Genomic DNA, 115,343 nt, shown 5'->3' on the forward strand with positions numbered 1-115,343 from the left:
ACCCGCTCGCGCATCCCCACCAGGCCGTTGCCGCCGCTCGGGAGCCCCGCGTCCGCCGTGACCCCGTCCGTCGGGCCGTTCTCCACCTGCATCGCGACCTCGGCCCCGCGGTGCGCCAGCCGCACCCACGTCTTCGCACCCGCCGCGTGCTTGTGCACGTTCGTCAGGGCCTCCTGCACCACCCGGTACGCCGTCTGCTCGACCTCGGGGGCGTACGGGCGCAGCTCGCCGTCGACGGAGAGCTCGACCGTCATCCCCGCCTCCCGGGACTGCGCCACGAGCGCCTCCACCTCGCGCAGCCGCGGCCCGTCCTCCGCGGCCGCGGCGGCTGCCGCGGCCGCCGCCCGGCCCACCGAGGCCAGCGGTACCCGGCCCGCCGGAGGGGCCACGAGCGCGTCCCCGCTCCGCAGGACCCCGAGCATCTCCCGCAGCTCCGTCAGCGCCTGCCGGCCCATGTCACCGACCAGCGCCGCGTTGCGCACCGCCTTGGCCGGGTCCTTGGGCGCCACCGCCTGGAGCGCGGCCGCGTGCACCACCATCAGGCTGACCCGGTGCGCGACCACGTCGTGCATCTCGCGGGCGATCCTGCCCCGCTCCTCCGTACGCGCCCACTCGGCCCGCTCCTCGGCCCGGTCCGCCAGGAGCGACAGCTCCCGCTCCAGCGAGTCGGCCCGCTCCCGCAGGCTCTCCATGAGCCGCCGCCGCGCCCCGATGTAGAGGCCGAAGAGCACGGCCGGAGCCGTCAGCCCGAGGGCCATGAAGACGGACATCAGCGGCACGTACCAGTCGCCCGGTCCGAAGTCGACGTTCGCGGTGACGCTCTGCCGCAGCCGTACATAGGTGACGATGAACGTGCCGACGAGCGTCATTCCCGTCAGGACGACGGTGATCCTGCGCGGCACGTCCGAGGCCGCCAGCGTGTAGAGGCCGACCAGCGTCATCAGGAAGCCCATCTCGGCGGGCGTCATCGCGATCGTCAGCAGCACGACGGCGATCGGCCAGCGCCGTCGCACCACCAGCACCGATCCGGCCAGCAGCCCGAAGACCACCGCCACCGGCACCGGCAGCCCGGTGACCCCGGCGAACTCCACCCCCTCCAGCGCACACTCCAGCGCCGAAACCAGCGCCAGTCCCACGTCCAGGGCGACACTGCGCCGCCGCTCCCACCACCAGTAGCCGCGGGTGGTCGGTCCCGCCGCTTCCCGGTCTGCCCCCGTTGCGGTCATGGCATCCAGACTACGGGCGGGCGCATCCCATTTTCCGGGGACTCCGCCAGCACGGAACGTGACGGGCCGTGCCGCAAAGCCCGACAGATCCCACGATCCGGTGAATCGAGCGCACTTTCGATCCGGACGCCCTCATTCCGGGCGCCCGTCGCACGACGTCGGGAACGGCATGCACGCACCGGCGGGCGGCGCGGCGTTCGCGCGCCGGAGGGCGGCGCGGGAGCCACCGCCGCGGAGCCGCACGGGGTGGCTCGGGGCGGCACCCGCGTCCGCCTCGCGGCGGACGCCCTCGCGGGAGCGGCACCCGGGAAGCGCGGGACGAACACCGTTGGGGCCCACCGGGGTTGCCCGGCCACCCGAGCGCCCCGGAGCGCCGGGCTTCTGCCGTCGCGCGAAGGGGGCCCGGTACGGCATAGTGTTGGATGCCGATCGAGCGGACTGAAGAGCCGTCCGCTCATTCCCCCATGGTGTAATTGGCAGCACAGTAGCTTTTGGTGCTATTTGTCCGGGTTCAAGTCCTGGTGGGGGAGCCACCCACGCGGGCCCCGACCTCATCGGTCGGGGCCCGCGCTCGTTTCGTGCCGAAACACCCCCGGTATCCTGCGGATGTCCACCACCCGAAGCCGAAGGGCACATCCGTGAGCGCCACCACTCCTCAAGTCCTCGGCTCCGCTCGGTCGGGGGACGCCCCACCGGCAGCCGTCGTCGTCCTCGCGGCGGGCGAGGGCACCCGGATGAAGTCGAAGACCCCCAAGGTCCTGCACGAGATCTCCGGGCGCTCACTCGTCGGACATGTCGTCGCCGCTTCCCGCGAGCTCGGCCCCGAGGACCTCGTCGTGGTCGTGGGCCACGCGAGCGAGCAGGTCACCGCGCACCTCTCCGCCGGGGACACCCCCGTACGCACCGCGTTCCAGGCCCAGCAGAACGGCACCGGGCACGCCGTGCGCATGGGGCTCGAGGAGCTCGGCGGCACCGTCGAGGGCACCGTGATCGTCGTCTGCGGCGACACCCCGCTGCTCTCCGGCGAGACCCTCTCCGCGCTCGCCGCCACCCACGCCGCCGATGCGAACGCCGTCACCGTGCTGACCGCCGAGGTCCCGGACTCCACCGGCTACGGCCGGATCGTCCGCGACGCGGCGACCGGAGCGGTGACCGGGATCGTCGAGCACAAGGACGCCACCGAGGAGCAGCGCGCGATCCGGGAGATCAACTCCGGGGTGTTCGCCTTCGACGGCCGGCTGCTCGGTGACGCGCTCGGCAAGGTGCGCACGGACAACAGCCAGGGCGAGGAGTACCTCACCGACGTGCTGTCGATCCTGCGCGAGGCGGGCCACCGGGTGGGCGCCTCGGTGGCGGGCGACCACCGGGAGATCCTGGGCATCAACAACCGGCTGCAGCTGGCCGAGGCCCGGCGGCTGCTCAACGAGCGCCTGCTGGAGCGCGCCATGCTGGCCGGCGTGACGGTCGTGGACCCGGCGTCGACGCTGATCGACGCGACGGTGACGTACGAGCGGGACGCGGTCGTGCACCCGGGCACGCAGCTGCTGGGGACGACGCACCTCGCCGAGGACGCCGAGGTCGGACCGAACTCCCGGCTGACGGACACCGTCGTGCACGCGGGCGCGCGGGTGGACAACACGGTCGCGAACGGCGCCGAGGTGGGCCCCGGTGCGACGGTCGGCCCGTACGCCTACCTGCGGCCGGGCACGCGCATGGGCGCGAAGGCCAAGGCCGGGGCGTACGTGGAGCTGAAGAACACCACGATCGGCGAGGGCACCAAGGTCCCGCACCTGAGCTACGTCGGTGACGCGACGATCGGCGACCACACCAACATCGGTGCCGCCAGCGTGTTCGTTAACTACGACGGCGAGGCCAAGCACCACACCACGATCGGCTCCCACTGCCGGACCGGTGCGGACAATATGTTTGTGGCGCCTGTCACGGTCGGGGACGGCGTTTACACGGCGGCCGGTTCGGTCATCACCAAGGACGTGCCCGCCGGTTCGCTCGCCGTCGCCCGGGGCCAGCAGCGGAATATCGAGGGCTGGGTGGCCCGGAAGCGTCCCGGCAGCGCGGCCGCACAGGCCGCTCAGGCCGCCGCCGGGGAGACCGACGGCGAAAGCTGACCGGAAACAGGTGCGCCTGAGGCGGCGTACCGTGATAGATGCTCACCCCATTTCGGCTGGCTCGTCGCACATCGGGACTCATGCGCGCGGTGCCAGATACACGTCTGAGGAGACTGTGCTGTGACCGGGATCAAGACGACCGGCGAGAAGAAACTGATGCTCTTCTCCGGCCGCGCCCACCCCGAGCTGGCCGAGGAGGTCGCACACCAGCTGGGTGTCGGTCTCGTGCCGACGAAGGCCTTCGATTTCGCCAACGGTGAGATCTACGTGCGTTTCCAGGAGTCCGCCCGCGGCGCCGACTGCTTCCTGATCCAGAGCCACACGGCTCCGATCAACAAGTGGATCATGGAGCAGCTCATCATGCTGGACGCGCTGAAGCGCGCGTCCGCCCGGTCCATCACGGTGATCGTGCCGTTCTACGGCTACGCCCGCCAGGACAAGAAGCACCGCGGCCGCGAGCCGATCTCGGCGCGTCTGGTCGCGGACCTGATGAAGACGGCGGGTGCGGACCGCATCCTCACCGTCGACCTGCACACCGACCAGATCCAGGGCTTCTTCGACGGCCCGGTCGACCACCTGTTCGCGCTGCCGATCCTGGCGGACTACGTGGGCGCCAAGGTCGACCGTTCGAAGCTGACGATCGTCTCCCCGGACGCCGGCCGCGTGCGTGTCGCCGACCGCTGGTGCGACCGGCTCGACGCGCCGCTGGCGATCGTCCACAAGCGCCGCGACAAGGACGTGCCGAACCAGGTCAGCGTCCACGAGGTCGTCGGTAACGTCGAGGGCCGGGTCTGCGTCCTGGTCGACGACATGATCGACACGGGTGGCACGATCTGCGCCGCCGCCGACGCACTGTTCGCGCACGGTGCCGAGGACGTCATAGTGACCGCCACGCACGGTGTGCTGTCCGGCCCGGCCGCGGACCGTCTGAAGAACTCGAAGGTCAGCGAGTTCGTCTTCACCGACAGCCTGCCGACCCCGGGCGAGCTGGAGATCGACAAGATCACGGTTCTCTCGATCGCGCCGACCATCGCGCGTGCGGTGCGCGAGGTCTTCGAGGACGGTTCGGTCACGAGCCTCTTCGAGGAGCAGGAGTAACACGACGGACGGTCACCCGCGGGTGATCCACTTTGGGCGCGGCCTCCCCGCCGGGTAGACTCAGCGAGTTGCTCGGCGAGGGAGGCCGTTCTCATGAGTGCTCATGGGGATCGGCGGTCCGTTATCGACGCGCTCTTCGTAGCAGGCCTGTCGTGGGCCGGGTGACCACAGGAGTTCCGTCACCTTACGAGGAGTGCATCATGGCCGAGATCAAGCTCGCCGCAGAGGTCCGTTCCGAGTTCGGCAAGGGCGCTGCCCGCCGTACCCGTCGCGCCGGCCAGGTCCCCGCGGTCGTCTACGGCCACGGCGCCGAGTCCGTCCACATCACGCTGCCGGGCCACGAGCTGCAGCTCGCGCTCCGCACCGCCAACGTCCTGATCGGCCTCGAGATCGACGGCAAGGACGCCCTGGTCATCCCGAAGGCCGTCCAGCGCAACGCCATCAAGGGCAACATCGAGCACGTCGACCTCCTCACCGTGAAGCGCGGCGAGAAGGTCGAGGTCGAGGTCGCGGTGCACGTCGAGGGCGAGCTGGCCCCGGGCGGCAACCTCCTCGAGTACGTGCAGAACACCCTGCTCGTCGAGGCCGAGGCCACCCACATCCCCGAGTCCGTCACGGTCTCGATCGCGGGCCTCGACGCCGGCGACTCGATCCTCGCCAAGGACATCCCGCTGCCGAAGGGCTCCGTGCTCGCCGGTGACGAGGACGCCGTCGTGCTCCAGGTCGTCGCAGCGCAGGTCGAGGAGGCCCCCGCCGAGGAGGCTTCCACCGAGGCCTGATCCTCGCCCCACCTGCTTGACTGACGGGGTGGCGGTTCCCTTCCGGGGATCCGCCGCCCCGTTTTCCTGTCACCCCTGGTCCGTACGCGAGGAGACCGAGCACAGATGTCCGACGTCACCGACCCCTGGCTGATCGTGGGCCTCGGCAACCCCGGCCCCGACTACGCGGCGAACCGGCACAACGTCGGGTTCATGGTCGCCGACCTGCTGGCCGAGCGGATCGGCGGGAAGTTCAAGCGCGCGCAGAAGGCGCAGGCGCAGGTACTGGAGGGCCGGATCGGGCCGCCCGGACCTGCGAGCCGCCGGGTGGTGCTGGCCAAACCGATGTCGTACATGAACCTGTCCGGCGGGCCCGTCACCGCGTTGCGCGACTTCTACAAGGTGCCCACGGACCACATCGTGGCCATCCATGACGAGCTGGACATCGACTTCGGCATGCTGCGGCTGAAGCTGGGCGGCGGTGACAACGGGCACAACGGGCTGAAGTCGATGACGAAGGCCATGGGCCCGGACTACCACCGGGTCCGGTTCGGGATCGGCCGCCCGCCGGGGCGGATGCAGGTCGCCGACTTCGTGCTGAAGGACTTCTCGGGTACGGAGCGCAAGGAGCTGGCCTACCTGGTCGACCGGGCGGCGGACTCGGTGGAGTGCCTGCTGGCGGACGGTCTCGAGCGGGCCCAGTCCACGTACAACTCCTGACATTCCAGCTGGTTCTTGGGCCATTTTCGGCCACAGGTTGACCGAGGGCATGGCTCTGCCCAAAGATCGGCCCCCATGAAGCGGAGTTCCTCCCACCGGCTGCTGGCCCACGGCCGTACGTTCGCCGCGGGCTGCATTGTCCTGCTGCTGCTCGTCGCGGGTGCGTGGTCGTCCTGGAACACCGCGCACCACATCGTCCTGGCCAAGGGCCGCGAGCACGGCACCATGGCCGTCACCGGGTGCGGCGAGGACGTGTGCACGGGGTCGTTCGCACCCGACGCGCAGTCCCAGGACCGGGCCGCCGTGACGATCCAGCGGTCCGTGGCGGTGAAGAAGGGGGATCGCTTCCCCGTCGTGGTGAAGCCCGGCAGCGGTGACGTCGTACGCACCGGGACGCCGGGCTTCCTGCACGCGTGGCTGCCGCTGGGCGGTGCGCTGCTGCTGGCCGCCCTGGTGATCGGCGGCGGCCTGCGGCTGACGCGGACCGCCTGGGGTGCGGCGATCACGGGTGCGGCCCTGCTGACGGCGACGTTCATCGCCCTCTGACGGGGCCGCACCCGCTCACTCCGCGGTAGGGGTCAGCCCGTGTTGCGCAGACCCGCGGCGACACCGTTCACGGTGAGCAGCAGGGCCCGGGCGAGCAGCGGGTCGGGCTCCTCGCCGCGCTCGGCCGCCTGACGCTGGCGGGCCAGCAGCGACACCTGGAGGTAGGAGATCGGGTCCAGGTAGGCGTCGCGGATGGCGAAGGTCTGCTGGAGCACCGGGCTGGTGCCGAGCAGTTCGGTGTTGCCGGTGACCTTGAGGACTTCCTGGACGGTCAGCGCGTGCTCGGCCTCGATGTCGTCGAAGACGTGCTTGAGCTCGTCGGGGACGAGGGTGTCGACGTAGTGCCTGGCGATGCGCAGGTCGGTCTTGGCGAGGGTCATCTCGACGTTGGAGAGGAAGTTCTGGAAGAAGTGCCACTGTTCGTGCATCTCTTCCAGGACGCTGTCCAGACCGGCCTCGCGCAGTGCCTTGAGGCCGGAGCCGACGCCGTACCAGCCGGGCACGATCTGCCGTGACTGGGTCCAGCCGAAGACCCACGGGATGGCGCGGAGGCCGTCGAGCGAGACGCCCGAGCCGGGGCGGCGGGAGGGCCGCGAGCCCAGGTGCAGGTCGGCGAGCTGGTCCACCGGGGTGGAGGCGAGGAAGTACGTCGGCAGGTCGGGGTCCTCGACCAGCTTGCGGTACGCGGCGTGGGCGGCGTCCGAGACGGTGTCCATCGCCGCGTCCCAGCGGGCCAGCGCCTCGTCGGACTGGCGGGGCGCGGTGTGCAGCGCGGAGGCCTGGAGGGTGGCCGCGACGGTCAGTTCCAGGTTCTCCCGGGCGAGCGCCGGGATGAGGTACTTGTCGGAGATGACCTCGCCCTGCTCGGTCACCTTGATCTCGCCCTCCAGCGTGCCCCAGGGCTGCGCGAGGATCGCGTCGTGCGAGGGGCCGCCGCCGCGGCCCACGGTGCCACCGCGGCCGTGGAAGAGGCGGAGGCGCACGCCGTAGCGGTGGGCGACGTCGCGGAGCCGGCGCTGGGCGCGGTGGATCTCCCACTGGGAGGTGGTGATACCGCCGAACTTGGAGGAGTCGGAGTAGCCGAGCATGACCTCCTGGACGTCTCCGCGCAGCGAGACGAGACGGCGGTAGGAGGGGTCGGCGAGCATCTCGTCGAGGATGACGTCGGCGGCGCGGAGCTCGTCGGTGGTCTCCAGGAGCGGCACGATGCCGATCTTGGCCCAGCCGCCGTGCAGGTCGAGGAGTCCGGCCTCGCGGGCGAGGACGGCGGCGGCGAAGACGTCGTCGGCGCCCTGGCACATCGAGATGATGTAGGACTCGATGACTTCGGGGCCGAACCGCTCGAAGGCTTCCTTGATGGTGTGGAAGACGCCGAGGGTCTTCTCGCCCGCGGCGTCGAGCGGGGCCGGGGTCGGGGCGAGCGGGCGGCGGGACCGGAGCTCCTTGGCGAGGAGCTTCTGCCGGTAGTCGCGCGGCATGTCGGCGTAGCGCCAGGACTCCTCGCCGAGGCGGTCGAAGAGCTGGCCGAGTGCGTGGTGGTGGGCGTCGGCGTGCTCGCGCACGTCCATGGTGGCGAGCTGCAGGCCGAACGCGGAGAGCGTGCGGATGGTGCGGTCCATGCGGCCGTCGGCGAACAGGCCGCCCCTGTGCTCGCGCAGCGAGGTCTGGATGAGGGCCAGGTCGGCGATGAGCCCGGCGGTGCCGAGGTAGTCGCAGCCGGGACGGTGCGGGGTGCCGGAGGCCAGCCGCTCGCGGGTGTTGACGAGCTTCTGGCGGATGCAGGTGGCCTTGAGCCGGTAGGGCTCCTCGGCGTTCAGCCGCTTGTAGCGGGGGCTGATCTCCGGCAGGAGCTCCAGGTCGGTCTGGAGCGAGGCGAGGAGCTCGTCGGTGGCTCCGGTGTAGCGGATGGAGTTGGAGAGCAGTCCGCGCAGCTGGTCGACGAGTTCGAGGGCGTCGGTGATGCCGTGCTCGTGCTGGAGGATGAGCACGTTCCAGGTGACGGTGGGCGTCACGTTGGGGTTGCCGTCGCGGTCGCCTCCGATCCAGGTGCCGAAGGTCAGCGGGCGGGTACCCGCGGGCAGTTCGACGCCGACGCGCTCCAGTTCCGCGGCCAGGTCCTCCAGGACGTCGCCCACCGCGTTGGCGTGGAGTTCGTCGAGGTAGTAGATGGCGTTGCGGGCCTCGTCGGCGGGCTCGGGGCGGACGACGCGGAGTTCGTCGGTCTGCCAGATGAGGTCGATGTTCTCGGCCAGGCGGATGTCCTGGCGTCGGCGGTCGGCCTCGATGACGGGGGTGTCGAGGAGCTCGGCGATGCGGCGGAGCTTGTTCAGCACGGAGCGGCGCGCCGCCTCCGTCGGGTGGGCGGTGAAGACCGGCCGTACGTTGAGGTTCTTTACGGTCGCGCGCAGGTGCTCGGGGTCGGCGTCCTTGAGCCGGTCGGCGGTGCGGGCGAGCAGCCCGCCCTCGGCGGCCCGGCGGTCGCGCATCTCGTGGGCGCGGTGGACCTGCTCGGTGACGTTGGCGAGGTGGAAGTACGTGGAGAAGGCGCGCACGAGCTGCGCGGCGGTCTCCAGGTCCGTGTCGCCGAGGAGCTCGGCTGCTGCCTCGCCGTCGGTGCGGGTCAGGGCGCGGACGCGTTCGACGAGGTCGAGGAGGTCCTGGCCCTCCTGGCGTACGAGGGTCTCGCCCAGCAGGTCACCGAGGCGGCGGATGTCGGCCCGCAGTTCGGCTCCGGCGGCAGGGGTCTGGTCGGCACTGCTCACAGTGTGCGGCTCCTTGCAGTGGTTGAGCACTTCTGTCACAGGGGTCCGGGGCTGTCGCGGTGCTGACGTCACCCCCGGGAAAGCAGAGTGCGGACCGCGCTGTCCGACCCACCCAGGATAGGTGTCCTGGAGCCCGGCGTGCTCGTTGCCCTGGGGGGCGGTTCGTCCCGGGGGCACGGTCCTGACGCCGCAAGGGTCGTGACGGCGGCGCTCTCGTACTGCGGGCCTCCCCGCTGACATACTTACGTTGCCGTAGGTTACGGATGCGTAGACCGCTCATTCCGTCACATTTCCTCACCCCACGGGGGGACGCGCCCATGCCCACCAGCCCCGACGTGATCGACGACGGCCTGCCCACGGCGGCAGGCGGCTCCACACCTCCCTCCGCCACGCTCGGCGGCGACAAGAAGCGTTCGATCGAGCAGATCGCGCTGCTGATCTTCATCGTGGTGCCGTTCGCGGCCCTGGTGGCGGCGGTTCCGCTGGCCTGGGGCCGCGGTGTCAGCTGGCTCGACCTGGGCCTGCTGGTCGGCATGTACTACCTCGGATGCCACGGCGTGACCATCGGCTTCCACCGCTACTTCACCCACGGTTCGTTCAAGGCGAAGCGACCGCTCCGCATCGCCCTGGCCGTCGCGGGCTCGATGGCGGTGGAGGGCCCGCTGGTGCGCTGGGTGGCCGACCACCGCAAGCACCACCGGTTCTCCGACGCCGAGGGCGACCCGCATTCGCCGTGGCGGTTCGGCGAGAACCTGCCGGCCCTGCTGAAGGGCCTGTGGTGGGCCCACATCGCCTGGATGTTCAACGAGGAGCAGACGCCGCAGCAGAAGTACGCTCCCGACCTGGTCGAGGACCCCGCGATCCGCGCGATCTCGCGTCACTTCCTCACCTTCACCATCATCTCGCTGGCGATCCCGCCGCTGGTCGGGGGTCTGGTGACGATGTCGTGGTGGGGTGCGTTCACCGCGTTCTTCTGGGGCTCCCTGGTCCGCGTCGCGCTGCTGCACCATGTGACCTGGTCGATCAACTCGATCTGCCACGCGGTCGGCAAGCGCCCCTTCAAGTCCCGTGACAGGTCCGGGAACGTGTGGTGGCTGGCGGTCCTCTCGTGCGGCGAGTCCTGGCACAACCTGCACCACGCGGACCCGACGAGCGCCCGGCACGGGGTGATGCGGGGACAGATCGATTCGAGCGCCCGGCTGATCCGCTGGTTCGAGCAGGCGGGCTGGGCGCACGACGTGCGGTGGCCCGATGCCTCTCGTATCGACTCCCGGCGCAAGCCCGTGGCTGCCGACCCTGCATGATTGACGACGTGGCGACCGACGGAAGCACCAGCGGCGAGAAGAGCAGGCCTGCCCCCACCCGCCGGACCCGGCGGGTCCGGATGACCGGCAAGGAGCGCCGCGAACAGCTGCTGGACATCGGCCGCACCCTGTTCGCCGACAAGGGCTTCGAGGGCACGTCGGTGGAGGAGATCGCGGCACGCGCCGGGGTCTCCAAGCCGGTGGTCTACGAGCACTTCGGGGGCAAGGAGGGCCTGTACGCCGTCGTGGTCGACCGTGAGATGCGCCAACTGCTGGACCTGGTGACCGGCGCGCTCACGGCGGGTCACCCGCGGGAGCTGCTGGAGCAGGCGGCGTTCGCTCTGCTCGACTACATCGAGACGTACACGGACGGCTTCCGGATCCTGGTGCGCGACTCCCCGGTCGCGCAGTCCACGGGTACGTTCGCCTCGCTGATCAGCGATATCGCGACACAGGTCGAGGACATCCTGGGCATGGAGTTCAAGGCCCGGGGCTTCGACCCGAAACTGGCCCCGCTGTACGCGCAGGCCCTGGTCGGCATGGTCGCCCTGACCGGCCAGTGGTGGCTGGACGTCCGCAAGCCCAAGAAGGCGGAGGTCGCGGCTCATCTGGTGAATCTGGCCTGGCACGGGCTGGAGAACCTGGAGTCGAAGCCGCGGCTGATCGGCCACCGCAAGAGCTGACGCCCGGCGCGTCACCCGTTGTGATGACGCCTGCGGATTCGCGGCCGTAGTGTGGTCGGCAGGGCACAGAATCCCGTCCATGGGAGGAACCATGACCGCCGAGCCGATCACCGGGCACAGCAGCCGCTGGCCGGTGCCCCCGCAGGACGGATACACCGTGGACGACCTGTTCACGCTGCCCGATCTCCCGCCGCACACGGAATTGCTCGACGGGAGCCTGATTTTTGTGAGTCCGCAGCGCATTTTTCACAGCCTCATGATCGACCTGCTGACCTACGGGCTGCGCAGCGGTGCGCCCCGCGAGTTGAAGGTCGTGCGCGAGATGACCGTGGTCCTCGACCGCCGCAACGGGCCGGAGCCGGATGTCTCCGTCGTCCGGGCGGAAGCGGTCACCGGCCGGGAGCAGACCCGCTTCGAGGCCGCTGACGTGCTGCTCGCCGTCGAGGTGGTCTCGCCGGACTCCGAGGCCCGGGACCGTGACACCAAGCCCCAGAAGTACGCGGCGGCCGGCATTCCGAACTTCTGGCTGGTCGAGATGGCCGGCAGCGACCGCCGCCCGGTCGTGCGGGTCTACGAGCTGGACCCGGTGAACAAGGCGTACGCCCTGACGGGCATCCACCACGACCGGCTCAAGACCGGGGTCCCGTTCCCCGTCGACGTCGACATCTCGCCGGAAGCCCTCGACCGGCTCTGAGCGCTCACCCGGCAGCCCTGGCCACCGCGAAGATCCGGCGGAACGGGAAGACGGTGCCGAGCGGGCCCGCCGGGTAGGCGTCGCGCAGCAGGGCGCGGTATTCGCCGAGGAAGGCGTCGCGGGCTGCCGGGTCGTCGGCCAGGGCGGTGAGGACCGGGCGCAGGCCGGTGCCCCTGACCCAGTCCAGGACGGGGTCCTCGCCGGGCAGCAGGTGCAGGTAGGTGGTCTCCCAGACGTCCACGGTGCGGCCCGGTGCCGTCAGGAGTTCCAGGTACCGCTCGGGGTCGAGCACCGCGTCCCCGTGGCGCAGCAGGCCGCCGAGGCGGTCCCGCCAGGCCGGGGAGTCCGCCAGCTCGCGCATCAGGGTGTGACTGGGGGCGTCGAAGTTGCCGGGGACCTGGAAGGCGAGGGTGCCTCCGGGCGCGAGGGCGTCGAGCCAGAGGGGAAAGCGGACGGCGTGGCCGGGGACCCACTGGAGCAGGGCGTTGGAGACGATCAGGTCGTACGTCTCGCCGGGTACCCAGGTCACGGCGTCGGCCTCGGCGAAGTCCAGCCGGGCGCCCGCGTGGCCGCGGGCCCTCTCCAGCATCTCCGGGGAGTTGTCGTAACCGGTGACGCGGGCCTGCGGCCAGCGGGCCGCCAGCAGGACGGTGACGTTGCCCGCGCCGCAGCCGAGGTCGGCGATGCGGGGAGCGCCGGGGTGGGGAAGGGGGCCGATCCGGGCCAGGAGGTCGAGGAAGGGCCGGGTGCGGTGGTCCGCGTGGCGCAGGTACTGCTGCGGATCCCAGACGGGTGCGGTCATGGGATCAGGATCGACCCGCATGTATCTTGATGTCAAGACACTTGAATTCAAGAGACTTCATGTCGAGGGACCCTCTACACTGATCGACATGGAGGACGAGGTCGACCGGCTGGTCGCTGCATGGCGCCGAGAGCGCCCCGACCTCGACGTGGAACCACTCGAGGTGCTGAGCCGTGTCTCCCGGCTGGCCCGCCACCTCGACCGGGCCCGCAGGATCGCGTTCGCCGAGCACCACCTCGAGCCCTGGGAGTTCGACGTCCTGACGTCACTGCGCCGCGCGGGCGCCCCCTACCAGCTCTCCCCCGGGCAGCTCCTCACCCAGACGCTGGTCACCTCGGGCACGATGACGAACCGCATCGACCGGCTGACCAAGAAGAACCTCGTCGAGCGGCTGCCCGACCCGAACGACCGCCGCGGCGTGCTCGTACGACTGACTGCGGAGGGCCGCGACAAAGCCGACCAGTCGCTGGCCGGACTCCTCGATCAGGAGCGGGCCATCCTGGGTGAGCTCTCCCACCGGCAGCGGTCCGAACTGGCCGCGCTGCTACGCGAGTTGACCGCCCCGTTCGACAACATCCCCGGCTAGCGGGGCCGGGCCCACCCCGGCCCGCCGGGCCAGCGCCACCGCGGCCAGCGTCGAGTGCACGCCCAGCTTCCCCAGCACGTTCTGCATGTGGGTGCGCACCGTGTGCGGAGACAGGAACAGCCGCTCCGCCACCGCCTTGCGGCCCAGTCCCGCCACCATGCAGCGCAGCACCTCGCGCTCGCGGGGCGTCAGGGACTCGACGAGCTGCTCGCTCTCGGTGCGGTGCTTGCGCGCCGCGGTCAACTCCCGCAGGACCCCGGTCAGCAGTGCGGCCGGCAGGTGCGTCTCGTCCCGCAGCACACCCCGTACGACCGTCAGCAGCCGCTGCAGCGAGCAGTCCTTGGCGACCCAGCCCGACGCCCCGGCCTGCAGCGCCATCGCCGCCCGGCGCGGGTCGTCCTTCTCGGCGAGCACCACCGTACGGATCGTCGGCTGCCCCGCACGCACCCCGGCCACCAGCGAGATGCCGTCCACCGGGGCGTTCCCGTCGGCCACCGCGACGGAGACGGTGCGGGCCCCGCCCGTGGGAAGGATGCCCAGCTCGGCGTCGACCAGCATCACGTCGTAACGGCGCCCCTCGGCGGCCGCGCGCTCCAGACACCGCAGAGCGGCGGGCCCGCTGCCCGCCGCCGACACGTCGACGTCCGGTTCGGCCGCGAGGGCCGCCGCGAGGGACTCGGCAAAGATGCGGTGGTCGTCGACCACGAGAACCCGGATACGAGCCACAGACACCCCCATGCTGCGTGAATTCCTGGGGCGCCCCTGATCGGCCTGCCCCTGCGGGACGGACCACTGCGGATACGACGCCCGGTACGTCAGTGGTGAACCGCCGTCCACGGCCGCCGCCGTCTTCGGCCGTCACCCGTCCCGGGCGTCGTATCCGACTGTCTCGTCCCCTGAATCAGCACCGGCCCCCACCGGTGCTGTGCATCAGCGTACGGCGGGCGGTGAACCGCGGAAGGCAATTCACGGAACTGACTGCCCGCGGTGCTTAGGGTGTGAATCATGTTCCGTCTTGAGACAGAAGCAGACAAGGAACGACGCATTCTGCTGAGCCGGCGGCTGAACGAGGACAACCGGAACGGATCACCGGGGCTACGAGCCCTGCAGTCCACCCCCGCCGAGCACGAACTTCCCCTGGAAGTCTGGCTCCTGGACGGCCGGGGAGCCCTCGCCGGCGGGCTGTCCGGCAGGACCTGGGCCTACTGGCTCCATGTGGATCTGCTCTGGGTGGACGCCCGCCACCGCGGCGCCGGCCTCGGCGCACGGCTGCTCGCCGAGGCGGAGCGCCTCGCCCGCGAGGACCGGGCCTGTACCCGCTCCCGGCTGGAGACCTGGGACTTCCAGGCCCCCGCCTTCTACCGGAAGCAGGGGTACGAGGTGGTCGGCGAGATCGAGGACTATCCGCCCGGCGTGGCCGAGTTCATCCTGGTCAAGCGGCTGGACCGAGCCGCCGGGCCCCCGCCGAAGGCACCGCGGGGAAGACTCCTGGGGTGGCGAAACCAGCCGAAGTGAAGGCCTCGGTCACGGACTTGGCGACCGTGTCCGCCGCCTCCTCCTCCACCAGCACGATCGCCGAACCGCCGAAGCCGCCTCCGGTCATCCTGGCCCCGAGCGCCCCGGCGGCGTTCGCCGAGGCGACCACCAGGTCCAGCTCCGGGCAGGAGACCCGCAGGTCGTCGCGGAGCGAGACGTGCCCCTCGTTGAGCACCGGGCCCGCCGCACGCACCTCGCCCGCGTCGAGCAGCGCGATGACCTGCTCCACCCGGTGGTTGTCGCTCACCACGTGGCGGACGTAGCGCACGACGGACTCGTCCTCGCCCGCCGCCGCCAGCGTGTCGAGCGCGGCGTCCAGACCCTCGTACGGGAGGTCCCGCAGGGTGCCGATGCCCAGGGCACGGGCCCCCGCCTCGCATCCCGCCCGGCGCTCCGCGTACGCGCCGTCGCCCAGGGAGTGCTTGACCCGGGTGTCGACGACCAGCAGCTGCAGTCCGTGCGCGGCCAGGTCGAAGGGGACCTGGCGCTGGGTGAGGTCACGGGTGTCGAGGTACAGCGCGTGTCCCTCGGTGCAGCAGGCCGAGGCCATCTGGTCCATGACCCCGCAGGGCACGCCGACGAACGCGTTCTCGGCGCGCTGGCCGAGCACCGCGAGCTCCGGGGCGCTCAGCCCCAGGGCGAAGAGGTCGTTCAGCGCGAGCGCGGTGACGACCTCCAGGGCGGCGGACGAGGAGAGCCCCGCGCCCACCGGGACGGTGGAGGTGAGCTGGATGTCCGCACCGGTGACGGGGTGGCCCGCGTCCCTCAGCGCCCAGACGACACCGGCCGGGTAGGCCGCCCAGCCGTGCCCCGAGTGCGGGGCCAGCTCGTCCACGCGCAGGGAGACGACGCCGCCCGGTACGTCGGTGGAGTGCAGTCGCAGCACACCGTCGGTGCGACGGGCCACGGCCGCGCGTGCGGTGTGCGGGAGGGCGAGCGGCATGACGAAGCCGTCGTTGAAGTCGGTGTACTCACCGATTAGGTTCACTCGGCCGGGTGCGGCCCAGATTCCCTCGGGCGCGGCCCCGTACAGCTCGGTGAAGGAGGCGGTCAGCTCGGCGTTCTCGGTCATGGCGTGGTGGGTTCCTCTCGGCGGGCGAACGTCCAGGCGTCGGCGACGATTCCGGCCAGGTCGGCGCGGGACGGCTGCCAGCCGAGCCGTTTCCTGGCGGTGGCTGCGGAGGCGACGAGGACGGCGGGGTCGCCGGCCCGTCGGGGGGCGGCGATCTCGGGGACGGCGTGGCCGGTGACCTGCCGGACGGTCTCGATGACCTCCCGCACGGAGAAGCCGTTGCCGTTGCCGAGGTTGCAGATCAGGTGTTCACCGGCGGTGGCCGCGTCCAGTGCCAGCAGATGGGCCTCGGCGAGGTCGGCGACGTGGATGTAGTCGCGTACGCAGGTGCCGTCCGGGGTCGGGTAGTCGTCCCCGTACACGGAGATGGCCTCGCGCCGGCCGAGCGCGACCTCGAGGACCAGCGGGATGAGGTGCGACTCGGGGCTGTGGCGCTCGCCGCAGCTGCCGTAGGCCCCCGCGACGTTGAAGTAGCGCAGCGAGACGGCGGCGAGGCCGTGCGCCGCCGCCTCACCGGTGATCATGTGGTCGACGGCCAGCTTGGTGGCGCCGTACGGGTTGGTGGGCGCGGTCGGGTCGGACTCCGTGATGGGGCTGGAGACCGGCTCGCCGTAGGTGGCCGCCGTGGAGGAGAAGACCAGGTTCCGCACCCCGGCGTCGCGCATGGCGGCGATCAGGGCGGTGGTCCCGCCGACGTTGTTCACCCAGTACTTCTCGGGGTTGACGACGGACTCGCCGACCTGCGAGTACGCGGCGAAGTGCAGGACCCCGTCGTACGAGGAGTCCAGCCATTCGGCGGCGTCCTGGATGCGGCCCTCGATGAACTCGGCGCCGTCCGGGACCCCCTCGCGGAAGCCGGTCGACAGGTCGTCGAGGACGGTCACGGCGTGACCTGCCTCCAGCAGATGTGCGGCGACGACGCTGCCGACGTATCCCGCGCCGCCCGTCACCAGGTACTTCTTACCGGGGTTGCTCACTCGCTCGCTACCTCTCGCAGTCGCTGGGCCGCGGCCTCCGGCGGCACGTCGTTGATGAACACGCTCATGCCGGACTCGGAGCCCGCCAGGAACTTCAGCTTGCCCGGGGTGCGCCGGATGGTGAAAAGCTCCAGGTGCAGCCCGAACTCCTCCCGCCCGGGGACCCCGAACGGAGCCTGGTGCCAGGCCGAGATGTACGGGGTCGGCGGCTCGCCGGGGCCGAAGATCCGGTCGAATCGCCTCAAGAGTTCCAGATAGATCTGTGGGAACTCTGTGCGGGCCGCGTCGTCGAGCTCCCGCAGGTCCGGGACGCGGCGGCGCGGGTGGAGGTGGACCTCGTAGGGCCAGTGCGCCGCGTACGGCACGAACGCCACCCAGTGCTCACCCTCCAGGACCACACGGTCGCCGTCGGCCAGTTCCCGGGCGACGACGTCGTCGAAGAGGTTCCGGCCGGTCTCCGTCCGGTGGGTCTCCGCCGAGCGCATCATCAGCTCGGTGCGCGGTGTGACGAAGGGGTAGCCGTAGATCTGCCCGTGCGGGTGGCCGAGCGTGACGCCGATCTCGGCGCCCCGGTTCTCGAAGCAGAACACCTGGGTGACCTGCGGGAGTTCGGCGAGCTCGGCGGTGCGGTCGGTCCAGGCCTCCAGGACCAGGGCGGCCTGCGCCTCGGTGAGACCGGCGAAGGACACGTCGTGGTCGGAGGTGAAGCAGACGACCTCGCAGCGGCCGGAGTCACCGGCCAGCGAGGGGAAGCGGTTCTCGAAGACGGCGACGTCGTAGTGCGCGTCGGGGATCTCGCTCAGCCGGCCCTCCCGCGAGGGGCAGAGCGGGCACTCGTCGGCCGGCGGATGGTACGTCCGCCCCTGCCGGTGCGAGGCGATGGCCACCGAGTCGCCGAGCAGCGGATCGACGCGGACCTCGGACGACGTCGAAACGGCGTCCAGCGGCCGCAGGTCGACGGCATCGCGGACGATGTCGTCCGCGGAGTCGTAGTAGATCAGCTCCCGGCCGTCGGCGAGGGTCGTGACCGTCTTCTTCACCAGGTTCCTCCATGCCACCCCGTCAAACATAACCGCACATAACAAACCACAAGCCAACACTGGCGTCAATGCCGACGAGCCCGTTGCGCCGCCTGCTCGTCGTCGGCGGAACGGGCTCCATGGCCTTTCCCAGGGCGATCAGGATCGAACAAAGAACGTCAGCCCGATCGCCACGGACCTCACGGGCACCGACGCGATCCCGCTGCGGACGCGGGAACTCCTGCCCGGCCGTGTCCTCGGCGTCGCCGGCACCGGCCCGCCGGTGCGTTCAAAGCACGTGCGGCCACTTCCGGGCAGGTGCGCACGCTTCGGGGTACGGACGACCGCCGCTGTCTCGTCGCCCCCCACGGCGTCCCTCACCGGCGCCCCGCAGCGGCAGCCGCAGAGGAGCCGCTCGGTCGCGCACTACCGGATCACCAAATCGGAGGAAGCCGGACGCCCGCCCCGCGCAGGGGAGTCTCCCCGCCGGCTCGCACGTCCGCCACCGCGGCACTGCTCTCCGACGTCCGGCGGATCATCGGCGGTCTCCTCGTGGCCACGGAGTGATCGTCCTCCTCGGCATCACCCCCGTCCGAGGCCGGCCCGGAGGAGGCCGAGGGCGTCCGCCTCAGCCTCCGGAGGGACCCGGCCATGCCGGCCCCCGGGCTCTCCTCCCGCTCCGGACGAAGCCGCGCCCGGCCCGGATGCCCGACGAGGCCCCCGGTATCCGCGAGAGCTCACACCGCGGACCGCGGGACCCGGCCGTCACACGATCACGCGAGGCCGTCCGGCCCCTGCCGTGTTCCCGCCGCCCGGTCCAGGAGCCCCGTACGGGCCGCGAGGGCCGCCGCCTCCAGCCGGGAACCGACGCCCAGCTTCATCAGGACGCGCTGCACATGCGTACGGGCGGTGCTCGGCGCGATCCCCATCCCGGCCGCGATCAGCCGGGTGTCCTCGCCCTCGGCCACCCGCACCAGCACCTCGACCTCGCGCGGGGTGAGCATGTGCAGCAGTCGCTGGCCCTCGTCGTCCGGCTGGACCGCCGGATGCAGCAGCTCGGTGAACGCGCCCCGCAGCAGCTGGGGGGCGACGGCGGCCTCCCCGGCACGGGCCTTGGCCATCGCGCGTTCGACGCCCTCGATGCGCTCGTCGTGCCGGACGTACCCGGCCGCCCCCGCGGCGAAGGCCGCCGCGATGCCGCGCGGGCTCGGCACCGGGCCCAGCACCACGACGGCCACCTGCGGGCGCTCCCGCCCGATCCGCACGATCGGGTCGAACGCGCCCGGTTCGGCCGGCGCCGCCGTGCCGAACAGGCAGACCTCCGGCGCCCTGCTGATCACCAGCTCCGCCGCGCCGGACGTCGGCGCGGCGGCCGCGAGCACCCGGTGGCCGCGCAGTTTCAGTGCCGAGGCGAGCGCCTCGGCGAGCAGACGGTGGTCATCGACCACCATGAGCCGCACGCCCATCGAGCAACCCCCCATGTACTGCTGTGTAACTCTGGAAACAGGCCCCCCGGCCCTCTGCCCCGGCAAGTTACACGCTTGTTCGACATGGTGCGCCCCCTACTGGGCAGAGGCCCCCCAGAATGCCGAATTCTGAGCCAATGAAGGCCACTTGCCGGACAGAAAACGATCGGCCCTGCCGGTTGGTTGATCAACCGGCAGGGCCGTCACTGCTCACCCGTGGACGGGTCAGCCGGTGGCGAAGGAGACGACGAGGTACTCCTTGTCGTCGAACGCGCTCTTGCGGGGTTCGCTGATCATCGTCTCGGAGATGAACAGCCGGCCCTTCTCGTAGATGAACTCGGCGTAGTCGAAGGAGAAGCTGGTCTCGGCCTTCCGGACCGCCTCGTCGTCCGGGTTCTGCATCAGCACGGTCTCCTTGAAGGTGGAGCCGTCGATGGAGACGATCTGGCCGCCCTTGTCGTACGGGGGCCTCTTGTACGCGATGACGTTGGCACCGTCCATGCGCAGCGGGGTCAGCGTGTAGCGGTCGCCCGCGTCCGCCCTGCCGCCGACGAGCTTGCCGGTGGTCAGGTCGAAGGCGACGATCTCGTTGGTGTCGCCGTACTCCCCGCCGCCCTCGTGCTCCTCGGTCGGCACGTAGAGCCGGTTGTTGCCGACGGCCACCGACCCGCAGGTCTCGACCTCGGTGGAGCCGCAGCGGGCCGCGTACTGGTCGGCGTCGGCGGAGATGCGGACGGTCAGCTTGCCGGTCGCCGCGTCGATGGAGAAGAAGTCCGAGATGCCGCTGCCGTCACCGGCGGTGTCGCCGACGTCGGCCGCGACGACGAGCGGCTTCGTGGAGATGACGCTCGCGTAGTCGACGCCGGCCGGCATCTCGTACGAGGACAGCGGGGCGCCCGTGGTCGGGTTCAGCGCCTGAATGATCAGCTGCGGTTCGTCGTAGGTACCGCACTTGCGGACGGCCACGAGGGCCTCGCCGCCGCCGTACCCCTTGTCGTAGCAGTTGTTGGCGTCCGTCTTCGGCTTCCACAGCTCGGCGCCGGTGGTGAGGTTGAAGGCGGCGCCGCCCCCGGTGCCGCCCGCGGCGACGGTGCTGCCGCTGAGCGTCACCTCGTTGAACCTGACGGGCTCGTCGCCGCCGGAGGCGGAGGTGACCGACTTGCTCCACGTCAGCTTGCCGGTGGCCAGGTCGATCGCGCCGACCTGGTTGCACGAGGGGTACTTGTCCGCCTTGCTCGGCTTGCCCTCCTCGAAGGCGATGGCGGTCTTGTAGTCCTTGCTCATGTGCCGGGAGGCGGCGCAGAGCTGGCCCTCCAGCGGGATCGACCAGAGCTTGGTGCCCTTGGCGAGGTCGTAGCCGACGATCTCGTACACGCCGGTCTTCACGTAGGCCTTGTCGGTGACCCAGGAGCCGCTGACCGTGGTGGTCTCGGTGACCTTCGGGTGGGGCAGCTGGAAGCCGACCGCCGACTTGGTGTCCGCGGGCGCCTTCTCGCTGCCGCCGCCCAGCCCGCTGTCCGAGCCGCCCTTGCCCTCGCCGCCGTCCGTGCCGGCCGAGGACGCCTCGGTCTTCTTGCCGCCCTCGTCGTCACCACCGCTGGAGGCGTAGATGACCCCGCCGCCGACGATCAGCACCACGGCGACGACCGCGGCGACGATGATCTGCATCTGGGTGCTGAACTTCTTTCCGCCGTTCCCCGGCTGCGGCGCCCCGTACTGAGGCTGCATCGGAGCGGTCGGGTAGCCGTACCCGGGCGGCGGGGGCATGCCGGGGCCGCCCTGCGGGAAGCCGTACCCGGGCTGCGTCGGCGGCTGCGGGTAGCCGTAGCCGGGCTGCGTCGGCGGCTGCCCCGGGGGCGGCGCCTGCGGGTAGCCGTACGCCGGGGTCTGCGGCTGGCCGGGCGGGGGCGTCTGCGGGGGACCGAATCCTCCGGGCGGGGGCGGCGGGCTGCCGTAGCCGCCCGCGGGCGGGGTCGGCGGCGCGGCCGGGGGCTGCTTGCCGAACGGGTCGGCCGGCGGCGGATCCTGCGGGGCTCCGAATCCGCCCTGGGGCGGATCGTTGGGCGGCTGGGGCGGCTGCGTCATGGCGTGCGTACCTCTGAGGAGTCTGAGAAGAAGGGGCTGCGGGTACCGTCGTGATCCGTCATTTGCCGAAGGCCATCATGGTCTTCTGGGCCTTCTCTTCCTTGTCGTTCGAGGCGCTGACGCGCCCGCTCACGATGAAGGAGCGGCCGCCCGCGTAGGCGATCTTCGACGTGAAGAACGAACTCTCGATCCGGGTCGTCGAGTCCGGGTGCTGCAGCAGCACGGTGGGTGCGCCGCCGGCCGGTGCGAGCGTCGCGATCGCCCCGCCCTTGTTGTACGTGGCCTCCAGGTAGAGCAGCACGTTGCCGCCCTCCATGCGCAGCGGCTTCATGACGCGCTCGGCGGGGGCCGCGGCCTTCCACTTGGGCTTGCCGGTGTTCAGGTCGAAGGCGACGACCTTGTTGGTGCGGCCGGTGCCGCTGGCGTCGTCCTCGGTCGCGATGTAGAAGGTGTTGGCGTCCGCGGCGACCCCGGTGCAGCCTTCGAGCTGCTCTCCGAAGATCGAGAAGTCGTGACCGCAGTCCACGGAGAACTTGTCCTCCTTGTCACCCACCAGCTGGGAACGGAGCGTGCCGTTCTCCTTGAGGGCGAGGATGGACCACTTCTTCTCCTCGCGCTGGGTCAGCGAGACGACGAGGGGGCTCACCGAGTAGACCTTGTCGACCTCCCAGCCGCGCTGGGGCTTGTAGGTCCACTTGGGCTTGCCGGTGGCCGGGTCGATCTCCTGGACCTGGTGCTGGGGGTTGTTCGCGTCGTCGGTGCGGCAACTGGTCGCGGCGATCAGCTTGGGACCGCCGGCGAACGCGAACGGCTGGCAGGTGCCCGCCGGCTTGCCGAACAGCTCCTTGCCGTCGCTGACCCGGTAGCCGTTGGAGTTGCCGGTGCGGCCGACGGTCACGGTGTCACCGCTGATCGCCAGGCCGATGTCGGACATCATGTCCCAGGTGCCGTTCTTCTTGATCGACTTCTTCCAGCCGGCCTTGCCGGTGTTGAGGTCGACCATCTGCAGATCGGCGCAGTCGGCCTTGTCCGTGGTGCCGTTCATCACGCCGATGACGAGCTTGCCGTCGGCCGTGGGGGTATCGGGCGCCGCGCACAGGTCGGCGGGCAGCGCCAGGGTCCACTTCTGCTTGCCGTCGGCCACCGAATAGCCCGCGATCGAGCGGTACATGCCCTTGACGAGCGTGTCGCCGACGATCCAGGGGCCGTACACCTCCGCGCCGTTGCGCGGCAGGTCGATGTCGTTCGTCGCCAGCCAGAGGACCTTGGCCTCGCCCTGCTTGCGGCCGGCGTTGAGGTCGTCGTCCACCTCGCGGCCGTCGCCGTTGCCGTCGCCCTCGTCGACGGTGGGCGAGGCACTCGGCTCCGCGGGCCCGGTGCTCGACTTGGCGACGGGCTCCTTCTCGTCGTCGCCGCCGCTCGTGACGACGAATATGCCGCCGACGACGAGCAGCGCGGCGAGCGCCGCACCGATGATGATCGCGGGCTTGCCCTTGAAGGGCCCGCCGCCGGAACCGCCGGGGACGGGTGCGCCGGGGTACTGCTGCTGCGGGTAGCCGTAGGCGCCGGGCTGCCCGTAGGCACCGGGCTGCGTGGGCTGGCCGTACGGACCGGGCTGGGCGTACGGGCCCGGCTGGCCGTAGGGACCGGGCTGGGCGCCGTACGGGCCGGGCTGCTGGCTGTACGGGCCCGGGGCCTGCGGATAGCCGTAGCCGGGCTGGTCGCCCGGGGCCTGCGGGTAGCCGTAACCCGGCTGCGCCGGCGGCGGGGCCTGGGGCGGCATCTGCGGCGGGCCCGCGGGCGGCGGGGTCTGCGGCGGGGGCGGCCCGCCCTGCGACGGCGGGGTCTGGGGCGGCGGCTGAGGAGCTCCCTGCGGCGGCTCCTGCGGAGACCCGGAGCCTCCCTGCGGCGGTTGCTGGCTGGGCGGCTGGGTCATCAGCACGTCCCCCTTCGTGCGGTGCGGCCCGGTGCCCTGTCCGTTCTCCCCCGCGATTCCGGTGGGACTGGATTCCCCCGGAAAGGAGCGAATGGGGCATGGAGTCCGCGGTGTTACGACGTGGAGCGGGGCTTCTTTGTACCACCCGCTCCACGTCGAACACCGGATCGGTCCACCCCCTGTTCCCAAGGGAGAACCGGCCCGTGATGCCGTCGTTACGCGCGTACCGGGCGGGACCGCGGGCCCGTTGGCCGACGCTCCGTCAACTTGCCCCGGCGTAGGCGTCTTTCACGTCATGCCGCTGGAGGTTCCTACCACCTTGTTCTGCTTTGTGCCGCTATCGGCGGATTACACGGAACCCTCACCTGCCGAAGACCATCAGGGCCGTCGCCGCCATCTCCTCCGCGTCGTCGTCCGCACTGATGCGACTGGCCAGAATGAAGGAACGGCCGTCGACATAGGCGACCTTCGACCGGAAGAGCGTCGCCTCGGTCGCGGCGCCCGAGGCCGGATGCCTCAGCAGCGTCTTGAGCGCACCCCCGGACGGGGCGACCGTGGCGACCTCGCCGCCCCTGCGGTACGAGGGCTCCACACGGATCAGCACGTCGCTGCCCTCCATGCGCAGCGGCAGGAGGTTCTGATCCTCGGGTCCGGTCACGTCCCACAGGACCCGGCCCGTCGCCAGGTCGAAGGCGACGACCTTGTTGATGCTGGACTCCTTGGTCACCTCGGGCAGGGTCGCCAGGTACAGCCTGTCCGCGTCGGCCGTGACCCCGGCGCAGCCGTCCAGGGTGCCACCGGCCTCCACGGAGTCCTCGCCGCACCTCACCGCGTAGTTCCCCGTGCCGGTGATCAGCTGGGAGCGGAGACTGCCGTCATCGTTCAGGACGATCCCTGCCCACTCCTCGTCCTTCTGGATCGAGATGACGAGCGGCCGCGTCGAGAACACGTGCGAGACCTTCCAGCCGTCCTTCACCCGGTACGTCCACAGCGGCTTCCCGGTGACCGGATCGACCTCCTGGACCTGCTGGCGGACGGGGTCTGCGGGCTCGACCTGGCAGCTGACCGCGCCAATCATCCGCGGACCGCTGGTGAAGGCGTACGGCTGGCAGACGTCCTCGCGCTTACCGAACAGCTTGGTGCCGTCGCTGACCCGGAAGGCGTCCGTGCTGCCGGTGCGCCCGAAGGTCACCGTGTCCCCGCTCACCGCCATCGCGACGTTCGACAGCCCGTCCTGCATCCCGGTGCGGTCGACCGTCTTCTTCCAGCCCGCCTTGCCGGTGCGCAGATCGATCATCTGCAGGACCGAGCAGCTCGCCTCCCGCTCCGAGACGTTGTCCTCGATCCCGACGACGATCTTGCCGTCGTCGGTGGGCAGCGTGGGCGCCGCGCAGAGCTTGGTGGGCAGCGCCAGGGTCCACTGCTCGGCGCCGTCGGCCGCCGCATAGCCGGAGACCGTGCGGTACATGGCCTTGACGACGGTGTCCCCGGCGAACCAGGGGCCGTACGCCTCCTCCCCGTACTGCGGGAGATCGACGCCGTTCTCCCGCAGCCAGAGCACCTTCGCCTCACCGGGCTTGCGGCCGGCGTTGAGCTCGGCGGCGGTCGGCCCGGCGACCTTCTCGTCCTTGCCGTCGTTGCCGCCCTTGCCGTCCTTGCCCGTGGCGGCCGAGCCGCTCGGCTTCCCGGTGGCTCCGCCCGTCCCGGCGGCGGGCTTCCCGTCGCCGGTCGCGAGCCAGACGCCCGTCCCGGCGACGAGGACGACGGCGAGCACGGCCCCGATGATCAACGCGGGCTTGCCCGTGAACGGGCCGCGCCTCTTTCCGGCCCCTCCGGGATCCGGCGGCGGGGAACCGGCCCCGTACGGTGCCGGCTGCTGCGAGCCCTGCGGACCGGGCTGCACGCCGTACGGCCCGGGACCGCCGTACGCTCCCGACGGCTGCTGCCCGTACGGTCCCGGCTGTGGGGCGTACGGTCCGGGCCGGTGCCCGTACGGCCCCTGCGGCGCACCCGGTGCGGGCGGGTAGCCGTACGACGGGGCTGCTGCGGGCGGCGGGCCCTGCGAGGGGTCGAACGGATCCCCGAAGCCTCCTTGCGGCGGTTGCTGGCCGGGCGGCTGGGTCATCTGCTCGTCCCCCTTCGAACGGCGCGGCCACCGCAAGGTCACCGCGATCCGGGCAGCCTACTTTCTACCACCCGCACCACCCGACCCTGCGGTCTCACCTGCGGTGACCCGCCCGGGGTGCTCGAACGATCAGGATTCCTCGGCCAGTTCGAGCCAGCGCATCTCCAGCACGTCCCGCTCCGCGACCAGTTCACGCAGCTCCGTGTCGAGCGCGGCCACCTTCGCGAAGTCGGTGGCGTTGTCGGCGATCTGCGCGTGCAGGGTCGTCTCCCTGGTCGACATCTTGTCGAGCTGCCGCTCGACCTTCTGCAGTTCCTTCTTCGCGGCGCGCGCCGCCTGCGGCGAGACGCTCTCCGCAGGCGCGCTACGCGGAGCCGAGGCAGCGGCGGCGGAAGCGGGCGTGGCCGTCTCCTCCATGCGCTGCCTGCGCTCCAGGTACTCGTCGATCCCGCGCGGCAGCATCCGCAGTGCCCTGTCGCCGAGCAGGGCCATCACCTTGTCGGTGGTCCGCTCGATGAAGAACCGGTCGTGGGAGATCACGATCATCGACCCGGGCCAGCTGTCGAGGACGTCCTCCAGCTGCGTCAGGGTCTCGATGTCCAGGTCGTTGGTGGGCTCGTCGAGGAAGAGGACATTGGGCTCGTCCATCAGCAGCCGCAGGATCTGCAGCCGCCGCCGCTCACCACCGGACAGGTCACCGACCGGCGTCCACTGCTTCTCCTTCGTGAAGCCGAACTGCTCGCAGAGCTGACCTGCGGTCATCTCGCGGCCCTTGCCGAGATCCACCCGGTCGCGGACCTGCTGGACGGCTTCGAGCACGCGCAGGTTCGGGTTGAGCTCCGCGACCTCCTGGGAGAGGTAGGCCAGCTTGACCGTCTTGCCGACGATGATCCTGCCCGCCGCGGGCTGTACGTCGCCCTGGGTCCGGCACGCCTCGGCGAGCGCCCGCAGCAGCGAGGTCTTGCCCGCGCCGTTCACGCCGACCAGACCGATGCGGTCGCCGGGGCCGAGCTGCCAGGTGAGGTGGGTGAGCAGGGTCTTGGGTCCGGCCTGGACGGTCACGTCCTCCAGGTCGAAGACGGTCTTGCCGAGCCGGGCGTTGGCGAACTTCATCAGCTCGCTCGTGTCGCGCGGCGGCGGCACGTCGGCGATCAGCTCGTTGGCCGCCTCGATGCGGTAGCGCGGCTTGGACGTACGGGCGGGGGCGCCGCGCCGCAGCCAGGCCAGCTCCTTGCGCATCAGGTTCTGCCGCTTGGACTCCTCGGTCGCGGCGATCCGCTCCCGCTCGGCCCGGGCGAACACGTAGTCGCTGTAGCCGCCCTCGTACTCGTGGACCGAGCCGCGCTGGACGTCCCACATGCGGGTGCAGACCTGGTCGAGGAACCACCGGTCGTGGGTGACGCAGACGAGTGCGGAGCGGCGGGTGCGCAGATGCCCCGCCAGCCAGGAGATGCCCTCGACGTCGAGGTGGTTGGTGGGCTCGTCGAGGACGATCAGGTCCGGCTCGCCGATGAGCAGTTTGGCCAGCGCGATCCGGCGCCGCTCGCCGCCCGAGAGCGGGGCGATGACGGTGTCCAGGCCGTGCTCGAAGCCGGGCAGGGCGAGCCCGCCGAACAGTCCCGTCAGCACGTCGCGGATCTTGGCACTGCCCGCCCACTCGTGGTCGGCGAGATCGCCGATGACCTCGTGCCGGATGGTGGCCTGCGGGTCGAGCGAGTCGTGCTGGGTGAGGACACCCAGGCGCAGCCCGCCGTTGTGGGTGACCCGGCCGGTGTCGGCGTCCTCCAGCTTGGCGAGCATCCGGATGAGCGTCGTCTTGCCGTCGCCGTTGCGGCCGACGACGCCGATCCGGTCGCCCTCGGACACCCCGAGGGATACACCGTCGAGCAGGGCACGGGTGCCGTACACCTTGCTGACCTGCTCGACATTGACCAGATTGACGGCCATTTCACTCCTGCCTCGGGGATCCCTGCGTCGGGGACCGCTCGACGTCCCAGAGTAGTCGCCGTGGGAGGTGCGATAGCGTACGGCGATCGATCATGGGGAATAACCCCAGGTCGGAGCGGTGCGGAACATCTCTGGGGTGGGGACTTCATGAAGCGCGAGACGATGCGGACCTTGATACCGGCGGTCCTGGCGGCGGCGCTGCTGGTGGGCTGTTCGTCGCCGTCCGGCAGCGGTACGGACGCCGGCACGGGCAAGAACGGGGACAGTGCCCCCGCGGAGGGCACGGAGGCGGCGGAGAGCGCCCCCGCGGAGGCTGCGGAGAAGGGCGGCTCGCTGGGTGGTCCCGGTTCGGCCTGCGAACTGCCGGTCTCCTTCGATCTCGCGGCGGGCTGGAAGCCGCAGGCCGTCGAGGTCGAGCCCGGTTCCGATCTGGCCGCACTGGCCGAGCAGGGCTCGGCCACGATGGTGTGCGAGATCGACGCCAAGCCGGCCGGGAACATCGGCTACCTCCGGGTCTGGCAGGGCAAGGGTGCCGGCACCGCCCCGCGCGCCGCGCTGGAGGACTTCCTGGCCGGCGACCCGAATGCGGCCGGGGCTTCCTACGAGGAGACCGGGGCGGGACAAGTGGCGGCCTCGGAGGTCACCTACACGGTGCACTCCGAGCTGATGGACGAGGACAAACCGGAGCGGGCCTTCGCGGTCGCCACCCCGGACGGACCCGTCGTGGTGCACCTGGGCGGGCTGGACTCCACGGAGCACGAGGAGATGCTCCCGGCGTACGAGCTGGCGAGGAAGAGCCTGAAGCTGGGCTGACGGACCCGCACGGGTCGCGCCCCTCACCGCACCCGTACAGCATCGGCAAGCCGGACCCCCTGAAGCACGGCTTCCAGGGATTCTGGTCCGGCCGCTCACCGAGAAGCGCCGCCTCGTCTGCAAGGTTCGTCGAGGACGAGGTCCGCATCGCCGCCTGCCGGTACGGCTACGGCCCATGACCGCGCCGGGCCGCCGGCTACCGCCCGGCGCGCTCGACGAGCAGCCAGCCGCCCAGCACCATCACCACAGCCGCCGGAGCGCTGACGCGTACGGCGATCAGCAGTGCCGTGTGCCCCTCCAGCAGTCCGCCGTACCCGACCATGGACAGGCCGAGCACCCCCAGCAGGGTGAGCGTCACGCCGAGGGCCGCGACGGGCCCCGAGCCCGCGCCCCGGCCGGGGACGGCGGGGGCGGGCCGTTCGAAGGTGCGGAAGACGGCGACCAGGGCCGCGGTGACCCCGGCGGCGACCGCGATCCGCACCGGGACCTGCGCCCACCAGGCTCCGGTGGCCGGCTCGGGCAGCGGGACGTCGAGGGCGAGCATCGCCCCGTACACGCCGAGCATCGCGGTGAGGTGCCAGAGGAAGGCGGTCATGGCGATGCCGTTGGCGGCCACCACCGTGCGCCAGACCCGGGGCCGGGCCACCAGCCGGGAGCCGGGGGCGCGCAGCAGCTCCACCGCCCCGACGAGCCAGATGCCGTGGCAGAGCAGCGCGAGGGTGGGCGGCGCCATGTTGCTGATCCTCTCTCCGGGCATGCCCACCATGGACAGCGGATACGGGCCGAGGGCCACCAGTGCGGCCGCGGCGGCCAGTCCGCCCCCCGCGAGGAGGACGGGGCGGCGGATCCGGCCGTCGGCGCGCAGGAAGCCGAGCTGGTGCACGGCGAGCCAGACGAACGCGAAGTTGAGGAACTCGAGGTACGGCACCCCGGCGGCGAACCTCAGGACGTCCACCGCCGCGGCGGCCCCCGCGAGCGCGGCGAACGCGCCCCAGCCGTAGCGGCCGTGCAGCTTCAGCAGCGGCGGGGTGAACGCGACCATGGCCAGGTAGATCCCGATGAACCAGAGCGGCTGGGTCACCAGACGGAGCGTGACACCGGTCAGTCCGCCGCCCCCGCCGAGCAGTTGGACGATCAGCGCGGCGGCCCCCCACACGAGGACGAAGACCATGGTGGGACGCAGCAGGCGCTGCAGCCGGGCCCGCAGGAACGCCGCGTAGACGGAGTCGGTTGATCCCCCGGGCCGCTTGCGGAGCAGCGAACGGTAGGACAGGGCGTGGGAGAAGCCGCCGACGAAGAAGAACACCGGCATGATCTGGAGCACCCAGGTCAGCAGTTGGAGTCCGGGGACGACGGCGAGGAGGTTGCCGACCCCGTCGGACGTGACGGCGGCCATCAGCCAGTGACCGAGGACGACCGTTGCGAGCGAGGCGACGCGGAGCAGATCGACGTAGCGGTCCCGGGTGGCGGGTGTCGCCCCGGCCAGTTCACGAACACTTGATCCCATGACGGATACGGTCGCGCCGCACGCCCGGGGACGGCAGAGCGACCGTACTCAATTCCCGCCTGAGTACCGGCGGTCAGACGATCGTGGCACCCGGCGCCGGGGACACCGCGACCCGGGCCGTGCGGCACGTGCCCGAGGTCAGCAGCGCGTCGGCCACCTTCCGCGCGGACTCCGCGTCGGCCACCAGGAACGCCGTGGTCGGCCCGGAGCCCGAGACCAGTGCGGCCTGCGCGCCCGCGGCGGTGCCCGCCGCGAGGGTGTCGGCCAGCGAGGGGCGCAGGGAGAGCGCCGCGGCCTGCAGGCCGTTGCTCAGGGCTCCCGCGAGCGCCGTGGTGTCCCCGCTGCGCAGTGCGGCCAGGAGCACCGGGGACGCGGCGGGTTCGGGCACGTCCGTACCGGCGGTGAGCCGGTCGAACTCACCGTAGACCGCCGGGGTGGAGAGCCCGCCGTCGGCGACGGCGAAGACCCAGTGGAAGGTGCCGCCGACGTCGACCGTGGTCAGCTGCTCGCCTCGCCCGACACCGAGGGCGGCCCCGCCGACCAGGCTGAACGGCACGTCGCTGCCCAGCTCGGCGCAGATCGCGAGCAGTTCCCCGCGGGTCGCACCGGTGGACCAGAGCGCGTCGCAGGCCAGCAGCGCGGCGGCACCGTCGGCGCTGCCGCCCGCCATGCCGCCCGCGACCGGGATGTCCTTGGCGATGTGGATGTGCACGTGGGGGGCGATGCCGTGCCGCTCCGCCAGCGCGATCGCGGCGCGGGCCGCCAGGTTGGTGGCGTCCAGCGGGACCTGGGCGGCGTCGGGGCCCGAGCAGGTGACGCGCAGCTCGTCGGCGGGGGTGACGGTGACCTCGTCGTACAGTCCGACGGCCAGGAAGACGTTGGCGAGGTCGTGGAAGCCGTCGGGGCGCGGGGCACCGACGGCGAGCTGTGCGTTGACCTTGGCGGGCACGCGGACGGTGACACCGCGGCTCATGCGGAGGGCTCCGGCTTGTTCTCGGCGACGGCGGCGAACTCCTCGACCGTCAGGGCCTCGCCCCTGGCCTGCGGCGAGATGCCCGCCGCGACGAGGGCGGCCTCGGCGGCGGGGGCGGAGCCCGCCCACCCCGCCAGGGCGGCGCGCAGCGTCTTGCGGCGCTGGGCGAAGGCGGCGTCGACGACGGCGAAGACCTCGGCCCGGCTCGCGGTGGTCCGGATCGGCTCGGCACGCCGCACCAGCGACACCAGCCCCGAGTCGACGTTCGGCGCGGGCCAGAACACCGTGCGGCCGATGGACCCCGCGCGCTTGACGTCCGCGTACCAGTTGGCCTTGACCGACGGCACCCCGTAGACCTTGTTGCCCGGCCCCGCGGCCAGCCGGTCGGCGACCTCTGCCTGCACCATCACGAGGGTCCGCTCGATGGTGGGGAAGCGCTCCAGCATCGTGAGCAGGACCGGCACGGCGACGTTGTACGGAAGGTTGGCGACCAGCGCGGTGGGCGGCGGGCCGGGCAGCTCCTTCACCAGCATCGCGTCCGAGTGGACCAGGGCGAAGCGGTCGGCACGCCCCGGCAGCCGGGCGCCGACCGTGGCCGGCAGGGCGCCCGCGAGCACGTCGTCGATCTCGACGGCGACGACCCGGTCGGCCGCCTCCAGCAGGGCCAGGGTCAGCGAGCCGAGGCCGGGCCCGACCTCGACCACCACGTCGTCGGGCCGCACCTCGGCGGTCCGTACGATCCTGCGGACCGTGTTGGCGTCGATGACGAAGTTCTGACCGCGCTGCTTCGTGGGGCGTACGCCCAGCGCTGCGGCCAGCTCGCGGATGTCTGCGGGGCCCAGGAGGGCGTCGGGCTCAGTGGTGCTCACCCGTTAAGCCTACGGCCGCCGCGGGGCCGGGGCCCCGCCGCCCGCCCCGGACCGGGCATCCCGGTGCCCCTCCGTCTCCGCGGTTCCCCGGTCGCCCCGCGCCTCCCTCCGGACGACGACCTCGTCGCCGTCCACGAGTCCGGTGCCCGGGGCCGGGGCGACGGTGTCGCGGCTGCCGACCGTGACGCCCTCGGCGTCGAGGAGCTCCCCGACGTCGTCGGCGAAGGTGTGCACGGTGGTCGACGTCCCGTCGACGCTGACCCGCACGGCCTTGTCGTGGGCCAGGAACGCGGAGGTACCGCCGGCCAGGAAGGCGACGACCAGTGCCTGCGGAAGGAGCCGCCGCAGGCGCCGCGCCGCTTCCCGGTACCGGCGGGCGGGGGCCCTCGGGGCCACGGCCGGGTGGGCGGCAGGGGCGGCCGGCCGGATGGCCTGCCGGGGCGGCGGGACGTCGAGCGCGGTCGGGTCGTGCACCGGCGGCGCGACCCGCCTCACCCGGGCGACGACCGTGGCTGCCTCGTGCAGGGAGCGCGGCGCCGATCCAGCCGGTACCCCGGCGCCCGTACGCCGACTGCCGCGCACCGTCCCGTGACTGCCCTGCACATGGCCCACGACGCTCCTGAAGATCCGGCCTGCCGACCCCGTTGGGCGGGCATCGTAGCCACACTTCCGTCGCCTCGGGACGTCACGTGCTCACCCGCTGTGACGGCGGCGGGGGTCAGAAATCGAATGCGCGCGCGGTGTTCTCGTAGACGGCGGCGGCCAGGGTGTCCTCGTCGGTCCCCCGTACCTCGGCCATCGCACGGAGCGTCACCGGAATGAGGTAGGGAGCGTTCGGCCGTCCGCGGTACGGGGCCGGGGTGAGGAACGGGGCGTCCGTCTCGACGAGCACGAGCTCCGTCGGCGCCACGGCCAGCGCGTCCCGCAGCGGCTGGGCGTTCTTGAACGTGACGTTGCCGGCGAACGACATGAAGTACCCGGCCGCCGCGCAGATCCGGGCCATGTCCGCGTCACCGGAGTAGCAGTGGAAGACCGTCCGCTCCGGCGCACCGGCGTCGGCCAGGATCCGCAGCACGTCGGCGTGCGCGTCACGGTCGTGGATGACGAGGGCCTTGCCGTGCCGCTTGGCGATCTCGATGTGCGCCCGGAAGGACTCCTCCTGGGCGGCCACGCCCTCGGGGCCCGTACGGAAGTGGTCGAGCCCGGTCTCCCCGACACCGCGTACGTGGTCGAGGGCGGCCAGGGCGTCGATCTCGGCGAGCGCCTCGTCCAGCGCCGCCCTCCCGCCCGGCTCGCGGACCCCCTGCCGCGCCGAACCCTCCGGGTCGCCGTGCACGATGCGCGGGGCCTCGTTGGGGTGGAGGGCCACGGAGGCGTGGACGGAGGGATGCGCGGCGGCGGTCGCGGCGGCCCAGCGCGAACCCTCCACGTCGCAGCCCACCTGGACGACGGCGGTCACGTTGACCGCCGCCGCCCGCGCGAGGCTCTCCTCGACGGTTGCGTCCTGCATGTCCAGATGGGTGTGCGAATCGGCGACCGGGACCCGGAGGGGTTCGGGCAGCGGCGGCGCGTCGGTACGGCTCATGCCCCGACTCTACGAGGGCACGGGCCCCTTCTCACCGCCGGTGGAGGGGAGCCCTCCTCACCGCCGGTGGAAGGGATGCAGCAGGTCGGACAGCTGCCAGTGACGCGGCGCGGTGCCCGGTGCCAGGACGGCGGCGGGTGCGGCCGTCTCCTCGACGGCCTCCTCGGGCCGCCCGGCCCTCTTCTGCTGGAGCAGCTGCTGCACGGTGGAGACCCGGCCGGCCCGCATGATCCGGACCACGTGCCCGCCGCAGTTCGTGCAGGTCGGTGTGGACAGGGGCGAGGGCACGCGTTCCCCGTCCGCCTCGTACACCACGTACGCGTGCCCGGCGCCGTCCACGTGGTGCGCTATCTCGTAGGCCTGTTCCCAGCCGTACCCGCAGCGCATGCACGCGAACGCGTACGCCTCGTGAACGGTGTTTGCTGCGATCTCACTCATGCCTGCTCCTCTTGTCCGCCGGACAAGCACTCCGGACAAGCACTCCGGGTGGTGCGTTCCACCTTCCAGTGGACGCCTTTCCCGGTGGCGATGCACCAGGTCTGCCGAGTGTTGGAACGCTTTTGGCCCGTCCATGGCCAAGGGGGCCGGGTACGCGGCCCGCCCTTTACCGTCGGGCCGGTCCCTTGCCCTCCGCAGGGCCGTTCCTGGCCGCGTTCTTTGCCGCGACCACCGCATCGAACACCTCGCGCTTGGGCAGACCCGCCTCGGCGGCGACCGCCGCGATGGCCTCCTTGCGCCGCTCCCCCGCCTCCTCGCGCACCTGCACCCTGCGCACCAGCTCCTCGGCGTCCAGACCTTCGTTCCCGGAGTCCGTGGCGCCCTCCACGACGACGGTGATCTCGCCGCGCACGCCCTCGGCCGCCCAGCTGGCCAGCTCGCCCAGCGGGCCGCGCTTCACTTCCTCGTACGTCTTGGTGAGCTCCCGGCACACGGCGGCCCTGCGGTCCGCGCCGAACACCTCGGCCATCGCGGCCAGGGTGTCGTCCAGCCGGTGCGGTGCCTCGAAGAAGACCATCGTGCGGCGCTCGTCCGCGACCTCGCGGAGTTTCCCGAGCCGCTCGCCCGCCTTGCGCGGCAGGAAGCCCTCGAAGCAGAACCGGTCCACCGGCAGCGCGGACAGGGCGAGCGCCGTCAGCACGGCCGACGGCCCCGGGACGGCGGTGACCTTGATGTCCTTCTCGACGGCCGCGGCCACGAGCCGGTAGCCGGGGTCGGAGACCGACGGCATCCCGGCGTCGGTGACCAGCAGGACGCGCGCGCCGTTGACCAGCGCCTCGACGAGTTCGGGCGTACGCGCCGACTCGTTCCCCTCGAAGTAGGAGACGACGCGCCCCGTCGTGTGGATGCCCAGCGCCTGGGTGAGCCGGCGCAGCCGACGGGTGTCCTCGGCGGCCACCACGTCGGCCGTCTCCAGTTCGGCGGCGAGCCGTGGCGGGGCGTCCGCCACATCGCCGATGGGGGTCCCTGCGAGTACGAGCGTTCCAGTCGTTCCAGTCACATCGGCCATCCTCCCAGCACGGGCGGCACCACTCGCACAGATGCGTTCCCTACGATGGCGCGGTGACGAGTACTGCGCCCGAAGCCCGGCAGGGCCACGACGCCGGGGAGCACACCGGCGACCAGCTGCCTTCCTGGCAGCAGCGGCTGCGCCGCTTCGGCCATTCCCCACGGCCGGAAACGGGGCTGCGCGAGCGCCTGGACCCCCCGTACACCCTGCCCGGGCGGCAGTTCTGGGACGTGCTCGCCGTGCCCCCCACCCTGGCGAACCGCCTGGTCCGCTGGTCGGCGTGGGGCGGGCCGCTCCTGGTGGCCCTGGTGGCCGGCGTGCTGCGGTTCTGGAACCTCGGCAGTCCGAAGGCGGTGATATTCGACGAGACGTACTACGCCAAGGACGCCTGGGCCCTGATCAACCAGGGCTACGAGGGTTCCTGGCCCAAGGACGTCGACAAGCTGATCCTCAGGGACCCGTCCTCGGTGGACATCCCGGTGGACCCCGGCTACGTCGTGCATCCGCCGGTCGGCAAGTGGATCATCGGCATCGGCGAGCAGATCTTCGGCTTCACCCCGTTCGGCTGGCGCTTCATGGTGGCGCTGCTCGGCACCGTCTCGGTGCTGATGCTGTGCCGGATCGGCCGCCGGCTCTTCCGCTCCACGTTCCTCGGCTGCCTCGCGGGCACGCTGCTGGCCGTGGACGGGCTGCACTTCGTGATGAGCCGCACCGCGCTCCTCGACCTGGTGCTGATGTTCTTCGTCCTCGCCGCCTTCGGCTGCTTCCTCATCGACCGTGACTGGGCCCGCCGCAGGCTGGCCGCCGCGCTGCCGGTCGACGAGGGGGGACTGCTGCGCCCGGACGTCCACGTCGCCGAGACCCTCCGCCTCGGCCTGCGCCCCTGGCGGATCGCCGCCGGCGTGATGCTCGGCCTGGCCTTCGCCACCAAGTGGAACGGGCTCTACATCCTGGCCGCGTTCGGCGTGCTGGCGGTGCTCTGGGACGTGGGCGCGCGGCGCACCGCGGGTGCGCGGCAGCCGTACCGCGCCGTGGTGCTGCGGGACCTGCTGCCCGCGTTCGTCTCCACGGTGCCGGTCGCGATCGGCACGTACCTCGTGTCGTGGACCGGCTGGATCGTCACGGACAAGGGCTACTACCGCAACTGGGCGGCCACCGAGGGCAAGGGCGGCAGCTTCACCTGGCTGCCGGACTGGCTGCGCAGCCTGTGGCACTACGAGCACCAGGTGTACGAGTTCCACATCGGCCTGACCTCGGGCCACACGTACGAGTCCAACCCGTGGAGCTGGATCGTGCTGGGCCGGCCCGTCTCGTACTTCTACGAGGAGGAGGCGGGCTGCACCGCGTCGGCGACGGGCAAGTGCGCCCGCGAGGTGCTGGCGATCGGCACCCCGCTGCTGTGGTGGGCGGGCTGCGTGGCACTGCTGTACGTGCTGTGGCGCTGGTTCTTCCGCCGCGACTGGCGGGCGGGCGCGATCGCCTGCGGCGTGGCGGCGGGCTGGGTGCCCTGGTTCTTCTACCAGGAGCGGACGATCTTCCTGTTCTACGCGGTCGTGTTCGTACCGTTCCTCTGCCTGGCGGTGACGATGCTGATCGGCGCCCTGCTGGGTCCCCCGGCCGGCCGGGGAAGCGAGCACGAGCCGGGTCTGAGCACCGGCGATCCGGCGGGCGAGCGCCGACGGACGGTGGGGGCGGTCGCGGCGGGGGTGCTGGTGCTGCTGATCGTCTGGAACTTCATCTACTTCTGGCCGATCTACACGGGCACGTCCCTGCCGGAGGACGCCTGGCGGGACCGGATGTGGCTGGACACCTGGGTGTGACCGGACAGGCGGGCACGAACGGCACGAGCCTCCAGGAGAGCGCTCTCGCCCGGTGCGTAGCGGTCCGATAACAACCCCCTCACCCGTCACCCCCGTCCCGTACAGTGCCGAGGACATCCCCCTTGAACACGTTCAAGGGGGACTCCTGGGGAGGGGGACCGCAGATGCGCAGTGGAGCGAAGGTCGCCGTGGTCGGCGGAGTGTTCGTGCTGGTGGCCGGCGGGATCGGTTACGGCGCGTACAGCGTGGTCGGGGGCGGCAGTGCCGGCGGTACGGAGGCCGAGGCCGCGTCCGCCGAGGTGAGAACGGGGCCACCGAGCGCGTCGGAGATAACGGAGACGTCGAAGGGCTTCCTGAAGGCCTGGGCGTCCGGCGACGCGACGGCGGCGGCGCTGCTCACCGACAACCAGACGGATGCGGAGCCGCTGCTCACGGGCTACGCCGAGGACGCCCACGTCACCGAAGCCGTGATCACACCGGGCACGGCCGTCGGCGCCAAGGTGCCGTTCACGGTGAAGGCGACGGTCTCGTACGACGGGAAGAGCAAGCCCTGGTCGTACTCCTCCGAACTGACCGTGGTGCGCGGCCGCACCACGGGTAAGGCACTCGTCGACTGGCAGCCGACGGTGATCCACCCGCAGCTGACCGAGGGTGCGACGCTGCGGACCGGTGAGTCGTCCACTGCGGCGATCCAGGCCGTCGACCGCAACGGCAAGGTGCTGGACAAGGAGAAGTACCCGTCGCTCGGTCCGATCCTGGACACCCTGCGCGAGAAGTACGGCTCCGAGGCGGGCGGCACGGCCGGTGTGGAGACCTGGATCGAGCCCGCGGACACGGCGCTCCCCGACACCACCCTGCTGACGCTCGTCAAGGGCCGGCCGGGCGAGCTGCAGACCACGCTCGACGCGAACGTCCAGGCGGCGGCGGAGACCGCCGTCAAGCAGTACGAAGGGGCGTCGGTGGTCGCGGTGAGGCCGTCCACGGGGGCGATCCGCGCGGTGGCCAACAACCCGGCGACCGGCTTCAACGCGGCGATGCAGGGCAAGCAGGCGCCCGGCTCCACGCTCAAGATCATGACGGCCGCGATGCTGCTCGAGACAGGGCAGGCCGCGGCGAACCGCCCGATCGAGTGCCCGAAGGACGTGCTGTACGAGGGCCGTTCCTTCCACAACCTGGACCACTTCGAGCTCCCGGCCACCGATACGTTCACCACCAGCTTCGCGCGCTCCTGCAACACGGCCTTCATCAAGAGGATCGACGACGTGGACGACGACTCCGCGCTCGCCAAGGAGGCCCGCGACGTCTTCGGGATCGGCCTCGACTGGAAGACCGGCGTCGTCTCCTTCGACGGCAGCGTGCCCGAGGAGGTCGGCGGGGAGGCCGCCGCCCAGTACATCGGCCAGGGCACGGTCCAGATGAACGCGCTCAACGTCGCGTCCATCACGGCGACCGCCCGCACCGGCACCTTCCGCCAGCCCGTCATCGTGCCGCGCGAGCTGGACGGCCGTCAGCTCGCCGTGGCCTCGCGGTCGCTGTCCCAGAACGTCACCCGGCAGCTGAACGACATGATGCGGGCCACCGCCTCCTGGGGCACCGGCAAGGCTGCCATGGCGTCGGTCGGCGGTGACAAGGGCGCCAAGACGGGCTCGGCCGAGGTCGACGGGCAGGGAACGTCCAACAGCTGGTTCACCGGCTTCAGCAACGACCTCGCCGCGGCGGCGGTCGTGCAGTCCGGCGGCCACGGCGGTGACGCGGCGGGCCCGGTAGTGGCGTCGGTGCTGCGGGCGGGTTCCTGAACCCGCTGCGTGCCCGGGGGCGGAACACCCGTCCCCGGGCCGGCCCGGGGACGCCGCGGCCGGTTCACCCTGGCGTGTGCGTGGCCCGGTTCACCAACGTGCGGGAATGAGCACATCCGACATCACCCCCGCCGCCGTTCCCTCCGACGCGCACCCCCGGTTCGCCGCAGCCCTGCGCGAGCTGGGCCTCGACGTCGAGGTACGCCGCTTCCCGGACGCCACCCGCACCGCGGCGGAGGCCGCGACGGCCGTCGGCTGCGAGCTCGGCCGGATCGTCAAGTCGTTGATCTCCGAGGCGGACGGCACCCCGGTCCTGGTCCTGATGGACGGCTCGTCCCGGGTGGACGTCGAGCGCGTACGCGAGGAGCTGGGTGCCGGGAAGGTGAAGCGGGCGGGGGCCGACACGGTCAGGGAGACCACGGGCTACGCGATCGGCGGTGTGCCGCCCTTCGGGCACGTGACGAGGACCCGGGTGCTGGCCGACCGCGGTCTGCTGGCACACCCGGTGGTCTGGGCCGCCGCGGGCACTCCGCACACCGTCTTCGCGCTGGACCCCGCGACCCTGATCGGGCACGCGGGCGGCACCCTGGTGGACGTGCGCGAGCAGCCGGCGTGACACCGCCGGGGAGGCGGCCACCCCTGCCGCCCGCCCCAGCGCCTGCTGGAAGGCCCCCTGCGCCGTCCGCAGTCCGCTGCTGCCGCACCGCATGCCGGAGCCGGTCAGAACTTGCCCGACTGCTCCTGGGTGCGGTGCCCCAGCCGCCTGCGGAAGTCCGCCAGGAAGCGGGTGCCGAGCGGCGGCCAGCCCCAGAAGTCGAAGGCGAGCGCGCCGAGGGCGAATCCGGGCCCGAACTCCCAGTCGGTGACCGGGGAGGAGGCTCCGCAGGCGGGGCAGGGCGCCACGCCGGTGCCCGTCTCCTTCCAGTCCTCGATGCCGTCCAGGAACGGCTGCCAGGCCTCCGGGTCGGCCTCCCACGACTCCGGGTAGTCGATGATCACGGTGGTCGTGGCGCACCGCGGGCAGGTCGCGGAGTCCGCCTCGCTCTCGCCCTGGCCGCCGACGTGGTGGTCACGACCGACAACGACCGCGACGGGGCCGGGGATCCACGACGCGTCCGAGGAGTCGGCCACCGCCCGTGCCCAGCCGGGGCCGGGCACGTATCCGACGTCGACCGACAGGCTGTACATCGCGTCCCTGGTCGTCTCGCGGGTGATCAGCCCTGCGTCGGCCATCCAGTCGACCATCCGTCCGGCGAGCGGCCCGGCCTCCTCGCCGGTCACCTCCAGATCGACGATCCGCTCGAAGAAGTCGCCCATCCACGTCTCCCGTGTCCGTGTCGGCCCGTCTCCCACCCATGATCCGGCATCGAACGGAGCGTGGCCGCGGCGTCCACCGCGGCCACGGGATCACCCGTCCCCCCGCATCGCCCTGCGGAAGCCCTCGTTGACCCCGAGCAGGCCCCCGTCCACCCGCAGCGTCGTCCCCGTGATCCAGGACGCGTCCGAGGAGGCCAGGAAGGCCACGGCCGACGCGATGTCGTCCGGGGCGCCGAGCCGGCCCAGCGGGTAGAGGGCGGTCGCCCGCGCCAGGTCGGCGTCACGGCCCGTCCACGCGTCGGTGCGGATCGTGCCGGGAGCGACGAGGTTGACCCGGACGCCGCGCGGGCCCGCGTGGCCGGCCAGCGTACGGGTGAGGCTGGCCAGCCCCGCCTTGGCGGCGCTGTAGGCGTGGCCGCCGAAGTCCTGTTCGCCGTTGACCGAGCCGATGTTGACGATCGCGCCCCGGCCGGAGGCCACCAGGTGCGGCAGCGCGGCGCGGGAGCAGCGGTAGGGACCGGTCAGGGTGACGTCGAGGGTGTGGTCCCAGGATTCGTCCGCCTCGTCCTCGAAGAGGGGTGCGTCCTCGTGGTTCGCGTAGGCGTTGTTGACCAGGACGTCGAGCCGGCCGAAGACGGCGACGGCGTGCGCGACGGCCGAGTCGACCGCCGCCCGGTCGCCCACGTCGCAGGCCAGGGAGTCGGCCCTGCCTCCGTGCTCACGTATCTCCGCGGCCGTCTTCCCGGCCCGTGCGGCGTCCAGGTCGGTGACCAGGACCGCCGCGCCCTCGGCGGCCAGCCTGCGGGCCGTGGCGGCCCCGATGCCCTGGCCCGCGCCCGTGAGGAGCGCGGCGTGTCCGTCGAAGCGTGCTGCGGAGGGAGGAGGAGTCATAGGACCGAACGTACTGCCCTGACGAGCGCCTGGGCACGGGGGTCGGCGGTGACTCCCTTCTGCAGACCGTTCGTCACATAGCCGAGTGCGATGCCCGCTTCGGGGTCGGCGAAGCCCAGGGATCCGCCGCGGCCGGGGTGGCCGAAGGAACCGGGTGCCAGGAGCGGGGCGGCCGGGCCGTGCAGCATGTAGCCGAGGCCGAAACGGGTGTTGACGACCAGGACCCGGTCCGGGCCGGCGGACTCCTCGGTGCGGGCCAGGGTGAGCGTGGCGGGAGCGAACAGCCGGTGCCCGTCGACCTCGCCGATCATCGCCGCGTAGCAGCGGGCGAGGCCGCGTGCGGTGGCGACGCCGTTGGAGGCGGGGAGTTCGGCCGCCCGGTAGGCCGGGTCGTTCTCGTCGGGGAAGGGGTCGATCGCGCCGAACGCGCGACGGGTGAGCGAGGCGGGGTCGCGGTAGGCCTCGACGACGGAGCGCTTGGGGCGCACGCGCAGGGTGCCGCCCCCGCCTTCGGTCAACGGGGTTTCCACGGGCCCGATCCGCCCGATCCGGTGCGCCTCGTCCGCCGGGAGACCGAACCAGAAGTCCAGGCCGAGCGGGCGGGCGATCTCCTCGGCGATCCAGCGGCCGATGGTGCGTCCGGTGACCCTGCGGACCAGTTCGGCGACGAGCCAGCTGTAGGTCTGGGCGTGGTACCCGTGGTCGGTGCCGGGCTCCCACAGCGGCCGTTGGGCGGCGACCGCCCGCGGCCCGGAGGTCCCGTCGACCGCCTCCTCGGGCGTCAGCGTGCCGTCGAGGGCGGCCAGCCCGGCCCGGTGGGCGAGGAGATGGCGTACGAGGACGCGTTCCTTGCCGTTCGCCTTGAACTCCGGCCAGTACGTGCCGACGGGCGCGTCCAGGTCCACCTGCCCGCGCTGGTGCAGCAGCAGCGGTACGGCTGCGGCGACGCCCTTGCCCGCCGACCGGACGATCTGGACGGTGTCGACGGCCCACGGCTCGGTGCCGTCGACATCCCTCGTGCCGGCCCACAGGTCCACGACCTTGCGGCCGTGGCGGTAGACCGTCACGGCCGCCCCCCGCTCGCCCCGCTGTTCGAAGTTCCGGACGAAGGCGTCCCGTACCGCCTCGAACCCCGGTGTCACCGTGCCCCGTACATCCACGCCTGCTCCCGCGCTCCCGCTCATGCCCCCATGGTGCATCGGACCGCGGGCCGGGCGGGGGCCGGGTCGGGTCTGTTCACGTGAGCGGTACGACGACGGAACGCGGGTCGAAGCCGAAGGGCAGCTCCAGCCGGTGTTCGCGCATCAGTTCGTCGTCGCAGAGCAGGTCCTGGGTGCGGTCGTCGGCGGCGATCACCCCGTCGCTGAGGATCACGGCCCGGGGGCAGAGCTCCAGCGCGTACGGCAGGTCGTGGGTGACCATCAGCACCGTGACGTCCAGGGAGCGCAGGATGTCCGCCAGTTCGCGGCGGGAGGCCGGGTCCAGGTTGGAGGAGGGCTCGTCCAGGACGAGGATCTCCGGCTCCATGGCGAGGACGGTGGCGACGGCGACGCGGCGGCGCTGGCCGAAGGAGAGGTGGTGCGGGGGCCGCGTGGCGTACGCCTCCATGCCGACCTGCTTGAGCGCGGTCATGACCCGCTCCTCCAGTTCGGCGCCGCGGAGTCCGGCCGCGGCGGGCCCGAAGGCGACGTCCTCGCGGACGGTCGGCATGAAGAGCTGGTCGTCGGGGTCCTGGAAGACGATGCCGACCCGGCGCCGGATCTCGGCCAGGTGGCGCTTCTCCACCGGCAGCCCGGCGACCCGGACGGTGCCGGCGCCCGCGTCGAGGATGCCGTTGAGGTGCAGGACGAGGGTGGTCTTGCCCGCCCCGTTGGGCCCGAGGACGGCGACCCGTTCGCCGCGGGCCACGGTCAGGTCGACGCCGAACAGCGCCTGGTGGCCGTCGGGATAGGCGTAGGCGAGGCCGCTGACCTCGAGGGACGGCGCGGGGGCGGTGGGCAGGCTCATACGGTCCATCCCAGCAGACATACGGCGAGGGCGAGCACGGGGAGCACGGACGCGTACGCCCACTGGGTGCGGGAGGCGGTCACCTCGTCGATCACGGGCATGCTGCCGGTGTAGCCGCGGCTGACCATCGCGAGGTGGACGCGTTCGCCGCGCTCGTAGGACCGGATGAACAGGGCGCCCATCGTCTTGGCGAGCACGCCCCAGTGCCGCACGCCGCGCGCCTCGAAACCGCGGGAGCGGCGGGCGATCGACATCCGGCGCAGCTCGTCGGTGATCACGTCGCCGTACCGGATCATGAACGACGCGATCTGGACGAGGAGCGGCGGGAGCCTGAGCCGCTGGAGGCCGAGCAGCAGGGAGCGGAGCTCGGTGGTGGAGGCCAGGAGGACCGAAGCGCCCACGCCGAGGGTGCCCTTGGCGAGGACGTTCCAGGCGCCCCAGAGACCGGGGACGCTGACGGGGACGCCGAGGAGCTCGGTCTGTTCGCCGGGTACGACGAACGGCATGAGCAGCGCGAACGCGACGAACGGCACCTCGATGACCAGCCGCTTCAGCAGGAATCCGGCGGGGATCCGGGCGGTGGCGGCGACGCCGGCGAGCAGGGCCGCGTACAGCGCGAAGGCCCAGACGGCCTCGCGCGGCGTGGAGACGACGACCACGACGAAGCAGAGGACCGCGACGAGCTTGCAGTGCGGCGGCAGGTCGTGGACCGGGGAGTGACCGTGCCGGTAGAGCTTGTGCGCGTGGCCGGCGCCCATGTCAGTCGGACCTGGTTCCGGTGGTGGTCCCGGATGCCTCGCGCGTACGCCGTCGGCGCACGGCCCAGAAGACACCGCTGCCGACGACGACGGTGACGCCGACACCGATCACCCCGGCGAGGCCGCCGGAGATCCGGGCGTTCTCGACGTCCTTGACCCCGTAGTCGGCGAGCGGGGAGTCGGCGGCGCCGTGCTCCTCGACCTTCTCGTCGATGCCCTGGTCCGCGGCGACCTTCTCCAGGCCGTCGGGGTCGGCCGACGCGTAGAAGGAGACGAAGCCCGCGAGGAGGAGTGCGGCGACCAGGCCGGCCGCCCAGACCTTCCGTGTGGAACGCGGGGCGGCCGGGGCGGGAGCGGCTGCCGGGGCGTCGACGAGTTCGCCGTCGACGCGGAGCTTGAGCGGGGCGGCGAGTCCGCGGGAGCCGTGGACGAGGTCGGGGCGGACCGCGAGGACGGCGCCGACGGTCAGCGCGGTGATCGCGGCCTCGCCGATGCCGATCAGGACGTGGACGCCGACCATCGCGGTGAGGACCTTGCCGAGGGGTACGTCGGTGGTTCCGCCGATCGCGTAGAGCAGGGTGAAGGCGACGGCGGCGGCCGGGACGGAGACCAGCGCGGCCACGAAGGCCGCGGCGGTCGTCGAGCGGCGGGTGCGGGGCAGCACGGAGGTCAGCCCGCGGAAGAGGCCGTACGCGACGACGACGGTGACGACGCCCATGACCGAGATGTTCACGCCGAGCGCGGTGAGGCCGCCGTCGGCGAAGAGGATCCCCTGCATCAGCAGGACGACGGCTATGCAGAGCACCCCGGTGTAGGGCCCGACCAGGATCGCCGCCAGAGCGCCGCCCAGGAGATGGCCGCTGGTACCGGCGGCGACCGGGAAGTTCAGCATCTGCACGGCGAAGACGAAGGCGGCGACGAGGCCGGCCAGCGGTGCGGTGCGCTCGTCCAGTTCACGCCGTGCACCCCGCAGACTGACCGCGACCGCACCCGCGGCGACGACTCCCGCGACGGCGGAGACGGGTGCATTGATGAATCCGTCGGGTACATGCATGGAGTGGCTCCGCTTCGGGGCGTTTCTGCGGGCGGGTCGGCAACCGCTCAATGATAGGGCCTTGTTGCGAACCTCTCGCAAGAGCGCAGACGACCCAACTACTTTCCTCTCTCAACGCGCCCAAATGGGAACATATGCGACATTGGATGAGGAGAGAAGTTCACACAGGAGGAGCCGGCCCATGTCCCTCGTGATCAGAGAACACGCCCGCGCCCGGCTCATCACGGACGGACCCGACCCGCGGCGGATCCCGGTGGAGCTGCGGTGCGACCCCGGGGACCCCCGGACCGTCCAGATCGGACTCCCCGGCGGCGTCGACTGGGCCTTCGGCCGCGACCTCCTGGAGAAGGGCCTGCGCTCCCCCGTCACCCGCGGCGACATACGGGTCTGGCCCTGCGGCCGGGCCCAGCTGATCCTGGAGCTGCACTCGGCGGACGGAGTGGCCGTGTTCCAGTTCGACAGGGCGCCGCTGATCCGCTTCCTGCGCCGCGTGCACGACCGGTTCGGCAGTAGCGCGGGGACCGGCGGCAGCAAGGGGACCGGCCGGGCCGCGAGCGGCGCGGGGACCGGCGGCAGAGACCGGACCAGGACGGATGCCGTCAGCGAGACCCCCGCCGGGGCGCCCGCGCCCGCCGCGTCCACCACGCGCACATGACGAGAGCCCCCGTGCCGCGTGCACGGGGGCCCTCTGCCGCTCCGGCCCCCCGTCCCCACAGGTAACCGGCGCACCGGGGCCGCGTTCCGCTCGGACGCGGCCCCGGAGTGTGTGCGGCTCGGAGCGAGCCGCGGGTCGGACGGTGCGGCTCGGAGCGAGCCGCGGGTCAGACGCGGCTCAGCTCTCGCTCCCCGCCCGCGGGGCCGCCGTCGGCGAGGTTCGCACGCAGGCCCTCACCCTCCACGTCCACGTTGGGCAGCACACGGTCGAGCCGGCGCGGCAGCCACCAGGCACGCTCGCCGAGCAGGGCGAGCACGGCGGGCACGATGGCCATCCGGACCACGAAGGCGTCGAAGAAGACCGCGATGGCCAGCGAGAAGCCGATCATCTTGATCATCGATTCGCTGGAGCCGATGAAGCCGGCGAAGACCGCGATCATGATCACCGCGGCGGCCGACACCACCCGGGCCCCGTGCCGGAAGCCGGTGACGACGGCCTGGCCGGGCGTCTCCCCGTGGACGTACGCCTCGCGCATCCGGGTGACCAGGAAGACCTCGTAGTCCATGGCGAGACCGAAGACCACGCCGACCATGAAGATCGGCATCATGCTCATGATCGGACCGGTCTGCTCGACCCCGAAGAGCGAGCCGAGCCAGCCCCACTGGAAGACCGCGACGACCGCGCCCAGGGCCGCGACGACCGAGAGCAGGAAGCCGAGGGCCGCCTTCAGCGGCACCAGCAGCGACCGGAAGACCACCATCAGGAGCAGGAAGGCCAGACCGACGACGAGCGCCAGGTAGGGCAGCAGCGCGTCGTTCATCTTCTCCGAGAAGTCGATGTTCATCGCGGTCGCACCGGTGACCAGCACGACGGCACCGGTCTCGCTCCTGACGTCCGCACCGGCGTCGCGGATCGCGTGGACGACGTCCTCCGTCTGGACGGAGCTCGGCCGGTCCTCGGGGATGACCGTGATGGTGGCGGCGTCGCCGGCCTTGTTGAAGGTCGCCGGGGTGACGGCCGCGACGTGGCCGATGCCCTCGATCTCCTGGGAGACCCGGTCGACGGCGGTCTTGCCGTCCGCGCTGCCCTTCGTGTCCACGACGACGAGCAGCGGACCGTTGAACCCGGGGCCGAAGCCGTCGGACAGCAGGTCGTACGCCTGGCGCTGCGTGGTGCTCTTCGGCTGGGAGCCGTCGTCCGGCAGTCCCATCTCCAGCGAGGCGGCCGGTACGGCGATGACACCGAGGCCGATGACTCCGGCCAGCAGCACCCACACCGGCTTGCGCAGGACGAACCGTGCCCAGCGGGTGCCCATGTTCGGCTTGGCGTCGGGCTTGTTCTCCGCCTCGGCGGCCTTGCGCGCCTTGCGCCCCATGACCCGCTTGCCCGCGAAGCCCAGCAGTGCGGGGACGAGGGTGAGCGCGATGAGGACGGCGATCGCGACCGTGCCCGCCGCCGCGGCGCCCATCTTCGTCAGCATCGGGATGTTGACGACGGCGAGCCCGACGAGTGCGATGACGACGGTCAGGCCGGCGAAGACGACCGCTGATCCGGCCGTGCCCACGGCCCGCCCGGCCGCTTCCTCGCGTTCCCGGCCCTCGGCCAGTTCGGCACGGTAGCGGGAGACGATGAAGAGCGCGTAGTCGATACCGACCGCGAGCCCGATCATCATCGCGAGCGTGGAGGTGGTGGAGCCCAGGTCGAGCACGTTGGCCAGGGCCGTGATCAGCGACACGCCGATCCCGACGCCGACGAGCGCGGTCAGCAGCGGCAGCCCCGCGGCGATCAGCGAACCGAAGGTGATGACCAGCACCACCGCGGCGACGGCGATCCCGATGACCTCGGTGGCACCGGTGTGCGGCATCACCTGGAGCGCGTCACCGCCGATCTCCACGGTCATGCCGCTGCTCCGAGCGGCCTCGCCCGCGTCCTCCAGCGCCTCCCGCGTCCCGTCGGTGAGCTCCATCGAGCTGACCTCGTAGGAGACGGAGATGTACGCCGTCGAGCCGTTCTCACTGACGGCGTTCGCCTTGAACGGGTCGGCCACGGAGGCGATCTGGTCGGAGCCGGACTTCAGCTCGGCCACGATCTTGCCGACCTCGGCCTTGTTGCCGGCGTCGGTCACCTTCTGCCCGTCGGGGGCCTTGAAGACGACCCGGGCGGTCGCGCCGTCGGCGCTGCCTCCGGGGAAGCGTTCCTCCAGCAGGTCGAAGGCCTTCTGGGCCTCGGTGCCGGGGATGGAGAAGGAGCTCGAGGTGGCGGTGGACGCGGACGCGGCGCCGAATCCGGCGAGTGCCAGCAGCGCCACCCAGACGAGGGCGACAAGGCGGCGGCGCCGGAACGTGAGCCGCCCGATTTTGTACAGGAATGTGGCCACGGAGGGGTACTCCCGGTCAGGTCGTGGAGTGGAAAAGGGCGTGAGGAACCAGCCCGACGACGAGAGCGGCGTGTCAGGTGGAGCGTCAGGGCATGGTGGAGCTCAGGGCGTGGTGGTGCTCAGGGACTGGTGGTGCTCAGGGCGTGGTGGTGCCCAGGGAGTGGTGGTACGAGAAACGGGGACGTCAGACGCCGAGGGCGGGGAACACCACGGCTTCCACGTATGCGGTGAGGAACGCCTGGTCGACCGGTCTTTCCTCGACCAGTTCCCGAGCGGCGAAGGCGCCGATCATCATGTGCGGTACATAGGGGAGCGCCGGATTGTCCGGACGCACCTCCCCCCGGTCCACGGCCCGCTGGAGCAGTGCTCCGAGACCGGTCATCTCCGGCTCGATCAGCAGCTCGCGCAGTGCCTGGAACAGATCGGGGTTGTTGTGGACGGCATGGCTCAGACCCCGCAGCAGTGCGGAGTTCTTCTCCATCTGGCAGTCGTCGGTACGCGTGAGCACGGCTTGGACGTCGCCGCGCAGCGAACCGGTGTCGATCTCGGCAAGGTGGACCGGCTTGTTGTTCCGGAGCGCCTTGACGACCAGCTCGGGCTTGCTCCCCCACTGGCGGTAGAGGGTGGCCTTGCTGGAACGAGTGCGGGCGGCAATGGCGTCCATGGTCAGGGCTTCGTAGCCGACCTCGCCGAGCAGGTCGAGCACAGCGGTGTACAGCTCGTTCTCACGTTCGGGCGTGAGTCGGGTGCGTGCCATGTGTCGACCTCCTGTTCTTGCGCCTGCTGGATCGTACGCCAGCGATCATCCACTCGACGATCAAGTGGGTGATCAACTAAACGAACGAAACTGTTTCGTACACTTTGAAGGTACCCCCTTCCCTCAGCGAAACGAAATAGTTTCGCTTGTGTCGTGCACCACAAGTTGCCGGAGGCCCTTCGCGCGGAAAGCATTGGAGGGTGAGTGACGACGTCGCGTATCTCCGTTTCCCGCACCTCCACGAGGACTTGCTCTGCTTCGCGGCCGAGGACGACCTCTGGGTCGCCCCCCTCGCCGAAGCGGGGCAGCGGCCCGGCCGTGCCTGGCGGGTGACCGTCGACCGGACCCGGGTCAGTCATCCGCGTTTCTCGCCCGACGGCAGCCGTATCGCCTACACGACCTGGCGCACGCTCGATCCAGAGATCCATCTGGCCCCCGTGGACGGGGGCCCCGCCCGCAGACTCACGTACTGGGGCTCGACCGACACCAGGGTCTGCGGGTGGAGCCCCGACCCCGGTGACAGCTCCCAGATCCTCGCCGTGTCCTCGCACGGCCAGCCGTTCTCGTACTTCTCGTGGGCCTACAACGTGCCCACCGACGGCAGCCCCGGCGGCAAGCTGCCCTGGGGCCCCGTCTCCGGCATCGCCGTCGCCGACATCGACGGGGAGCGGCGCACCCTGCTGCTCACGGGCACACCGCCGCACGAACCGTCGGCGTGGAAGCGCTACCGGGGCGGGGCGACCGGGCGGCTGTGGCTGCACGGCGAGCGGCTGCTCCCCGACATCGGCGGGCATCTGGAGGCGCCGATGTTCGTCGGACGGCGCATCGCCTTCCTCTCCGACCACGAGGGCGTCGGCAATCTGTACTCCTGCCTGATGGACGGCGGCGACCTGCGCCGCCACACCGACCACGACGCGTTCTACGCCCGGCACGCGTCCAGTGACGGCAGCAGGGTCGTCTACCAGTGCGCGGGCGATCTGTGGCTGGTCGACGACCTGGAGTCGCCGGACGCGGTACCGCGGAAGCTGGAGGTGCGGCTCGGTGGGCCGCGCACGGGCCGGCGCACCTACCAGGTGCCGGCCGCGAGCCATGTCGACTCGCTGTCCGTGGACGAGACGGGCCGGGCGAGCGCAGTCTCCGTGCGCGGCAGCCTGTACTGGCTGACGCACCGCGACGGGCCCGCCCGCACGATCACGGACACCCCCGGGGTGCGGGTCCGGCTGCCGGAGATGCTCGGCAGCAGCGGCAAGGTCGCCTACGTCACGGACGCGGACGGCGACGACGCGATCGAGATCGCCTATCTCCCCCGGGCCAGCGGCGACCGCGAGCCGCGCAGGCTGGCCATCGGGCAGCTGGGCCGGGTCCACGAGATCGTCTCGGACCCGGAGGGCGAGCGGCTGGCCGTCGCGTCGAACGACGGCCGTCTGCTGCTCCTGGACACCACGGACGAGGAGACCGCGGGCCTGGCCGGGCTCACAGCCCTGACCGACACCCCGGACCCGGGCGGTGCCGGAGAGCCGGCGGACACCCCGGACCCTGCCGGTGCCGGAGCACCGGTGGGGGCCCCCGACGTGGCGGGCGCCGCGACCGGGCCCGCTCCCGCCGCCCCCGCACCGGACGTGGTCACCGAGCTCATCCGCTCGCTCAACGGCCCCGTCCGCGACCTGGCGTTCTCGCCGGACGGAGCCTGGCTGACCTGGTCGCACCCGGGCATCGGCCGGTCGCTGCGGCAGATCAAGCTGGCCAGGATCACCGGCCCCGACGCCCCGGTGACAGTGGATGTCACCAACGGCCGTTTCGAGGACGAGAACCCCGTCTTCACCGGGGACGGCCGCTATCTCGCCTTCCTGTCCTGGCGCGGTTTCGACCCGGTGTACGACGTCCACACCGGCGACCTCTCCTTCCCGCTGGGCTGCCGCCCGTACCTCGTGCCGCTCTCCTCGGCCACCCCGTCGCCGTTCGCCCTGCTCCCGGACGGCAGGCCCGCGGCGGGCGGCCTGGACCCGGTGGACATCCCCGAAGGCACGGTCGAGGGGACGACGGTCACGGTGGAGTTCGAGGGCCTGGAGAGCCGGGTGACGCCGTTCCCCGTCTCCGCTTCCAAGTACTCGGCGCTGCAGCCCGTGAGCGGCGGCGGCCTCGTCTGGCTGCGCTGGCCGATCTCCGGCGCCCTGGGTGAGACGTTCGCGAACCCGGCGGACATGTCGGGCCGGCCGACCCTGGAGCACTTCAACATCGCCAAGGCCCGCAGGACCGAACTGGTCGACCACCTGGACTGGTTCGCGGTCAGCGGGGACCGGACCCGGCTGGTCGTCATGGACGACGGCGAACTGCGCGCCGTACCGTCCAACGAGCCCGGCGACAACGACTCGACGGTCTATCTCGACCTGCGCCGCATCCTGCACGACGTGGACCCGGCGGCCGAATGGCGTCAGGCGTACGGCGAGGCGGGGCGCATCATCCGGTCCTACTTCTGGGAACCGGACATGTGCGGCATCGACTGGGACGCCGTGCTCGACCAGTACCGGCCCCTGGTCGAACGGGTCGCCTCCCCCGACGAGTTCGCGGATCTCCTGCGCGAGGTCGTGGGCGAGCTGGGCACCTCCCACGCGTACGTCTCGCCCGCCCGCCGCAACGAGGGGCCGCCCCACTACCAGCGGGCGATCGGGCTGCTGGGCGCGAACCTCGTGTGCCGGGACGGCGACTGGACGGTGCGGCGGATCCTGCCCGGCGACTCCTCGGACTCCAAGGCCCGTTCACCGCTCGCCGGTACGGGCATCCGGGAGGGTGCGGTCCTCACCCATGTCGACGGCCGGCCGGTGGACCCGGTGACCGGCCCCTACCCGCTGCTGACGGCCGCGGGCGGCACCACGGTCGAGCTCACGTTCCGCCCGGCGGGCGGGGAGTGCGGCGGCCGGTCCCGCCGCATCGCGATCGTCCCCCTGGTCGACGAACGGCCGCTGCGCTACCAGGACTGGGTGGCCAAGCGCCGCGAGGTCGTACGGGACCTGAGCGGCGGCAGGTGCGGGTATCTGCACATCCCCGACATGGGCGGCTCGGGATGGGCCCAGTTCAACCGAGACCTGCGGCTGGAGGTGTCGCGTCCGGCCCTGATCGTGGACGTACGCGGCAACGCGGGCGGCCACATCAGCGAGCTGGTCGTCGAGAAGCTGACCCGCACGATCCTCGGCTGGGACCTGACGCGCAACGCGCAGCCGGTCTCGTACGCGTCCAACGCGCCCCGGGGCCCGGTGGTGGCCCTCGCGGACGAGGCGACGTCCTCCGACGGCGACATGATCACGGCCGCCTTCCGGCTGTTGAAGCTGGGGCCCGTGGTGGGCCAGCGCACCTGGGGCGGCGTGGTCGGCATGACCGGGCGTCACCGTCTCGGCGACGGGACGGTGATCACGGTGCCGATGAACGCGGCCTGGTTCGACACGTACGGCTGGTCCGTCGAGAACCACGGCGTCGAACCCGACGTGGAGGCGCTGCGAACTCCCCTGGACTGGGCGGAAGGCCGCCACGCGGTCCTCGACGACGCGGTGCGGGTGGCCCTGGCCCTCCTGACGGACCACCCTGCGGCCACGCCCCCCACCTACGCCACGGCCCCGGTCCTCCGCCGCCCCCCACTCCCCCCGAGGTGACCCGCCCCCAGCAGCCCGGGCAGCCCCCCGCCCCGCCCAACCCCGCAGGTGCGCACGGCGCTTGAGGGCATCGGCCCGCGGAGAAGGGGCGCACCCGGTCCTCCGGATGCGCCCCTCGCAGCGGCGCGGACGCGTCAGACGCTCCGCGCCGCCCGCCTCACGTCAACGCTCGAAACGCTCACGCGTACGGTCCGCCGCGTCCTGCGCCCGCTCCCGCACCCCGGACTGGTCCGAGCCGCGGTCCGACCGCTCGCCCGGGGCACCGGCGGGACGCTTCTGCGCCCCGTCCCGCCGGTCGGCCGGCTTCTTCTGCTTGGCCTGGTCGGCGAGCTCCTGCGCCTTGTCCTTGAACTGGTCTGCGATGCCCATGCTGTTCACTCCTATGTGGGTGCGTGGGGGGGCCCCGTAAGGGCCTCGCTCAGACTTACACACCCGGACATCAGCCGCATTTCGATCATTTACGCTGCGTGCGCGCCTCTTGATCCGCCGCACCACCGGCCCCCACGAGCCCTGTGCTCACACCCTCGAGCCGAGGCCCGAACCGCTCCATCTCCCGCTGCCCCACGGCCCTGATCAGCATCGGCAGACAGCCCCGGACCGACTGCATCCCGCGCAGCCACCACTGCGCGTACACGTGCGCGGACCGCCGCTCGATCCCGGCCACGATCCGGTCCACCGCCGGGCCCAGCGGATACGTACGGTTCGTCGGCCACGGCAGCCGCTGCCGCAACTCCCGCATGACGTCGTCCTCGTCGGCACCGCGCACCATGTCGGTGTCGGTCCAGGACAGGTAGCCGACCCCGACCTTCACCCCCCGGTAGCCGACCTCCGCGCGCAGGCTGTGCGCGAAGGCCTCCACACCGGACTTCGACGCGCAGTACGCGCTCATCATCGGCGCCGGGGTGATCGCGGCCAGCGACGCTATCTGGAGGAAGTATCCGCGGCTCTCCATGAGCACCGGCAGGAACGCCCGCCCCGTGACCGCGCCACCGATCAGGTTCACCTCGATGACCCGGCGCCACGCGACGGGATCGGAGTCCACGAACGGCCCGCCCGAGGCGACCCCCGCGTTGGCGACGACGATGTCGACCTTCCCGAAGCGCTCCTTGACCTCACGGGCGACCTGGGCCATCGCCTCGTGGTCGGTGACATCGGCGTACCAGTGGTCGCTCTCCGCGTGCAGCCGCTCGGACACCGCTTTCAGCTCGTCCGGTTCCAGACCGACGAGGGCCAGCTTGGCACCGCGTGCCGACAGCTTGCGGGCCAGCAGTTCGCCCACACCGCGTGCCGCGCCCGTGACGACGACGACCTGTCCTTCGAGACTCCGCCTGGTACTCATGCGACCTCCTCCTCGCTCACGGCCTGCGCCGCACTGTCCACAGTGACGTAGGCGGCCACCAGCTCACGAAGTTTCGCGGTGACCACCTCGGGTGCCTCGACGGGCGTCATGTGCCCCATGCCGGTCAGCTCGGTGAGTCCCAGGCTCCGGGGCAGTGCCGCCTCGACGGCCCGCGCGTGCACGGGCGGCGTCAGCCGGTCCTCCGTACCCGCGATGACCGCGGTCGGCAGCCGCAGCTCCCGCAGCCGCGCCTCGAGATCGAGCTCCCCGAGGACCTGGCCCCAGGCCATGCGTGCCTTGCGGGGACACGCGTGCACGATCCTGGCACAGGCGTCCACCCGCTCCGGGGACGAACCGCGGCCCATCGTGACGTACCTGAGAATCACCTTCGACATCCCCGTGACCGGCCCGAGCGGTGCCGGAGCACCGAGGATCTTCGCGGTCAGCCGCGTGCGGAGGGCGCCGGCCCGCATCGGCAGCACCAGGGACTCGGCGGTCAGCCGCGAACTGCCGGTGCTGCACAGCAGGACGGCCGCCCCGTGCTCGCGCACGGCGGCCCGGCCGGCCGCCGCCATCAGCGTCATCCCTCCCATGGAGTGGCCGCCGAGCACCGCCTTCTGCCCCGGTGCGAGCGTGGCCCTCAGTACGGCTTCCAGGTCGTCGGCCAGCGCCCGCGTGCTGTATCCGCCCGGACCCGGCTCCGGGGTGCGGCCGTGCCCCCGCTGGTCGTAGACGACGACCCGGTGGTCCACCGCGAGGTCGCGCACCTGAGCGGCCCAGAAGTGGGTGTTGCAGGTCCAGCCGTGCGCCAGGACCACGGCGGGGGCGTCGTCGGGCCCGTGCAGCTCGACGTGGAGGGACGACCCGTCGGCGGAGAGGGCGGTCAGTTCGCGGACGGGCACGGGCGGCGCGTCCGTGCGGTGCAGCAGCCGGCTCATCGGACAGCCTCCTCGGTGACGGGCTTCTGGTCGGCGCTGGGGGCGGGTGGCCGGACGACCTCGTACTCCCCGAGGTCGACGGTGCGTGTGGCCCGCCGGAATTCGGCCGTGGTCCCCGGCCAGACCGTGGTGTTGCGCCCGTCGGCGTCCAGGTACCAGCTGGTGCAGCCGCCGGTGTTCCAGACGGTGCGCTTCATCCGCTCCTGGACGCGCCGGTTCCAGGCGCCGACGGCGGAGGTCCGCGCGCCGAGTGCCGCGCGCCCGCCCAGGACGTCCAGCTGGCGCAGGTAGTCGGCCATGTAGTTCAGCTGGGACTCGATCATCAGGATCATCGAGGAGTTGCCGAGCCCGGTGTTGGGGCCGATGACCGTCATCCAGTTGGGGTAGCCGGCCGCCGTCGCGCCCCGCAGCGCCTGCATGCCGTCCTTCCAGGACTCGGCGAGCGTGATGCCCTCCGCGCCGATGACCCGGTCCGCGATCGGCATGTCCGTCACGTGGAAGCCGGTGCCGAGGACGATCACGTCGGCCTCGGTCTCCGTGCCGTCCGAGGCGACCAGGGTGGAGCCCCGCACCTCGGCGAGACCGGAGGAGATCACGTCCACGTTCGGCCGGGCCAGCGCCGGATAGTAGGCGTTCGAGAGCAGGATGCGCTTGCAGCCGATGCGGTACGAGGGGGTCAGCCTGGCCCGCAGTTCCGGGTCCTTGACCGCCCGGGCCATGTTGGCCCGGGCTATCCGCTCGACGATGCCCAGCTGGTCGGGATGCTTGGTGAAGGCGCCGACCTGCAGCTCCCGGATGCCCCAGAGCAGTCCGCGGCGCGCGGTCCCGGTGAACGGAAGCGTGCGGTGCAGCCATTTCTCCGCCCCGCTGATGGCCCGGTCCATGCGCGGCATCACCCAGGGGGGCGTCCGCTGGAACAGCGTGAGCGCGGCCACGTGGGGCTGGATCTCCGGCACGATCTGGATGGCGGATGCACCGGTGCCGATGACGGCGACGCGCTGACCGGTCAGGTCGTGGTCGTGGTCCCACTGCGCCGAGTGGAAGACCTTGCCGGGGAAGTCGGCGAGCCCGGGTATGTCCGGAAGCTTCGGGTCGGAGAGCGGGCCGGTCGCGGAGACGACGACGTCGGCGGTGACCGTGGTGCCGTTCGCCGACTCGATCACCCAGTACAGCCGGTCGTTGTCCCAGCGCATGACCGTGACCTCGTGGTCGAACCTGAGGTGCGGGCGCAGCCCGAAGGTGTCGGCCACGTGCTCCAGGTAGGCCCTGATGTGCTCCTGCCCCGAGAAGGTGCGCGGCCAGTCGGGGTTGGGCGCGAACGAGAAGGAGTAGAGGTGGGACGGTACGTCGCAGGCACAGCCCGGATAGCTGTTGTCGCGCCAGGTGCCACCGACGGATCCGGCCCGCTCGAGAACCAGGAAGTCGGTGATGCCCTCGCGGCGCAACCGGACCGCGGCTCCGAGGCCCCCGAATCCGGATCCGATCACCGCCACTCGTACATGCTCGTGCTGGGCCATGCTGCCGCCTCCCCGCGGTACGTACGCGACTCTGCCAGCAATCACTGGCGTTGTTGGGAGGGTAGAGCAGCTCCGTACTGATGGGTAGGGGGCGGGGCAAGGAAAGTTACCGGCGGTACAACATAGGGTGCGGGTGTGGCTGAAGGACGCGAGCACCGCGAATACCGCATGGAGGAGCTGGCCCGCGAGGCCGGCATCACCGTGCGCACCCTGCGCTTCTACCGGGAGCGCGGGCTGATCCAGCCGCCTCGCCGCGAGGGCCGTATCGCCTGGTACGACGACCACCACCTCGCCCGGCTGCGCACCATCACGGGCCTACTGGACCGCGGCCACACCCTCAACGGCATCGCCGACCTGGCCGCCACCTTCGACAGCGGCCGCGACGTCGCCGAGGTGCTGGGCCTCGGCGAGCCGACCGAGGAGACCCCGGTCCGGCTCACCCCCGAGAAGCTCGCCGACTACTTCGCGGACGAGGCCACGGCGGAGAACCTCTCCGCCGCCCTCGACCTGGGCTATCTCGCCACCGACGGCGACGAGATCGTCCACATCAGCCGCCGCCTGCTGGAGGTGTCGGCGGAGCTCGTGCGGGAAGGGGTGCCGCTCTCCGCGGTGCTCTCCTCCGGCCGCCTGGTCCGCGAGCACGCCGACGCCCTCGCCGCCCACTTCGTCCGCGTGCTGCGCACCCACGCGGCGGACACCGATCCGGACCAGCTGCGCACGCTCGCCCACGCGGTGGTGGACGCGGAGCTGTCCATGGCCCTGGACCGGCAGCTGCGCGACGACGACGCACCCCGCCCCGCGCCCGACCTCCGCGGACAGGACACCTAACGCTCGTACGTGACCGTCACGGGTGCGTGGTCGCTCCACCGCTCGCCGTGCGTGGCGGCGCGCTCCACCCACGCCTTGACCGCCCGGCCGGCGAGTCCGGGCGTCGCCACCTGGTAGTCGATGCGCCAGCCCGCGTCGTTGTCGAAGGCCCGCCCGCGGTAGGACCACCAGGAGTACGGCCCCTCCTCGTCCGGGTGCAGGGCGCGGACGACGTCCACGTACGCGGCCTCGTCGAAGACCCGGGTCAGCCACTCCCGCTCCTCGGGGAGGAAGCCCGAGTTCTTCTTGTTGGCCTTCCAGTTCTTGAGGTCGGCCTCCCGGTGGGCGATGTTCCAGTCGCCGCAGACCACGACCTCGCGCCCCTCGGCGGCGGCCCGGCCCTTCAGCCCCTGGAGATAGGGGAGGAAGGCCGCCATGAAGCGCTCCTTCTCCTCCTGCTTCTCGGTGCCGACCTCACCGGAGGGCAGATACAGGCTGGCGATCGTCACGCCGGGCAGGTCCACCTCGACGTAGCGGCCGGAGGCGTCGAACTCCTCGCTCCCCGGCACCCCGAACCCGCCGAAACCGACCTGGACGCGCTCCGGCGCCTGCCGCGTGAAGACGGCGACTCCCGCGCGCCCCTTGGCCGCGGCCGGGGCGTACACGACGTGCCACCCCTCGGGCTCACGCAGCTCTTCGGGGAGCTGCTGCGCTTCGGCACGGACCTCCTGGAGACAGACCGCGTCGGCCTCGGTCCGCCCCAGCCACTCGCCGAAACCCTTCTTCGCGGCGGCACGGAGCCCGTTCACATTTACCGTGGTGACAGTCAGCATCCCCGTAGGGTACCGAGGCACACTAGTGCATAGCTGTACCATGACTCGCATGAATATCCAGCCTCGGTCGTTCGACCACCCTGACGCCGTGAAACTCAACGACCAGGTGCAGCTCGAATACGCCGAGCGCTACGGCGACGAGGGCGATGTCACACCGCTCGACCCCACCATGTTCGATCCGCCGCGCGGGCTGTACCTGCTCGCCTACGACGACCGGGACGAGCCCGTGGCCACCGGCGGCTGGCGCACCCAGGACCGGAACCCCGAGGGCTACTCGGACGGCGACGCCGAGATCAAGCGGATGTTCGTCATACCCGCAGGACGCGGCCATGGCCTGGCCCGGCGCATCCTCGCCGCCCTGGAGGCCGACGCCCGGGCCGCGGGACGCACCCGCATGGTCCTGGAGACCGGCGACAAGCAGCCCGAGGCGATCGCCCTGTACACCTCCAGCGGCTACACGCCCTGCGCGAAGTTCGGCCACTACCGCCTGTACGAGAGCAGCATCTGCATGGCCAAGCCGCTGGGGCGGCCTTCCTAGGGAACCCGTGCCACACCCACGTAGAACCCGCTCCGCTCGTACACCGGCGCGGACTCGTCCCGGTGCCACTCGGTCGCCGACACCAGCCCCGGCGCGACGAGCTCCAGCCCGTCGAAGAACGGCTCGACCTCGCTGCGCGTACGCATCCGCAGCGCGATGGCCCCCTTCCTGTACGCGGACTCGGTCTCCTGCCGGAGCTCCGGGTGCTGGTCCGCCGTCCCGTGCGAGAGGACCAGATAGCTTCCCGAGGGCAGCGTTGCGACCAGTCGGCGAGCGATGCCGTACGGGTCCTGGTCGTCGGGCAGGAAGTGCATCAGCGCGATGAGCGACAGGGCCACGGGCCGGCCGAAGTCCAGGAACTCCGCCGCCCGTTCGAGGATCGTCTCCGGTCGCCGGACATCCGCGTGGATGTAGTCGGTCGCCCCCTCGGGGCTGCTGATCAGCAGCGCTTCGGCGTGACGCAGGACGATGGGGTCGTTGTCCGCGTAGACCACACGGGATCGGGGCGTGACGGCCTGGACGATCTGATGGAGATTCGGCGCGGTGGGGATGCCGGTGCCGATGTCCAGGAACTGGTCGACTCCCTCCCGCGCCAGCCAGGCGGACGCCCGGTGCATGAACGCCCGGTTCCGCGCCGCGTTGGCGCGCGCTTCGGCAGGCAGCTTCTCCCCGACCTCCTGGTCGACCGGATAGTTGTCCTTGCCGCCCAGGAGCCAGTCGTAGACACGCGCCGGATGGGGCTTGCTGGTGTCGATGCGGGAGGTGGGTATACCGGCAGTCACAGGACGCCCTCCGTACGGACCCGAACAGTCAACCACGCATCCGGCCTGCACACACCTCAACTGCGTTCGTCGCAGGGGCGGATGAGCGAGGACGCCCCAGGTTACCGGGTGGTCGCCCCGGCGCGCGCAGCCCTTTCGCGCAGAAGACGACCTGATCCCGGCCCGGACGGTCGTACCCGGCTGCCCCGGTCCGGGGTCATGTCAGCGTGCGTATCCGGCCCGGTCCTGGGGCGGGACCTCCGTCGGCGACCGTCCGAGGCCGCTGCGGCCGCAGGACGACCTCGCTGCCGATCGGGATGAAGCCGCAGGCCAGAAACGCGCGGAGCGAGCGGGCGTTGCCGGGGGCCACGGCGGCGAAGACCGGCTCGCCCTCCGGTACGAGGGAGAGGGCGTCGGCGAGGAGTCCGCGCCCGTGGCCTCGGCCGGCGTGGTGGGGAGCGTGGAGTTCGATGCCCAGCTCGCGTCGCCCGGCCAGGCCGTGGGCCAGGGTGACCAGTCCCCGCTCGTCGCCGTGGACCGTGACGTCGGCCCGCAGTGCGCGGGCGTACAGGACGCGCGGGTGGCCGGCCCCCTCGTCCGCCAGCCCGGCCAGACGCGGGGTGCCGCCGGTGCCGCGGGCCGTGAGGGTGACGTCGGTGACGCCGATCAACCCGCCGGGGCCGGCGAGGTGGCGGAGGAAGTCGGGCGCCAGGGAGCCACCGAAGCCGTCGGCCGCACGGGCGTGCACATCAGCGGCGGCCAGGCAGGTGGCAATGACCGCGTGCCCCGTGAAGGCGACGGAGCACTCGAGGCCTCCGGGCAGCGGCGGCAGCACCGTCACGCCGCCGTCGCACGGGGGAAGCGGCCGTCGGCGGCGTCGGTGAAAGCGGCCAGGAGCGGGTGCGGCTCAGTCACTGGCGGGTACGTACGTGGCGAGGAAGTCCAGCAGGGCGGCATTGAAGCGTCCGGGCTGTTCGACGCCGGGCAGATGGCCCGCCCCCTCGATGACGGTCATCACCGCGTGGGGGACGAGCCGGTGGATCGCCTCGGCGTCCGCGACAGGGGTGTAGGCGTCGTCCGCGCCGACGACGATCCATACCGGCACCCGGACGTCCGCCAACGTGGCCCGGTAGTCGGGGCGTTCGGCCCGGCCTCGCAGTGCTGCTGCGGCGCCGCGGGGATCGGTGGCCCGCATCATGCCCAGGACGCGTGCGGCGACGTCCGGCATGGCCTCGACGTTGTAGGCGGCGAGCATCTTGGCGATCACCTCACCCGCGTAGCCGTCCATGCCCTCGGCGAGCAGCCTGTCGGCCAGGCGGTTGCGGAACTGCCTGCCCTCCTCGGTCTCCGCGGGAGCGGAGGTGTCGGACAGGATGAGGCCGCGCACCAGCTGCGGGTGACGCCGCTGGAACTCCATGGTGATCTGCCCTCCCATGGAAACGCCGCCGACCACCGCCTCGTCGATGCCCAGGTGGCCGAGGAGCGCGGCGAGGTCGTCGGCGAAATCGGAGAGGAAGACCTTTCCCGGGGTGACACCGCTGCGGCCGTACCCGCGCAGATCGGGGGTGACGACCCGGTGTCCGGTCTCGGTGAGCGCCGCGACCTGCGGCGCCCACAGGGTGCGGTCGAAGGGGTGGCCGTGGATCAGGAGAACCGGCGGACCGGCCGAAGGCCCGGAGTCGTCGTAGCCGATCGTGACGCCGCGCAGGTCGATGGCATTCATGCCGGGCACCCTAGCCCCGTGATCGGCAGGCGCACACAGGGATTCCGGCTGCGGATCGGGCCGCCCCTCCGGCACGCGCGGCAGGGGCAACCGCACGTGGCGTCGGTTGGCCGGGCATGCCCCTGTGAGAGCCATCCACCGCGGAATGCGCTTCAGTCCGTGGACACGGGCACTGCGGGCACTGCGGGAAAGGCTCACTGCCCGCCGAGTCCGATCAGAGCGGAGACGTACAGGCTGCCGGACACCGTGGTGAGCAGGAAGGCGAGAACCGTGTGGACGACGAGCCCCCGCCCCGGGGCAGGATCCAGGTGTGCCCGGGCCGCACGGCTCACCCGAGGCACGTGGGCACCCCGCGCGGCGTTCGCGTCCGCCTTCTCGATCGCTCGGCGCAGCTTGCCGACGCTTCTGTCGGTCGTGAGTCCCAAGCGCGTGCCGTGAATGTCGCGCACCACCACGGTGCGGTGGGCACCGCCGTACGAGAAGGTTGTCAGGAGCCGGACCGTGCTGATCCGATTCAGGTCGACGGACCGTTCGCCGGTCAGGGTGCGCGCGATCAGGCGCGAGGACGAGTGCCGGTACGGTGCCCGCTCCTCACAGAGTGCGGGGAGGAGCAGGAAGCCGGCGATCACGGTCAGTAGACCGAGCACGATCGGTGCGCCTTCGGGAACCGCCCCCGCCCGGGCCAGTCCGTAGCCGCCGAAGGGCAGGAGCAGGACCGCCACGACCAGCCCCGTTCCCATGCGCGCACGGGCCGCACTGCGGGCGATGATCGTTTCCACTGACGTCTCCCTTCTCCGGTGGGCACCATCATGCTGCGCGGCAGATCTCGCCGCATTGCCGGTGCCCGGCAGTCTTCGGCACGGGATACGTCGAGGGACAGCCCTACGATCAGGGGGACTTGGTATGGGGACCGTTCGAGATCGCGCCTGACCAGCAGTCACCACCCAAGTGTGCGGTCGAGCCGGACCGCTGCAGATCACCTGGGTTGCGCCAGGGGGTGCCAGGGTCGCGACGGGTGGCGGACGCGGTCAGGTCGTGTGGCTTCCGGCAGTGCGTCCGAGGGAAAGATCCACCCAGATCAGGCGTCCGGCGGGGTCGGTGAGGGCTTGCACGTCATCCCGTGGTGCTTCGGCCGCAGGTCGGGCACCGCCGGCGCGAACCGATCCGGCGACGGCGACGGCGACCTGCGAGAAGACCGGAGAGATGCCACAGAGGGCGTGGGACACATCGATGCGTCGGGGTCTGCCCTGATCGAACGAAGTTGAGAACTCGGGGAAGGGGAGACAAGCACGCGGAAGCTCCTGGCGGACTCGTGACCTTGGCCGTGAATCCGCCCACCAGGCGCTCTCTTCATGCCTGCCGCTGCGGCTGCCGGCCCAACCACCCGCGGGGTCGACAGAGTTCACCGGCCCTGAACCGGCGAATCACCGCCGCCCTCGAACGTCTCGCACCCCTCCCCAACCCCGACCGGCCCGCAACGTCCACCGTCCCGACGACAACATCACCCGCCCCGGGCAGTGGAACCCGGCGCCCACCCGATGCGACAGGCGGGCAGCCGACCTGCTCACCATCAACTCCGGAAAGCGAAAGGACCCACCGACTCCATCGGCGGGGACCTTCACGAAAGATCGAGGCAGGGCTCCGGTGATCAGAGTCCCGGCCTGTAGCGGAAATGATGCTTCGGCAGGTGTGTCACACTCTCCTGCTCTGCCTTGCGAGATTCGATTGAATTTGGCTCATGCTGTCCTGCCATCCCGCCATCTCGTCGATGATTTTAGTGAGCAGTATCGAACGTTCCCGCCCTGGCATCTGATCCTGCTGATTAAAGGAATGGCCCCGCCTGCTGATTTTTTCTTCCAGCCTTTCGGCAGAACGGCTTATACTCAGGAAGGCGTTCAGGAGTTCATCGTCACGGTCCGTCCACATGCGGCGCCTGTCATGCTTCAGCGACTCCATACCTTGAGCGTTGTAGTCGGCTTGGGCGCGAAGCTCCGCCACGCCGCTGTGGAGGCGCGTCATCTTGTCCCCGACGTGCTTGAGGTCGAGCTGGGAGTAGGACCCGTATGGGTCGTCGATGTTGTAGGGGACTCCGAAGTTCTGGGCAATGTCCATCACCTCGTGGAGAGTGTGGTAGGCGAATTGGGTTGTGTGGTCGAAATCGGTCCGCCAGAAGGCGAAAATTCCCCAGCCGAGCGCTGCGATTTCCTCTGGCGACGCTCCACTGGAAGCCGCCATCTTGAACATTCGAGCGGCCGTGTACGACTGGCCGGCCCAGACCGGCCTGTCCCTCGAACGCGCCAGCGTTGTCGTAGGAGAGTTCTCGTTCCGAGTCGAGGCGTGAGTCTTCGGCTCTCCCCTGTCGTTGACCTTTGGCGCTCCGTTCGCATGCAGGAGCGGGTTCTGCCCCCGGTCCACCGAAGTGACCCGGCGTCCTCGGTGGTCGAAACCTGTCGTGCTCTGGGAGTCCTGCGCATTGATCTCGGGGACTGCCTCCTTGCCCTTCGTCGGAGGGGTGTGGCGCGAGTGGCCGAAATACTCCGAAAGGTCGTGCAGGGCAATCATCTTCTCGCGCAGTTTGAAATTCTCCGGCTCCTTCATCACCTCATACAGACCTCCGCGTTCCAAGATCTTGGCGTCGAGATGCGTGCCCCTGAAAGCTGGATTGATCCCACCGTCAAAGTGGGTGATATATGCGCCGACGGGACGTCCGGCCTGACCGTCGGGGTCCCTCTTTCCGTTCTCCACGCGTTGTGATTCCACGTGCGCCAGACCGGTTTTGAGCTCCTTCTTCATGACGTGGATTTCACGGTCATCCATCATTCTTGTCTCTTGCACAGCTTTGGTGTAGCGATACATGCGCCTCAACAGAACGTTCAAGTACCGATCCAGGTTGACGTCCACATGCATGGCCTGGGCGTTATTCTTCTCACGCCTCCTGTTATCCTTCGCATAAACCCAACCCATGAGGTTGCGCGCAAGTTCCGTGTAATTGTTTACCTGAATGTCATGGTTCTTCCGGCCGAAGTCCTGATTCTTTCCGACTATGCCTTGCAGGACTGGATGGTAATAATTTTTGGCCCCGATGGGGTTGACGATGATCTTAGCCAGCTGCCATTTGATTCTTTGAGCCTCGTTGGCGAACTTTGCGCGCTCCTGCGGAAGAAAGTCGTTAGCCGCCTGATTGTTGAAAAAATAGGTGACCTCGTCCGTCATTTGCATCAGGACTTGTTGATGGAAATTCGGGGCAACGGTAGATATCTTCCTGTTGTACTCTGCCGTGAAGTCCCTGTCGCCGACCTTGAGTGCACGCTGCACGCCCACCGCATCCGAATGTGCGCTGCCACAAGAATCTGCCTCCTTGCGCGAGACAGTCGGACCGCTGTTGCTTCCCGACTCCGCCGAGGGAGCCGGAGCGCTCATAACGCGCTCAGCGGTTGCGTCCGCCGCAACCTCCGACGGACCGTCCACCTCTGAAACGCTGACGTCACCTCCGTATGGGACAGACTTGAAGGCCGAGCCCTTCTTGTTCTCTACGTAATGGGCAAGCTCGTGGGCAACGACTTTCTTGTCCTGATCAAATCCCTGATTGAACACTACGTGATTTTTCACAGTGTAGGCTTGCGCCTGCAGTTCATTCGCAGAATGTGCCGCCTCGCGGCCTGTGTGAAAGCGCACGCCGCTGAAGTCTGCCCCATCACCGAAACGGGTTTCCATCTCCTCGCGCAGATCGGGGCTCATACGCTCCCCTGTCGAGCGGAGCACCTTGTGAATAGTCATTGGCTGCTCGGCTTCGGTGTTCCTCTCCACCTCTTCATCGGCGCGAGCTGCCAGTTCGGCAGAGCGGTGGATAAAATTACTCACTGCCGCATTACCGGCGCTGCGCTGCAGAGAAAAGATGTCACCGAAATCGCTCATTCCCACCGAAGAGCCGGACCGGGGCGTCCGCTCCCTCAGCGGAGCCTCCGTTCCATCCAGGGACCTTTGTACGTTTTCGTGTCCACAACCAGCGGAATGCTGATGATCGTCGCGACTCGAACTGAAGGCAGGGACTGCCCTGGATCGCTGTACCAAAGTCGTCACAGCGCTATTGCCTGCGAGCCGCTGCAGTGCGAGCAACCCCGCTGGGGCCTGTGCGGACTTCTGCGCCTGAGCAGGGGTTCGACCCACGTTCACCTGCTGTTTTGCCTCTTCAAGTGAGCCCATAATCCGTCTCCCGTACTGTCTGCCGATCCTTTATGGCATGCGTAGTACGGGATGGCGTCCATGCGGAAGGGCCAACAGGGCAAAGGATCGGGCAGCCCTGCAGCTGCCTCGGCGCCCGTCCTTCGAGTGAGCGATGGCGCGTGCGAGGCGACGGTGCCGCTCACCCGGAGGACCTGAGCTGCTTCCAACCTGTCTGCGACGGCCGCCGGTTGGGCGGTACCGCAATGCGACAAGGCTCTTCGCAGGAGGTGTCACGACCAAGATCCACCGTGCCCCACCAGACGCTTCGCGTGCTTGTCCCCCGTCGTCGACTGATCTGTCCAGCCGCACCGTGCGGTACCTGAGTGTTCGGCCGCGTGCCCGGGGGCAGGAGATCGGCACGTGCCGGCAGCGTCCGCCCGCAGGCCGACAGGCCCTGCTCACCTGCGATGCGGAGATACCTGTGCCGGCTCGCCGCCGGGTTCCGCATCGGCATCGCGACGGGCTATCGCTTCATACGTCAGGCGGTCGACGTCCTGGTCGCCCTCGTCCCGACCCTGACCGAGGCGGTGGAGACCATCCGGACCAAGGCGTTCGTGAGCCTGGACGGCGCCCTCCTGCCGAGCTGTAGTGCTGCGCGCAAAAGGCGTACCAGGAAGCCGGCCACCCCGTCCGCGTCCCGTCCCGAGGCCGTCGGCTCAAGCGATGGACTCGCCGACACGGCAGTCAGTAGTCACGCCGAGATCCACTGCCTGGTCGAGCAAGCAAGGGCGGGCCTGAAGAACTGACGACTCCTTCAAAAAGCTCCGCTGCCGTACCAACCGCATCACCGCGATCGTCCAGGCTGTCCTCGTCCTCCCTCACGCGCCGGCGTGAGGTTCGGAAGGGCTCACTGGCGCCTGAACGTCCACCGCCCGGGGAGGAAAGCCCCGCAGCGGTCACGCCTGCCCCCGAGACACCGCCGCGTCCTCACCGACGTTTCGCGTCGAGCCGTTCATCGCTGTTCCATATGCCGGGCGTGACTCCGACCGGTTCGAAACGGGTGCCCGGGTCGTTGCTGCGGAGCAGCAGAAGAAGCGGCGCTGGAATTCCGCAGCGTGGCGGGGGCCTGGCCGCCGACGATGTCCTGAGGGGAACAGACTTCCGGAACACAAGCGGCCCGAACCGCCCACGGAGCCGCCGCGCTCCTGGATCGGCTTCCACGGCCCCGACGCGGCCGTACTGCCTCCGCATACAGGGCCCGGACAGCAGAGAGACCGTTCCGAGACCCCGGACCCGAGGGCCGGGACCAGACACACCCGCTGAGAGCTCAGGAGCCGCATCTCAACCGAACATGACCGCTGAGTTTTCGCTGTTCAGGCATGGTTTCGCTCCGAGGGTGGCGGCGGTCCCGGATTCGACGCCTGGTGCAGCTTCTCCCAGATCCTCAGCAGCGCGTTCATGTCCTCTTCGTCCAGAACGCCAGCGAAGTGCTGGTCAATGGCCTGCTCGAATGTCCGCGAAACAGCGTCGGCGTAGCGCCGTCCGGCGTCGGTGAGGCTGATGAGCGAGATTCGCCCGTCGGTCTGATCGGCTGCGCGAGCGAGGTGTCCCGCGTCGATGTGCTCCTGCACGATCCGGGAGGCGCGGGTCGGACTGACACTCACAAGGAGACGGGCCAGCGATCGCATCGCCTGGGGCTCGGACTCTCGGAGGCGGCAGAACACTTCGAAGGCGCTGAAGGTGATGTGGTGGCGCGCGGTCAGGAGGGCGTCTATCCGCGCAGTCAGGGCTGCGTGGGCATAGATCAGGGCGAAGAAGCCGGCGAAGCGGGGCTCGGAGAGTTCCAGCGGTGGGGTCTCGGAGCGCGTCATGAGGCGATCTTACTCTGAGAATGCGCACTGAACAAGATGCGCGCGCACGCATCTGTTAGCGTGGTGTTCGTGGCCGGTTCTCGGTCCACATCGAGAAAGGAGACCAAAATGAGTGCACGGATCGCGGTCGTGGCTGGAGCTGGAGGAGGACTCGGGCGAGCGGTGGTCTCGGCGTTGCGGACGGCGAACCTGCGGGTCGTCGCGATCGACCACAACGAGGAGGCGTTGCGCGTGCTCGGACCTGAGGTTCACCAGATCGCAGCGGACCTCTCGACGCCGGAGGGCGCCAAGTCGGCGCTGGCGCGCGTCGAGGCGGAGGTCGGCGCGCCGAGCGTTCTGGTCAACACGATCGGGGTCTATACGTTCGGCGGCGTGATGACGATCACGCCCGAGCTGCTTCGCCAGCAGGTCGACCTCAACGTCGGCGCGGCAATATGGCTGACGCAAGCCGTGGTGCCGCACATGCAGCAGCTAGGAGAGGGCGTGATCGTCCACACCGCGGCCGAAGCGGGGGTCGAACCGACCGACGGTCTCACGGCCTACAGCGTCAGCAAGGCGGCGACCGCGCACCTGACACGGGTGCTCGATGTCGAGCTGCGGCCGTTGGGGATCCGTGTCAATGCGGTCCTTCCGCGCCTGATCGCCACCGAAGCGAACAAGGCGGTACTCCCGCCGGAGCTGCTCGCCACCGCCTCAACCCCTGAAGCGGTCGCCGGGGCGATCGCGCTCCTGGTCAGCGAGGAGGCGGCTGCCGTCCACGGCGCACTCGTGCCCGTCAACGGCTAGGCGCTGTTTCTCGGATCATGTTCTGAGTCAGATGACGAGGGCTGCGAGGGTGACGGTGCCGAGGTAGATGTAGGCGCGTTTCTCGTAGCGGGTGGCGACGGCGCGGAAGCTTTTCAGGCGGTTGATTGCGCGTTCGACGGTGTTGCGTTTCTTGTAGCGCTCGTTGTCGAAGCTGGTGGGTCGGCCGCCCCGTGATCCCCGGTTCTTGCGGTGTCTTTGCTGGTCGAGGCGTTCTGGGATGGTGTGCCGGATTCTCCGTCGTCGCAGGTAACGACGGTTCTTCCGAGAGGTGTAGGCCTTGTCCGCCAGGACATGGTCGGGCCGGGTCCGGGGTCGGCCGACTCCGATACGGGGCACGGAGACCTGCTCCAGCACTCGCTCGAACTGGGGCCCGTCACCGTAGTGTCCGGGTGTCAGGACGAGGGCGAGGGGCCGGCATCGCCCGTCGGCGGCAAGGTGGATTCTGGTGGTGAATCCGCCGCGGGAGCGTCCCAGACACTCGCCGATCTGACCACTTCCTCCAGCCGGACCGTCAGGTTCCTCAGCACTGGATCGACCTGGTTTGTCCCCCCAGTGATCCCCTTTTGAGGAGCTGCGACCGCCGGCGCCTTGCGCGCGCCGGCGGCGTGCTGGTGGGCCCGCACGGCTGTCGAGTCCCGAGAGCCGCCGCGATGTCCTTGGCCCGCATCGCCTCGCCCCCCGGCTGGTCCTGCAACACGTTCAGGATCCGCTGGTTGTCCAGCGAGAGCACCGACGCCGACAGCTCCTGACGCCAGGGCGGCACGATCACTCCCGGGACCGGTGCGAATGCCGGACCGGCGAGAACGGCGGGCGCCACCTTTTCTCCGCCCGCGGCCTCCGTCGCTGCAGCACTCTCGGCGGCGGACTCGGCCAGGGCATCGACGAACTCCTCTCGCGCGATCACCCGCCGGTCCAACTCGACCTCGCCCGCCTCCAGGGCCGCGGCCGCACGGGCCGCCTCCTCCCGCAGAACCTCGACCCGCTCACGAGCACAAGCCTCCCGCGCTTAGAGCAACCCCGACATCGACGTCATCGCGCACCTCTCGATGATCAGACGGAATAAAGACGCGAGATCTCTCCCACCCCGACACATCGGGCCGAGCACCGCCCGGCGACCGCATCCGAGACCGACCGCGCTCGGACACCGCCTCGAACAGGCCCCGGAAACGCCAAGATCCCGCCCGATCAATGAGATCGGACGGGATCTTGTGAACTTTTCCTGAGCTAACCCAAGAACAGTTGTGTGCGGTGGACCTGTGGGGATTTGAACCCCAGACCCCCTCGATGCGAACGAGGTGCGCTACCAGACTGCGCCACAGGCCCTTGCAACGAGTGAAACTTTAGCACCCTCACCGGGGTGCTCGGAAATCCGTATCCCGCAGGTCAGGCGAGTCGGCCTCTCCACGGTCTCATTCGTTGGCCGCGCGGGGCCGGTCCTCGCCGTCGTACTGGTCGAAGAGCGGGGTCCGGCCGTGGTCGCGGGTGCGACGGGGCTGCGCGACGCGGCGGCGCGGTGCGGGGTCCGCCTCGGGTACGACGGGGTGCGAGGTGCCCGTGGGCTCGGCCTGGCTGGAGCGGGCCGCGCTCCAGGTCTCCGGGTCGCCGACCTCCACCCCGCCCGAGGCGCGCGGGGCGACGGGGGCCGTGACGTAGGTCGGCAGCGGGACCGGAACCGGCTCCCAGCTGTCACCCTGGGCCGGACCGCGTTCGCGCTGCTGGTCCACCCACTCCGCATGGTCCGTCTGCTCGACGAGGGCGCGGCGGCCGGCCTCCTGCGGGGAGACCGTCGGGGTGGGCGCGGGGTGGCGCCCTTCGGGCTCCTCGTCGGGCTCGGCGGGAGCCGTCGCCGCGGGCTGGTGCCTGCGGGGCCGGTTCTCACGGAGCCGCTGCGCGGCGACCTCGGCCCTGCGCCGGTCCATGGTGAAGACGAACCGGCGGCGCTCCTGCGCACGCAGATGCACGATGTACGTGCTCAGCATCACAGCCGGAACCGCGGGCGCCCACAGGAAGCGGAGCCCGCCGACCGCCGCGACGACCGCGCCGAGCGTGAACGCCAGGAACAGGACGGTGGTCGTGCGCCGGCGGCGCGCCAGGACCTGCGAGCGGCGGGCCCGCCGCTCGCGCTCGGTCTCCGCACCGGAGGCGCGCGGGCGGCGGGCGGGTGCCGGCTCCGCGCGTGGGCGCTCCACGGCCGGACGCCCGGAGGCCGGACGCTCGGGGGCGTCCGGCGTCGGGTCGCTCAACCGGGCTTCGGTGTGTGCCGGGGGCGCGGAAAAGGCCCGGACGTCGACGGAATCCAAACGGTCCGTGACGGCATCCGGGTCCACGTCACCAGGCGCCTCCCCGGCATCGCGCTCCTGCAGCTCCTTGGCGTACCGGCGCTCCATGGCCGCCCGTCCGGACAGCAGCCGGATGGCGGTGCTGAAGCGTTCCGTCGGTCGGGCTTCATTGAGCTCGTCCTGCCTGCGGAGCCACATCGGCACCAGGTAGGCGGCCCAGGCACCGACGATGACTGCGTAGATGAGGCCGCTACTGCTCACGCTCACACCGTAGAGGGGTTTGCACGGCAGCATCCGCCAATTGGCCCGGCGTGTCGCACGATCAGGCTGATATCGCTGACTTTTTTCGCGATTCTTCGGATCAGCACTCGATGCGAGTGTGCTCGTTAGCGGTCACCGAGCGATCAATTTCGAACACCTATTTCATTTCCTCTGGTGTGTGGGGCGTACCCGGCCGCACCCTGCGCCAACGCCTGAGCAACCCGTCGGGCGCTTCCTCCGCGGTGAGGGCGAAGATCAGGTGATCCCGCCACGCGCCGTCGATGTGGAGATAGCGCGGACGCAGCCCCTCCTCACGGAATCCGAGCTTTTCCACGACGCGGCGGCTGGGGCCGTTCTCGGGCCGAATGCACACCTCGATGCGGTGCAGCCCGACCGTGCGGAAGCAGTGGTCGACGGCCAGCGCCACCGCCGTCGGCATGACGCCGCGGCCTGCCACCTCCCGGTCGACCCAGTAGCCCACATGGCCCGAGCACATCGACCCCCAGGTGATCCCGGCCACCGTCAACTGCCCGACGAGACGGCCCTCGCACTCGATGGCGAAGGGCAGCATGCGACCCGCGTTCGCCTCCGCGCGCAGATGGCGGATCATCTGACGGTAGGTGGGACGCTGGGCCACGGGGCCGCCGGGGGCGGGTGGCGGGACGGTCGCCTCCCAGGGGCGCAGCCAGTCGCGGTTGCGGCGGTTGACCTCGCGCCACATGCGCTGGTCACGCAGCTTTATCGGGCGCAGGGTGATCTCGCCGTCGGTCAGGATCACCGGCCAGGTGGGGACGTTCAGCTCGGGCTCCCCGGTCGGGGGTGGTCGCCGCCGCGCAGCTGGTCGACGGCGTGCACCAGAAGCCTGCCGAGGACGGCGAGCCCGTCGCGCACGCCGCCGGTGGAGCCGGGGAGATTCACGATGAGGGTGTTGCCCGCGATGCCTGCGAGGCCGCGCGAGAGTGCGGCCGTGGGGACCTTGTCCCGGCCCTCGGCGCGGATCGCCTCGGCGATGCCGGGGATCTCGCGGTCGACGACGCGCAGGGTCGCTTCCGGAGTCAGGTCGGTGGGCGAGATGCCCGTCCCCCCGGTGGTGACGATCACGTCGTAGCCGGCTGCCGCACCGGTCCGCAGAGCCGCCTCCACGGGGTCGCCGTCCGGCACGACCTGCGGGCCGTCGACGGCGAACCCCAGGGCGGCGAGCCCTTCGGCGATGAGCGGTCCGCCCCGGTCGGCGTAGACGCCGGCCGAGGCCCGGTTGGAAGCGGTCACGACCAGGGCCGCGTACGGGGCGGTCGGGGCCCCGCCGGACCCCGCCCCCTCACTGTCGGGCGAGGTCATGCGTCCTCCCCCTCCGCTGCGGGGCGCCGGTAGTCACCGGATGCGCCGCCCGACTTCGCCTCGACCCGGACGTCCGTGATCACGGCACTCTTGTCGACCGCCTTGATCATGTCGATCACCGTCAGAGCCGCGACCGACACGGCGGTCAGGGCCTCCATCTCGACACCTGTGCGGTCCGTCGTCTTCACCGTGGCCAGGATCTCCACCGCGTCGTCGGCGACGGTCAGGTCGACCTTGACGCCGGAGACGGCGAGCGGATGGCACAGCGGGATCAGGTCCGGGGTGCGCTTGGCACCCATGATCCCGGCGATGCGCGCCGTGGCGAGGGCATCGCCCTTGGGGACCCCTTCGCCTCTGAGGAGTTCGACGACGCGCGGGGACACGAGGACCCGTCCGCTCGCCCGGGCGACGCGTGTCGTGACGTCCTTCTCCGACACATCGACCATGCGGGCCGCGCCCGCCTCGTCGATGTGCGTCAGCCTGTTCTGCGTACTCAACTCACTCCGCCTAGCGGTAGGGCGCCGGTTGCCCGCCCGGCCCGCACCGAAGTGCGGGGGCCGGGGGTCCGGGGGCCTCCCCCGGTAAGGCACAGCGCCAGACACCGTACCGCCACCGCGTCGAAGTCAGCGGAGGAGGATCACCCGGGTCTCCGTGCCGGGCTCGGCGGAGGTGACGTCCTCGGGCAGCACGATCAGCGCGTCCGCCTGGGCGAGGGCGGCGATCAGGTGCGATCCGGGGCCACCGACGGGGGTCACCGTGCCCGCCTCCGCGTCGTACGTCCCCCGGAGGAACTGCCGCTTGCCGGAGGGCGAGGTGAGCGCCTTGTCGACGTTCAGCGTGGCCCCGACCGTCGGGCGGTGGACGTCCTCGAGACCCATCAGGGCCCGGATCGCCGGCCGGACGAACAGCTCGAACGAGACGTACGAGGAAACCGGATTGCCGGGCAGCGCCAGCAGCGGCGTGTGGTCGGGACCGATCGAACCGAAGCCCTGCGGCTTGCCCGGCTGCATCGCGAGCGTCCGGAAGTCGATGCCGCTGCCGGGTTCGTCCTCGTCCCCGACGGAGGACAGTGCCTCCTTGACCACGTCGTATGCGCCGACGCTCACACCGCCGGTGGTGACGATGATGTCGGCACGGATCAGCTGGTCCTCGATCGTGGCGCGCAGCGTCTCCGCGTCGTCGGCGACCGCGGGGACGCGGTAGGCGATGGCTCCGGCATCCCGCGCGGCGGCCGTCAGGGCGAAGCTGTTGGAGTCGTAGATCCGGCCACCGGTCAGCTCCTCCCCCGGCTGCACGAGCTCGCTGCCGGTGGAGAGCACGACGACGCGCGGGCGGGGCCGCACCTTCACCGTCGAGCGGCCGATCGCGGCGAGCAGTCCGATCTGCGGCGGTCCGACGACCGAGCCGGCGCGCAGCGCCAGGTCCCCGGGCCGGACATCGCTCCCCCGGGCACGGACATGGGCCCTGGCCTCGACGGGACGGTGGACCCGCACCTCGCCGCTCGCCCCCTCCGGTGCGTCGCTGTGGGCGCGCATCGTGGAGGCGGGGCCACCCCCCGTACCGCCGTCGGTCCACTCGACGGGGACGACCGCCTCGGCGCCCGCGGGCAGCGGGGCGCCGGTCATGATGCGGGCTGCCTCGCCGGGGCCGACCGACCGGCCGTCGGCCAGCCCGCCGTCGCCCGCCGCGACGTCGCCGATGACGGTGAGGACGGCGGGGAACTCCTCGCTGGAGCCCTCGAGATCGGAGACCCGGACCGCGTACCCGTCCATCGAGCTGTTGTCGAAGGGCGGCAGGGCCACCTCCACCACGACGTCCTCGACCAGGACGCAGCCCTGGGCGTCGGGCAGTTGCAGCTCGATGGGTTCGAGCGGCCTCACCGCGGCGAGGATGTCGTCCAGGTGCTCGTCCACCGACCAGATCGTGCTGCTCAAGCTGTTACAACTCCTCGTTGACGTAACTGCGCAGCCAGGTCCGGAAGTCCGGGCCCAGGTCCTCACGTTCGCACGCGAGCCTGACAATGGCACGCAGATAGTCGCCCCGGTCACCGGTGTCGTAGCGGCGGCCCTTGAAGACGACGCCGTGTACCGGGCCACCGATCTTCTCGTCCTCGGCCAGCAGCTGGAGTGCGTCGGTGAGCTGGATCTCGCCGCCGCGGCCGGGCTCGGTGTGGCGCAGTATGTCGAAGATCGCGGGGTCCAGCACGTAGCGGCCGATGACGGCGAGGTTGCTGGGTGCGTCGGCCCGGTCGGGCTTCTCCACCAGGCCGGTGACCCGGACGACGTCGCCGTCGGCGGTGGCGTCGGTGGCCGCGCAGCCGTACATGTGGATCTGCGCCGGGTCGACCTCCATGAGCGCGACGACGCTGCCGCCCTCGCGCTCCTGGATCTCGACCATGCGGGCGAGCAGCGGATCGCGCGGGTCGATCAGGTCGTCACCGAGGAGGACGGCGAACGGCTGGTCGCCGACGTGCGGGGCGGCACACAGGACGGCGTGACCGAGGCCACGCGGGTCGCCCTGACGGACGTAGTGCATGGTGGCCAGGTCGCTGGACTCCTGCACCTTGGAGAGCCGCTCGGCGTCTCCCTTGCGGGTCAGCGCGGACTCCAGCTCGTAGTTCCGGTCGAAGTGGTCCTCCAGGGGACGCTTGTTCCGACCGGTGATCATCAGTACGTCGGAGAGGCCAGCGGTGACGGCCTCCTCGACGACATACTGGATGGCGGGCTTGTCGACGACAGGCAGCATCTCCTTGGGAGTGGCCTTGGTTGCCGGCAGGAACCGGGTGCCGAGACCTGCAGCTGGAATGACAGCTTTGCTGATCCTGGGGCGCGACTGATTCATGCGCAGAACTGTATCCGGTGCGTATGGGCGGAAGATGAGCGTCCGGTTAACTTCGTACTCATACAACCCCATTAACGAGGTTTGCGAGCAACCGTTGAACGATGACATGTCCCGAAAGGCCCTGTTGAGGCGTGAACTCCTCGCCGCGCGAAGGCTTCTGACTCCTGAAGACGTCAGGGACGCCGCCGCGGTTCTCTCCGCCGTCGCATCGGACCTCCCGGAGCTGGCCTCGGCCCGGACCGTGGCGGCGTACGTGTCCGTGGGGCGCGAGCCCGGCACGCACGTGCTCCTGGACGTGCTGCGCGCCCGGGGTGTAAGGGTGCTGCTGCCGGTGCTCCTGCCGGACAACGACCTGGACTGGGCCGCGTACGAGGGCCCGGAGCATCTCGCCCCCGCCGGGCGGGGCCTGCTGGAGCCGGTCGGTGTACGGCTGGGTCCCGAAGCGGTCGTCGCCGCCGACGTGGTGCTGCTGCCCGGACTCGCCGTGGACCGGCGCGGGATGCGGCTGGGCCGCGGCGGGGGCAGCTACGACAGGGTGCTGGCCCGGCTGGCGGCGGCCGGGGCCCACCCGGCCCTCGTCGTCCTGCTGTACGACGACGAGGTGGTCGCACAGGTTCCGGAGGAACCGCACGACCACCCCGTGGACGCCGCTGTCACACCTGCCGGGGCGCGGCACTTCGCACCCCGGGGGCCCGCCTAGGGTTTCTTGAGCGTCAGGGTGTCGACCGTGGACTCGCCGACCGCGTCGGACCCGAAGGACCAGTCGAGCAGGTCACCGTCGACCCACTTGTCGGTCTGATCGGTGTAGTGCGCGCTGAACGCGTGCCCCGAGGCGCCCGTGAGGTTGATCCAGCGGGACTTGTCCCACTCCCCGACGTTGACGACCATGCGCATCGACGGAACCCAGATCACGTCGTAGCCGCCCGCCGCGTTCCAGCCGGTGGCGTTGACCGCCGCCTCGCCGCCGCCGAGGTGCCACGGACCCCGGTTGAGGGCCCGCTGCAGCAGGTCGGGGCCCTCCTTGCCGAGCGTCTGGTTGCGCAGGGTCAGCTGGTGCAGCCGGCCCCAGCTCCAGGTGCTGATGTCCTTGCCCAGCTCGGCGGTCAGCTCCCAGCGGGCGTCCTTCATGGCGCGGGCGAAGAGCTGGTCGCGGTTCTCGATCGCCTCGTCGCGCCCCTGGGCGGGCACCTTCCACCACTCGTTGTCCGTGTCGTCGAGGATGGAGTTCACGACCTCGTACCAGCGGTCGCCGCCGTCCGGCTGCGCCGTGGCGGGGTCGCGCTGACCGCACTCCCGCACACGCTTGGTCTGCTCGTCCACCGGCCCGGTGCTGGTGGCGGGCAGCACGCTGAGGCAGTCGCCCTTGGCGCGGAGCTCCTTGGGGAGTTTGTTGCCGAAGGCCAGCTTGAGGATGTTGCGCCAGACGCCGTTGAAGTACGCGGCGGCGGCGGAGTCGGGCTCCTGGGTGTAGTCCCAGCCCTCCAGCAGCTTCTGGGCCTCGCGGACGCTCTCGTCGGAGATGCCGATCTTCAGCAGCGTCGGGACCAGCTCCGCGGCGATCGCGCTCTGGTTGTCCATCTGCATCGTCTGCATGTCGTCGGTGGAGATCTTCTCGCCGCGCTTGATCTTCTCCCCGATGAGGTCGTTGATCCGCTGGCTGCGGGCGCCGTAGCCCCAGTCCTTCGTGAGCATGTGGTCGTACGAGTCGTCGATGACGGCCTGGTTGGCGGTGACGATGTAGCCGCGCTCGGGGTTGTACTCGAACGGCAGCTCGTCGAACGGGACCGGCTCCTTCTCCCAGCCGTAGTCCGACGTCCAGCCAGGACTCGGCATCGTGCCGTCGCCCTTGACGCGGACGGGGATCTTGCCCGGGGCCTGGTAGCCGATGTTGCCCTCGGTGTCCGCGTAGATGAGGTTCTGCGAGGGCACCTCGAAGTGCTCGGCGGCCGCCTGGAACGTCTTGAAGTCCTTGGCCCGGTTGAGCTCGAAGACCGCGTCCATCGACTTGCCGGGGTCCAGCGCGGTCCACTTGAGCGCGACCGCGTAGCCGTCACCGCGGTCCGGGGCGGAGTTGGTGACCGGCGCCTTCTTGCCGACCTTCGCCATCTCACTGCTGCGGTCGGAGACCAGCGGCCCGTTGTTGGTCTCCCGGACGGTGATCTTCCGGCTCCTGCCGCCGGCGACCTTGATGGTCTCCTCACGGCTGACGAAGGGCTCGGTCTTGCCGTCGTACTGGTAGCCGTCCGCCGAGACCTTCTCCAGGAAGAGGTCGGTGACGTCGGCGCCGAGGTTGGTGAAGCCCCAGGCGATGTCCTGGTTGTGACCGATGATCACACCGGGCATCCCGGAGAACGTGTAACCGGCGGTGTCGTACCGGCAGGTCTCCGAGACCTCACGGCAGTGCAGCCCCATCTGGTACCAGAGCGAGGGCAGCATGGGCGCCAGGTGCGGGTCGTTGGCCAGCAGGGGCTTGTCGGTGGTCGTGTGCGTCCCGGAGACGACCCAGGAGTTCGATCCGATGCCGTTGCCGTTGGGACCGAGCAGGGCCGGGATCTCGTCGAGGGTGTCGGAGAGCGCGGAGAGCTGCGTGTTCAGGCCCTCGGTCGCACCCTCGACGGTCTCCTCACCGATGCCGTCCGACGGTTCGGCGTCGGGATCGAACGCGCCGGTGACCGGGGAGACCCCGCCCTGCTCGACGATCGGCTTGTTCTTGTCGAACGGATAGTCCGGGTAGAGGCTTTTGATCTGCTTCGTGCTGAGCCTGCTGGTCATCAGCGAGCGGTCGATCTCGTCCTGCATGTTCCCGCGCAGGTCCCAGGCCATCGCCTTCAGCCAGGCGACCGAGTCGACCGGGGTCCACTCGGTGGGCTTGTAGTCGTTGGTCAGGCCGAGGGCCGCGTACTCGACGGAGATGTCCTTGCCGTCCTTGCCCTCGAGATACGCGTTCACCCCCTCCGCATACGACTGGAGGTTCTTCTTGGTGTCCTCGTCGAGCTTTGTGTCGTACTCCTTCTGCGCGACCTTGCGCCATCCCAGCGTGCGCAGGAAGGCGTCGGTCTCCACCTGGCCGGAGCCGAACATCTCGGAGAGCCGGCCCGACGTCATGTGGCGGCGGACGTCCATCTCCCAGAAACGGTCCTGGGCCTGGACGAAGCCCTGGGCGCGGAAGAGGTCGCTGTCGGAGTCCGCGTAGATCTGCGGGATCCCGTAACTGTCGCGTTTGACGTCGACGTTGCCGGTCAGACCCTTGAGTTCTATGGAGCCGGTGGTCTGCGGGTACGAGGCCCGGACCGTGGATACGGACCAGAACGCGCCGTAACCGACACCCGCGACAAGCGCCAGCACCAGGACGATCACGAACAGGCGGGCGCGTCGCCCCTTCTTCCTGCCGGGCTTCTTCGCATCGGAAGAACCGGAAGGGGCGGTTGTGTTGGCGGGCATCGCTGTCCTTCGAGGGGCAGGGTGGTCCTGGGCGTGCTGGAGCAACCATAGGCGCCCCGCCCGAGCCACTCGGACGCGGTATGGGGATGCATCCATTTGCGCAGTCCCCGTACGAACACTCGAACGCGTCAAGGAAACGTTAAAGATTAGGTAAGGTAACGAAGTACTGGCCTTCCGGAGATCGATCCGGAAGGCGTACGCAGGGAAGGAACGGACCCTGACCGTCCACGCGCTCAACGAACTTCTGCTCGTCTGCTCGCTCGTCCTGCTGGTCGCCGTCGCGGCCGTACGCATCTCGTCCCGCAGCGGGCTCCCCAGCCTGCTCCTGTACCTCGGCATCGGCATCGCCATGGGCCAGGACGGCATCTTCGACGTCAAGTTCGACAACGCCGAGCTGACCCAGGTGATCGGCTACGCCGCCCTGGTCGTCATCCTGGCCGAGGGCGGCCTGGGCACGAAGTGGAAAGAAGTCAAACCCGCACTGCCGGCGGCAGCCATGCTGTCGACCGTCGGCGTGGGCATCAGCGTGGGCGTCACCGCGAGCGCGGCGCACTATCTCGTCGGCCTCGACTGGCGACAGGCCCTGATCATCGGCGCCGTCGTCTCCTCCACCGACGCCGCGGCCGTCTTCTCCGTACTGCGCAGGGTCCCGCTCCCCTCCCGGATCACCGGTGTACTGGAGGCCGAGTCCGGCTTCAACGACGCCCCCGTCGTCATCCTGGTCGTGGCGTTCTCCGCCGTCGGCCCGGTGGAGCACTGGTACGTGCTCGTCGGCGAGATAGCCCTGGAGCTGGCCATCGGGGCGGCCATCGGCCTGGCGGTGGGCTGGCTCGGCGCCTTGGGACTGCGTCACGTGGCACTTCCCGCGTCCGGCCTCTACCCGATCGCCGTCATGGCCATCGCCGTCTCCGCGTACGCGGCGGGCGCCATGGTCCACGGCAGTGGGTTCCTGGCCGTCTACCTGGCCGCGATGATCCTCGGCAACTCCAAGCTGCCGCACTGGCCGGCCACCCGGGGCTTCGCGGACGGGCTCGGCTGGCTGGCGCAGATCGGCATGTTCGTCCTGCTCGGCCTGCTGGTCACCCCGCACGACCTCATCGACGACTTCTGGCCCGCCGTGGTCGTGGGGCTGGTACTCACGGCCGTCGCCCGGCCCTTGTCCGTCTTCATCAGCCTCGCGCCGTTCCGTCTGCCGCGGCGCGAGAAGGCCCTCATGTCCTGGGCGGGGCTGCGCGGCGCCGTCCCCATCATCCTGGCCACCATCCCCATGGTGTCCGGGATCGAGGGCAGCACCCGGGTCTTCAACATCGTCTTCGTGCTCGTCGTCGTCTACACGCTGATCCAGGGTCCGACCCTGCCCTGGCTCGCCAGGGCGCTGAAGATCTCGGACGACCCGTCCGAGGCCGCGGACCTGGGCATCGAGTCGGCGCCCCTGGAGCGGCTGCGCGGGCACCTGCTGTCCGTCTCCATCCCGGGGAAGTCGAAGATGCACGGCGTGGAGGTCGCCGAGCTGCGGCTGCCCTCCGGAGCCGCCGTCACCCTCGTCGTCCGGGACGGGAAGAGCTTCGTCCCCGCCCCGTCCACCGTGCTCCGGCGCGGGGACGAGCTCCTGGTGGTCGCGACCGATCCGGTGCGTGACGCGGCGGAGGCGCGGCTGCGGGCGGTCGGCGAGGGCGGCAAGCTGGCCGGCTGGCTGGGGACGGGCGGCCGCGGCCGCCCGGACAGCGGCCGCGCGTCGGACGCGCCGCAGGTGAAGAAGCTGGCCAAGAAGCTGGGCAGGGGTGGCGAGGGACAGCCGGGCGGTGCGCAGGGGGGTGCGCCGGGGAGCTCATCGGGTGGCGCCCCGGGCGACACGAGGGCACACCACTGATCAGAGGTGGTGATGCGAACCTCGGGCGCAATCACAGGCACACCGGTAGCGGTGCCTGTAAGATGAAGGACTGCTCCACATGATCCACCCAGTGATCCACCCGTATTGATCTTGATCGACCAACTCTGCCTGATGCAGAGCTGGCGCGACCGTATGGCGGTCGTGGCGTCCTTTCGCCTCTGCAGCGAGCGCCCGGCATCTACCGCAGTTCCGCGCGAAGAGGACAGCTCTCGGCAGCTCCCGGCCGAGCCCGCACCCCGGTGCGGTGCCGCGCAGGGGAGCACGGCCACCAGGCGGCAGAAAGGCAAGGACCGTGGCGTCCACGGTCTCCGACCGCCCCGGTTACGGGCAGTTGCTGCGCACCCCCGGTGCGTGGACCTTCCTCCTTCCGGGCTTCGCGGCCCGGCAGCCCTTCGCGATGCTGACCATCGGCATCGTGCTCCTGGTTCAGCACACCACCGGCTCGTACGGCAGCGCGGGCGCCGTGGCGGCCGTGTCCGGTGTCTCGATGGCGCTGTTCGCTCCGCAGAGCGGCAGGCTCGCCGACCGTTTCGGCCAGCGTTCCGTGCTCGTGCCCGGCGTACTGGTGCACGCCGCTTCCGTCGGCGTGCTCACGGCGCTCGCGCTGGCGGACGCGCCCCTCTGGGTGTTGTTCCTGGCAGCGGTGCCCACCGGCGCCTCCATCCCGCAGGTCGGACCGATGGTCCGGGCCCGCTGGGCGGCCACGCTCGGTGCCGCTCCGGGGCGGCCGGCCTCCCCGCTGATGTCCACTGCTGCCGCCTTCGAGTCCGTGACGGATGAATTCACCTTCGTCGTGGGACCGGTGCTGGCGACGGCGCTGTGCACCGGCGTGCACCCGGCGGCCGGTCTGATCGCCGAGGGTGCGCTGACGCTCGTCGGCGGCCTCCTGTTCGCCGCCCAGCGCGCCACCCAGCCCGCGCCCCGCAGCGCCGCGACGGCCGCCGAGCCGCACCGCTCGGCCCTCTCCGTACCCGGCGTCCGCGTCCTCGCGATCACCTTCCTGGGCATCGGCGCCGTCTTCGGCGGCATGCAGGTCTCCCTGACGGCGTTCTCCGAGGAGATCGGCCGCCCCGGCGTCAACGGCCTGCTGTACGGGGTCTTCGCGGCCGGCAACATGCTGGCGGGGATCGCCTGCGGGGCCATCGCCTGGAAGAGCAGCCCCCGCCGCCGCCTGATCGTCGGGTACGTGGCCCTGACCCTGACCGCTTCCGGACTCTGGGCGGTGCACTCCGTGCCGCTGCTGGCCGGACTGGGCCTGCTGGTCGGGCTCTGCATCGCCCCCGCGCTGATCAGCGGCTACACGCTGGTCGAGGACCTGGTGCCGGCGTCCGCCCGGACGGAGGCCTTCACCTGGCTGACCGGCGCGGTGGCGCTGGGCCAGGCGGCCGCCGTCACGGTGTCCGGACAGCTCGCCGACGCACATGGTGCGAGCACCGGTTTCGTGGTGCCGCTGATCGGTACGGCACTGGCCCTGGTGACCCTGCTGGCCCTGCGTTCGCGGCTGACACCGAGGCTCCAGGGACGGACCGTGGCGCGTGGGATCGGTCACCGCGAGCCGGTCACGGTGGACTGATGGCTCGGAATACGTCAGTATGGACCGTCGTTAGCACTCATTGAGTGAGAGTGCCAGGAGGATCAAGTGCCGACCTATCAGTACCAGTGCACCGAGTGCGGCGAGGGCCTCGAGGCGGTGCAGAAGTTCACCGATGATGCCCTGACCGTGTGCCCGAACTGCGAAGGACGCCTCAAGAAGGTGTTCTCGGCGGTCGGCATCGTCTTCAAGGGTTCCGGTTTCTACCGGAACGACAGCCGCGGCTCCTCGTCGAGCAGCACGCCGGCCACGTCGTCCGCGAAGGCGTCCGGTTCCGCTTCCACCACGCCGTCCACGTCGGGATCGGACTCGAAGCCGACCGCTTCGACGTCGTCCTCGGCGTCGCCCTCTCCGGCGAGTTCCTCGTCGGGCGGTACGTCGGCGGCCTGAGGCCGAGCACGTACCTCATACGCTTCACCGGGACCCCGCTGATCCACTCGGCGGGGTCCCGGTCGCGCGTGCCCGGTTAGTGTGACCGCATGGTGAACGCAGAAACGGGTACAGCGGATATCGGCGTGATCGGCGGATCGGGCTTCTACTCCTTCCTGGAGGACGTGACCGAGGTCCAGGTGGACACCCCGTACGGGGCTCCGAGCGACTCCCTCTTCCTGGGCGAGATCGCGGGCCGCAGGGTGGCTTTCCTGCCGCGTCACGGACGCGGCCACCACCTTCCGCCGCACCGCATCAACTACCGCGCCAACCTCTGGGCCCTGCGCTCCGTCGGCGTACGGCAGGTGCTGGGCCCGTGTGCCGTCGGCGGCCTGCGTCCGGAGTACGGGCCGGGCACCCTGCTCGTACCGGATCAGCTGGTGGACCGCACCAAGGCCCGTACGCAGACCTACTACGACGGGGAGACCAGGTCGGACGGGGTAGAGCCGAACGTCGTGCACCTCGGCTTCGCCGACCCGTACTGTCCGGAGGGGCGCAAGGCGGCCCTCGCCGCGGCCCGCGGACGCGACTGGGACCCGGTGGATGGCGGCACGCTGGTCGTGGTCGAGGGGCCGCGCTTCTCGACCCGTGCGGAATCGCGATGGCACGCGGCCATGGGCTGGTCCGTGGTCGGGATGACGGGGCACCCCGAAGCGGTCCTCGCCCGTGAACTGGGGCTCTGCTACACGACGCTGACGCTGGTGACGGACCTCGACGCGGGCGCCGAGGCCGGTGAGGGTGTCAACCACGGCGACGTGCTGAAGGTGTTCGCCGCCAATGTGGACCGGCTGCGGTCGGTGCTGTTCGACGCGGTGGCCACGCTGCCCGCGACCGCGGACCGTGACTGCATCTGCGTGCACGCCCTGGACGGGATCCACACGGGGGTGGACCTCCCTTAGCTCCACGGCCCGGCGTCGGGCTCGCACGGCTCGGCGCCGGGCGGGCGCGGCTCGGCGTCGGGCGGGCGCGGCTCGGCGCCGGGCGGGCGCGGCCAACTGTCGGGCTCGCCCGGCCAGCTGTTCGGGTCCGCGCGGCCCGGTGCTCGTCGGTTCGCACAGCCAGGGGCACTCGGCTCGACCGGTCCGCATCCGGACCGCGCCGTCCTCCGTCCGCATGCCTCGGCGCCTCGACTGTGCGGCTCCCCCGCTTCTCGTAGGGGTGGCCGAGTTGTCCACAAGCGGTGGACTGTCCACAGGGCCGTGCGGGAAGTGCGCAGGCAGGGGATCGTGGGGGCAGTGCGGCGGGAATCCCGCGGAACTCCCCCTCACGTATGTCGTCCACGCTTTCCCCTGCACATCCTTGTGCGCCTCCTCGTGCGGATGTCCGTTGCGGATCTCCCTCGTGGACTTTCCTCACGGCAGGTGGTGTTGGCCATGTTTCCGTCGGTGCCTGATACACGTCCCGTGCCTCCCCCGCCTTGCGGGGTCCCGCTCTTCGCGCCCCTGCGGGTGCGCGGCGGTGGTGGCCGACGACTGCGGCGGGTGCTGCGCGGGCAGCGCCGCGCCCTGGCGGCGGGCTTCGCCCTGGCCTCCGCGGTGCTCGCCGTCCCGGGTCTGGTTGATGCCCGCGGGCCGGGCGGTGGAGCCGTCGTCACGGGCAGCGGTGCGCCGCCGGGGCCGGAGCGGCAGGCCGTGCGGCTGGTGTCCGCGCCGGTGCGGATCGCGGACGCGGCGACGGTCGGGCTGCTGAGGCCGGGTGACCGCGTCGATGTGATCGCCGCGCGCGAGGGGGACGGCGAATCCCGGGTGGTGGCGAAGGACGTGCGGGTGACGGCGGTGCCGGGCGGCGCGGCACACGCGGAAGCGGCCTTCACCGAACCGGACGGCGGGCCCGGCCCGGGAGGTGGCGCCCTCGTGGTCCTGTCCGTGGAGCGGGGGACCGCCGTGGCCCTGGCCGGAGCCGGCGCCTCAGGGCGGCTCGCGGTGGCGGTGTCCCATGGAGTGCAGAAGTGATGGGCCGTCAACTCGCCCCAGCAGGACAGCCCGATTGGGCAGTGCGCCCTTCAACCACCTTTCGTGACGGGGCCGTTCGCTCCGCTCACACTTCCTGCCGCGGAGATTCATGCATGAGCGGGAAGAGGTCAGCCCGTAGGAACGTTCAGAGCCTTACTGACGCGCGGCAACGTAAGCGGTATCGCGGGCGCGGTCGTCATCGGTGCCGCGTTCACCCACGTGGTGAAGACGGACGGCGTCGAGATCCTTCGGGGCCCGGTGCTCAGCACCGCCCTCCCCTTGCTGTTCACGGCTGCCGTCGTCTACTTCCCGCTGGTGATGCCCAGGCCGAGTACCTCGCCGGGCGGGCGGCAACGCGGGCCGCGAAGGAGGGAGAGCGGGAGACGCTGGAGGTGGAGGCGCTGACCGAGATCCGCGACGCCCTCGGGCGGCGCGGCATGGCATCGGCCCGCACGCCGCCCGCCGGGATCAGATGTGGTGGGGTGGCTTCTCGTCGAGGAAGCGGGTCAGATCGGCGGCGCTGCCGCCGGCCGGAGCCCGCTCGCCCCACCCCTGGTCCGTGTCGTCCGAGGACTGCCGGTCCAGCGGATCATCGAAGACGAGAGCAGGCCTGGGCCTGGTCTCCTGCGGCGTCGGCTCCTGCCGCTGCGGCGGCTTCGCATCTCGCGGTCCGGAGGCGGGGGCGGTACTCATGCCTCCAGGATACGGCGACGCTCAGCGGTCCTTCGGATCGAGCCGCCACAGCCCGAGGACCACGAGGAACGACAGGCAGAGGAAGCCGGCCCCCCACCAAGCCGTTCCGGTGTTGCCCTCCATCCATGCGTCGATCAGCACCGTCAGCCCCCAGAGCTGCCCGACGACCACCGTCATAGCCAGTACGAGCCGCGCGGTCAGCTTCGAGGAGCGCTCGGGTTCCTGGTCCGTACCCGCTCCGGGGCCGGGGCCCGTGTGCCGCACCCGGGGGTCTCCGTAGCCGCTGGTGGCCCGGATCTGCGGGTAGCGCTCGTGCACGGGGCGGTTCAGCTCCGGGCTCGCACTGCCCGGGTGATAGACGGGATACGGGTCTCCGGCGGGCCGCGCGGACTGCACCGGCCGAGGCGTCTGTGAGGAGCGGAGGTGCTCCGGGCCGTGCTGGTCCTGCTCGATCCCCGGGTCCTGCTGCTTCTTCAGGTCCCGCTGGTGATCCGGGTTCTCGGGGTGCTGCTGGGGTCCGGTCATGATCGCCCTCCTCCGGCCCCGGCTTCCCCGGCCGTGGCCCCGGGTGCCGGGACGCCCGGGGTGACGGCGGACGCCGGGTCCGCGCGGGGAGGTGCCTCCGCACCGCCCCGGGTGCCGGGGCAGCCGATCCGGGCGGCGAGGTCGGGGCGGTCCTCGCCGATCTGGCGGCACAGTCCCTGCTCGATGCTCTCGCCGGAGCGGGTGGTGCCCACGGCCCAGATACTGCCGTCGGTCTGCTCGGTGAGCGCAACTTTCGGCAGTCCGCGCGGCGGCGGGCCCGCGGTGACCTCTCCCGTACGGGCGTCGAAGACGCCTTCGTGGCACGGGCAGTAGAGCTCTCCCTCCGAACCCCGGTCCTTGCGCCAGAGCACCGCGCAGGCGAGGTGGGTGCAGACGGCGGAGTAGCCGACGAGCGTGCCGTCGTCGAGCCGTACGGCGACGGCCCGGTCCTCGTCCCCGGGGTAGCGGAAGGCGAGGGATTCGCCGGGCGTCAGCTGCGTGGCGATCCGCTTCGGCGCCGGCGGCTCACCGTCCTCCTCGTCGCCGTGCCGGTGCAGGATCCCGGCCGCCACTCCCAGACCGCCGAGCGCGAGGCCACCGGAGACGGTGGTCACGATCCGGAGGTAGTCACGCCGGGTGGTGAGCGAGTCCGCGGCGATCCTGTCGTGCAGTGCCTCCCGCGGGTCGCCGCCGGAGTTCCGGTCGCTGCCGGGCTGTTGTTCGGTGACGCTCATCGGCGGACGTCCTTACCGTTGATCTCGACGACGGGGAGCCCGCCCGGTACGGGCCACTGGACCCGCTCCGCGGGTACGACCATCGCCACACCGGTGCGGACCTCGCTCTCGCCGAAGACGAAGGTGTCCGCCACCTGGACTCCGGGGCGTTCTGCCCGGAGCTCCTCGGCCGTTCCGTAGAAGAGCGCTCCGGTCGGGCAGACCGTGGCGCACATCGGGGCGAGTCCGTAGGCGGTGCGGTCGTAGCAGAGGTTGCACTTCATCTGCAGCTTTGCCCGGAGGTCGATCTTCGGGACGCCGAAGGGGCAGGCGTTGACGCAGTTGGCGCAGCCGATGCAGCGCGTGGTGTCGGCCTGCTGCACCACACCGTCCGCCGTGACCAGGATCGCGTCGGCCGGACAGACCTCGGCGCAGGGGGCGACCGGGTCCTCGCAGTGCATGCAGACCGTCGGAAGGGCGGCGACGGAGTGGCCCTCGTCGGTGTAGTCGAGGTGGATCATGGACTTGCCGCGGTGCGAGTCGCATTCCCGGCAGGCGGAGACACAGGCCTGGCAGCCGATGCAGCGCCCCGGGTCGATGAACATCGTTCTGCCCATCATCCGGGCATCAGCTCCTCTCCGAGGTGCCACGGCCCTGCGGGGCCGAGGGGGGCAGCGGATCGGTACGCGAGACCTGGGTCTCGGGGTAGGCCACGTGGCCGGGTGCGACGGGAGGTGCGGGCACCTCGTCGATCTTCTCGGCGTGCTCGATGCGGCAGGCGCACACCTTGTACTCGGGAATCTTGGAGCGGGGGTCGAGGGCGTCGATGGTGAGGGCGTTCGCAGCGGTGGGGACCGGCCAGTGGTACGGCACGAACACGGTGTCGGGGCGGATCGCCTCGGTGACGAGGGCGGGGAAGACCGCACTGCCGCGCCGGGTGACGACGCGTACGGGTTCGCCGTTGCGGAAGCCGTGGGAGGGATGCACCTCGGCCCAGGGCCGCGGGGTCTGTTCGACGAGGGCACCCAACCGACGGGTCTGGTTCCCGGACAGGAAGTGGGCGACGGTGCGTCCCGTGGTGAGCGACATGGGGTGCTCGTCGTCGTACGGGTCCATCGGCGGATGCCATTCGACGGCCTGCATGTGGATCCTGCCGTCGGGGTGGTACGTCTTCCCGTCCTCGAAGAGGCGCGGGGTGCCCGGGTGGTCGGTGGTGGGGCACGGCCAGGCGATTCCGCCGGTCTCCTCCAGGCGCTCGTAGGTGATGCCGTAGTAGTCGTTGACGGTCCCGGCGGAGGCGGCCCGCAGTTCGTCGAAGACCGCGCGGGAGTCGGCGAACGCGAACTTGTCGCCCGCTCCGAGGCGGCGGGCGAGTTCGCAGATCACCCAGGTGTCGGTCCGTACGCCGGGGGGCGGGTCCTGCGCCTTGTTGTGCTTGACCACGCGGGCTTCGGCGTTGGCCATCACGCCCTCGTCCTCGGCCCACACCGTGACGGGGAAGACGACGTGCGCGTTGGCGGCGGTCTCGGAGAGGAAGAAGTCGAACTGGGCGTGGAATTCGGCGGTGTCGTACCCGTCCTTGACCACGGCGTAGTGGGGGAGCGAGACGAAGGGGTTGTTGCAGATGCCGATCAGACCGCGGATCTCACGGCGCTGCATCTGCCAGACCATTTCCATCATCGACGTGCCGGCGGTCGGGAGTTCCGACTCCTCGATGCCCCAGATCTCGCAGATCTGACGCCGGTGCTCCTCGTTGAGGATCGAGCGGCCGCCGGGGAGGAGGTCGGACTTCTGGCCGTGTTCGCGGCCGCCCTGGCCGTTGCCCTGGCCGGTGATGGTGCCGTAACCGGCGCCCGGTTTGCCGATGTGGCCGGTGGCGGTGCAGAGGTTGATCACCGTGAGGCAGTTCTCGACGCCCTGGGAGTGGTGCTCGATGCCCCGGGCGTGCCAGGCCATGGCCTTGGGCGCGCGTGCGAACGTACGGGCGACCTGGACGATCTGCTCGGCCGGGACACCGCAGATGTCGGCGGTGCGGGACGGCGGATACTCGGCGGCCTTGGCCCGGACCTCGTCCCAGCCCGTTGCGTGGGCGGCGAGGTACGCCTCGTCGGTGAGGCCTTCGGCGATGACCACGTTGAGCACGGAGTTGAAGAAGGCCGAGTCGGTGCCCGGCCTGAGTGCGACGTGGATGTCGGCGGTGCGGGCGATCGCCGTCTCGCGCGGGTCGATCACGATCAGGCTGGCGCCCCGGTCCCGGGCGCCCCAGACGTACTGGGTCATCACAGGAAAGCACTCGCCGACGTTGGAGCCGGCGATCAGCAGGCAGTCGGTCAGCAGGATGTCGGAGAAGGGGTTACCCGCCCGGTCGATGCCGAAGGCGAGCTTGTTGGCGCCCGCGGCGCTGACCATGCAGAGACGGCCGTTGTAGTCGACGTGCCGGGTCCTGAGCGCGACGCGGGCGAATTTGCCGACCAGATAGGTCTTCTCGGAGTAGAGGCTGGCACCGCCGAGGAGTCCGAAGGCGTCGTTCCCGTATGCCTGCTGGATGCGCCTGATCTCGGAGACGGTGAAGTCGAGCGCCTCGTCCCAGGAGACCTCGCGGAGTTTCTCGTCGCGGGAGCGGCGCATGAGGGGCGCGGTGAGCCGGTCGGGGTGGTTGACCTGCTGGTAGGCGTTGATGCCCTTGGGGCAGAGCCGCATGCGGTTGATGTCGTGGTTGCGGGGCTCCACTCCGAAGACCTTGCCGCCCTTGTCGACCCGCAGATACATCCCGCACTGGACGCCGCAGAAACAGCAGTGGGTGGGGACGAGCGTCTCGCCGTTCTGGTCGGCGTGCCACCGGTCCGCCGGGATCCCTCCGGCGTCCCGGAATCCACGGGTTCCCGGGGGTGCGAGGGAGGGGTCGAGGGGGACGGCCGCCCGGCGGTCGGCTGCGCGTGGATCCGCGGTCACTTGAAGCCCTTCTTGACCTGGGAGAGATAGGCGCTGCCGCGCAGCACCCGCTTGCACCGCGGGCAGTACTCGGCCCATGCGTCGAAGCCGAGGTCGAGGTCGCGCATGGTGCCGCGCAGGTTCTCGACGTACGGACCCGTGTCGACGGGTTCCTCGCAGCGGCGGCACGCGAAGACCTGGTCGTCCTGGCGCCCCGTGTACTTGAAGAGCTGCATGCCGACCGCGGCCGGGCGCTGCACGATGTGGAAGAACTTCCCGAACGGGATGTAGATGAGGGTGAAGACCACCGACACCATGTGGAGGATGGCCAGGAACTCGTAGCCGCCGCCGTGCAGGAAGAGCGAGGAGAAGGTCAGCAGCAGACCCGTCACGGAGATGACGATCAGCGCGAGCAGCGGAACCATGTCATACGCGAAGCGCTGGCCGGTGATGGCGCCGCGGTCCTTCATCCGGCGCCAGAGGAAGTACGAGGCACCGGGGATGACGAGCACGGCCGCGACGTCCAGGCCGTGGAACATCAGCCAGCCGATGATGTTCAGCGAGTCGAAGCCGAGGATCTTGAAGCCCCAGACGCGCATCTCGTAGCCGGGCCCCGAGCCGGTGCTCGAGGTGAAGGTGAACCAGCCCCAGGTCAGTGGGAACGTGATCAGGGACGCGAGGATGCAGCCCCAGAAGATCAGTTGGTGTGCGGCCCAGCGTGCGTGCGACCGGGCACCGAGGAACTTCTGGAAGCCCAGGTAGGTGGCGGCCATCTTCGGCAGGGCGGTCGGAGCCCTGCGGAAGTTCTCGGCGGAGAACAGGCTGCGCCGGCCCTGGACGAAGAGCCGCCGGGCTCCGGGGGCGGAGATCCAGACCGTGTAGCGGTAGGCGACTCCGAAGGCCAGGAAGACGGTGGCCACGGCGTACGGGAGGAGGGCCGAGTCGAAGTTGCGCAGCAGGCGGCTGCCGAACACGATCGCCAGGATCAGCAGCGCGGAGACGATGACACCGGCCAGGGTCGCCCGGCCGGTGACGGAGCGCGGAACGGCCGCGGCGGCCCGCGCCGCGACGCCGGAGCCCGGGCCTCGCTTCCGGCCGCCGGCCTCGCCGGTGGGACCGGCGGAGGCGCCGGGATCGGGTTGCTCGGCCGCTGGCGCTTCTGGTGGCTCGGTCACCCGGCCACCGTAGGGTCGTAAGGAGTGCTTGGTCCCGTTATGGGCACCGGTGGGGTGAGCGCGTCGCCCAGGTGGCCCGCAGCCGGGTGCCGCAGGGCGATACAACGGGCGGGCACGGGGACGGGCGGGCACGGGCGGGCACGGGGACGGGCGGGCCGCGGAACTTCGGACACACCGGGCCTCCCCGCCCTCGCCCGCCCCGCCGGGAAACAGGACACGCCCGCCCGCCCGGGCAGCGGTACCTTCGCGGGGCACCGCATCACCGCACACCCACGAGGAGTTGGCCATGACCGAGGACCCGCGCCCTTCGGGACCGCTGGACGCGCTGACCGACGTGGACGGGATCCGGGTCGGCCACGCCCGGGTGCCCGGCGAGGGCGCGCTGAGCGGGACCACCGTCGTCCTCGCACCCGTGGGCGGTGCGGTAGCCGCCGTGGACGTCCGCGGGGGCGGACCCGGCACGAGGGAGACGGACGCACTCGATCCGCGCAACCTGGTGCAGCGGGTGGACGCCGTCGTGCTCACCGGTGGCAGCGCGTACGGGCTGGACGCCGCGTCCGGTGTGATGGCCTGGCTGGAGGAGCAGGGGCGCGGGGTCCCGGTCGGCCCCGACCCCTCCCAGGTGGTGCCGGTCGTACCGGCCGCCTGCCTCTTCGATCTGGGCCGCGGCGGCGACTGGCGGGCCCGCCCCGACGCCTCGACCGGCCGGGCCGCCGTGGAGGCGGCCGCCTCCACGGCGGCGGGGGCGCCCGTCGCCGAGGGCACGGTGGGGGCGGGCACGGGTGCGGTCGCCGGACAGGTCAAGGGTGGAATCGGCACGGCGAGTGTGCGACTTCCCTCCGGGACCACGGTCGCGGCGCTGGCCGCGGTGAACGCGGCAGGATCCGTGATCGATCCGCGGACCGGGGTGCTGTACGGGGAGTACGGCGCGGGGGAGCCGCCCGTACACCCCGCTCCCGAGGTTCACGAGGCCGCCGCCCTGCGGCTGGCCGGGATGCGGGACGCGAAGGGCGGCCGGCCCTTCAACACGACGCTCGGGGTCGTCGCCACGGACGCGGCCCTCACCCGCGCCCAGGCGCAGAAGCTCGCGGGTACGGCGCACGACGGGCTGGCGCGCGCCGTCCGTCCGGTCCATCTGATGTCCGACGGGGACACCGTCTTCACCCTGGCGACCGGCTGCCGGCCGTTGCCGCCGGAACCCGTGGCCGAGCTGAACGACATCCTGGCAGCAGGCGCGGATGTCCTGGCCCGCGCCATCGTGAAGGCCGTCCGGGCCGCCCGGGGGGTCGACGGCCCCGGGGGCGCCTTCCCCTCGTACGGCGACCTCTACGGCACTCCGTGACGAGGCCGGGAACTTTCTGCGTGCGAGGTACGTTTTTTGCTAACCCCGGTCACGATGTCAGACCCAGGGACTACGTTATGCACGCATCGGGTAACACGCGGCAACGGCCTGGAGACAGCACCTTGAGCGATCCGTACGAGACAACCGAGCAGCACCTCGAGCGACTCCTGCGATGCGCCCTCAACTCCTTCGACCTGTCCGACACCACGGTCGACCGGCTCGGGACGGCCCTGGCGCACAGCAGTGCCCTGCATTCGTCCCATCACAGTGCCGTTCTGCACCGTGAGACCTACCGGCACACGTATCTACTCACCGACGGCACCGCGCTCACCCTGTGGGAGCTGGTGCACGGCGGCGGCCGGGACCCCTCGGTCCCCCGCCGCCACGAGCTGTACGACGACGAGGGCGAGGCGCAGATCGCCGCCGCACGTCTCGCGGGCACCTTCTGGGACACCCCGGCCTTCGGCGACGAGGGTCTGCGGGGGGACCTGGACGTCCTCACGCTCCTGATGGCGGTCCCTCCGGTCCCGGCCCCCCGCGTGTACGCCCCGGACAATTCGGCGGACCACGCCCGCCGGGTCCTGCGCCGCGCGGAGAACACCGACCGGCCGGGCGCCGACACGGCCGGGCTGCTCCGGGCGGCCTTCGCCCACCACATCACGCAGATCTTCGGCCGCCAGTTCCGCGTCGACGGCCGGGACGCCGGATTCACGCTCTACGAGCACGCCTTCCTGCTCCTGGACGGCAGCGAGACCAGCCTGTGGGAGGTCGAGCACACGGCGACGCCCGACGGCCGCCACATGTGCGAGGTGTACGGGGACGAGGACACCGCACGCCGCGCCATGGAGAACCGCACCAGGATCTGCTGATCGGCGCGGCCGCCGGACATGGCTCGCCCGTCCGCCCCGGGCGGGGCGGACGGGCGGGTGTCACCAGGGACGCGGCGTGCAGGCGCGCGCTCAGCGTGACAGCGCGGGCTCCTTGCCGATCCCCGGGTCCGGCACCGCGGCCGTCTCGTCGCCGCCGCCCTCCAGGTGCACCTGCGGCTTGGCCGGCAGTGCGAACATCACGAAGAAGATCACCGTGAGCACCCCGGCCACCCACCACAGCGACTGCTGGAACGCGTCCACGAAGGCCGGGCCCATCTCCTGCGGTGACAGGTCGTCACCGATGGAGCCGAAGAAGACGACCGCGACGAGCCCGAGTCCCAGCGCCGTGCCCATCTGCTGCACGGTGTTGATCAGCCCGGACGCAGATCCGGAGTGCTCCTTGGGTACTCCGGAGAGCACCGCGTCCGTCAGCGGGGCCACGATCAGGCCCATGCCCGCCCCCATGATCACCAGGGGCGCGATCATCTGCCAGGACGTGATGCCCAGGCCGTAGTGCCCGGCCTCGGCGATGTAGACCAGCAGCCCGGTGATCATCAGCAGTGCGCCCGCCTGGAGGACCTTGCGCCCGAAGCGGGGCACCAGCTTCTGCACGGAGATCCCGGCGGCCACCGACACGGCGATGGAGAACGGAATCCCCGTCGTGCCCGCCCGCAGCGCGCTCCAGCCGAGCCCCGTCTGCATGTAGAGCGTCCAGACGAGGAAGAAGATGCCGAGGACGATACCGAAGGTCAGCTGCACGGCGATGCCCGCGGCGAAGCTCTTCACCCGGAACAGCGACAGCTCGATGAGCGGGGAGCCGTCCCTGCTCGCCTTCCGGCGTTCGTACGCGACCAGCACCGCGAACACCAGGAGGCTGGAGGCCATCGACACGTACCCCCACAGCGGCCAGCCCAGCTCACGCCCTCGGGTCAGCGGGTAGATCAGCATGAGCAGACCCAGCGTCACCAGGAACACACCGGCCAGGTCGAGGCGCAGGGCCTTCGGTGCCTTGGACTCACTGATGAACTTCCTCCCCAGGATCAGTCCGGCGATACCGACCGGCAGGTTGATCAGGAAGATCGGCCGCCACTCCAGGCCGAAGAGGTTCCACTCGGTGAGCAGCGCGCCGAGCAGCGGCCCGGACACCGCGCCGAGTCCGACGATGGCGCCGAAGAGCCCGAAGACCTTGCCGCGCTCGTGTGCCGGGAAGGTGGCGTGCACGATCGACAGCACCTGGGGCACCATCAGCGCGGCCATGCCGCCCTGCAGGATGCGTGAGGCGACCAGCATCTCCGGGTTCCCGGCGAAGCCGCAGAGGGCGGAGGCGATCGTGAAGCCGCCGATCCCGATGAGGAAGATGCGCTTGCGGCCGTAGATGTCACCGAGCCGGCCGCCCGTGATCAGACCGGCCGCGAAGGCCAGGGCGTACCCGGCGGTGATCCACTGGATCTCCGAGAACGAGGCACCGGTGTCGCGGGTGATGCTCGGGATGGCGATATTGACGATCGTGACATCGACCAGGTCCATGAAGGCCGCGGTCATCACGATCGCGAGCGCGAACCAGCGGCGCCGGTCGGCACGGTCCTGCGGGGCGTCGAGCCCCGTGGGCGCCGTGCGGTCGGCCGCCGTGGACGGCGGAGATTCGGAAGAAGTCATACGAAGAAGTTAGTGGTCCATTAGGTCAGATCGTGTCCTGTTGAACCGGCATTCTGGGCGCCATGACGGATACCCCGGCACGACTGCTGAATCTGCTGTCGCTCCTCCAGACCCCGCGCGAATGGCCGGGCAGCGAACTGGCCGAGCGGCTCGACGTCAGTCCGCGCACCATCCGCCGCGACATCGACCGGCTCCGCGACCTCGGCTACCCGGTCGAGGCGTCCCGCGGCTCCGTCGGTGGCTACCGTCTGGTGGCGGGCAGTGCCATGCCGCCCCTCCTGCTGGACGACGAGGAGGCGGTGGCCATCGCGGTGGGGCTGAGGGCCGGGGCCGGGCATGCCATCGAGGGGGTCGACGAGGCCTCGGTGCGGGCGCTGGCCAAGCTGGAGCAGGTGCTTCCGTCCCGGCTGCGGCACCGGGTCTCCTCCCTGCAGAGAGCGACGGTGCCGCTCACCCGCGGCGACGGTTCGACCATCGATCCGCGGACCCTCACGGTGATCGCCTCGGCGGCCACCGGGCGGGAGCGGCTGCGCTTCGGCTACCGCGCGGGGGACGGCACCGCGTCGAAACGCCAGGTCGAGCCGTACCGGCTGGTGAGCACGGGCAGCCGCTGGTACCTGGTCGCGTACGACATGGACCGTGAGGACTGGCGCACCTTCCGGGTGGACCGGGTGAACGAGCCGTTCGCCACCGGCGCCCGCTTCACCCCCCGCGAGCTGCCCACCGAGGGCGGGGACGCGGCGGAGTTCATCGCCCGGTCGATGTCCCGGATGCAGCCGGAACTCCGGATCGACGTGAGCTTCCGGGCGCCGGCCGACTTCGTGACGGCACGGCTGCCCGCGATGCTCGGCGCGGTGGAACCGACCGGCACGGACAGCTGCCGGCTGCGCACGGTCTCGTCGGACTCGCTGGAGTGGGTGGCGCTGCGGCTGGCTCTGGTGGACTGCGAGTTCGAGGCCCACGGGCCGCCACGGCTGGTCGAGTACCTGGCGGACCTGGGTGCCCGTCTGACCCGCGCCTCGTCCGCCCGGCCCGGGCGCAGCGGAAATGAATGAGCCCCGGCGCCGGGGGGGGTGGGCGCCGGGACTCAGCTCAGGGAACCGGTACGAGACCGGTCGTCGCCGGTGCGAACCGGCTTATGTGGAGATTACGGGTTATTGGCTCACGCCGCAGCGTCAAAGCCCGTGTCGTGAGCCATTCGCTTCAATTCGAGCAATGCGTGCTTCTCGATCTGGCGGATCCGCTCCCGGGTCAGACCGTGCTGCTTGCCCACCTCGGTGAGGGTCCGCTCACGGCCGTCCTCGATCCCGTAGCGCATACGGATGATGGAGGCGGTCCTGTTGTCGAGCTTCCCGATCAGGTCCTCGAGCTCCTCGCTGCGCAGCAGCGTCATCACGGACTGCTCGGGCGACACCGCGGAGGTGTCCTCCAGGAGGTCACCGAACTGGGTGTCCCCGTCGTCGTCGACGGACATGTTGAGGCTGACCGGGTCACGGGCCCAGTCCAGGACGTTGCCCACGCGCTCGGTGTTCGAGTCCAGCTCGGCCGCGATCTCCGCATGCTCCGGGTCCCGCCCGTTCTCGCGGTTGAACTCACGCTGCACCCTGCGGATCCGGCCGAGCTCCTCCACGAGGTGGACGGGGAGCCGGATGGTGCGGGACTGGTCGGCTATCGACCTGGTGATGGCCTGGCGGATCCACCACGTCGCGTACGTGGAGAACTTGAAGCCCTTGGCGTAGTCGAACTTCTCGACCGCGCGCACCAGGCCGGCGTTGCCCTCCTGGATCAGGTCGAGCAGAGGCAGCCCGGCCCTCGGGTAACGCCGGGCCACGGCTACGACGAGCCTGAGGTTGGACCGGATGAACACGTCTTTGGCACGCTCGCCCTCGGCGACCAGCGCCTCCAGCTCCTGGCGCTCCGCTCCGCCGGCCTCGCTCTCCACTCCGCCGTCGAGGATCTGCTGGGCGAAGACGCCCGCCTCGATCGTCTGCGAGAGCTCGACCTCCTTGGCGGCGTCGAGCAGCGGTGTGCGGGCGATCTCGTCCAGGTACATGCCGACCAGGTCGCGATCGGCGATCTCCCCGCCCACGGCGCGAACACTGCTTGCCCGGTCGGTCCCGCCGGAGCTGGCGGACGAACGACGGGCGACGGCACGGGTTGCCATGCGAGCTCCCTTACTGAGTAGGTCGCGACACCCTTTCGGGTGCCCTGCATCCGATGGAAACAACGACTGGAATCCGGACAGAATTCCCACGGCGACCATTCACTTTCGAGATCATGCAGTACCCTGTCCGGCCCATCAGGAGGACTGATGTCCCGCATACCCACAGAAGTGCAGGTCAGGCCCGGATCCGAGGCTGATCTCGAGGCCGTAACGGCCATCTACAACCATTACGTCCGCGAGACCGCACTCACATTCGACACGACCGCCTTCACACCGGCCGAACGTCTGCCGTGGTTGCGCTCACACCCCGAAGACGGCCCGTTCCGGCTGCTGGTTGCCTCGCACATCAGTCCTTCGCGTAACGCGCCGGAGGTCCTCGGTTATGCCACCAGCAGCCCGTACCGGCCCAAGGCGGCGTACAGCACCTCGGTCGAGGTGAGCGCCTACTGCGCGCCCGGCACCACCGGTCGCGGAGTCGGCACCCTCCTCTACAAGGCCCTGTTCGAGGCCCTGGCAGGCGAGGACATCCACCGCGCCTACGCGGCGATCGCCCAGCCCAACGAACCGTCGGTCCGACTGCACGGCGCCTTCGGCTTCCGCCACGTGGGCACGTACACCGAGGTGGGCAGGAAGTTCGGCCGGTACTGGGACGTGTCCTGGTACGAGAAGCCGATGCTCAGCCGAACTGGACCGAGCGCTTCGCCAGACCCATCCAGAACCCCTCGATGACACTGCGCCCCTGATCCAGCTCGCTCTCCGCGGCACCCATCGTCACGAAGAGCGGGGCGAAGTGCTCGGTACGGGGGTGGGCGAGCTTCCCCGCAGGCGACTTGTGTTCGAAGTCCAGCAGCGCGTCGACGTCCTGTGCCTGGAGCGCCCGGTGCCCCCAGTCGTCGAACTCCGCCGACCAGCCGGGTGTACCGGCGTGCCGCAGGGCGGCCAGGTTGTGCGTGAAGAAGCCGCTTCCGACGATGAGCACGCCCTCGTCGCGCAGCGGAGCGAGCTTGCGCCCGATGTCCATCAGCTTCCGGGGGTCCAGCGTCGGGAGGGAGATCTGCAGTACGGGGATGTCCGCGTCCGGGAACATCTCCACGAGCGGCACGTAAGCCCCGTGATCGAGACCCCGGTCGGGGATGTCCTGGACCGGGGCGCCCGCGGCGCGCAGGAGCTTGCGCACGTCCTCCGCGAGCTTCGGGGCGCCCGGGGCCGCGTACCGCACCTGGTAGTAGTGCTCGGGGAAGCCCCAGAAGTCGTAGACGAGCGGCACGGTTTCGATGGCACCGAGCGCGAGCGGCGCCTCCTCCCAGTGCGCGGAGACCATCAGGATCGCCTTGGGCCGCGGGAGTCCGGCAGACCAGGCGGCCAGCTCACCGGGCCAGACGGGGTCGTCGGCGAGCGGCGGCGCGCCGTGGGAGAGGTAGAGGGCCGGCATGCGCTCCGCGGTGACAGTCATGACACTCCCATTCCTCCGCCGATCGCGGTATGTGTTCTCTACAGGCACCGGGAAACGGGTGCCGGGATCGAGAACCGGGGATTCGGCAGATCTCTTTGAATCTTCAAGTTCCTATCTCCAGAGACCTTAGCTCTATCTAGTTCAATATTCAAGAAAAGGTCGTACAGTGAAGTACATGACCACGACATCCACCGGCGGGCCCCTATGGCTCACCGACGAAGAGCAGAGCGTGTGGCGTGCGTACCTCCACGCCACCACGCTCATGGAGGATCACCTCGACCGCCAGTTGCAGCGCGATGCCGGCATGCCGCACATCTACTACGGGCTTCTCGTCCACCTCTCCCAGGCGCCGCGGCGCCGCATGCGGATGACCGAGCTGGCCAAGGACGCGAAGATCACCCGCTCCCGGCTCTCGCACGCCGTCGCCCGGCTGGAGAAGAACGGCTGGGTCCGGCGCGAGGAGTGCCCCTCCGACAAGCGTGGTCAGAACGCGGTCCTCACGGACGAGGGCTTCGAGATGCTCGCCCGGTCCGCTCCGGGACACGTGGACGCGGTGCGCCATGCGATGTTCGCCCGGCTCACCCCCGACCAGGTGGCGAGCCTCGGCGAGATCATGCAGGTCATCGCCACCGGGCTGCAGCCGGAGGGTGTGGACGCGGATCTGCCCTGGCTCCGCTGAGCGGAGCCAGGGCAGATCTACGGGCCGCGGAGGGCTTCAGCAGGGGGCGGGTGCAGGTGCCGCACCACCCGCGGCACCACTCCTCACGCCGTCCCGGCCGTCATGCCTCAGTGCGCGATGACCGGGATCTTGAACTCGTCCTCGACGCCGTCCGCACGCTCCCCGGAACCATCGGCCGAACCGGGCGCTCCGGCTCCTGGCCGCCCGGTGTTGATCAGCACCGTCGCGATCGCCGAGGCGGCGACGAGGATGCCCACCGCCCACCAGATCGCGCTGGCGAAACCACTGACCATGGCCTGCATCTGCAGGAGCTTCGGGTCGGTGGCACCTGCGGCGTGGTCCGCGATGTACGCGGTGGTGGCACCGGCGGCGATGGTGTTGAGCAGCGCCGTACCGATGGCGCCGCCGACCTGCTGCGAGGTGTTCACCATCGCGGAGGCCACACCGGCGTCACGCGGCTCGATGCCGTGCGTGGCCAGCGACATGGCGGGCATGAACGCCGTCCCCATGCCCAGGCCGAGCAGCAGCTGGCCCGGCAGGATGACGCCCGCGTACGAGGTGTCGACCTCCAGCTGGGTCAGCAGCAGCATGCCGATCGCGGCCACGAGGAACCCGGGGCCCATCAGCAGCCGCGGCGGGACCCGGGTCATCAGCCGGGTGCCGATCTGCGTGGAGCCGACGATCATGCCCGCGATCATCGGGAGGAACGCGAAGCCGGTCTTGACCGGCGAGTATCCCTTCGCGACCTGGAGGTAGTAGGTCAGGAAGAGGAAGAGCCCGAACATCGCGATGATGGCGAGACCCAGGGAGAGGTAGACCCCTCCGCGATTGCGCTCGGTCAGGACACGCAGCGGCAGCAGGGGCGACTTGACGCGCGCCTCGGTGACGACGAAGGCCAGGAGCAGCACGGCTGCCGCGACGAACATGCCTATGGTCAGCGAGTCGGACCAGCCGGCCGACTCGGCGCGGGTGAAGCCGTACACCAGCGCGACCAGGCCCAGTGTGGACAGGACGACACCGGGGATGTCGAGCGGCGAGCGGTTGCGGCCACCGGCCGGCTCACGGATGACGAAGTAGGCACCGGCGGCGGCGACGATCGCGAACGGGATGTTGACGAAGAACGTCCAGCGCCAGTTCAGGTACTCGGTGAGGAAGCCGCCCAGGATCAGGCCGACCGCGCCACCGCCACCGGCGATGGCCCCGTAGATACCGAAGGCCTTGGCGCGCTCCTTGGCGTCGGTGAACATCACCGCGAGCAGCGACAGGGCTGCCGGTGCGAGCAGTGCGCCGAAGGCACCCTGCAGGGCACGGGAGCCGAACATCATCGCTTCGCCCTGAGCGGCGCCACCGATGGCGGAAGCCGCGGCGAAGCCGATCAGGCCGACCACGAAGGTGCGCTTACGGCCCCAGAGGTCGGCGATGCGTCCACCGAAGAGCAGGAGCCCTCCGAACGCGAGCGCGTACGCGGTGATGACCCACTGCTTGTTCCCCTCGGAGATGCCGAGGTCCGTCTGGGCGGAGGGCAGTGCGATGTTCACGATGGTCGCGTCGAGCACGACCATCAGCTGGGCGAGAGCGATGAACGCCAGCGCTTTCCAGCGACTGGGATCCGGAAGCCGGACGTCGGCTGTTTTTGACATGGGAGTAGCCACCTAAGGACGCGTCTGGACGCGAGGAGTCGTGGGAACGGCGGGGCAGGCCCGCGGACGGATCCGCGGACGTCGCCGGAAAAGGGTGTGCCGGATCTGCGGTCGGGCCCGCTGGCCGGGCCCGACCTGCTTCATGTGGTTTCTGTCGGCCGCTCGGGCCCGTGGTCTATTGGGTCTCTGGTGCTGCGCGGGCGTCAGTCCCCGCGGCGCAGGTCCTCCATGGTCGCCGCCGATCCGGGCAGTTCGGAGTGGGCCGGAGCTTCCAGGCCGTCCAGGAAGAGCTGCAGATGGCGGTGGGTGAACCGGTCGATGTCCAGGCAGGCGATGCCGGGCAGCGGCCGGGTGAGCTGGGAGAGGGCGACGAGCACGTCACCGACGGCGATGTCGGTACGCAGCCGCCCTGCGGACATGGCGCGCTCCATGAGCCCTTCGACGGTCTCTTCGAGGCGACGGAGCTCGGCAAGCAGTTCGGGGTGACTCTTGTCGAAGCCGCCGGACAACATCGGGCACAGGGCACCGATCCGTTCGTCGGCCGCCGCGTGCACGAAACGGCTGAGTGCGGCGAACGGGTCGGACTCCGCGGCCACAGCCTCCTGCGCGCGCTCCGTGGTGCGGCAGGTGACCGCGAGGACGACCTCGTGGGTCAGCGCGGCACGGTCGGGGAAGTTGCGGTAGAGCGTGGCGTTGCCGACTCCGGCACGGCGGGCGACCTCGTCGAGCGGCACGTCGGGGCCGAACTCGACGAACATCTCACGCGCGGCCGTCACGATCCGCTCCCGGTTGCGCAGGGCGTCGGCCCGCGGACGGGGCGTAGGGCGCTGCGTGGCGCAGGAGGCGGTTGTGGCGACGGTCTCCACGACTGCGGCCCTTCCCTTCGACGTCTGGACGATCCCCGGACCAACCGGGGACCAGCTCCCCGTTTCGCGGGGACACACGTGCAAACGGGGAAAGGATCCCCGGTTATTTCCAGACGGATTGTGACCTGAGTCACATCAAAAGCGGGCGAGGACCCCTCCATCGGCTCACCCAGCGGGCGGACCTCCAGGGCCCGGCACAGGCTGATCGCCAGAGCGCAGTCAGGGCCGGCCGGCTGCCGCGGACCCCGAAGGCGAAGCCTATGCAGCAGCCCCGCCACCGGATACGCAGATACCGCCGCCCCCTCGCACTCGCCGGGGCGACGGCCCTGGTCATCGCCACCATGGCGTCGGCCAGCTCCACACTTCCCGCCGCCGGCCGCGCCACCGCCGGACCGGTGGCCGCACCCCGGGGAACCGGCCTCGGCCCGTGCCGGATCCCCGCAAGCATGGGCGTACAGATGTCGGAGGGCATGCCGACACCACCGGGGTACGCACGCTCCACCGGGCAGATCAAGGCCCTCAATCTCATGATCGACTTCCCGGACGCGCAGGCGACGGAACCGGCGGCGGACCGGCTCGCGGAATTCTTCCCGCAGACCTCCGACTGGTTCCGCACCAGCTCCTACGGACGGCTCACCTATGTGCCAGAAGCGCCCCTGGAGGACTGGCTGCGGATGCCGCTGCCGTTCGCGGAGTACGGCATAGAACGCGGCTCACCGTACGAACCGGGCTACCGCAAACTCGTCAAGGACCTCGTGGCCATCACTGACGCGAAGGTCGATTTCGCCGCGTACGACCTGGTCAACGTGCTGGTGACTCCGAACGCGGGCCCCTCCGCACTGGACACCGTCCTGTCGGTGACCTTTTCCGGCAACGACGACGCCCCGTTCGCCGACGGGGTGCCGCTGGCCAACACGTCCTTCGTCTACAGCCGCCAGGACGACGGCTCCGGCTCGTACTCGGAGACCGGCTACCGGGTCCTCCCCCATGAGAACGGCCATGTCTTCGGCCTGCCCGACCTCTACACCATGGAGGGCGGCGGCTCCGTGGGCCACTGGGACATCATGTCCGAGGACTGGGGTGCCAACAACGACCTCCTGGCCTGGCACAAGTGGAAGCTCGGCTGGCTCGACAACAGCCAGATCCGCTGCGCCGCCATGCCCGGCACCACCGAGCACGTACTCGAGCCGCTGGCCTCGGAGGGCGGTACGAAACTGGCCTTCGTACCCCTCAGCTCCCAGTCCGGCTACGCGGTGGAGGTGAGGACCCCGGCGGGCAACGACGAGGCGGTCTGCAGGCCCGGCGTCCTCATCTACAAGGTGAGCTCCGACGTAGACACCGGCCAGGGGCCGGTCTCCGTCGCGGACAGCACCGAGGACAGCGGAGGCTGCACCCGGCGGCCCAACGTCCACGCCGAACTCTCCGACGCCCCGTTCGAACCCGGCGAGACCTTCACCGACCGGCCCCAAGGGATACGCATATCCGTGCTCGCGAAGGACGCCGACGGACACTACCGGGTGCGGATCACCCGGCCCTGACGGCACGCTCAGCCGTCACCGCCGGCACGCTCACCCCTGACCTCTCCGAGCCCGCTCCTGGACCTGTCCGCGCAGCTCCCGCTTGAGGATCTTCCCCGTCGCGTTCCGGGGCAGCGGCTCCTGGGTCACCAGCACGAGGGCCGGGACCTTGAACGCGGCGAGGGTCAGCCCCACTCGAGCCCGCAGCTCCTCCACGGGCACCACGGCGCCGGCGCGCAGCCGGACCACCGCGGCGACCTCCTCGCCCAGCACCGGATGGGGAACACCGAGCACCGCCACGTCCTCCACGTCGGGGTGATCGTGCAGCGCCGCCTCGACCTCGACGCAGTACACGTTCTCGCCGCCCCTGATCACCATGTCCTTGATCCGGTCGACGACGGTGACCCGCCCGGCGCGCACGAGGGCCAGATCGCCCGTACGGAACCAACCGCCGCTGAACGCCTCTTCCGTCGCCGCCTCGTCGCGCCAGTAGCCCCGGATCAGCGACTGACCGCGCAGCCACAGCTCGCCGACCCCGCCATCGGGAAGCTCCTCTCCTGACGGGCCCGCGATCCGGACCTCGGTGACGGGCGTCGGGGTACCGACACTCTCCGGGTACGCCCGGTAGGCGGCACCGAAGTTGGCCAGCACCCCTCCGCAGGTCTCGGTCAGCCCATAGCCGTTGCGGGGCTCGATCCGCTCCCCGTGTTCTGCGGTGAGCTGGGCGACCAGGTCCGGCGGGGCCGGCGCCCCACCGGTGCTCAGCATCTGCAGACTCTCCAGTCCGTCGCCCGCACGGTGCGCCGCGGCGAGCAGTTGGAGAGCGGTGGCCGGGACACCGGCGTAGTGCGTGATCCGGTGCGCACGGATCAGCCGCAACGCCTCGTCGGCGTCCCACTTCCGCATCAGGACGAGGGCCCCGCCCGCCGCCATCGCCGCGTAGAGGCCGGTGAACGCCGCGACATGGAAGAAGGGGAACGTCAACAAGGTCACGTGCGGCGGCCCCTGCCCCGGGATCACCCCACGGCCCAGCGCGGACGCCGCCGCCTGATAGCGCGGGTTGAGGGCCGCACCCGCCTGCGCGAGATGCGTGGCGACGGCCCCTTTGGGCCGCCTGGTGGTGCCTGAGGTGTAGAGGATCGTGGCGTCGTCCTCCGGCCGGATCTCCACGGCGGGAGGCGCGGCCATCGGGTCGGGCTCGGGAAGGTCCGCGTATCTCTCGGCCCTGCCCGGAAGCCCGGCACCGTCGTCGTGGAAAACGACGAACCGTGCCCCGGCCCTCTCTCCCCAGGCGGCCATCTTCGGCAGTTGCTCCCCGTCGACCAGCAGCACCGCCGGCTCGCAGTCGGCGAGAGCGTGGCCGAACTCCTTCTCCGTCCACCACGCGTTGAGCGGGACGGCGACGAGGCCGGCGAGCTGAGCCGCCCAGAAGGCGATCTGCCACTCGGGGTGGTTACGCATGGCGATCACGGCCCGATCACCGGAGCGAAGCCCGTACGTATCGGTGAAACGCCGAGCCAGCGCAGACGCTGCGGCGAAGAACTCCGCGTACGTACAGGTCCGCTCACCGGCGATCAGGAACGGCTGGTCCCCGAAGGCCCAGGTGGTCTCCACGAACTCGTGGAGCGTACGCGGACCGTTGGCGTAGATGAGCGGACCGCGATCGCTTCGCACCACGGCGAACGGTGCACCCGGGGCAGTCAGCGTCTCATCGCTTCGAGCACGAGCGACGGCCTGATCACCGACGGGGCCGAAGGACGGGGCGGGCGTGGGGTCGGTGGGCGGCACGAGCGACCTCTCCAAGCGCTGTCTCAACAACTCGGCGACGCTATGCCCGCACCCCGCCCCCGTCAAGAATCCGCTGTCCGCCAGGTCAGGCCTCGCTCCTGTCCCCCGGGATCTCCTTCATCGAGTCGACGACCGCTCGCTCCGTGATGGCTGTGTGCCCGATCACCGTGCCGGCTTTGATCCCTTCCGCGTCGCGCATCTGCACCGTGCGCTCCCCCAGATAACTGAAGGTCTTCGGGTCGAAGATCCACTCGGTGCGGTCGCCGGAGGTCTCGTCGGTCCGGGCTATGGCGATGCCGTGCCGGCCCACGGCATCGACCGAGTCGTCGACCACCACGACGCCCGGAATTTTCGCAGCGGCCCGGTACAGGGCGGATGCCAGCTCCGCCGGCATCACCTGCTCCCTCACCAGGTCACCGATCGTGGTGAAGGCCTGCTGGTCGGGGCCATTGCCCTGCCCCTCCGTCTCCTCGTAGATCTTCTTCAGCAGCTCGTCCGGATCCGTGGTCAGCGTCTTGAGGTAGTCGTGACTGGGCGCACCGACACCCGGCCCCGCCGACTCCTGGCGGTTGTCGTCCAGCGTCAGCCCGTCCTGGGACGTGGTGCCGTTGCCCGGCTCGATCAACCAGCCCCTGCGGCCGTCCGGTGACAACCACACCTGGCGGGGGTGCAGCTTCTGCACATAGGTCCTGCTCTCACCTGTATCGGCGTTCTCCGAGGTCTCGAGCCAAGAGACCTGACTCCTGATGTAGAGGAACTGGCCCGGCCGGGGTGCGGGCAGCTTCTCCCGCTCCGCAGCCCCGGAGATCCGGTCGACCGTGCTGCTCAGCCCTTCCTTCGTGCCCTGCACCACGTGCACGACCGATGCGGGCACGGCCCCCTCCGGCGGACCGGCGACGTCAGCGGCGCCCTGTCCCGTGAACTGCACGACTCCGACCACCCCGGCCAGCACGGCGACCGCGACAGCCGAACCGATCAGCGCGAGCCGACGTCCGGCGCGGCGCGGCCGCTCGGGAGGCAGGGCCGGAAACATGATCACGGGCTGCGACTGAGGCTTCGCGGCATTCCGCGACTGCGCCTGCTGGATCTCGTTCATCAGGTGCTCCTCGAGAGAGGTCAGACGGTCGCGGGGCAGCGTCGGATCGCCGGGCGGCGGCAGAAGCCCCACCAGCTCCGCATGGTCGAGCGGCTCTCGGCGCCGCTGCCAAGGGGTGCGATTCATCGGGTTCTCTCCTCGTTCGACCGGGCCGCATCGACGCGGCCACCCTGTACTTGTCCGCCCGCCCAGACTGGTTCCGTCTTCTTCCGGCGGCGCCGCAGCTCCCCGTCCGTCAGCTTCCGCAGCCGGGTCCTCGCCCGCGACAGCCGGGACCGCACCGTGCCGACGGGCACCCCGAGCGCCTCGGCGGCCTCGGCGTAGCCCAGGCCGGACCACACGCACAGCGCGAACACCTCGCGCTCCCCCTTGCGCAACTGCGCCATCGCGGTCTTCGCCGCAGCCAGTTCCTCGGAGTCGGTGATCCGTCCGACCAGTTCGTCGGCGAAGTCGGGCAGCACGTCCCGCAGCGGCATCCGGGCCAGCGCCCGCTCGTGCCGCCGGACCGCACGGCCGGTGTTACGCAGCACGTTGACCGCGATCCCCATCAGCCAAGGCCGCGGACTGTCCCCTTCGTCCCGCAGCTTCTCGCGTAACCGCCAGGCCTCCAGGAAGGTCAACGACACGATGTCCTCGGCAGCGGCCCAGTCCCCCGTCGTCCGCACCGCGTGCCGGTAGACGAGCTGGGCGTGGTCGCGGAACAACTCCCGGAAGGCCTCCGGGTCCCCTGCGCGGATGCGGGCGTGCATCGAGTAGTTCACTTCCTGACTTGTCCGCCCACCCGGAACAGTTGCCGTGATCCACGTCACACATGGATCACCCGGTGGGCCTGCCCACCATCCACCCGAGCCGCACCCGCATCTCCCAGGCTTCCGGCCACCCAGATCCGGTACGCTGTCGTTTGCACTGGCCTTCGTAGCTCAGGGGATAGAGCACCGCTCTCCTAAAGCGGGTGTCGCAGGTTCGAATCCTGCCGGGGGCACAGCACAAAGGGCCAGTTCGGAGGCTTGATCCTCTCGAACTGGCCCTTTCGCGTGATCACGTCTGTGCCACGCGCGTGCCACTACGCCTAGGCGTCTCCCTGCTGCTTGCGGATCATCGCCCCCAGCAGGACAGCGATCATCACGCTTTCATGAACCAGCCCGTTCAAAGGTTGGTCAAGGAGAAGAGATGAGCGCCTCTGACTTGGGGGCGGTGGCAGGGTCCTGCTCGTCGTCACGAGATCGTGCCGGAAGATCGCCGCACGAGCCCCGTCCAGGTCGTGGCGCGACGGAGACGCAGGGCTGCTTCGACGTGCTCCACGGGCCGGTCACCATACGCTGGAGGACGGACTCGGCGGTCTTCCGGCTCGCGGTCTCCTCCCGCCCACACCACCGCGGAGATGAGGGTCCCCCTCGGCGAAGCGGCGGACCGCGTGAACTTCGTGTACGGAACCGCCCGGTTCCTGCTGAGAGAGAACGGCTGCGCGGTCTTCGCCACCGGATCGAGGACGTGCCACCTCACCGGGCTGACCGACGGCGACCTGCGCTGTTCGGTGCCGGTGGGCCGACGGTCACGGCCGGGATGTCAGTGGGCGTCTCTAGCATGAAAGATGCCGGAGTCTTGGGTCGAGTGTGTTGAACAGATTCAAGGCCCCCCGCGTTCAACGGCCATACGGGCATCGGGACATCAGAACGTCAGGAGTGCTGTGCGATCAATCTTCGAGGACTCAGCTGCCGACCCGGAAACCGGGCCGGCGGCGGAGCGGCTCAGGACCGTCGAACAGTGGCGCTCCTACCTGACTGAGTACGGTGCCGACGTTCTGCGGGTTTCGGCCGAGGGCGAGTTGTTCAACGTCAGCGACGAGCAGCGGGCCACCGGATGGCTGGGCTACGAGGGCGCGGACGAGCAGCGGATCGCGGGTCTGGAGGACCGGCTCGGTACCCGGCTCCCGCCCAGCTATCGCTCGTTCCTGGGCGCCTCCGACGGCTGGTCGCACCTCGGCCCGTTCATGTATGAGATGCGTACGACCGGCGACCTCGACTGGCTCGACGACGATGACGCCGACATGTACATGGACACCTATGACGATGAGCCGGACGACGCGAGCACGCGCACCAGGGCCCCCGTCCTGCTCATAGCGGACGAGGGCGACGCCCAGTGCTGGCTGCTGGATTCCGGGGACGTGTCGCGGGACGGGGAGTGGGCTGCGTACACCTGGTCGAGTTGGCAACCGGGTCTGAGCGACCGGTACGGGTCCTTCGCCGAATTGGTCGCGGCGGAGCGCGACTCGTTCCAGGAACTCAAGGGCTATGAAGGCAGCGCCGTCAATCCGGAGGGCGCCGAGCAGCTAGTGGCCGAGGGCCGCGCACAGGCCCTGCGGGGCGAGGCCGAGAGGGCGGCGGCCACCTTCGAGCAGGCCGCCGTCAAGGGGTCGGGGGCTGGTGCCTACCTGGCGGTCATGCTGGGCGCCTTCCTCGACCTGACCCACGCGCATCACCATGTCCGCAACGGCATCCTCGGGCGCCCGCATGTCATCGAGGCGGTCGGCCTCGAACAGGTACGTGCGGAGGCCGTGCCGCTGTATCTGCTTCGCACGATGGAGGGGTGCGGACCGGGGAGGGACTTCTCGTCGGTGCTCGTGCCTGAGCTCCACAGGTGCGAGGGCAGGCCCGTCACGGACTGGATCCCGTATGCCGCCGCATCCACCCCGCCGACGCTTCCCGAATCCCCCGTCTTCCAGGAAGCCCTGGACGCGGCCCGGACGATCGCCCTGTCCGGTGCCACCGACGACGCCTGGAGCATCATCGAGGCCGCTCTGCCCCACTGGCACTCCGAGTCGCCGCACCGTATAGCCCCGGTCGTACTCCTCACCGACCCGGCCTTCCGTGAGGTGATCACCGCACCCCGGGCCCGCCTCGTCGTCACCACGCCGCGGGGCTAGGTGCGCGGGCGGCAGCGGCCTGGCTGACGGCGGGAGAGCTTCAACCTCGCGCTTCGCGAGGCGACACCCATGACACGATCCAGATCACCACATGGGGACATTGCCCTCCGCCGGAGTCAAACCGGGCACAGCGCTGAATGACGGGGAGCACGCGCGGAATCTCAACAGGCGTTCCGGCATGGGTGATGTCGAAGCTCGCAGCGTCATGTCAGCGCGGCAGCGAGCTCTGGTGCACCCCCGACATGCAGGAGACCCCATCCCGCCGGGGCGGGATGGGGTCTCGCAGAAGAGCGCCGGGCAGGCCTTGCACCTGCATCTCCCCGCAGGAAGCGGGGCATCTTTCCTTGGACGACCGACGCAACACCGATCGGCCCGAGTTGTGGGCGACCAGCTCAAGATCAAGTCTAGCGCAGTGCGTCCAGTGCTTCCGCCAGCAGGCTGACGGCCGCCAGGACGGACGGGCGGCACTGCGGAGACGGCCGGCCTGCGGCTCGTGAAGCCCGTCGCTCCCGGCTGCTTCCAGGGCTGGGGGGGGGCAGATGCACTGTCGTTACGGGACCGCCGCCGCGGCTTGCTCTGCCAAGTCACCAGTAGTTGGCTGAACCGGTGGGGGTGCAGGGACATACGGGGCCCGCTCGGTCGGCGCACACACTGTCGTAGCTGGCTTTCGTCATCCCCGCTGTATCCCACTTGTTGGAGCACTTGTGGTGCGGCAGCGGTGCGGAGTCAGGGCGGGGGTGCTCGGCGGGCAGCGTCAGTCGACGGCCTTGAACCGGCATGCGGCTGAGGTTCCTGCCACAGGGTTCGCGTCACAGCCGTGCCGGACGCCGAGGCCGAGGCCGACCACGGTCGACAAAGCTTCCCTGCAGCCGAGTTGCTGCCGTAGACCACCGCCCGCTACGGGCCGTCTCGAGCCCCCGGACGGTCTCGGAGGCCCGTGGGTGTCCTGAGGATCGGGACCCAGGCAGATTCCGCACAGACGCGGCCCGGGGCGTCCGCAGGTCGCTCACGTCCGCCGGACGGATGTCCCACTCACCGGTGTCCGGAGTCGGGCGGCTTCTCGTCGGCGGTGGATGGTCCGCGGTGGCCCGGGTGGCGCAGGGCGCAGAGGTATCCGATGGCGAGCGCGATGGCCATGCCGTAGAACACCCACTGGTTGGCCTCGGCGAAGTCCATGCGAATGTCGGACATCGCGTCCCGCATGGCTGTCGCGGCAGGGCTGTCACCGCTGGGGGTGCGGGCGTCCGCGTTGCCCGTGACCGCCTCCGCCACCTCCCGGGCCACGGAGTGTTCCACGCCCGACGGCACCTGGCGCGCCCGGAGGGTGTCCTCGACGTTGTCGGTCATGGTGTGCGTCAGCACGGTGCCGAAAACGGCCAGGCCCACGCTCGCCGCGTAGTTGCGGACGGTCTGGGTGATGCCGGTGACTTCGCCGTAGGAGGCACCGATCGCACGGTTGACCGCGTCCGTCGAGGCGGGGGCGAGGATGAAGCCGATACCGGCTCCGGCGAGCGCGGCATAGGGCCACTGGTCGTGCATGGACAGGTCGGTCAGCTTGCCGGCCCACAGGGCGAAGCCGACGGCTCCGACCACGCAGCCGATCCTCAACGCAGGGCGCGCGCCCTGCTTGTCGAGGATCCGGCCGCCCCACTGGGAGGCGATGGCGAACCCCACGAAGAAGTACAGCAGGTACAGGGCGGCCTGGTTGGGCGAGGCGCTGAGCGAGACCTGGGCGTAGACCGAGGCGAAGAAGAACAGGGGAACGAACGCCAGCATGGCGAAGAAGAGCACCAGCATGTCCACGGCGAAGGCTCGGTCGCGGAAGACCGCGAGGTTGATCAGTGGGTGCCGGGTGCGCAGTTCGTAGCGGCAGAAGACGTACAGGATCGCGAGGCCGCCGACGATGCAGGCCCAGGTCGCCACGCTGCTCCATCCCCAGGCCGCCGCCTGCTGGAAGCCCAGCACGCTCAGGCCCATGCCGGCAGCGATCAGCAGCGCTCCCGCGATGTCCAGCGGTTCGTCCCGGCGGCGGTCGGAGATCCGGGCGAGCACGATGAGGATCAGCGCCACGATCGCCACGGGGACGTTGACCCAGAAGATCGCGCGCCAGGTCCACGCGGTCAGCCAGCCGCCGAGCAGCGGCCCCACAGCGGTGAGGGCACCTGTGACGCCGAAGAACAGGGCGAGGGCGCGTCCCCGTCGCTCGATCGGGAACACTGCAACGACCACGGCGAGCGCGGCGGGGAAGAGCAGCGCGGCACCCAGCCCCTGTACGGACCGGAAGACGATGAGCCAGGCCAGGGCGTAGTCCCCGGTGGGAACACAACCGCACAGCACCGACGAGACCACGAACACGAGGGAGCCCGCCACGACGACGCGGCGTGGCCCCCACAGGTCTGCGAGGCGTCCACCAAGGGCGAAGAACGCTGCCAGGGCCAGCAGATAGGCGTTGATCACCCACTGCATGCCCGAGGAGGAGAGGCCGAGTTCGGAGATGACGGAGGGGGCCGCGATCGCCACGATCGTCTGGTCGATGAAGGTCATCGACACCGCGAACATCATGGCGGCGAGCGCCAGTGGCTGGGAGGCCGCGCGCCCTGAGCCCGGCGCGTCTTCGTTACGTTCCGTGTGCGTTCTGCTCACCCGGTCAGTCTGCGGTTGGCGGGGCGTCGTCGCATCCCGGATCCGACCGACACGACGGACCTGACGGGGCGGGAGGGCAGGACAGGTGGGAGGGGTACGGACAGGGGCCGGCGCGGGAAGTGAGGAGGGGGCGATGCGTGTGCCGTGCGGCCGGTGCGGCAGTCCGTACCGTGTGCCGTTGAACCGGCATGCGAAGCCGGGGCCACGACAGGAAGGGGCACACGATGGCCGATGTTCGTCCGATCGGGCCGGAACCCGTGCGGGACCCCGCGCCCCGGCAGGTCTGGTACACCTCGTACGGCTCCAACATGTGTCTCGGCCGGCTCGCCTGTTACATCGAGGGCGGCCGGCCGCTCGGGACCGACACCCTGTACCCGGGGTGCCGGGACCGCCGCCTGCCCCACCGGTCCGTCCCTGTGGAGCTCGGGGGCGCCCTCTACTTCGCCACCCGTTCGCCGGTCTGGGGCGGCGGCCGGGCCTTCTACGACCCGGCCGCCGACGGGCGGGTCCGTGCCCGCGCGCATCTCGTGTCGGCGTCGCAGTTCGCGGACATCGCCGCCCAGGAGATGTACAGGGAGCCCGGCGAGGATCTGGACCTGAGCGAAGTGCTCACCTCGGGCGTCGCCAGGCTGGGGAGCGGACGGTACGAGACCCTGGTCTGCGCGGGGCAGATGGACGGATGGCCTCTCCTCACCTTCACCGCACCGTGGACCGCCGACGAGGTGGACCCGGTGTCCCCGTCGCTCGCATATCTCCGAGTGCTCGTGGCCGGCCTGTTGGAAACCGGGGCCTGGGATGCGGACTCCGTGGCCGCCTACATCGCCTCTGCGCGAGGGGCCGCCCCTCACTGGTCCGAACAGGCGATCCGCGACGTGATCGCGTGAGGGCAGGCACCCCGACGGGCGGGGTGCCCGGACGGGCCGGGTCAGCCCGCCACGGGCAGGACGGCCGCTACCGCGTTCCGGTCCTCGCGTCCGACCAGCGGGAAGATGATCCTCAGGCCCTGCTCGTTCTCCGGCGAGGAGACGACGAAGGACGAGTTGAGCAGACGTTCCCTGATCTCCGTGCGGACGAGTCCGGCACGCGGGATCGTCATCACCTGCTTCTCGGGCCGGGCAAGCGTCGGGTCCCCCCGGAAGTGGTTCTGTGCCCGCAGTTCCCCCGCGCGGCCCGCCTTCCCGGGCGCCCTTCGGCCCGGCCCGGATTCTGAACGGCACCGTCGACCACGCGGGGACCACAGGACTTCCGTGGTTCAGCAGGGCCCGTCGTTCTGCAGGGCCCGTCGTTCAGCAGGCCACGTCCATGCGTTGCGTGCCGATGACCGACAGCAGCCGTAGCGCCTCCTCGGAAGGGGAGCCGGGGGTGGCGGTGTAGATCACGACCCGCTGGTCCCGGTCGGCGATGTCGAGGACGTCGCAGTTGACGGTGACCGGACCGACCAACGGGTGGTGGAGCGTCTTGCACAGGGTGGGCTCGGCGCACACGTCGTGGGAGGCCCACAGGCGGCTGAACTCCGCGCTGCCGCAGAGGAGCTCGTCCACCAACTCCGACACTTCCCGGTTGTCGGGGTAACGGGCGGCGGTGGCGCGCAGTTGCTGGGCCGAGGAGCGTGCGAAGGCGTCCACGTCCGACAGGCCGTAGAGCCGCCCCTGCTTCGGGTGCGGCCCGAGGAAGACACGGCGCACGAGGTTGCGGTCACGCCGGGACAGGGCGGAGAAGTCCTCCGTCAGGGCTGCCGCCAGATCGTTCCAGGCGATCACCTCGAACGTCGCGGACATCACGAATGCCGCGGCCTGCGGCAGCCGGTGCAGCAGGTCGAGGATGCTCTGCCGCACCTCGCGGCTGGGCCCGGGCAAGGGCCCCGGCGGTACTCCGGCGAGGTGGTGGAGGTGGTCGCGCTCGACGTCCGACAGTCGCAGGGCACGGGCCAGTCCTGCCAGCACCTCACGCGACGGGTGCGGAGCACGGGCCTGCTCCAGCCGCGTGTAGTACTCGGTCGAGATGAACGCCAGCTGGGCCGCCTCCTCGCGGCGCAGCCCCGGGGTCCGGCGGCGCGGTCCGGCGGGGAGCCCTACGTCGGCGGGGGCGATCCGCTCGCGTCTGCTGCGCAGGAAGTCGGCCAGTTCTCGTCTGTCCACACCTCAGTCTGCGCCCGTGCCGCGCACCGATCCAGGTACTGCCGGTGCCTGGATGCGAACGGCGCACCGGCCCAGGCTCACTGCCATGGACAACACACCCAGCACGCACACACCGACCACCGCAGACGCCCCCGCCGTACGAGGCCTGCTGGAGGGCAAGGTCGCCTTCATCACCGGTGCCGGTCGCGGCATCGGTGCCGCCGCGGCGCGGCTCTTCGCCCGGGAGGGGGCCCGGGTGCTGCTCGCGGCCCGGACCGAGGACCAGCTCAAGGCCGTGACCGAGGAGATCAGGGCCGCGGGCGGCACCGCGGACTACATACGGTGCGATCTGGCCGACGCCGCCGGTGTACGGGCTGCCGTCGACCGTGCCGTGGACCTGTACGGCCGCCTCGACGTCGCCTTCAACAACGCCGCGACGATCGTGCCTCCCGGCCCGATGGACCAAGTGCTGGAGGCCGACTTCGACCACATCTACGCGGTGAACCTCAAGGGCCCGTGGCTGGCCATGTCCGCCGAGGTCGCCGCCATCCGGGCCACCGCCGGGACGGGGGCCATCGTCAACACGTCCAGTGTCGGAAGCCTGATGGGCAACCCCGAACTGCCCGCCTACGGTGCCATGAAGCGGGCAGTCAACAGCCTCACCGAATCGGCGGCCGTCACCTACGGACCCGAGGGCATCCGCGTCAACGCCATCGCCCCGGGCACCACGCTGACGGAGATGATCCGCGCCTGGGAGGCGAGTTCGCCCGGCATCGTCGAGCGGCTCAACGCGCACACGCCGCTGCGCCGTGCGGCCGACCCCGACGAGATCGCCCAGGCCGCCGCCTGGCTCCTCAGCGACCGCTCCTCCTACGTGACCGGCACGGTCCTCCGCGTCGACGGCGGCGCACGGGCCTGACCGCAGCGAGTCCCCCGCCGGGACGGAGAAGAGCCGTAGCCGGGTCCCGCCGAACCGGGAGGACCGTAACCGGAGAAGGGCCCTTCGGTCCCGCCCACTCCGCTGTGTACCGTGCCCGAACCAGTCGTTTAGCGGTGGGAGAGCACAGGCGTGAGCCGAAGACGGTACGTCGCAAGAGGGGTTCCGGGCGGCTACCGCATCTGGGACGGCAAAGGGCGGCGGTGGTGGGGCGACCACTACGAGCTCTGCCCCGATGACCTCCTGACCGAGCTGAACGGCGCCGCCGACCACGGGCGGATCACCGCACTCCTCAAGCGGTACAGGGCCCAGAAGCGCTGAACCCTCGCGCCCCGATGCCGGAACCCGGGTCCCGGCGCCCCGATGCCGGCGCCCGGAGTGCCGGCGCCCCCGGTCACCGGGGAACCGCCTCGTCACCGCAGTGCGCTGCTCCCGGGGCGCGGCACTGCGCATGCTCGGGGCCATGATCGCGGCGGGTCGCGGGGGATCGGATCCGGACGGACTTCGAACGGCCGGAGCGTCGCTTGAGAACGCACGTCGCGGCCTGTTCTGCTGGGTCGCACGAGCAGTCAAGTGAGATTCGAGTGCGACGAGGGATGCTCGCCCGGTAGCTACTTTCGACCAGGAGGTCCCATGACCACCGAAGAGATTCCCGCGAAGGCCAAGGAAGTACGGCTGGCCGCCCGCCCGGACGGTGCACTCACCCTCGCGGCCTTCGAGGTCGTCGAGGTGGAGGTGCCCGAGCCCGCGGAAGGCGAGGTGGTGGTGCGCACCGACTACCTCCAGCTCACCGCGGTGATGCAGGACCTCATGAAGCCCGAGCCCAATCTTCCGATGCCCGGCTATCAGGTCGGCGAGACCCTGTGGGGCGGCGGGGTCGGCACCGTGGTCGCCTCCAACAGCCCGGACCTGGCGGTCGGCGACACCGTCCAGAACATGGGCGGCTTCCGCGCCTACACCGTCGGCCCGGCGGGTGAGCACTGGAAGCTCGACCCGACTGCGTTCCCCAGCCCGCTGCACCACCTGACCCAGGGCGTGACCGCCTACCACGGCATCGTGGACATCGCCGAGGTCAAGGACGGCGACACCGTCTTCGTCTCCGGCGCGGCGGGCGGTGTCGGTTCGCTGGCCGGCCAGATCGCCAAGCTCCAGGGCGCCAAGCGCGTCATCGGAGCCGCGGGCAGCAAGGCGAAGGTCGAGTACCTCGTCAACACGCTCGGCTACGACGCGGCCTTCGACTACCACGACGGACCGGTCGTCGACCGGCTCCGCGAGCTGGCCCCGGACGGCATCGACGTCTTCTTCGACACCGTGGGCGGCGAGCAGTTCGAGGCGGCCGTCCAGGCTGCCGCGCCGAACGCCCGGTTCGCGCTCTGTGGTGCGCTCGCCGGCCAGGTGGGCGAGTCCATCGGAGCCTTCCCGCGGCTCGACGTGATGACGTCGATCGTCAAGCAGATCTCGATCCGCCCGTTCTCGACGTACCACACGCCGGAGCAGATCTGGGCGTGGAACTCCGCGTTCGCCGCGTGGACCGCCGAGGGCCGCTTCGTGCTGCCGCAGACGCTCGTCGAGGGCGGTCACGACGCGGCTCCGCAGGCGCTCATCGACCTGCTCGGCGGGAAGTTCACCGGAAACGTCGTCGTGAAGATCTGATCTGCTGTCGTGGAGGGCCGCCCCTCCGGCATGCCGGCGTTCCGACGTGCTGACGGCTCGAAGGCCTGACGCGCCGACGGTCTGCCACACTTCCCACCGCCGTACGAGCACTCGGCCGACGGCCGCCGCGCGGGTCCACCGCGCGGCGGCCGTCGTGCCGGTTCGGGGTCCGGGCGGCCGACCGGCCGTGCCGGCCCGTCAGCAGGACCTGGTCCGTAGGAGGACGCCCGACCATGACCGACAGCATCACCTGGCAGGACGTGACCGCGCGACGACTGGCCCGGCACAGGCTGGACCGGCCCGCCCCGCCCGGGGAGCTCCCCGGTGTGGTGGGCGCGATGTGCGGGGCGCACGCGCAGGTGATGTCCGCAGCGGAACTCTCCGTCGGGCTGCGGACCCTGGGGACCACCCGTACGGATGTGCGTGACGCCCTCTGGGAGGACCGCACGCTGGTCAAGGCGTTCGGTCCGCGCGGCACGGTCCATCTGCTGCCCACCACCGAACTTCCGCTGTGGACCGGAGCGCTGGCTGCCGTGCCGACACCCTCGTCGAGCATGCCCCAGCGTGCCCGGATGGACGCGGCACAGACCGACGCCGTGGTGGCCGCGGTGGCCGACGCGGTACGGGACGTGGAGCCGCCCACCATCGACGAGTTGAGTGAGGCGGTCATCGCGCGCCTCGGTGACTGGGCCGCCGACCTCGTGGTGCCCGGCTTCACCGGGATGTGGCCACGCTGGCGGCAGGCCCTGCACACCGCCGGGCACCGCGGAGCCATGTGCTTCGGGCCGAACAAGGGCCGGAAGGTGACGTACACGAGTCCCGACCGCTGGCTTCCCGGCTTCAG

General features: G+C 70.7%; 98 protein-coding genes, 3 tRNA genes and 3 pseudogenes (2 of these 104 only partly in view). 40 read left to right on the plus strand and 64 right to left on the minus strand.

Annotated elements, in window-relative coordinates:
* Nucleotides 1-1,226, minus strand: partial view of a sensor histidine kinase gene (locus OG927_RS13485; protein WP_319100982.1) — the 5' portion only. 85 nt of this gene lie to the left of the window's left edge; 1,226 of the gene's 1,311 nt are visible here — the first part of the coding sequence; its start codon is at nt 1,224-1,226; its stop codon lies off the left edge, out of view.
* Between the two features lie 458 nt (nt 1,227-1,684).
* On the opposite strand from OG927_RS13485, the gene OG927_RS13490 reads away from it, so the two are divergent.
* The 6 genes from OG927_RS13490 to OG927_RS13515 all read left to right on the plus strand — a co-directional run bounded on the left by OG927_RS13490 (nt 1,685) and on the right by OG927_RS13515 (nt 6,474).
* Nucleotides 1,685-1,759: transfer RNA gene (locus OG927_RS13490), tRNA-Gln, on the plus strand.
* A 105-nt stretch (nt 1,760-1,864) separates the two neighbouring features.
* Nucleotides 1,865-3,352 (plus strand): bifunctional UDP-N-acetylglucosamine diphosphorylase/glucosamine-1-phosphate N-acetyltransferase GlmU, encoded by a 1,488-nt coding sequence (glmU, locus tag OG927_RS13495; RefSeq protein WP_079099329.1) that lies wholly within the window; start codon nt 1,865-1,867, stop codon nt 3,350-3,352.
* A 120-nt stretch (nt 3,353-3,472) separates the two neighbouring features.
* A complete protein-coding gene (locus tag OG927_RS13500) occupies nt 3,473-4,450 on the plus strand; it encodes a ribose-phosphate diphosphokinase (RefSeq protein WP_056799124.1) in 978 nt (325 codons plus the stop codon).
* Nucleotides 4,451-4,650: 200 nt separating this feature from the next.
* A complete protein-coding gene (locus tag OG927_RS13505) occupies nt 4,651-5,229 on the plus strand; it encodes a 50S ribosomal protein L25/general stress protein Ctc (protein WP_056799127.1) in 579 nt (192 codons plus the stop codon).
* Nucleotides 5,230-5,334: 105 nt separating this feature from the next.
* A complete protein-coding gene (gene pth, locus OG927_RS13510; RefSeq protein WP_209470334.1) occupies nt 5,335-5,928 on the plus strand; it encodes an aminoacyl-tRNA hydrolase in 594 nt (197 codons plus the stop codon).
* A gap of 75 nt (nt 5,929-6,003) precedes the next feature.
* Nucleotides 6,004-6,474, plus strand: coding sequence for a hypothetical protein (locus OG927_RS13515; protein ID WP_209470333.1), 471 nt, complete (start codon nt 6,004-6,006; stop codon nt 6,472-6,474).
* Between the two features lie 32 nt (nt 6,475-6,506).
* Here OG927_RS13515 and ppc read toward each other — a convergent pair whose 3' ends face one another.
* Complete coding sequence (ppc, locus tag OG927_RS13520; protein ID WP_056799137.1) at nt 6,507-9,236, minus strand: phosphoenolpyruvate carboxylase; 2,730 nt, start codon at nt 9,234-9,236, stop codon at nt 6,507-6,509.
* A 317-nt stretch (nt 9,237-9,553) separates the two neighbouring features.
* Between ppc and OG927_RS13525 the strand changes: the two genes are divergently transcribed.
* The 3 genes from OG927_RS13525 (at nt 9,554) to OG927_RS13535 (ending at nt 11,917) form a co-directional block, all read left to right on the plus strand.
* A complete protein-coding gene (locus OG927_RS13525) occupies nt 9,554-10,540 on the plus strand; it encodes an acyl-CoA desaturase (RefSeq protein WP_056799140.1) in 987 nt (328 codons plus the stop codon).
* On the plus strand, nt 10,537-11,223 hold the full coding sequence (locus OG927_RS13530; RefSeq protein WP_056799143.1) for a TetR/AcrR family transcriptional regulator: 687 nt from the start codon (nt 10,537-10,539) through the stop codon (nt 11,221-11,223). Before OG927_RS13525 ends, OG927_RS13530 begins: the two co-directional genes overlap by 4 nt.
* 91 nt (nt 11,224-11,314) lie before the next feature.
* Complete coding sequence (locus OG927_RS13535; RefSeq protein ID WP_209471314.1) at nt 11,315-11,917, plus strand: Uma2 family endonuclease; 603 nt, start codon at nt 11,315-11,317, stop codon at nt 11,915-11,917.
* Between the two features lie 4 nt (nt 11,918-11,921).
* On the opposite strand, the gene OG927_RS13540 is transcribed toward OG927_RS13535, so the two are convergent.
* Nucleotides 11,922-12,719: a trans-aconitate 2-methyltransferase gene (locus OG927_RS13540; protein WP_330320219.1), complete on the minus strand. Its 798-nt coding sequence runs from the start codon at nt 12,717-12,719 to the stop codon at nt 11,922-11,924.
* Between the two features lie 88 nt (nt 12,720-12,807).
* Between OG927_RS13540 and OG927_RS13545 the strand changes: the two genes are divergently transcribed.
* On the plus strand, nt 12,808-13,305 hold the full coding sequence (locus OG927_RS13545) for a MarR family winged helix-turn-helix transcriptional regulator (RefSeq protein ID WP_056799154.1): 498 nt from the start codon (nt 12,808-12,810) through the stop codon (nt 13,303-13,305).
* On the opposite strand, the gene OG927_RS13550 is transcribed toward OG927_RS13545, so the two are convergent.
* Nucleotides 13,264-14,043 carry a response regulator transcription factor gene (locus tag OG927_RS13550; protein ID WP_199862728.1) on the minus strand — a complete coding sequence of 260 codons (780 nt, stop codon included), beginning with the start codon at nt 14,041-14,043 and terminating at the stop codon, nt 13,264-13,266. The two genes, OG927_RS13545 and OG927_RS13550, sit on opposite strands and share 42 nt — an antisense overlap.
* A 267-nt stretch (nt 14,044-14,310) precedes the next feature.
* Here OG927_RS13550 and OG927_RS13555 point away from each other — a divergent pair.
* Nucleotides 14,311-14,748, plus strand: a pseudogene (locus tag OG927_RS13555) (GNAT family N-acetyltransferase); the annotation flags it as partial.
* Here OG927_RS13555 and galK read toward each other — a convergent pair.
* From galK to OG927_RS13595, 8 genes are all read right to left on the minus strand, one after another.
* Nucleotides 14,738-15,913: a galactokinase gene (gene galK, locus OG927_RS13560; protein WP_056799166.1), complete on the minus strand. Its 1,176-nt coding sequence runs from the start codon at nt 15,911-15,913 to the stop codon at nt 14,738-14,740. The pseudogene OG927_RS13555 and the gene galK sit on opposite strands and share 11 nt — an antisense overlap.
* Nucleotides 15,910-16,890, minus strand: a complete 981-nt coding sequence (galE, locus tag OG927_RS13565; RefSeq protein ID WP_319100965.1) for a UDP-glucose 4-epimerase GalE — start codon at nt 16,888-16,890, stop codon at nt 15,910-15,912. Before galE ends, galK begins: the two co-directional genes overlap by 4 nt.
* A complete protein-coding gene (gene galT / locus OG927_RS13570; protein WP_124282749.1) occupies nt 16,887-17,930 on the minus strand; it encodes a galactose-1-phosphate uridylyltransferase in 1,044 nt (347 codons plus the stop codon). The genes galE and galT overlap by 4 nt, the downstream gene beginning before the upstream one ends.
* Nucleotides 17,931-18,682: 752 nt before the next feature.
* Nucleotides 18,683-19,375 carry a helix-turn-helix transcriptional regulator gene (locus tag OG927_RS13575; protein WP_056799176.1) on the minus strand — a complete coding sequence of 231 codons (693 nt, stop codon included), beginning with the start codon at nt 19,373-19,375 and terminating at the stop codon, nt 18,683-18,685.
* A gap of 225 nt (nt 19,376-19,600) precedes the next feature.
* Nucleotides 19,601-21,460, minus strand: a complete 1,860-nt coding sequence (locus OG927_RS13580; protein WP_330320221.1) for an outer membrane protein assembly factor BamB family protein — start codon at nt 21,458-21,460, stop codon at nt 19,601-19,603.
* A 58-nt stretch (nt 21,461-21,518) separates the two neighbouring features.
* Complete coding sequence (locus OG927_RS13585) at nt 21,519-23,396, minus strand: outer membrane protein assembly factor BamB family protein (RefSeq protein ID WP_330320222.1); 1,878 nt, start codon at nt 23,394-23,396, stop codon at nt 21,519-21,521.
* 361 nt (nt 23,397-23,757) lie between these two features.
* Complete coding sequence (locus OG927_RS13590) at nt 23,758-25,521, minus strand: outer membrane protein assembly factor BamB family protein (protein WP_330320223.1); 1,764 nt, start codon at nt 25,519-25,521, stop codon at nt 23,758-23,760.
* Nucleotides 25,522-25,650: 129 nt separating this feature from the next.
* The gene (locus tag OG927_RS13595) at nt 25,651-27,468 is read right to left on the minus strand and encodes an ABC-F family ATP-binding cassette domain-containing protein (protein ID WP_056799185.1); all 1,818 of its coding nucleotides are present in this window, start codon (nt 27,466-27,468) and stop codon (nt 25,651-25,653) included.
* A gap of 147 nt (nt 27,469-27,615) precedes the next feature.
* Between OG927_RS13595 and OG927_RS13600 the strand changes: the two genes are divergently transcribed.
* On the plus strand, nt 27,616-28,281 hold the full coding sequence (locus tag OG927_RS13600; RefSeq protein ID WP_209470326.1) for a lipoprotein: 666 nt from the start codon (nt 27,616-27,618) through the stop codon (nt 28,279-28,281).
* A 196-nt stretch (nt 28,282-28,477) separates the two neighbouring features.
* Here the strand turns inward: OG927_RS13600 and OG927_RS13605 are convergent, their stop codons facing one another.
* The 7 genes from OG927_RS13605 to rsmI all read right to left on the minus strand — a co-directional run bounded on the left by OG927_RS13605 (nt 28,478) and on the right by rsmI (nt 34,722).
* A complete protein-coding gene (locus OG927_RS13605) occupies nt 28,478-29,788 on the minus strand; it encodes an acyltransferase family protein (protein WP_209470325.1) in 1,311 nt (436 codons plus the stop codon).
* 73 nt (nt 29,789-29,861) lie between these two features.
* Complete coding sequence (locus OG927_RS13610; RefSeq protein WP_056799192.1) at nt 29,862-30,761, minus strand: 4-(cytidine 5'-diphospho)-2-C-methyl-D-erythritol kinase; 900 nt, start codon at nt 30,759-30,761, stop codon at nt 29,862-29,864.
* Entirely contained in the window at nt 30,758-31,630 is an 873-nt protein-coding gene (rsmA, locus tag OG927_RS13615) for a 16S rRNA (adenine(1518)-N(6)/adenine(1519)-N(6))-dimethyltransferase RsmA (RefSeq protein ID WP_056799195.1), read from the minus strand. The genes OG927_RS13610 and rsmA overlap by 4 nt, the downstream gene beginning before the upstream one ends.
* A gap of 9 nt (nt 31,631-31,639) precedes the next feature.
* Nucleotides 31,640-32,242, minus strand: a complete 603-nt coding sequence (locus OG927_RS35995) for a ubiquitin-like domain-containing protein (protein ID WP_408058067.1) — start codon at nt 32,240-32,242, stop codon at nt 31,640-31,642.
* 106 nt (nt 32,243-32,348) lie between these two features.
* Entirely contained in the window at nt 32,349-33,215 is an 867-nt protein-coding gene (locus OG927_RS13625) for a TatD family hydrolase (protein WP_056799202.1), read from the minus strand.
* 57 nt (nt 33,216-33,272) lie between these two features.
* Complete coding sequence (locus OG927_RS13630) at nt 33,273-33,653, minus strand: hypothetical protein (protein ID WP_056799206.1); 381 nt, start codon at nt 33,651-33,653, stop codon at nt 33,273-33,275.
* Between the two features lie 166 nt (nt 33,654-33,819).
* A complete protein-coding gene (gene rsmI / locus OG927_RS13635) occupies nt 33,820-34,722 on the minus strand; it encodes a 16S rRNA (cytidine(1402)-2'-O)-methyltransferase (protein WP_330320224.1) in 903 nt (300 codons plus the stop codon).
* A gap of 53 nt (nt 34,723-34,775) precedes the next feature.
* Between rsmI and OG927_RS13640 the strand changes: the two genes are divergently transcribed.
* The 3 genes from OG927_RS13640 (at nt 34,776) to OG927_RS13650 (ending at nt 38,954) form a co-directional block, all read left to right on the plus strand.
* Complete coding sequence (locus OG927_RS13640; protein ID WP_056799212.1) at nt 34,776-36,542, plus strand: dolichyl-phosphate-mannose--protein mannosyltransferase; 1,767 nt, start codon at nt 34,776-34,778, stop codon at nt 36,540-36,542.
* A 164-nt stretch (nt 36,543-36,706) separates the two neighbouring features.
* Nucleotides 36,707-38,338, plus strand: a complete 1,632-nt coding sequence (locus OG927_RS13645; protein ID WP_124282090.1) for a penicillin-binding transpeptidase domain-containing protein — start codon at nt 36,707-36,709, stop codon at nt 38,336-38,338.
* 106 nt (nt 38,339-38,444) lie between these two features.
* On the plus strand, nt 38,445-38,954 hold the full coding sequence (locus tag OG927_RS13650) for a YbaK/EbsC family protein (protein WP_330320225.1): 510 nt from the start codon (nt 38,445-38,447) through the stop codon (nt 38,952-38,954).
* A 104-nt stretch (nt 38,955-39,058) separates the two neighbouring features.
* On the opposite strand, the gene OG927_RS13655 is transcribed toward OG927_RS13650, so the two are convergent.
* From OG927_RS13655 to OG927_RS13680, 6 genes are all read right to left on the minus strand, one after another.
* A complete protein-coding gene (locus tag OG927_RS13655) occupies nt 39,059-39,655 on the minus strand; it encodes a hypothetical protein (RefSeq protein WP_209470323.1) in 597 nt (198 codons plus the stop codon).
* Nucleotides 39,656-39,745: 90 nt separating this feature from the next.
* On the minus strand, nt 39,746-40,546 hold the full coding sequence (locus tag OG927_RS13660; protein ID WP_056799228.1) for an SDR family NAD(P)-dependent oxidoreductase: 801 nt from the start codon (nt 40,544-40,546) through the stop codon (nt 39,746-39,748).
* On the minus strand, nt 40,543-41,706 hold the full coding sequence (locus OG927_RS13665) for a serine hydrolase domain-containing protein (RefSeq protein ID WP_330321318.1): 1,164 nt from the start codon (nt 41,704-41,706) through the stop codon (nt 40,543-40,545). The genes OG927_RS13660 and OG927_RS13665 overlap by 4 nt, the downstream gene beginning before the upstream one ends.
* A gap of 76 nt (nt 41,707-41,782) precedes the next feature.
* Entirely contained in the window at nt 41,783-42,553 is a 771-nt protein-coding gene (locus OG927_RS13670) for an energy-coupling factor ABC transporter ATP-binding protein (protein ID WP_056799234.1), read from the minus strand.
* Nucleotides 42,550-43,311: a cobalt ECF transporter T component CbiQ gene (gene cbiQ, locus OG927_RS13675; protein ID WP_056799237.1), complete on the minus strand. Its 762-nt coding sequence runs from the start codon at nt 43,309-43,311 to the stop codon at nt 42,550-42,552. The genes OG927_RS13670 and cbiQ overlap by 4 nt, the downstream gene beginning before the upstream one ends.
* Before the next feature lies 1 nt (nt 43,312).
* Nucleotides 43,313-44,365, minus strand: a complete 1,053-nt coding sequence (locus OG927_RS13680) for an energy-coupling factor ABC transporter permease (RefSeq protein ID WP_209470322.1) — start codon at nt 44,363-44,365, stop codon at nt 43,313-43,315.
* Between the two features lie 181 nt (nt 44,366-44,546).
* On the opposite strand from OG927_RS13680, the gene OG927_RS13685 reads away from it, so the two are divergent.
* Complete coding sequence (locus tag OG927_RS13685) at nt 44,547-45,020, plus strand: SsgA family sporulation/cell division regulator (RefSeq protein WP_330320226.1); 474 nt, start codon at nt 44,547-44,549, stop codon at nt 45,018-45,020.
* 166 nt (nt 45,021-45,186) lie between these two features.
* Here the strand turns inward: OG927_RS13685 and OG927_RS13690 are convergent, their stop codons facing one another.
* Nucleotides 45,187-47,397, minus strand: a complete 2,211-nt coding sequence (locus OG927_RS13690; protein ID WP_330320227.1) for an MMPL family transporter — start codon at nt 47,395-47,397, stop codon at nt 45,187-45,189.
* A 184-nt stretch (nt 47,398-47,581) separates the two neighbouring features.
* Entirely contained in the window at nt 47,582-48,154 is a 573-nt protein-coding gene (locus tag OG927_RS13695; protein WP_056799246.1) for a TetR/AcrR family transcriptional regulator, read from the minus strand.
* 200 nt (nt 48,155-48,354) lie between these two features.
* On the opposite strand from OG927_RS13695, the gene OG927_RS13700 reads away from it, so the two are divergent.
* Nucleotides 48,355-51,798 (plus strand): S41 family peptidase, encoded by a 3,444-nt coding sequence (locus OG927_RS13700; RefSeq protein WP_330320228.1) that lies wholly within the window; start codon nt 48,355-48,357, stop codon nt 51,796-51,798.
* 162 nt (nt 51,799-51,960) lie between these two features.
* On the opposite strand, the gene OG927_RS13705 is transcribed toward OG927_RS13700, so the two are convergent.
* The 4 genes from OG927_RS13705 to OG927_RS13720 form a co-directional block, all read right to left on the minus strand.
* A complete protein-coding gene (locus OG927_RS13705; RefSeq protein WP_056799251.1) occupies nt 51,961-52,167 on the minus strand; it encodes a hypothetical protein in 207 nt (68 codons plus the stop codon).
* Between the two features lie 85 nt (nt 52,168-52,252).
* The gene (locus OG927_RS13710) at nt 52,253-53,137 is read right to left on the minus strand and encodes an SDR family oxidoreductase (RefSeq protein WP_056799253.1); all 885 of its coding nucleotides are present in this window, start codon (nt 53,135-53,137) and stop codon (nt 52,253-52,255) included.
* Nucleotides 53,134-54,075: an alpha/beta fold hydrolase gene (locus OG927_RS13715; protein WP_056799255.1), complete on the minus strand. Its 942-nt coding sequence runs from the start codon at nt 54,073-54,075 to the stop codon at nt 53,134-53,136. Before OG927_RS13715 ends, OG927_RS13710 begins: the two co-directional genes overlap by 4 nt.
* Complete coding sequence (locus tag OG927_RS13720; RefSeq protein ID WP_330320229.1) at nt 54,072-55,592, minus strand: flavin-containing monooxygenase; 1,521 nt, start codon at nt 55,590-55,592, stop codon at nt 54,072-54,074. Before OG927_RS13720 ends, OG927_RS13715 begins: the two co-directional genes overlap by 4 nt.
* 168 nt (nt 55,593-55,760) lie before the next feature.
* On the opposite strand from OG927_RS13720, the gene OG927_RS13725 reads away from it, so the two are divergent.
* Nucleotides 55,761-56,420, plus strand: coding sequence for a MerR family transcriptional regulator (locus OG927_RS13725; RefSeq protein WP_056799259.1), 660 nt, complete (start codon nt 55,761-55,763; stop codon nt 56,418-56,420).
* Here OG927_RS13725 and OG927_RS13730 read toward each other — a convergent pair.
* Nucleotides 56,417-57,232, minus strand: coding sequence for an exodeoxyribonuclease III (locus tag OG927_RS13730; RefSeq protein ID WP_056799262.1), 816 nt, complete (start codon nt 57,230-57,232; stop codon nt 56,417-56,419). The genes OG927_RS13725 and OG927_RS13730 overlap by 4 nt on opposite strands.
* A 49-nt stretch (nt 57,233-57,281) precedes the next feature.
* Here OG927_RS13730 and OG927_RS13735 point away from each other — a divergent pair, with 49 nt between their 5' ends.
* Nucleotides 57,282-57,770, plus strand: a complete 489-nt coding sequence (locus tag OG927_RS13735) for a GNAT family N-acetyltransferase (protein WP_056799264.1) — start codon at nt 57,282-57,284, stop codon at nt 57,768-57,770.
* Here the strand turns inward: OG927_RS13735 and OG927_RS13740 are convergent.
* The 5 genes from OG927_RS13740 to OG927_RS13760 all read right to left on the minus strand — a co-directional run bounded on the left by OG927_RS13740 (nt 57,767) and on the right by OG927_RS13760 (nt 64,169).
* Nucleotides 57,767-58,552, minus strand: coding sequence for an SAM-dependent methyltransferase (locus OG927_RS13740; RefSeq protein ID WP_330320230.1), 786 nt, complete (start codon nt 58,550-58,552; stop codon nt 57,767-57,769). The two genes, OG927_RS13735 and OG927_RS13740, sit on opposite strands and share 4 nt — an antisense overlap.
* Before the next feature lie 196 nt (nt 58,553-58,748).
* On the minus strand, nt 58,749-59,372 hold the full coding sequence (locus OG927_RS13745) for a GNAT family N-acetyltransferase (protein ID WP_330320231.1): 624 nt from the start codon (nt 59,370-59,372) through the stop codon (nt 58,749-58,751).
* A 66-nt stretch (nt 59,373-59,438) separates the two neighbouring features.
* Nucleotides 59,439-60,254, minus strand: a complete 816-nt coding sequence (locus OG927_RS13750; RefSeq protein ID WP_056799273.1) for an alpha/beta fold hydrolase — start codon at nt 60,252-60,254, stop codon at nt 59,439-59,441.
* 194 nt (nt 60,255-60,448) lie between these two features.
* Nucleotides 60,449-61,033 (minus strand): hypothetical protein, encoded by a 585-nt coding sequence (locus OG927_RS13755; RefSeq protein ID WP_330320232.1) that lies wholly within the window; start codon nt 61,031-61,033, stop codon nt 60,449-60,451.
* Nucleotides 61,034-61,946: 913 nt separating this feature from the next.
* Nucleotides 61,947-64,169 (minus strand): eCIS core domain-containing protein, encoded by a 2,223-nt coding sequence (locus OG927_RS13760; RefSeq protein ID WP_330320233.1) that lies wholly within the window; start codon nt 64,167-64,169, stop codon nt 61,947-61,949.
* A gap of 550 nt (nt 64,170-64,719) precedes the next feature.
* On the opposite strand from OG927_RS13760, the pseudogene OG927_RS13765 reads away from it, so the two are divergent.
* A pseudogene (locus OG927_RS13765) lies at nt 64,720-65,312 on the plus strand (IS5/IS1182 family transposase).
* Between the two features lie 479 nt (nt 65,313-65,791).
* On the opposite strand, the gene OG927_RS13770 reads toward OG927_RS13765, so the two are convergent.
* Nucleotides 65,792-66,289 carry a MarR family winged helix-turn-helix transcriptional regulator gene (locus tag OG927_RS13770; RefSeq protein ID WP_056799278.1) on the minus strand — a complete coding sequence of 166 codons (498 nt, stop codon included), beginning with the start codon at nt 66,287-66,289 and terminating at the stop codon, nt 65,792-65,794.
* Nucleotides 66,290-66,397: 108 nt separating this feature from the next.
* Between OG927_RS13770 and OG927_RS13775 the strand changes: the two genes are divergently transcribed.
* A complete protein-coding gene (locus OG927_RS13775) occupies nt 66,398-67,075 on the plus strand; it encodes an SDR family NAD(P)-dependent oxidoreductase (protein ID WP_124282078.1) in 678 nt (225 codons plus the stop codon).
* A 27-nt stretch (nt 67,076-67,102) separates the two neighbouring features.
* On the opposite strand, the pseudogene OG927_RS13780 reads toward OG927_RS13775, so the two are convergent.
* From OG927_RS13780 to galU, 8 genes and pseudogenes are all read right to left on the minus strand, one after another.
* Nucleotides 67,103-67,731 (minus strand): annotated as a pseudogene (locus tag OG927_RS13780) (IS5 family transposase); the annotation flags it as partial.
* Between the two features lie 614 nt (nt 67,732-68,345).
* Nucleotides 68,346-68,419 (minus strand) — tRNA-Ala (locus OG927_RS13790).
* 86 nt (nt 68,420-68,505) lie between these two features.
* The gene (sepX, locus tag OG927_RS13795) at nt 68,506-69,636 is read right to left on the minus strand and encodes a divisome protein SepX/GlpR (protein ID WP_435879971.1); all 1,131 of its coding nucleotides are present in this window, start codon (nt 69,634-69,636) and stop codon (nt 68,506-68,508) included.
* Nucleotides 69,637-69,793: 157 nt separating this feature from the next.
* Nucleotides 69,794-70,414 (minus strand): GNAT family N-acetyltransferase, encoded by a 621-nt coding sequence (locus OG927_RS13800; protein ID WP_209470315.1) that lies wholly within the window; start codon nt 70,412-70,414, stop codon nt 69,794-69,796.
* Nucleotides 70,415-70,431: 17 nt separating this feature from the next.
* Nucleotides 70,432-70,974 (minus strand): MogA/MoaB family molybdenum cofactor biosynthesis protein, encoded by a 543-nt coding sequence (locus tag OG927_RS13805; RefSeq protein ID WP_209470314.1) that lies wholly within the window; start codon nt 70,972-70,974, stop codon nt 70,432-70,434.
* Entirely contained in the window at nt 70,971-71,471 is a 501-nt protein-coding gene (gene moaC, locus OG927_RS13810) for a cyclic pyranopterin monophosphate synthase MoaC (RefSeq protein WP_124282073.1), read from the minus strand. Before moaC ends, OG927_RS13805 begins: the two co-directional genes overlap by 4 nt.
* A gap of 126 nt (nt 71,472-71,597) precedes the next feature.
* Entirely contained in the window at nt 71,598-72,908 is a 1,311-nt protein-coding gene (glp, locus tag OG927_RS13815; RefSeq protein ID WP_056799297.1) for a molybdotransferase-like divisome protein Glp, read from the minus strand.
* 4 nt (nt 72,909-72,912) lie between these two features.
* Nucleotides 72,913-73,815 carry a UTP--glucose-1-phosphate uridylyltransferase GalU gene (galU, locus tag OG927_RS13820; protein ID WP_056799302.1) on the minus strand — a complete coding sequence of 301 codons (903 nt, stop codon included), beginning with the start codon at nt 73,813-73,815 and terminating at the stop codon, nt 72,913-72,915.
* A 106-nt stretch (nt 73,816-73,921) separates the two neighbouring features.
* Between galU and OG927_RS13825 the strand changes: the two genes are divergently transcribed.
* On the plus strand, nt 73,922-74,515 hold the full coding sequence (locus tag OG927_RS13825) for a 5-formyltetrahydrofolate cyclo-ligase (protein WP_330320235.1): 594 nt from the start codon (nt 73,922-73,924) through the stop codon (nt 74,513-74,515).
* Here the strand turns inward: OG927_RS13825 and OG927_RS13830 are convergent.
* Entirely contained in the window at nt 74,512-77,256 is a 2,745-nt protein-coding gene (locus tag OG927_RS13830; protein WP_056799309.1) for a penicillin acylase family protein, read from the minus strand. The two genes, OG927_RS13825 and OG927_RS13830, sit on opposite strands and share 4 nt — an antisense overlap.
* Nucleotides 77,257-77,500: 244 nt before the next feature.
* Between OG927_RS13830 and OG927_RS13835 the strand changes: the two genes are divergently transcribed.
* The 5 genes from OG927_RS13835 to OG927_RS13855 all read left to right on the plus strand — a co-directional run bounded on the left by OG927_RS13835 (nt 77,501) and on the right by OG927_RS13855 (nt 83,119).
* Nucleotides 77,501-79,126, plus strand: coding sequence for a potassium/proton antiporter (locus OG927_RS13835; protein ID WP_241191949.1), 1,626 nt, complete (start codon nt 77,501-77,503; stop codon nt 79,124-79,126).
* A 313-nt stretch (nt 79,127-79,439) separates the two neighbouring features.
* Complete coding sequence (locus tag OG927_RS13840; protein ID WP_056799316.1) at nt 79,440-80,720, plus strand: MFS transporter; 1,281 nt, start codon at nt 79,440-79,442, stop codon at nt 80,718-80,720.
* A 66-nt stretch (nt 80,721-80,786) separates the two neighbouring features.
* Entirely contained in the window at nt 80,787-81,128 is a 342-nt protein-coding gene (locus OG927_RS13845) for an FmdB family zinc ribbon protein (protein WP_079099334.1), read from the plus strand.
* Nucleotides 81,129-81,217: 89 nt separating this feature from the next.
* A complete protein-coding gene (locus OG927_RS13850) occupies nt 81,218-82,066 on the plus strand; it encodes an S-methyl-5'-thioadenosine phosphorylase (RefSeq protein WP_056799321.1) in 849 nt (282 codons plus the stop codon).
* Nucleotides 82,067-82,540: 474 nt separating this feature from the next.
* Nucleotides 82,541-83,119: an RcpC/CpaB family pilus assembly protein gene (locus tag OG927_RS13855; RefSeq protein ID WP_330320236.1), complete on the plus strand. Its 579-nt coding sequence runs from the start codon at nt 82,541-82,543 to the stop codon at nt 83,117-83,119.
* A 468-nt stretch (nt 83,120-83,587) separates the two neighbouring features.
* Here the strand turns inward: OG927_RS13855 and OG927_RS13860 are convergent, their stop codons facing one another.
* The 6 genes from OG927_RS13860 to OG927_RS13885 all read right to left on the minus strand — a co-directional run bounded on the left by OG927_RS13860 (nt 83,588) and on the right by OG927_RS13885 (nt 89,156).
* Nucleotides 83,588-83,812, minus strand: coding sequence for a hypothetical protein (locus OG927_RS13860; RefSeq protein WP_124282068.1), 225 nt, complete (start codon nt 83,810-83,812; stop codon nt 83,588-83,590).
* Nucleotides 83,813-83,833: 21 nt separating this feature from the next.
* Nucleotides 83,834-84,208, minus strand: a complete 375-nt coding sequence (locus tag OG927_RS13865; RefSeq protein ID WP_056799631.1) for a hypothetical protein — start codon at nt 84,206-84,208, stop codon at nt 83,834-83,836.
* A 125-nt stretch (nt 84,209-84,333) separates the two neighbouring features.
* Entirely contained in the window at nt 84,334-85,071 is a 738-nt protein-coding gene (locus OG927_RS13870; protein ID WP_056799324.1) for a QcrA and Rieske domain-containing protein, read from the minus strand.
* Nucleotides 85,068-85,670, minus strand: a complete 603-nt coding sequence (locus OG927_RS13875) for a 4Fe-4S dicluster domain-containing protein (RefSeq protein WP_124282067.1) — start codon at nt 85,668-85,670, stop codon at nt 85,068-85,070. The genes OG927_RS13870 and OG927_RS13875 overlap by 4 nt, the downstream gene beginning before the upstream one ends.
* Nucleotides 85,671-85,677: 7 nt before the next feature.
* Nucleotides 85,678-88,002 (minus strand): molybdopterin oxidoreductase family protein, encoded by a 2,325-nt coding sequence (locus tag OG927_RS13880; RefSeq protein ID WP_330320238.1) that lies wholly within the window; start codon nt 88,000-88,002, stop codon nt 85,678-85,680.
* The gene (locus OG927_RS13885; protein WP_330320239.1) at nt 87,999-89,156 is read right to left on the minus strand and encodes an MFS transporter; all 1,158 of its coding nucleotides are present in this window, start codon (nt 89,154-89,156) and stop codon (nt 87,999-88,001) included. The genes OG927_RS13880 and OG927_RS13885 overlap by 4 nt, the downstream gene beginning before the upstream one ends.
* Nucleotides 89,157-89,442: 286 nt before the next feature.
* On the opposite strand from OG927_RS13885, the gene OG927_RS13890 reads away from it, so the two are divergent.
* Entirely contained in the window at nt 89,443-90,498 is a 1,056-nt protein-coding gene (locus tag OG927_RS13890) for a P1 family peptidase (RefSeq protein WP_330320240.1), read from the plus strand.
* Nucleotides 90,499-90,620: 122 nt separating this feature from the next.
* A complete protein-coding gene (locus tag OG927_RS13895) occupies nt 90,621-91,367 on the plus strand; it encodes a DUF6227 family protein (RefSeq protein ID WP_056799338.1) in 747 nt (248 codons plus the stop codon).
* 90 nt (nt 91,368-91,457) lie between these two features.
* On the opposite strand, the gene OG927_RS13900 is transcribed toward OG927_RS13895, so the two are convergent.
* Entirely contained in the window at nt 91,458-93,023 is a 1,566-nt protein-coding gene (locus OG927_RS13900; RefSeq protein ID WP_124282063.1) for an MFS transporter, read from the minus strand.
* Nucleotides 93,024-93,085: 62 nt separating this feature from the next.
* Here OG927_RS13900 and OG927_RS13905 point away from each other — a divergent pair, with 62 nt between their 5' ends.
* Nucleotides 93,086-94,078, plus strand: a complete 993-nt coding sequence (locus OG927_RS13905) for a helix-turn-helix transcriptional regulator (protein WP_330320241.1) — start codon at nt 93,086-93,088, stop codon at nt 94,076-94,078.
* Nucleotides 94,079-94,185: 107 nt separating this feature from the next.
* Here OG927_RS13905 and OG927_RS13910 read toward each other — a convergent pair whose 3' ends face one another.
* Entirely contained in the window at nt 94,186-95,187 is a 1,002-nt protein-coding gene (locus tag OG927_RS13910) for a sigma-70 family RNA polymerase sigma factor (RefSeq protein ID WP_056799346.1), read from the minus strand.
* A 147-nt stretch (nt 95,188-95,334) separates the two neighbouring features.
* Here OG927_RS13910 and OG927_RS13915 point away from each other — a divergent pair, with 147 nt between their 5' ends.
* Nucleotides 95,335-95,916 carry a GNAT family N-acetyltransferase gene (locus OG927_RS13915; RefSeq protein WP_056799348.1) on the plus strand — a complete coding sequence of 194 codons (582 nt, stop codon included), beginning with the start codon at nt 95,335-95,337 and terminating at the stop codon, nt 95,914-95,916.
* Here OG927_RS13915 and OG927_RS13920 read toward each other — a convergent pair.
* On the minus strand, nt 95,864-96,640 hold the full coding sequence (locus tag OG927_RS13920; RefSeq protein ID WP_056799350.1) for a dioxygenase family protein: 777 nt from the start codon (nt 96,638-96,640) through the stop codon (nt 95,864-95,866). The two genes, OG927_RS13915 and OG927_RS13920, sit on opposite strands and share 53 nt — an antisense overlap.
* A 166-nt stretch (nt 96,641-96,806) precedes the next feature.
* Between OG927_RS13920 and OG927_RS13925 the strand changes: the two genes are divergently transcribed.
* Complete coding sequence (locus tag OG927_RS13925) at nt 96,807-97,319, plus strand: MarR family winged helix-turn-helix transcriptional regulator (RefSeq protein WP_199862730.1); 513 nt, start codon at nt 96,807-96,809, stop codon at nt 97,317-97,319.
* 107 nt (nt 97,320-97,426) lie between these two features.
* Here OG927_RS13925 and OG927_RS13930 read toward each other — a convergent pair whose 3' ends face one another.
* Entirely contained in the window at nt 97,427-98,959 is a 1,533-nt protein-coding gene (locus OG927_RS13930; RefSeq protein WP_056799352.1) for an MFS transporter, read from the minus strand.
* Between the two features lie 203 nt (nt 98,960-99,162).
* A complete protein-coding gene (locus tag OG927_RS13935) occupies nt 99,163-99,825 on the minus strand; it encodes a TetR/AcrR family transcriptional regulator (RefSeq protein WP_330320242.1) in 663 nt (220 codons plus the stop codon).
* A gap of 260 nt (nt 99,826-100,085) precedes the next feature.
* Between OG927_RS13935 and OG927_RS13940 the strand changes: the two genes are divergently transcribed.
* Nucleotides 100,086-101,363, plus strand: coding sequence for a M6 family metalloprotease domain-containing protein (locus OG927_RS13940; protein WP_056799356.1), 1,278 nt, complete (start codon nt 100,086-100,088; stop codon nt 101,361-101,363).
* A gap of 30 nt (nt 101,364-101,393) precedes the next feature.
* Here OG927_RS13940 and OG927_RS13945 read toward each other — a convergent pair whose 3' ends face one another.
* The 3 genes from OG927_RS13945 to OG927_RS13955 all read right to left on the minus strand — a co-directional run bounded on the left by OG927_RS13945 (nt 101,394) and on the right by OG927_RS13955 (nt 104,975).
* Complete coding sequence (locus OG927_RS13945) at nt 101,394-103,130, minus strand: class I adenylate-forming enzyme family protein (RefSeq protein WP_408058129.1); 1,737 nt, start codon at nt 103,128-103,130, stop codon at nt 101,394-101,396.
* An 85-nt stretch (nt 103,131-103,215) separates the two neighbouring features.
* Complete coding sequence (locus OG927_RS13950; protein ID WP_330320244.1) at nt 103,216-104,352, minus strand: CU044_5270 family protein; 1,137 nt, start codon at nt 104,350-104,352, stop codon at nt 103,216-103,218.
* Nucleotides 104,349-104,975 carry an RNA polymerase sigma factor gene (locus OG927_RS13955; RefSeq protein WP_124282745.1) on the minus strand — a complete coding sequence of 209 codons (627 nt, stop codon included), beginning with the start codon at nt 104,973-104,975 and terminating at the stop codon, nt 104,349-104,351. The genes OG927_RS13950 and OG927_RS13955 overlap by 4 nt, the downstream gene beginning before the upstream one ends.
* A gap of 160 nt (nt 104,976-105,135) precedes the next feature.
* Between OG927_RS13955 and OG927_RS13960 the strand changes: the two genes are divergently transcribed.
* Nucleotides 105,136-105,208, plus strand: a tRNA-Arg gene (locus tag OG927_RS13960).
* Nucleotides 105,209-105,913: 705 nt separating this feature from the next.
* Nucleotides 105,914-107,149, plus strand: a complete 1,236-nt coding sequence (locus OG927_RS13965; protein WP_330320245.1) for an SMI1/KNR4 family protein — start codon at nt 105,914-105,916, stop codon at nt 107,147-107,149.
* A 1,032-nt stretch (nt 107,150-108,181) separates the two neighbouring features.
* Here the strand turns inward: OG927_RS13965 and OG927_RS13970 are convergent.
* Entirely contained in the window at nt 108,182-109,711 is a 1,530-nt protein-coding gene (locus OG927_RS13970; protein ID WP_330321319.1) for an MFS transporter, read from the minus strand.
* Between the two features lie 305 nt (nt 109,712-110,016).
* On the opposite strand from OG927_RS13970, the gene OG927_RS13975 reads away from it, so the two are divergent.
* Complete coding sequence (locus OG927_RS13975; RefSeq protein WP_330320246.1) at nt 110,017-110,676, plus strand: histone deacetylase; 660 nt, start codon at nt 110,017-110,019, stop codon at nt 110,674-110,676.
* 41 nt (nt 110,677-110,717) lie between these two features.
* Here the strand turns inward: OG927_RS13975 and OG927_RS13980 are convergent, their stop codons facing one another.
* Together OG927_RS13980 and OG927_RS13985 are read right to left on the minus strand one after the other, a co-directional pair.
* Entirely contained in the window at nt 110,718-110,888 is a 171-nt protein-coding gene (locus OG927_RS13980) for a hypothetical protein (protein WP_330320247.1), read from the minus strand.
* Nucleotides 110,889-111,078: 190 nt separating this feature from the next.
* On the minus strand, nt 111,079-111,930 hold the full coding sequence (locus OG927_RS13985) for a helix-turn-helix transcriptional regulator (RefSeq protein WP_056799376.1): 852 nt from the start codon (nt 111,928-111,930) through the stop codon (nt 111,079-111,081).
* Between the two features lie 85 nt (nt 111,931-112,015).
* Here OG927_RS13985 and OG927_RS13990 point away from each other — a divergent pair, with 85 nt between their 5' ends.
* The 4 genes from OG927_RS13990 to OG927_RS14005 all read left to right on the plus strand — a co-directional run.
* Complete coding sequence (locus tag OG927_RS13990) at nt 112,016-112,828, plus strand: SDR family NAD(P)-dependent oxidoreductase (protein ID WP_056799378.1); 813 nt, start codon at nt 112,016-112,018, stop codon at nt 112,826-112,828.
* Nucleotides 112,829-112,978: 150 nt separating this feature from the next.
* Nucleotides 112,979-113,167: a hypothetical protein gene (locus OG927_RS13995; RefSeq protein WP_124282054.1), complete on the plus strand. Its 189-nt coding sequence runs from the start codon at nt 112,979-112,981 to the stop codon at nt 113,165-113,167.
* Nucleotides 113,168-113,479: 312 nt separating this feature from the next.
* Nucleotides 113,480-114,499, plus strand: coding sequence for an MDR family NADP-dependent oxidoreductase (locus OG927_RS14000; protein ID WP_056799380.1), 1,020 nt, complete (start codon nt 113,480-113,482; stop codon nt 114,497-114,499).
* 233 nt (nt 114,500-114,732) lie between these two features.
* Nucleotides 114,733-115,343 carry the 5' portion of a winged helix DNA-binding domain-containing protein gene (locus OG927_RS14005; protein WP_330320248.1) on the plus strand. 550 nt of this gene lie beyond the right edge of the window, so 611 of the gene's 1,161 nt are visible here — the first part of the coding sequence; its start codon is at nt 114,733-114,735; the stop codon falls past the right edge of the window.

The sequence above is a fragment of the Streptomyces clavifer genome (genome assembly GCF_036345975.1).
Taxonomy (GTDB): Bacteria; Actinomycetota; Actinomycetes; order Streptomycetales; family Streptomycetaceae; genus Streptomyces; species Streptomyces clavifer.

Excerpts from the sequence above, each read along its gene's own strand:
- OG927_RS13600 (WP_209470326.1), top strand. The coding sequence starts at position 27,616 with ATGAAGCGCGAGACGATGCGGACCTTGATACCGGCGGTCCTGGCGGCG.
- OG927_RS13715 (WP_056799255.1), bottom strand. The coding sequence starts at position 54,075 with ATGAGCCGGCTGCTGCACCGCACGGACGCGCCGCCCGTGCCCGTCCGC.
- OG927_RS13660 (WP_056799228.1), bottom strand. The coding sequence starts at position 40,546 with ATGACTCCTCCTCCCTCCGCAGCACGCTTCGACGGACACGCCGCGCTC.
- OG927_RS13685 (WP_330320226.1), top strand. The coding sequence starts at position 44,547 with ATGTCCCTCGTGATCAGAGAACACGCCCGCGCCCGGCTCATCACGGAC.
- OG927_RS13730 (WP_056799262.1), bottom strand. The coding sequence starts at position 57,232 with ATGCTGACTGTCACCACGGTAAATGTGAACGGGCTCCGTGCCGCCGCG.
- OG927_RS13605 (WP_209470325.1), bottom strand. The coding sequence starts at position 29,788 with ATGGGATCAAGTGTTCGTGAACTGGCCGGGGCGACACCCGCCACCCGG.
- OG927_RS13805 (WP_209470314.1), bottom strand. The coding sequence starts at position 70,974 with ATGACCTCGCCCGACAGTGAGGGGGCGGGGTCCGGCGGGGCCCCGACC.
- OG927_RS13825 (WP_330320235.1), top strand. The coding sequence starts at position 73,922 with ATGTCCCGAAAGGCCCTGTTGAGGCGTGAACTCCTCGCCGCGCGAAGG.
- OG927_RS13830 (WP_056799309.1), bottom strand. The coding sequence starts at position 77,256 with ATGCCCGCCAACACAACCGCCCCTTCCGGTTCTTCCGATGCGAAGAAG.
- OG927_RS13540 (WP_330320219.1), bottom strand. The coding sequence starts at position 12,719 with ATGACCGCACCCGTCTGGGATCCGCAGCAGTACCTGCGCCACGCGGAC.
- OG927_RS13750 (WP_056799273.1), bottom strand. The coding sequence starts at position 60,254 with ATGAATGCCATCGACCTGCGCGGCGTCACGATCGGCTACGACGACTCC.
- galK (WP_056799166.1), bottom strand. The coding sequence starts at position 15,913 with ATGACCGAGAACGCCGAGCTGACCGCCTCCTTCACCGAGCTGTACGGG.
- OG927_RS13735 (WP_056799264.1), top strand. The coding sequence starts at position 57,282 with ATGAATATCCAGCCTCGGTCGTTCGACCACCCTGACGCCGTGAAACTC.
- OG927_RS13625 (WP_056799202.1), bottom strand. The coding sequence starts at position 33,215 with ATGAGCCGTACCGACGCGCCGCCGCTGCCCGAACCCCTCCGGGTCCCG.
- OG927_RS13770 (WP_056799278.1), bottom strand. The coding sequence starts at position 66,289 with ATGACGCGCTCCGAGACCCCACCGCTGGAACTCTCCGAGCCCCGCTTC.
- OG927_RS13590 (WP_330320223.1), bottom strand. The coding sequence starts at position 25,521 with ATGACCCAGCCGCCCGGCCAGCAACCGCCGCAAGGAGGCTTCGGGGAT.
- OG927_RS13535 (WP_209471314.1), top strand. The coding sequence starts at position 11,315 with ATGACCGCCGAGCCGATCACCGGGCACAGCAGCCGCTGGCCGGTGCCC.
- OG927_RS13950 (WP_330320244.1), bottom strand. The coding sequence starts at position 104,352 with ATGAATCGCACCCCTTGGCAGCGGCGCCGAGAGCCGCTCGACCATGCG.
- OG927_RS13915 (WP_056799348.1), top strand. The coding sequence starts at position 95,335 with ATGTCCCGCATACCCACAGAAGTGCAGGTCAGGCCCGGATCCGAGGCT.
- pth (WP_209470334.1), top strand. The coding sequence starts at position 5,335 with ATGTCCGACGTCACCGACCCCTGGCTGATCGTGGGCCTCGGCAACCCC.
- OG927_RS13680 (WP_209470322.1), bottom strand. The coding sequence starts at position 44,365 with ATGCATGTACCCGACGGATTCATCAATGCACCCGTCTCCGCCGTCGCG.
- OG927_RS13575 (WP_056799176.1), bottom strand. The coding sequence starts at position 19,375 with ATGGGCGTGCGGCTCATGGTGGTCGATGACCACCGTCTGCTCGCCGAG.
- OG927_RS13655 (WP_209470323.1), bottom strand. The coding sequence starts at position 39,655 with ATGGGCGACTTCTTCGAGCGGATCGTCGATCTGGAGGTGACCGGCGAG.
- OG927_RS13870 (WP_056799324.1), bottom strand. The coding sequence starts at position 85,071 with ATGAGCGTCACCGAACAACAGCCCGGCAGCGACCGGAACTCCGGCGGC.
- OG927_RS13905 (WP_330320241.1), top strand. The coding sequence starts at position 93,086 with ATGACGGATACCCCGGCACGACTGCTGAATCTGCTGTCGCTCCTCCAG.
- OG927_RS13975 (WP_330320246.1), top strand. The coding sequence starts at position 110,017 with ATGGCCGATGTTCGTCCGATCGGGCCGGAACCCGTGCGGGACCCCGCG.
- OG927_RS13855 (WP_330320236.1), top strand. The coding sequence starts at position 82,541 with ATGTTTCCGTCGGTGCCTGATACACGTCCCGTGCCTCCCCCGCCTTGC.
- OG927_RS13705 (WP_056799251.1), bottom strand. The coding sequence starts at position 52,167 with ATGGGCATCGCAGACCAGTTCAAGGACAAGGCGCAGGAGCTCGCCGAC.
- OG927_RS14000 (WP_056799380.1), top strand. The coding sequence starts at position 113,480 with ATGACCACCGAAGAGATTCCCGCGAAGGCCAAGGAAGTACGGCTGGCC.
- OG927_RS13530 (WP_056799143.1), top strand. The coding sequence starts at position 10,537 with ATGATTGACGACGTGGCGACCGACGGAAGCACCAGCGGCGAGAAGAGC.
- OG927_RS13585 (WP_330320222.1), bottom strand. The coding sequence starts at position 23,396 with ATGACCCAGCCGCCCAGCCAGCAACCGCCGCAGGGAGGCTCCGGGTCT.
- OG927_RS13760 (WP_330320233.1), bottom strand. The coding sequence starts at position 64,169 with ATGAGCGATTTCGGTGACATCTTTTCTCTGCAGCGCAGCGCCGGTAAT.
- OG927_RS13875 (WP_124282067.1), bottom strand. The coding sequence starts at position 85,670 with ATGATGGGCAGAACGATGTTCATCGACCCGGGGCGCTGCATCGGCTGC.
- cbiQ (WP_056799237.1), bottom strand. The coding sequence starts at position 43,311 with ATGGGCGCCGGCCACGCGCACAAGCTCTACCGGCACGGTCACTCCCCG.
- OG927_RS13970 (WP_330321319.1), bottom strand. The coding sequence starts at position 109,711 with ATGATGTTCGCGGTGTCGATGACCTTCATCGACCAGACGATCGTGGCG.
- OG927_RS13505 (WP_056799127.1), top strand. The coding sequence starts at position 4,651 with ATGGCCGAGATCAAGCTCGCCGCAGAGGTCCGTTCCGAGTTCGGCAAG.
- galU (WP_056799302.1), bottom strand. The coding sequence starts at position 73,815 with ATGAATCAGTCGCGCCCCAGGATCAGCAAAGCTGTCATTCCAGCTGCA.
- OG927_RS13910 (WP_056799346.1), bottom strand. The coding sequence starts at position 95,187 with ATGGCAACCCGTGCCGTCGCCCGTCGTTCGTCCGCCAGCTCCGGCGGG.
- OG927_RS13900 (WP_124282063.1), bottom strand. The coding sequence starts at position 93,023 with ATGACTTCTTCCGAATCTCCGCCGTCCACGGCGGCCGACCGCACGGCG.
- OG927_RS13645 (WP_124282090.1), top strand. The coding sequence starts at position 36,707 with ATGCGCAGTGGAGCGAAGGTCGCCGTGGTCGGCGGAGTGTTCGTGCTG.
- OG927_RS13980 (WP_330320247.1), bottom strand. The coding sequence starts at position 110,888 with ATGACGATCCCGCGTGCCGGACTCGTCCGCACGGAGATCAGGGAACGT.
- OG927_RS13775 (WP_124282078.1), top strand. The coding sequence starts at position 66,398 with ATGAGTGCACGGATCGCGGTCGTGGCTGGAGCTGGAGGAGGACTCGGG.
- OG927_RS13580 (WP_330320221.1), bottom strand. The coding sequence starts at position 21,460 with ATGACGCAGCCGCCCCAGCCGCCCAACGATCCGCCCCAGGGCGGATTC.
- OG927_RS13720 (WP_330320229.1), bottom strand. The coding sequence starts at position 55,592 with ATGGCCCAGCACGAGCATGTACGAGTGGCGGTGATCGGATCCGGATTC.
- OG927_RS13550 (WP_199862728.1), bottom strand. The coding sequence starts at position 14,043 with ATGGGGGTGTCTGTGGCTCGTATCCGGGTTCTCGTGGTCGACGACCAC.
- rsmI (WP_330320224.1), bottom strand. The coding sequence starts at position 34,722 with ATGGCCGATGTGACTGGAACGACTGGAACGCTCGTACTCGCAGGGACC.
- OG927_RS13595 (WP_056799185.1), bottom strand. The coding sequence starts at position 27,468 with ATGGCCGTCAATCTGGTCAATGTCGAGCAGGTCAGCAAGGTGTACGGC.
- OG927_RS13725 (WP_056799259.1), top strand. The coding sequence starts at position 55,761 with ATGGAGGAGCTGGCCCGCGAGGCCGGCATCACCGTGCGCACCCTGCGC.
- OG927_RS13955 (WP_124282745.1), bottom strand. The coding sequence starts at position 104,975 with ATGCACGCCCGCATCCGCGCAGGGGACCCGGAGGCCTTCCGGGAGTTG.
- OG927_RS13630 (WP_056799206.1), bottom strand. The coding sequence starts at position 33,653 with ATGAGTGAGATCGCAGCAAACACCGTTCACGAGGCGTACGCGTTCGCG.
- OG927_RS13860 (WP_124282068.1), bottom strand. The coding sequence starts at position 83,812 with ATGAGTACCGCCCCCGCCTCCGGACCGCGAGATGCGAAGCCGCCGCAG.
- OG927_RS13515 (WP_209470333.1), top strand. The coding sequence starts at position 6,004 with ATGAAGCGGAGTTCCTCCCACCGGCTGCTGGCCCACGGCCGTACGTTC.
- OG927_RS13920 (WP_056799350.1), bottom strand. The coding sequence starts at position 96,640 with ATGACTGTCACCGCGGAGCGCATGCCGGCCCTCTACCTCTCCCACGGC.
- OG927_RS13670 (WP_056799234.1), bottom strand. The coding sequence starts at position 42,553 with ATGAGCCTGCCCACCGCCCCCGCGCCGTCCCTCGAGGTCAGCGGCCTC.
- OG927_RS13890 (WP_330320240.1), top strand. The coding sequence starts at position 89,443 with ATGACCGAGGACCCGCGCCCTTCGGGACCGCTGGACGCGCTGACCGAC.
- OG927_RS13990 (WP_056799378.1), top strand. The coding sequence starts at position 112,016 with ATGGACAACACACCCAGCACGCACACACCGACCACCGCAGACGCCCCC.
- OG927_RS13850 (WP_056799321.1), top strand. The coding sequence starts at position 81,218 with ATGGTGAACGCAGAAACGGGTACAGCGGATATCGGCGTGATCGGCGGA.
- OG927_RS13695 (WP_056799246.1), bottom strand. The coding sequence starts at position 48,154 with ATGGCACGCACCCGACTCACGCCCGAACGTGAGAACGAGCTGTACACC.
- OG927_RS13610 (WP_056799192.1), bottom strand. The coding sequence starts at position 30,761 with ATGAGCCGCGGTGTCACCGTCCGCGTGCCCGCCAAGGTCAACGCACAG.
- OG927_RS13650 (WP_330320225.1), top strand. The coding sequence starts at position 38,445 with ATGAGCACATCCGACATCACCCCCGCCGCCGTTCCCTCCGACGCGCAC.
- OG927_RS13545 (WP_056799154.1), top strand. The coding sequence starts at position 12,808 with ATGGAGGACGAGGTCGACCGGCTGGTCGCTGCATGGCGCCGAGAGCGC.
- OG927_RS13525 (WP_056799140.1), top strand. The coding sequence starts at position 9,554 with ATGCCCACCAGCCCCGACGTGATCGACGACGGCCTGCCCACGGCGGCA.
- OG927_RS13940 (WP_056799356.1), top strand. The coding sequence starts at position 100,086 with ATGCAGCAGCCCCGCCACCGGATACGCAGATACCGCCGCCCCCTCGCA.
- OG927_RS13710 (WP_056799253.1), bottom strand. The coding sequence starts at position 53,137 with ATGAGTACCAGGCGGAGTCTCGAAGGACAGGTCGTCGTCGTCACGGGC.
- OG927_RS13930 (WP_056799352.1), bottom strand. The coding sequence starts at position 98,959 with ATGTCAAAAACAGCCGACGTCCGGCTTCCGGATCCCAGTCGCTGGAAA.